The following is a 114,472-nucleotide window of genomic DNA, read 5'->3' as shown; positions in this document are numbered from 1 at the left end:
ATAGGTTCCATTCTCTCAGTCTAACGCCCTAGACTCGGCAATATAGCAAATTTTATTGCAACAGCATTTATACTAACGCGCTCTATCACACTTCCGCCCTGAGCCGATTGTGCTTTGACTCAAAAAGCCTAATGGTGATTGGGTGAGCAGCGCTATGATGTTAAGATACCGTTGTAATCTTGTATAAAAAAACAGGTCTCTCCTACATGCAACAGCACTATCAATTTGATGCCATAGTGATTGGCTCGGGCCCTGGTGGTGAAGGTGCCGCCATGGGGCTGGTGAAACAGGGCGCCCGTGTGGCCGTTATCGAACGGTACAACAACGTAGGCGGCGGATGCACCCATTGGGGCACCATCCCTTCCAAAGCCCTCCGCCACGCCGTCAGCCGCATTATCGAATTCAACCAGAACCCGCTTTACAACAATTCGCGCACGCTTAGCGCGACCTTTCCTGACATTTTACGCCACGCCGATAACGTCATCAGCCAGCAGACCCGCATGCGCCAAGGGTTCTATGAGCGGAACCAGTGCAAGCTGTTCGCCGGCGACGCGCGCTTCATCGACGCCAACACCGTCAGCGTCAGCTACATGGACGGCACCCAGGACACCATCCGCGCCGACCACATCGTGATCGCCTGCGGCTCGCGCCCTTACCATCCGGCCAGCGTCGATTTCAATCACCCGCGCATCTACGACAGCGACTCCATTCTCGAGCTGAGCCATGAACCGCGCCACGTGATCATTTACGGCGCCGGGGTGATCGGCTGCGAATATGCGTCCATCTTCCGCGGCCTGAACGTCAAGGTGGATCTGATCAACACCCGCGATCGGCTGCTGGCGTTCCTCGATCAGGAGATGTCGGATTCGCTCTCTTACCACTTCTGGAACAACGGCGTGGTGATCCGCCACAACGAAGAATTCGAGAAGATCGAAGGCACCGAAGACGGCGTGATCGTGCACCTGAAGTCCGGCAAGAAGGTGAAAGCGGACTGCCTGCTGTACGCCAACGGCCGTACCGGCAACACCGATTCGTTGGGGTTGGAGAACGTTGGTCTGGAGTCGGACAGCCGCGGGCTGCTGAAAGTGAACAGCATGTATCAAACCGCGCTGTCGCACATTTATGCGGTCGGTGACGTGATCGGCTATCCGAGCCTGGCTTCCGCCGCCTACGATCAGGGCCGCATCGCCGCGCAAGCGATCGCCTCCGGCGAAGCCAGCGGTCACTTAATCGAAGATATCCCGACCGGCATCTACACCATTCCGGAAATCAGCTCCGTCGGCAAAACCGAGCAGGAACTGACCGCGATGAAGGTGCCGTATGAAGTGGGCCGCGCCCAGTTCAAGCATCTGGCGCGCGCGCAGATAGCCGGGATGAACGTCGGCAGCCTGAAAATCCTGTTCCATCGCGACACCCTGCAGATCCTTGGGATCCACTGCTTCGGCGAGCGTGCGGCGGAGATCATCCACATCGGCCAGGCGATCATGGAACAGAAAGGTGAAGGCAATACTATCGAGTATTTCGTTAATACGACCTTCAACTATCCGACCATGGCCGAAGCCTACCGGGTGGCGGCGCTTAACGGCTTAAACCGCCTGTTTTAACGCGCTGTCGATGTAGCCCTGCATGTGCTCGCGGATCGCTTCGGCCAACTGCTCATAACGGCTGCGCAGTGGGGAACCGGGGCGATACACCAACGCGATGGTGCGCTTCGGTTCCGGCTTGTAGCAATCCAGATAGCACACGCCGTCGCGTTCGCGCTGCGGCGGCACCGCCAGTGACGGCAGCAGGGTAATGCCGCTGCCGGCAGCGACCATATTGCGCAACGTTTCCAGACTGGTGGCGCGGAAGTGAGTATCTTCGTCCGCGCCCGCCTGGAAGCAGAAGCCCATCGCCTGATCGCGCAGGCAGTGGCCATCTTCCAGCATCAGCAGTTTCTCTCCCGCTAAATCCGGCATCGCCACGCGCTCGCGCTGCGCCCACGGGTGATCGGAGTACACCGCCAGCTTCATCGGTTCATCGAACAGAGGCACTTCGATAAACGCCTCGGTTTCCTTCACCAACGCCAGAATGGCGCAGTCCAGTTTGCCGCTGTCGAGTTGCGCCAGCAGTTGGTGGGTTTGCGCTTCGTGCAGGTACATTTCCAGTTTCGGGAAGGTTTTGTGCAGTGTCGGTATGATCTGCGGCAGCAGATAAGGCCCCACTGTCGGGATCAGGCCGATGTGCAGCGGCCCGGACATGGCTTCGCCCTGCTGGCTGGCCATCTCCTTCAACACTTTCACTTCGCGCAGCACGGTACGCGCCTGCTCCACCAGCAACAGACCCGCCTGGGTGAACAGCACCTTGCGGCTGGTGCGCTCGAGCAGCATGACGCCCAACTCGTCTTCCAGCTTGCGGATCTGCCCGCTCAGCGTGGGTTGGCTTACATGGCATGAATCGGCCGCGCGGCGGAAGTGCCGGTGCTCGGCCAAGGCGACCAGATACTCTAAATCACGAATATTCATTGTTTCCCTCCATTCCATGATAGCTCATGGCGATAGATAAGATAGCAATGAGCGATTAGATCTATCAAGCCCCAGCGACAATAATGTGTCCCAACGAAGCGATATCGCGCTAAATGCTAAAAATTACTTTTCCTAATTAAGGGGTTAATCAATGTTTACCAGTCAAGAAGGCAAGAAAGTTCCTCAGGTTACTTTCCACACCCGTCAGGGCGACCAATGGATTGATGTGACCACTGATGACCTGTTCAAAAACAAAACCGTCATTGTTTTCTCGCTGCCGGGCGCGTTTACGCCGACCTGTTCTTCGAGCCACCTGCCGCGCTACAACGAACTGTCCAGCGTATTCAAGCAGCACGGCGTCGACAGCATTCTTTGCGTCTCGGTGAACGACACCTTCGTCATGAACGCCTGGAAAGCCGATCAGCATGCGGAAAACATCACCTTCGTGCCGGACGGCAACGGTGAATTCACCAAAGGCATGAACATGCTGGTCGAGAAAGCGGATCTGGGCTTTGGCCCTCGCTCTTGGCGCTACTCGATGCTGGTGCGCGACGGCGTGGTCGAGAAAATGTTTGTCGAACCAAACAAGCCGGGCGACCCGTTTGAAGTGTCCGACGCCGACACCATGCTGAAATACCTGGCGCCGGAATTCAAAGTGCAGGAATCGGTCTCCCTGTTCACCAAACCGGGCTGCCCATTCTGCGCCAAAGCCAAGCAGATGCTGCAAGAGCGCGGCATTCAATATGAAGAGATCGTGTTGGGCAAAGACGCCACCACCGTCAGCCTGCGCGCCGTCAGCGGCCGCGCCACGGTGCCGCAGGTATTCATCGGCGGCCGTCACATCGGCGGCAGCGACGATCTGGAAACATTCTTGTCAGCTTAATAAGTAATAACAAAGCCAACGTGAACTTTGGCGGGCTACGGCCCGCCCTTTTTTTACCTTTCAGGAGCGGATATGAAACTGTTGAACGTTGATGTCGCGGTCATCGGCGGCGGCACCGCAGGGCTCGGCGCCTACCGAGCGGCCAAACTGTCTACCCCCAGCGTGGTGATGATCGAAGGTGGGCCTTATGGCACCACCTGTGCGCGCGTTGGCTGCATGCCATCCAAATTATTGATCGCCGCCGCCGAAGCGGTGCATCAAATCGAACGTGCGCCGGGCTTTGGCGTGCACCCAACCGGCAAAACGCGTATCGACGGACGCGAGGTGATGGCGCGCGTCAAACGCGAACGCGATCGTTTCGTCGGCTTCGTGCTGGAAGGCGTGGACGAGATCCCGGCCGCCGACAAAATTCAGGGCTATGCCCGCTTTATCGACGACAACACGCTGCAGGTCGATGACCATACGCGCATTGTGGCGCAGCGCATCGTGATCGCCACCGGCTCTCGCCCCAGCTGGCCGGCGCCGTGGAATGAACTGGGCGATCGCCTGATCGTCAACGACGATCTGTTCAACTGGGATGACTTGCCGCAGTCCGTGGCGGTATTCGGCCCCGGCGTGATCGGGCTGGAGCTGGGGCAAGCGCTGCACCGCCTCGGCGTCGACACCAAAGTCTTCGGCATCGGCGGCGCCGTCGGGCCGCTCACCGACAGCGCCGTGCGCGATTACGCTGCGAAGGCGCTGGGGGAAGAGTTCTACCTCGACGCCGACGTGAAAGTGGAGATGATGCAGCGCGAAGGCGACCGCGTATTTATCCGCTATCAGGATCTGCAGGGCCAGTCGCAGGAGATCCTGGTGGACTACGTGCTGGCCGCCACCGGCCGCCGCCCCAACGTCGATCGGCTTGGCCTCGAAAATACCGGCCTGCAGCTCGACGCTCGAGGCGTGCCGCTGGCCGACCGCCTGACGATGCAAACCAGCGTGCCGCATATCTTTATCGCCGGCGACGCCAGCAACCAGCTGCCGCTGTTGCATGAGGCCAGCGATCAGGCGCGCATCGCCGGCGCCAACGCCGGCAGCTTCCCGGAGATCAATCCGGGTCTGCGCCGCAGCGCGATTTCGGTGGTGTTCTCCGATCCGCAGATCGCCATGGTCGGCTCGACCTTCCGCGAGCTGAGCGAGAAGTTCAGCGCCTGCGGCTGTTTTGAAGTGGGCAAGGTCTCGTTTGAGAATCAGGGCCGCTCGCGGGTGATGCTGCGCAACAAGGGCGTTCTGCACGTTTACGGCGAACAGGGCACCGGCCGTTTCCTCGGTGCGGAAATGATCGGCCCGGACGCCGAACACATTGCGCATCTGTTGGCCTGGGCGCACCAGCAGCAGATGACCGTCGATCAGATGCTGGACATGCCGTTCTATCATCCAGTGATCGAAGAAGGCTTGCGCACCGCGCTGCGCGACCTGCAGGCGAAGCTCAAACTCGGCGCGGCCGAAATCGAGCGCTGCCAGCGCTGTCCGGGCGAATAACCCCTCATTCTCCATTCATACCCACCGGGCCTTCAGGCCCGGTTTTTTTGCGCAGCACTTTCCACATTTGCCTCCCTCCTCTTGCCTCACGCCCCTCCTGCACGCATTTTTTATGCTTTGGCATTGAAGTGATATCAATAATGACACTGAAATGGAGGGCAGAACCAGAATGGAGGAAGAGCATGGAAAAGCATGAACACTATACCTATCGCATCACCTGGTCAGCGGAAGATCGTGAATATGTCGGGCTGTGCGCCGAATTCCCCTCTCTGTCCTGGCTGGCCGCCACGCGTACTGGCGCACTGGAGGGCATCGAAAGAGTGGTGAGCGAAACGATCGCCGATATGCTGGCGCAAGGCGAAACGCCGCCGCAGGCGCTGGCGGAAAAGAACTTCAGCGGCAAACTGGTACTGCGCATGACGCCGGAACAGCATCGCCGGCTGGCGATTGGCGCGATGGAGGAAGGCGTGAGCCTGAACCGTTATCTGTGCGCCCGCCTGGCGGGGTAGAGGTTCAAGGGCGGCGCCAGGCCGCCCTTGTCGTCGTCAAGCCAAACGCTGTTTCGCTGCGGCGATTGCCGCGGCGACCTGCTGCGGCGCAACGCCGCCTTTGGCCGCACGTTTGTCCAGGCAGGATTGCAACGCCAGGATCGGGTAGACATCGTCAGCGATCGTCGCGCTGAACTGCTGCAAATCCGCCAGCGGCAGCGCTTCCAGCGGTTTGCCCTGGCGAATCGCTTCTACCACTGCCTCACCGACGATATGGTGCGCTTCGCGGAACGGCACGCCCTTGGCGACCAGGTAGTCCGCCAGCTCGGTGGCGTTGGCATAGCCCTGCTCCGCCGCTTCCTGGCAGCGCGGGCGCTTCACCTGAATGCCGTCCAGCACCAGCGCCGCCATCTGCAGGCAGTCCATCCAGGTGTCGAGCGCGTCGAACAACCCTTCTTTGTCTTCCTGCATGTCTTTGTTGTACGCCAGCGGCAGGCCTTTCAGCGTCATCATCATGCCGGTCAGCGCGCCCTGTACGCGACCGCACTTACCGCGGATCAGCTCCAGCGCGTCCGGGTTTTTCTTCTGCGGCATCAACGAAGAGCCGGAGGTCACGCGGTCGGACAGCTCGACAAACGCCGCCTCGCCGCTGTTGAAAAAGATCAGATCTTCGGCGAAGCGCGACAGGTGCACCATGCTGATGGCGGCGTTGGACAGCAGTTCCAACACGTGATCGCGATCGGATACGCTGTCCAGGCTGTTGCGGGTCGCCGAGGCGAAGCCCAGCCAGCCGGCCAGTTGCTCGCGATCGATAGGATAAGCAGTGCCGGCCAGCGCGCCGCTGCCCAGCGGGCTGACGTCCAGCCGTTTCAGGGTGTCCTGCAGACGGCTTTCATCGCGCGCCAGCATCTCGACATAGGCCAGGCACCAGTGCGCGAAAGTCACCGGCTGCGCGCGTTGCAGGTGGGTATACCCCGGCATCACCGCATCCTGGTTGGCTTCGGCGGTCTCCACCAGCGCCTGCTGCAGCTGGACGATCGCCTGATGCAGATCGCCGATCTGCTGTTTGCACCACAGCTTCAGATCGGTCGCCACCTGATCGTTGCGGCTGCGGCCGGTGTGCAGCTTCTTGCCCAAATCGCCGACCTTCTCGATCAGCTTCTGCTCCACCCAGCTGTGGATGTCTTCGGCATCGCTTTGCACGATCGCCAAAGGATCGGCCTGGACTTCCGTCAGCAAGGCATTCAGCGCCTGCTCCAGCTGCTGTTGCTCCGTTGCCGTCAACACGTTAACGGTCACCAGCGCCTTCGACCAGGCCACCGAGCCCACGATATCTTGCTCCGCCAGGCGATAATCGAACCGCAGCGAATCGTTGAGTTGTTTGAACCGCTGATCCGCCGCCTGAGTGAACCGTCCGCCCCAAAGTGCCATACCTTTACTCCTGAATTTTTATGCGAAAGGGCGCAGCATGCTGCGCCCTTGCAGAGTCACGCCAATCGGTTATTTATTCTTTTTCTCGTTCAACGCGCGGATGCGTGAAGACAGAGAGAACAGGCGGATAAAGCCGCCCGCGTGGCTGTGATCGTAAACTTCGTCTTCGCCGAAGGTGGCGAACTCTTCGGAGTACAGGCTGTTGGCGGATTTTTTCTGGATCGCCGTCACCTGGCCTTTGTACAGCTGCAGCACCACTTCGCCGTTCACCTCTTCAGCCAATGCTTCGGCAGAGGCCTGCAGCGAGCGGCGCAGCGGCGCGAACCAACGGCCGTCGTACACCACATAGGACATCTCCAGGCCCAGCTGCTCGCGCCATTTGAAGCTGTCGCGGTCCAGCACCAGCTGCTCGACGGCGCGCAGCGCCGCCACCATGATGGTGCCCCCCGGGGTCTCATAGCAGCCGCGGGATTTGATGCCCACCAGACGGTTTTCCACGATGTCGATACGGCCGACGCCGTGCTTGGCGCCCAGCGCGTTCAGGGTTTCCAGGCACTGGTACGGCGACAGCGCTTTACCGTTAACCGCCACAACGCGGCCTTTCTCAACGGTGACGGTCACCTGCTCAGGCTGATCCGGCGCTTCCTGCGGATCGACGGTCCATACCCAGCAATCCTTGTTCGGCGCATTCCACGGGCTTTCCAGCACGCCGCCTTCGGTGGAGATGTGCCAGGCGTTCTCATCGCGGCTGTAGATCTTCTCCAGCGACGCGGTAGTCGGGATGTTGCGCTCTTTCAGGTAATCCAGCAGCGCTTCACGGGAACGCAGGTTCCACTCACGCCACGGCGCCACCACTTTCAGCTGCGGCGCCAGCGCGGTGTAGGTGGTTTCGAAACGCACCTGATCGTTGCCTTTGCCGGTTGCGCCGTGGCACAGCGCGTCCGCGCCCACTTTCAACGCCAACTCGACCTGCGCCTTGGCAATGATCGGCCGCGCCATTGAGGTGCCCAGCAGGTAGCTGCCTTCGTACAGGGCGCCGGTCTGCAGCACCGGATAAACGTAATCGCGGATAAATTCTTCACGCAGATCGACCACGTGACATTCAGAGGCACCGGACTGCAGGGCTTTTTGCTCCACGCCTTCCAGATCGCTGCGCTCCTGGCCGATGTCCGCCACGAACGCCACCACTTCACAGCCGCCGTAGTTCTCTTTCAGCCATGGAATGATGGCCGAGGTATCCAGGCCGCCGGAGTACGCCAGAACGATTTTTTTGATGCCTTGGTTTTGCATGATCTATTCCTTTCTAATTCTAAAATTAAGCGAGGATCCGGGTGCCAATCGACACGCCGTTAAACAAAGCAGGAAGCTGATCGGCATGGCGCCAGCTGGCGATATCCACCGGGCGGCCGAGGGTGCGGGCGGCGTCGAGTGCCGCATTCACCTTCACCACCATACCATCGGTGATGATGCCTTGCGCGATCAGTTGTTCCGCTTTTTGCGCCGTCATTTCCGCAATGCGTTGGCCCTTGCCGTCGAGGATGCCGCTGACGTCCGACAGCAGGATCAGATCCGCCCCCAGCGTCGCCGCCAGCGCCGTCGCCGCCTGATCGGCGTTCACGTTCATTAACTGCCCTTCGGCGGTGATGCCGATGGAGCTGATAACCGGCAGGTAGCCGGCGCCCAGCAGGGTATTAAGCAGCGCGGGCGAACCGGGCTGCGCGTTGCCGACGTGGCCCAATGCCGGATCGAGCTGGGTCACGACTGCGCTGCCGCCGTCCGCCAGGCTCAGGCCAACGGCGTTGATTTGGTGTTTAATCGCCCACGCCAGCAGCGTTTTGTTGGCGGTGCCGGCCAGCGCGCCGGTGATGATGTCGATCTGATCGGCCGGCGTGACGCGCAGGCCGTTCTTTTTCACCACCGGTAAAGCGAGCTGCTTCATCAGCTCGTCCACCACGCAGCCGCCGCCGTGCACGATCACCAGCGGACGCTGATGCTGCTGCCGGTAGCTGTCCAACGCGGTAAACAGACGCTCCAGTGCTTCTTCACTGTCTAATAACACGCCACCTAACTTGATAATTAACGGGTTCATTGCTGTTTACTCACGCTGGTTTAAAGGAGTGATTGGGTTTCCGGGAAGCCGAAACGGATATTCAGGCATTGCACCGCCTGCGCCGCCGCGCCTTTCAGCAGGTTATCTTCCGCCGCCACGGCGATCAGATGCTCGCCCTGCACCGCAAAACCGATGTCGCAGAACGGCAGCCCCACCACCGCTTTCAGCGCCGGCACGCCCTGGTCGTACAGCCGCACCAGCGGCTTGTCGTCATAGGCGGCATGATAGGCGGCGGCCACGTCCTGCGCGGTTACGCCGGCTTTCAGGCGGCAGGTGATGGTTTCAAGAATGCCGCGCGGGAAATTGCCCAGGTGCGGCGTAAAGATGACCGGCACGCCCAGGTGCGCGGCGATCTCCGGCTGGTGCCGGTGAGTGAAAATACCGTACGGCTGCAGGCTCACTTCGCAGAAACTGGTGGTCATGCTGGCCTTGCGCCCGGCGCCGCTGACGCCGCTGGTGGCGTTGATCACCGGCCACTGGTCGAGGTTCAGCAGTTGCTTTTCGATCAACGGTTTCAGCGCCAGCTGCGCCGCCGTCGGGTAGCAGCCCGGCACCGCGATCAGCTGCGCCTGTTTGATCTTGTCGCTCTGCCACTCCGCCAGGCCGTACACCGCCTGCTCCAGCAGGGCGCCATGCTGATGCTCGAAACCGTAGTACTGGGTATAAAAACCGGCGTCCTGCACGCGAAAGGCGCCGGACAGATCGAACACCACGCAGCCCGCCGCCAGGAAAGCCGGTGCGATATCGTGGCTGACTTCATGGGCGGTGGCGAGGAACACTACATCGATGCCCTGCGCCGCCTTGGCGACGTCGGTCAACGGCTGCAGCGGCAGATCGACGATGCCTTTCAACTGGGGATGGAGATCGGAAAGCAACTTTCCTGCATCTGCACTTTGCGCTGAAACCGCTAAAGCGGTTATGTTCATGTGTGGGTGGCGATTCAGGTAAGCCGTGAGCTCCGCTCCGGCGTAACCGCTGGCACCAACGATCAGCGTATTCAACATGTGGCCTTTCACCTTCTAAACTGACGTGCGGTCGCTTGCGACCCAGGTAACAGGGCTAGCCAGCGTTGTTGCGCCGTTCACCCACGGAGCCAGGCGTTGATGCTTTTATAAACATCCGGGCATCGGGTTCCCTTACGCTTCGGCTTACTGTATTTTTATTCAAAATAAATGCATGAATATTGATACTATCCTAACCAAAGGCTGTCAACAGTGAAGATGAAATTACCTCCATTTATTGAGCTGTACCGGGCGTTGATCGCCACTCCGTCAATCAGCGCCACCGATGCCGGCCTCGATCAGAGCAATGAGGCGTTAATCAACTTGTTGGCAGGATGGTTTGCCGACCTGGGCTTTCGCGTCGACGTACAGCCGGTGCCGGAGTCGCGCCACAAATTCAACCTGCTGGCCAGCATCGGCGAAGGCAGCGGCGGCCTGCTGCTGGCCGGCCACACCGATACGGTGCCTTACGACGAAGGCCGCTGGACGCGCGATCCCTTCACCCTGACCGAGCACGACAACAAGCTCTACGGGCTGGGCACCGCCGACATGAAAGGCTTCTTCGCCTTTATTCTGGATGCGGTGCGCGATATCGACGCGAGCAAGCTGACCAAGCCGCTGTACATTTTAGCCACCGCAGATGAAGAAACGACGATGGCCGGAGCGCGTTATTTCGCCGCCTCCACCGCCATTCGGCCGGATTTCGCCATCATCGGCGAGCCGACCTCGCTGCAGCCGGTGCGCGCGCACAAGGGCCACATGGCCAACGCCATTCGCATCGTCGGCCAGTCCGGCCACTCCAGCGATCCGGCGCGCGGCGTCAACGCCATCGATCTGATGCACGAGTCCATCGGCCGCCTGATGGAGCTGCGCAAGACCCTGCAGGAGCGCTACAACAACCCGGCGTTCGCCGTGCCTTATCCCACCATGAACTTCGGCCATATCAGCGGCGGTGACGCGGCCAACCGCATCTGCGCCTGCTGCGAACTGCACCTGGATATCCGCCCGCTGCCCGGCATGACGCTCGACAACATCAACGAACTGATGCATCAGGCGCTGGAGCCGGTAAGCCAACGCTGGCCGGGCCGCCTGACCATCGAAGAGCTGCACGCGTCGGTGCCGGGCTACGAGTGCCCGACCGACCACCGCATGGTAGCGGTGATCGAGGAGCTGCTGGGCACCCGCACGCAGGTGGTCAACTACTGCACCGAAGCGCCGTTCGTGCAACAGGTATGCCCGACCCTGGTGCTCGGCCCCGGCTCCATCGATCAGGCCCACCAGCCGGACGAGTACATCGACACCGCGTTTATCGAACCGACGCGCAAACTGTTGGGTCAGCTGGTCAATCACTTTTGCCGGCAATAAACCCGACATTTAACAGGGGAAATGCTTTATGCTTCCCCTAACTCAAAATAAGTAGAAAACGGCGAAATAAGCCGTGCTGATAACCGACGCGCCGTAATTAAATTTCAGAAAATGCGCCGATTTTGATGTTTTTTTGCTAAAAATAGTGTCAATTGACGATTGGACAGGAACGCGATGTGATCAGGCAGGCGGTCTGCGCCTGACGCGTGAAATTTATTTACAAGATAAAAATCATACAGAACTGGGTCAGGGGTTATATGAACGAACAATATTCGGCAATGCGCAGTAATGTCAGTATGCTCGGCAAATTGCTCGGCGATACCATCAAAGAAGCGCTGGGTGAGCATATTCTCGATCGCGTTGAGACCATCCGTAAGCTTTCCAAATCCTCACGCGCCGGCAACGAAGCGCATCGCCAGGAGCTGCTCTCCACCCTGCAGAACCTGTCCAACGACGAGCTGCTGCCGGTGGCGCGCGCCTTCAGCCAGTTCCTCAACCTGACCAACGTCGCCGAGCAGTACCACAGCATTTCGCCCAACGGCGAGGCCGCCAGCAACCCGGAAGCGCTGGCTCAACTGTTCAGCCGTCTCAAAGACAAAAAGCTCAGCGACAAAGAGCTTCAGCACGCGGTATCGCAACTCTCCATCGAGCTGGTGCTGACGGCGCACCCGACGGAGATCACCCGTCGCACCCTGATCCACAAGCTGGTGGAGGTCAACACCTGCCTCAGCCAGCTCGATCACAACGATCTGGCCGACTACGAGCGCAACAAGATCATGCGCCGCCTGCGCCAGCTGGTGGCCCAGTCGTGGCACACCGATGAAATTCGCAAACACCGCCCTTCCCCGATCGACGAAGCCAAATGGGGCTTTGCGGTGGTGGAAAACAGCCTGTGGGAAGGCGTGCCGGCGTTCCTGCGCGAATTCAACGAACAGCTGGAAAACTCCATCGATTACAGCCTGCCGGTGGAAGCGGTGCCGGTGCGCTTCACCTCCTGGATGGGCGGCGACCGCGACGGCAACCCGAACGTGACCGCCGAAATTACCCGCCATGTGCTGCTGCTCAGCCGCTGGAAAGCCTGCGACCTGTTCACCCGCGACATCCAGGTGCTGGTCTCTGAGCTGTCGATGACCGAATGTACCCCGGAGCTGCGCGCCCGCGCCGGCGGCGATGAGGTGCAGGAACCGTACCGCGAAATCATGAAGCAGCTGCGCAGCCAGCTGATGAGTTCCCAGGCTTATCTGGAAGGTCGCCTGAAGGGCGAGCGCGTGCTGAAACCGCACGACCTGCTGGTGAACAACGAGCAGCTGTGGGAGCCGCTGTATGCCTGCTACCAGTCGCTGCAGGCCTGCGGCATGGGCATCATCGCCAATGGTCAACTGCTGGATACCCTGCGCCGCGTGCGCTGCTTCGGCGTGCCGTTGGTGCGCATCGACGTGCGTCAGGAGAGCACCCGCCATACCGAAGCCATCGCCGAGCTGACCCGCTATCTGGGGCTGGGCGACTATGAAAGCTGGTCGGAAGCCGATAAACAGGCGTTCCTGATCCGCGAACTGAACTCCAAACGCCCGCTGGTGCCGCTGAAGTGGCAACCGAGCGCCGACACGCAGGAAGTGCTGGAAACCTGCCGGGTGATCGCCGAAGCGCCGCAGGGCTCGATCGCCGCCTACGTGATTTCGATGGCGCGCACGCCTTCCGACGTGCTGGCGGTGCACCTGCTGCTGAAAGAGGCCGGCTGCCCGTTCGCTCTGCCGGTCGCCCCGCTGTTCGAAACCCTCGACGACCTGAACAACGCCGACGACGTAATGACCCAGTTGCTGAATATCGACTGGTATCGCGGCTTCATCCAGGGCAAACAGATGGTGATGATCGGCTATTCCGACTCGGCGAAAGACGCCGGCGTGATGGCCGCTTCCTGGGCGCAGTACCGCGCGCAGGACGCGCTGATCAAAACCTGTGAAAAGGCCGGCGTGGCGCTGACGCTGTTCCACGGCCGCGGCGGCTCCATCGGCCGCGGCGGCGCACCGGCGCATGCGGCGCTGCTGTCGCAGCCGCCGGGCAGCCTGAAGGGCGGCCTGCGCGTCACCGAACAGGGTGAGATGATCCGCTTCAAGTTCGGCCTGCCGGAAGTCACCATAAGCAGCCTGGCGCTGTATGCCGGCGCGATCCTCGAGGCCAACCTGCTGCCGCCGCCGGAACCGAAGAAAGAATGGCGGGCGTTGATGGACGACCTGTCCGACACCTCCTGCCGGATGTACCGCGGCTACGTGCGTGAAAACCCGGACTTCGTGCCTTACTTCCGCGCGGCCACGCCGGAGCTGGAGCTGGGCAAACTGCCGCTGGGCTCGCGCCCCGCCAAGCGCAAGCCGAACGGCGGCGTAGAGAGCCTGCGCGCCATTCCGTGGATCTTCGCCTGGACGCAGAACCGCCTGATGCTGCCGGCCTGGCTCGGCGCCGGCGCCGGATTACAGGAAGCGGTGAAGGCCGGCAAACAGGCGGAGCTGGAGGCGATGTGTCGCGATTGGCCGTTCTTCTCCACCCGCATCGCCATGCTGGAAATGGTGTTCGCCAAAGCCGACCTGTGGCTGGCGGAATACTACGATCAGCGCCTGGTGGATAAATCGCTGTGGCCGCTGGGCCAACAGCTGCGCGATCAGCTGGAAAGCGACATCAAGGTAGTGCTGACCATCGCCAACGATGCGCACCTGATGGAAGACCTGCCGTGGATCGCCGAATCCATCGCGCTGCGCAACGTCTATACCGACCCGCTGAACGTCTTGCAGGCCGAGCTGCTGCACCGTTCGCGTCAGCAGGAGCAGCCGGACGCCCGCGTGGAGCAGGCGCTGATGGTCACCATCGCCGGCGTCGCCGCCGGGATGCGCAACACCGGCTAGTGAGCCTCATCGCGGCCCCGTTTATCGGGGCCGTTTTTTATGCCTTCCCCCACAAAAAAAGGGCGCCGCGGTAAAGCGACGCCCTTTTCAATGGAGCAAGCCCGTCAGGCGGCGGCCACCGGGCGCACGCCCAGCGTGTGGCAGATGGCGTAGCTCATCTCGGCGCGGTTCAGGGTATAGAAGTGGAAATCTTTCACCCCTTCGCGGCTGAGGATCTTCACCATGTCCATGGCGATGTTGGCGCCGACCATTTTGCGGGTCTCCGCATCGTCGTCCAGCCCTTCGAACATGCTGGTCATCCAGCTCGGCACCCGCACGTTGGTCATGGTGGCGAAGCGCTGCAGCTGCTTGAAGTTGGACACCGGCAAAATGCCCGGCACGATTTCCACGTCGATACCGGCGGCGACGCAGCGGTCGCGAAAGCGCAGGTAGCTCTCAACGTCGAAGAAGAACTGGGTAATCGCGCGACTGGCGCCGGCATCGATCTTGCGTTTCAGGTTAATCAAATCGGCCTGGGCGCTCTTCGCCTCCGGGTGCACTTCCGGGTAAGCGGCGACGGAAATATCGAAGTCGCCCACGTCTTTCAGCAGCGCCACCAGATCGGTCGCGTACATGTCCGGCTTGCCGCCGCCCGGCGGCAGATCGCCGCGCAGCGCCACGATATGGCGGATGCCGCTGTTCCAGTAATCGGTCGCGATGTCGCGCAGCTGCGCCGGGCTGGCATCGATGCAGGTCAGGTGCGGTGCCGCCTCCAGGCCGGTGCGTTCCTTGATCCCTTTGATGATGCTGTGGGTGCGATCGCGCTCGCCGGAGTTGGCGCCGTAGGTGACGGAAACGAATTTAGGCTTGAGGATGCTCAGACGATCTATCGACTGCCACAGGGTCTCTTCCATCTCGCTGGTGCGTGGCGGGAAGAACTCGAATGATACGTTAATCTGGCCGTTCAACTCCGCCAGACTCTGATTCAGCGCTTCCCGCTGGTTTGCGTGGAAAAAACTCATACCCTGCTCACCTCTTATCGATCACTGTTTTTATTTCATCTTGATGAGCGTCTATACGTTTAGACGTCTAGATAGAAAATGCCGCATGTTGGCTAAAGAGTCAACAGGAAAATGAGGGGAATAAGATGATTAATCCTCACCCGCTCAACGAGGGAATTTCATGATCGCGACAAGGGTAAGTATGGCAGGAAAAGCAAAAGGGCGCGGTGAACCCGCGCCCGCAGAGGATTAAAGCAGCTGCGCCAATCGGTTAAGGTCTGACTGGATCGCGCCGGCGGTGACGTCGCGGCCGGCGCCCGGCCCGCGGATCACCAGCGGATTATCGCGATACCAGCGGCTTTCGATGGCGAACACGTTGTCGCACGGCAGCAGCGAGGCCAGAGGATGCTCAGGGCGCACCGCCTCCACGCCGACCCGCGCCTTGCCGTTGGCGTCGAAACGCGCCACGTGGCGCAGCACCAGGCCCATTTCGCTGGCGGCCTCAAAGCGCTGCTGCATCTGCTGGTTCAGCGCCTCACCGTTCTCGAAGAACTGATCGACAGAGCCCAGCTCGCAGCCCGCCGGCACCAGCGACTCGACCCGCACCTGGTTCGGTTCGATGTCGTAGCCCGCTTCGCGCGCCAGGATCACCAGCTTGCGCATCACGTCCTGGCCGGAGAGATCGACCCGCGGATCCGGTTCGGTCAGCCCCTGCTGCCAGGCCTGATCCACCAGCTCGGTGAACGGCACCGTGCCGTCATACTGCAGGAACAGCCAGGAGAGCGTGCCGGAGAAGATGCCGCTGATCGCCAGAATGCTGTCGCCGCTGTCGCGCAGATCGCGCACCGTGTGGTTGACCGGCAGGCCGGCACCGACGGTGGCGTTATACAGCCAGTGGCGGCCGGTTTTGGCGAAGGCGTCGCGAATTTGGCGATAGCTGTCGCTGCACGAGGCCCCCGCCAACTTGTTGGCGCTGATCACGTGGAAACCGTAGCTGGCGAAATCCAGATACTGCCCGGCCAGCTCTTCGCTGGCGGTCACGTCGAGCACCACCAGATCGTCGAACGGGTGCGCGCGCATCCACAGGAACAGCGACTCTTCATCCAGCTCCTGCGCTTCGTCCTCAAAGAACGCCAGCGCGCGGCTGGCGTCCAGCCCGTCATAGTTCAGCAGGCTGCGGCGGCTGTCCACCACCCCCGCCAGGATAAATTCGAAGCCGCTGCGCGCGGAGATATTGGTCTGCTCACGGGCGAACAGCTCCAGCCAGCGCGAGCCGATATTGCCCTTGCCGAACAGCACCAGACCGATGCGCTTCTCGGCGCGGAACAGGCTTTGGTGCAGCCCCTGGATCAGCAGCGCGGTCGGCCCCTGGCGCAATACCGCCACCAGGCTGATGCCATCTTCCGCCTGCCAGATGAACTCGACCGGCTGATCTTTCAACTGCTGATAGAAACGGTGGCTGTGCAGCGGGTTCTTGCACACCCCGGCGCCGACCATCGCCACCAGCGCCAACCCTTCACGCAGGCGCAGCTCGCCTGGCAGCGCCGCGGCCTGCAGCGTCGCCAGCGCGCTGTTGACCACCTCGGAGGTGTAACACAGCTGCACCAGGTTGCGGTCAGGGTGGATGCCCACCGCCAGCGGTTTTATCTGCGCGCGCTTGAGCACCAGATCCAACTCTTTCTGCGCCAGTTTGAAGTCATGTTGAGCGGCGACGTGCAGTTCAATCAGGCACACATCGTCGTGGCTGGTGACAATCTTGGCGCCGGTGCCGGAAGCCAATACGCGCTCGATGCGCGTCGAGCCCTGCTCCGGCTGATAGCTGCAGCGCAGCTGAAGATCGATATCGCTGCCGGAGACCGGCTGCAGGGTACGGGTGTGCAATACCGGCGCCGCCAGGCGCGCCAGCTCGCTGGCTTCGTCCAGACGCAGCAGCGGCAGCAAGCAGGCGTCTTTCACCTTGCGCGGATCGGCGCTGTATACCCCGGCCACGTCGCTCCAGATGGTGACGCGCGCAGCGCCGGCCAACGCGCCGACCTGAGTGGCGGAGTAGTCGCTGCCGTTACGCCCCAACAACACGGTTTCCCCAGCGTCGTTGCGCGAAATGAAGCCGGTCACCACCAGGCGTTTGCCCGGATGTTGAGCCATCAATTGCTGCAGCAGCGGGTAAGAACGGCCTTCATCCACCTGCGGCTGCGCGGCGCGCTCGGCGCGCAGGAAATCACGCGCGTCCAGCCAGGCCGCCTGCATGTCCAGCTGATTAAGCACCGCCGCCATCAGGCGCGCCGACCAGATCTCGCCGTGCCCGACCACTTCGGCATAGCATACCTCGTCGACGTTGCCGTCCAGCAGCCCCGCCAGACGTTCCAGATCCTGAATGAACTCGGCGATCAGCGGCTCGGCGCTTTCCGGCGGCAACAGGCCGCTGATAAGATCGCTATGATAGCGACGCAACGTCTGCTGCACCTGATGCGCAGACAGGCGATCGCTCTGGCTGAGCTTCAGCCAGTTGATCAACTGGTTGGTGGTACTGCCGGCGGCCGATACCACCATCATGTCGCCCGGCTGGCTGTATTCCGCCATAATCCCGGCCACACGCAGATAACACTTCACATCCGCCAGACTGCTGCCGCCAAACTTGTGCAGTTGACGCCCGCTCACCGGCCCTGCTACAGCAATTGCATTCATGCTTACCTCGTTGCCGCCGCCTGGAAAGCGCGTTCCAGATCGGCAATCAAATCTTCACTGTCTTCAATACCCACGGAAATGCGCAGCAGGCTCTCGGAGATGCCGGCCGCTGCCCGCGCCTCCGCCGCCATGCCGGCGTGAGTCATGGTCGCTGCATGCGAGATCAGGCTTTCTACGCCGCCCAACGATTCTGCCAGAGTAAACAGCTCAAGGGCAGAGAGAAAACGGCGCAGCACCGCTTCATCGCCGTCCAGTTCAAAACTCAGCATCGCGCCGAAACCGCGCTGCTGACGACGGGCGATCTCATGCCCCGGATTCTCCGGCAGGGAGGGATGATACAGCTTTTTCACCAGCGGTTGCTGCTGTAAATAGTCAACAATCGCTTCAGCGTTTTGTTGCGCCGCCTTGATGCGCGGCGACAGCGTGCGCATGCCGCGCAGCAACAGATAACTGTCGAACGCGCCGCCGGTCACGCCAATGTTGTTCGCCCACCAGGCCAGCTCGACCGCCAGCTCGGGATCTTTGGCAATCACCGCCCCGGCCACCACGTCCGAATGCCCGTTCAGGTATTTGGTGCAAGAATGGACCACCAGATCGGCACCGAGTTCGATCGGCTGTTGCAGGGCCGGGCTGAGGAAGGTGTTGTCCACCACCGTCAACGCGCCCGCCGCATGCGCGGCAGCGCAGATCGCCGCGATGTCCACCACCCGCAGCAGCGGATTGCTGGGGCTTTCTATCAGCACCAGCTTCGGCTTCTGCGCCAGCGCCTGCTGCAGGGCTTCTTCATTACCCTGATCGACGAACAGCACGCGATAGGCGCCGCGCTTGCTCAGGCTGTCGAACAGCCGATAGCTGCCGCCGTAGCAGTCGTGCGGCGCCACCAGCAGATCGCCGGGCTTCAACAACACGGTGGTCACCAGATGGATCGCCGACATCCCGCTGCCGGTCATCACCGCGCCGGCGCCGCCTTCCAGCTCCGCCAACGCGCGCTGCACTACGTCGCGCGTCGGGTTGCCGCGTCGCGAGTAGTCATGGGCTCTGGGTTGGTTGAAGTCGGTAAAGTTATAGGTGCTGGACAAATGAATCGGCGGGACAACGCAGCCGTACTGTTCGTCGTCGTTCAGGCCGCTGCGTACGGCAATCGTGGCTGGTTTACGCGTCATGGGCTCGCTCGGCTCTCGGTTCGGTGGATGAGGCCTAAAGAGTAATCGCAGGATTGATAGACGTCAATACATCTGGACATCTAAACTTCTTTGCGTATAGATTGAGCAATGACACAATACCCGCTAAAATTATGCCGATATGACATGACGATAAGATGTTAAGCGGCAATGCCTGGCCGAAGCGGGGCATTCAGTGACCCTGGTCGCGTAAAATTGACATTTATTTAGTGAGAACAGTGAAGATCGGGCATAATTGGCCGGTTTTTAGAATTTTGTAATTTTTCTGACAAAGTTAAGGTGTCCCATGGCTGAGTGGAACGGCGAGTATGTCAGCCCTTACGCTGAACACGGTAAAAAAAGCGAGCAAGTCAAAAAGATCACGGTATCCATTCCGCTGAAGGTCCTGAAAATCCTTACCGACGAACGGACCCGTCGCCAGGTGAACAACCTGCGCCACGCCACCAACAGCGAACTGCTGTGCGAAGCGTTTCTGCATGCCTTTACCGGCCAGCCGCTGCCGAACGATGAAGACCTGCGCAAAGAGCGCAGCGATGAAATCCCGGAAGCCGCAAAAGCGTTGATGCGCGAACTGGGTGTCGATCCCGATACCTGGGAATATTGAGAACCGCCCGGCGAACGCCGGCGGCAGAAAAGAAAAAAGGCGCCCAGGGCGCCTTTTTCATCGGTCGATAAGAAATCTTATTTCTTAGCGCCTGGTACGCTGAAACGCTTGTTGAAGCGGTCAACGCGGCCACCGGTAGCAACGTCACGCTGCTTGCCAGTGTAGAACGGGTGGCATGCGCCACAAACGTCCAGGTTCAGATCGTGGCCCACGGTGGAGCGGATCTTCATCACGTTACCGCAAGAGCAGTTAGCAGTAACTTCTTCGTATTTTGGGTGGATACCTTGTTTCATGGGAAACCTCAGTTAAGGCCGTGTCGCTATCCAGCCCTGTTTCGCCAGACACCACACGTGGTTGATAATAGAATTTTGGTATCGAATTATACCAAAGGCGGCAAATTATACAGCATTAGCCGGGGCGCGCAATCGGAACCGTACATTTGCCGATGCGCCGTGTAAACTGATGCCCACTTTTTTTCAATTTGGATGAGATCATGCCCGTCGTACACGTTGCTTTGCCGGTCCCCCTCGCCCGCACCTTCGACTATCTGCTGCCGCCCGGCATGCAGCCGGTGGCCGGCGCGCGCGTGGGCGTGCCCTGGGGCAGGCAGCATGCAATCGGCATCGTCACCGGCTGCAGCGACACCAGCGAACTGCCGCTGGACAAGCTCAAACCGATCGACAGCGTGATCGACACCGAGTCGCTGTTCTCTCCCAGCCTGTGGCGCATCCTGCGCTGGGCCAGCGATTACTATCACTATCCCATCGGTGAAGTGCTGTTCCATGCGCTGCCGATCCTGCTGCGCCAAGGCAAACCGGCCGAGGCCGCGCCGCTGTGGCAGTGGTTCGCCACCGAAGAGGGGCGCGCCACGCCGCCCGAAAGCCTGAAACGCGCGCCGAAACAGCAGCAGGCGCTGGCGGCGCTGTTGCAACGCCCGGTCTATCGCCATCAAGTCAGCCAGCTTGAGCTGACGGAAAGCGCTCTACAGGCGCTGCGCGCCAAAGGGCTGATCGACCTGCGTGCTCAGGTCGCGGCCACGCAGGACTGGCGCCCCAATTTCGCGGTGCTTGGCGAGCGGCTGCGGCTGAATACCGAACAGGCCACCGCCGTCGGGGCGATCAGAAGCGAGGATGAGCAGTTCGCCGCCTGGCTGCTGGCCGGGGTCACCGGCTCCGGCAAGACCGAGGTGTATCTCAGCGTGCTGGAGAACGTGTTGGCCAAAGGCCGGCAGGCGCTGGTGCTGGTGCCGGAAATCGGCCTGACGCCACAAACCATCGCCCGCTTTCGCGAGCGCTTCAACGCGCCGGTGGACGTGCTGCACTCCGGACTGAACGACAGCGAACGGCTGGCGGTTTGGCTGCGCGCGCGCAGCGGCGAAGCCGCGATCGTCATCGGCACCCGCTCGGCGCTGTTCACGCCGTTCCGGCAACTGGGCGTAATCATCATCGACGAAGAGCACGACAGCTCTTATAAACAGCAGGAAGGCTGGCGCTACCATGCCCGCGATCTGGCGGTGTTTCGCGCCCGGGAAGAGGACATCCCGATGGTGATGGGCTCCGCCACGCCGGCACTGGAAACGCTGCACAACGTGCAGCTGGGCAAATATCGCCAGTTAAAGCTCACCCAGCGCGCGGGCAACGCCAAACCGGCGGCGCAGCATCTGATCGATCTGAAAGGTTTGCCGCTGAAGGTCGGCCTGTCGCAGCCGCTTTTGAAAAGCATGCAGCACCATTTAAAAGCCGGCAATCAGGTGATGCTGTTCCTCAACCGCCGCGGCTATGCCCCGGCGCTGTTGTGCCACGAATGCGGCTGGATCGCCGAGTGCCAGCGCTGCGATCACTATTACACCTTCCACCAGCATCAGCGCCAGCTGCGCTGCCACCACTGCGACAGCCAGCGGCCGGTGCCGCACCAATGCCCGCAGTGCGGCTCCACCCACCTGGTATCAGTCGGCGTCGGCACCGAGCAGCTGGAGCAGGAGCTGGCGCCGCTGTTCCCCGACACGCCGATCACCCGCATCGATCGCGACACCACCAGCCGTAAAGGGGCGCTGGAGCAGCACCTGGCGGATATTCATCGCGGCGAAGCGCGCATTCTGATCGGCACGCAGATGCTGGCCAAGGGCCACCATTTTCCCGACGTCACGCTGGTGGCGTTGTTGGACGTGGACGGCGCGCTGTTCTCCGCCGACTTCCGCTCCGCCGAGCGTTTCGCTCAGCTCTATACCCAGGTCTCCGGGCGCGCGGGCCGAGCGGGCAAACAGGGTGAAGTGCTGCTGCAAACCCACCACCCGGAGCACCCGTTATTGCAGGTGCTGCTGCAACAAGGTTACGACGCCTTCGCCAAACAGACGCTGGCGGAGCGCAACAGCGTGTTTCTGCCGCCCTACACCAGCCACATCATCGTGCGCGCCGAAGATCACGATAACCAACAGGCCCCGCTGTTCCTGCAGCAGCTGCGCAACCTGCTGGAAGCCAGCCCGCTGAAGGACGATTCGCTGTGGGTGATGGGCCCGGTGCCGGCGCTGCAATCCAAACGCGGCGGCCGTTTCCGCTGGCAGCTGCTGCTGCAGCACCCGACGCGGCGCGTCCTGCAACAGCTGATGAAAAGCTCGCTGCCGCTGATCGGCACCCTGCCGCAAACACGCAAGGTGAAATGGACGCTGGATGTCGATCCGATCGACAGCTGATCCCGGAAAAGTCCGATTTAGCTGCCGCAGTGCAAACGTTTACCCTTGAAATTGCGAGCGAACGCTAAAAAACCTTCTCAGGTCACATTTTTTATGCAAATTAGGTAACAAAGGCGGGGCCTATTCTGTTTAGAATGTCTGCGAGGGCAAATTTTGTCGCCACATCGCAGCGCGACGGAGTGCCCGAACGCGAGTGGCGCTCAATGACAACAATCTCGCCACCGCATGCCGGACATTGTGAGCAAACAGCAGTAGTGGCGTCGGCATGGGGCTGACGCAAGGAGAAAGGCGTTGGAACACAAGAAAGAGTTATCCATGGCGACCATGAAAGACGTCGCCGAAATGGCGGGCGTTTCAACGGCTACCGTATCGCGTGCGCTGATGAACCCGGAAAAGGTGTCAACGCCAACGCGCCAGAAAGTGGAACAGGCCGTGCTGGCCGTAGGTTATTCTCCTCATGCTCTGTCACGCAATATCAAACGCAACGAATCCCGCACCATCCTGGTGATCGTGCCCGACATCTGCGATCCGTTTTTCGCCGATGTGATCCAGGGGATCGAACAGACCGCGGCCCAACAAGGTTATCTGGTGCTGATCGGCGACTGCGCGCAGCAAAATCAGCAAGAGCGCACCTTCGTCAATCTGATCATCACCAAACAGATCGACGGTATGCTGCTGCTGGGCTCCAACCTGCCGTTTGACGCCAGCAAGGAAGAGCAGCGCAACCTGCCGCCGATGGTGATGGCCAACGAGTTTGCCCCTGAGCTGGAACTGCCGACGGTGCACATCGACAACCTGACCGCCGCCTTTGAAGCCGTGCATTATTTGCATCAATTGGGCCACCGGCAGATCGCCTGCGTCGCCGGGCCGGAACAGATGCCGCTGAGCCATTATCGGCTGCAGGGTTACGTTCAAGCGCTACGTCGTAATGGCATTACCGTCGAAAGCAGCTATATTACCCGGGGTGATTTTACCTACGAAGCCGGCGCGCAAGCGCTGACGGCGCTGATGGCTCAGCCGAAACCGCCGACGGCGGTGTTCTGCCACAGCGACGTCATGGCGATCGGCGTGCTGTCCCAGGCGAAGAAAATGGGGTTGCGGGTACCGCAGGATCTGTCGATCGTCGGCTTTGACGACCTCAAGCTGGCGCAGTATTGCGATCCGCCGCTGACCACGGTGGCGCAGCCGCGCTTCCAGATCGGCCAACAGGCGATGTTGCTGCTGCTGGAGCAGTTGAACGGCCAGACGGTGGCCAGCGGCTCCCGGCTATTGGACAGTGAATTGATTATCAGAGGCAGCACCGCTGCTCCGAAACGCTAGTCAAATATTTTAGGGTTCAGTAACATGACGGACTTATCCTCTCATCAGGACACAGCGGAATAATAGTGGCACAAAAAGACTATGTAAGCCGTGGGCGCGCAGCAGGAGCTAAGCGCAAAACCCCCAGCCGTAAAAAACGCAGTTCTCCGAAGGTTTCCAAAACCGTGCTGGCGTTAGCCGTCGCGTTGCTGGTTGTCTTTGTCGGTGGCCTCTATTTCATTACGCACAACAAGCCGGAAGACGCGCCGTTGTTGCCTGCACACACCACTCGCCCAGGCAACGGCCTGCCGCCGAAGCCGGAAGAGCGCTGGCGCTATATCAAAGAGCTGGAAAACCGGCAGATCGGCGTGCAAACCCCGACCGAACCGACGGCCGGCGGCGAGCTCAATTCCAAAACTCAGCTGACCGCCGAACAGCGGCAGTTGCTGGAACAAATGCAGGCCGACATGCAGCAGCGTCCGACGCAGCTGAATGAAGTGCCGTATAACGATCCGGGCCAGGCCAACGCGCGCAGCAACCGCCAGCAGCAGCAGATGCAACAACCGCAAATGCAGCAGCAGCCGGTACAGCAACAGCAGCAGGTCACTCAGCCACCGCGCAACCCGTTCAACAACGGGGCCACCACCGCGCCGGTGCAGCAGCACCAGCAGCCGAAGCCGGCCACCCAGCAACCGGTGCAGGTGAAACAGCCTGAGCCGAAGCCGCAACCGAAGCCGGAGCCCAAACCGGAAGTGAAACAGGAAACGGCCAAGCAGGACACCAAACCGGAATCGAAACAGAAGTGGATGGTGCAATGCGGTTCGTTCCGCGCCACCGATCAGGCTGAATCCGTGCGTGCGCGCCTGGCGTTCGAGGGCATCGAGAGCCGCATCACCGCCGGCGGCGGCTGGAATCGCGTAGTGCTCGGCCCCTACAGCAGCCGCGCCGCAGCGGACAAAACCCTTTCGCGCCTGAAGGGCGTCGGCATGTCGAGTTGCATTCCCCTCTCCGTTGGGGGTTGAAAAGCGTCAATCCCCCCCCATCTATACTCTCAATATGCCTCGTAGCGTCTGCGAAAGCAGGCGCTGCGGGGACTTCTTTCCGTCTTTAACGAGGGTCTGCTCGTGACAACAATTGTAAGCGTACGCCGCAACGGCCAGGTCGTCATCGGTGGTGATGGCCAGGCAACCCTGGGTAATACGGTGATGAAGGGTAACGTCAAGAAAGTGCGTCGCCTGTATAACGACAAAGTGATCGCCGGTTTCGCCGGTGGCACCGCTGACGCCTTCACGCTGTTTGAACTGTTTGAACGCAAACTGGAAATGCATCAGGGCCACCTGGTGAAAGCCGCCGTCGAGCTGGCGAAAGACTGGCGCACCGACCGCATGCTGCGCAAGCTCGAAGCGCTGCTGGCGGTCGCCGATGAAACCGCCTCGCTGATCATCACCGGCAACGGCGATGTGGTGCAGCCGGAAAACGATCTGATCGCCATCGGCTCCGGCGGCCCGTACGCCCAGGCCGCCGCCCGCGCCATGTTGGAAAATACCGAACTGAGCGCCCGCGACATCGTTGAGAAATCTCTCAACATCGCCGGCGACATCTGTATTTACACCAACCATTTCCACACCATTGAAGAATTGCCTTCCAAAGCGTAAGGATCGAATACCATGTCTGAAATGACCCCGCGCGAGATCGTCAGCGAACTAGACAGCTATATCATTGGCCAAAACAAGGCCAAACGCGCTGTCGCCATTGCCCTGCGCAACCGCTGGCGCCGGATGCAGCTCAACGAGATGCTGCGTCACGAAGTGACCCCGAAAAACATTCTGATGATCGGCCCGACCGGCGTCGGTAAAACCGAAATCGCCCGCCGTCTGGCGAAGCTGGCCAACGCGCCGTTCATCAAGGTTGAAGCCACCAAGTTCACCGAAGTGGGCTATGTGGGCAAAGAAGTGGACTCCATCATCCGCGATCTAACCGATGCCGCCATCAAAATGGTGCGCATGCAGTCGATCGAGAAAAACCGCACCCGCGCCGAAGAGTTGGCCGAAGAGCGCATTCTCGACGTGCTGATCCCGCCGGCCAAAAACAACTGGGGCCAGCCGGAAGAAAATCAGGAACCGTCCGCCGCCCGCCAGGCATTCCGCAAGAAACTGCGCGAAGGCCAGCTGGATGACAAAGAGATCGAAATCGATCTGGCCGCCGCGCCGATGGGCGTGGAAATCATGGCGCCTCCGGGCATGGAAGAGATGACCAACCAGCTGCAGTCGATGTTCCAGAACCTCGGCGGCCAGAAGCAAAAACCGCGCAAGCTGAAGATCAAAGAAGCCTTCAAGCTGCTGGTGGAAGAAGAAGCCGCCAAGCTGGTGAATCCGGAAGAGCTGAAAGAGCAGGCGATCGAAGCGGTTGAGCAGCACGGCATCGTGTTTATCGATGAGATCGACAAAATCTGTAAGCGCGGCGGCCAAAGCTCCGGCCCGGATGTCTCGCGCGAAGGCGTGCAGCGCGATCTGCTGCCGCTGGTGGAAGGCTGCACCGTGTCCACCAAGCACGGCATGGTGAAGACCGACCACATCCTGTTCATCGCTTCCGGCGCGTTCCAGACCGCCAATCCGTCGGATCTGATCCCGGAACTGCAGGGCCGTCTGCCGATCCGCGTTGAGCTGCAGGCGCTGACCACCGAAGACTTCGAGCGCATCCTGACCGAGCCGAGCGCGTCGCTGACCGAACAGTACAAAGCGCTGATGGGCACCGAAGGCGTCAACATCGAGTTCACCGCCGACGGCATCCGCCGCATCGCCGAAGCCGCGTGGCAGGTCAACGAAAGCACCGAGAACATCGGCGCGCGTCGTCTGCACACCGTGCTGGAGCGTCTGATGGAAGATATTTCCTACGATGCGAGTGAAATTAATGGCCAATCCATTACAATTGATGCGGATTACGTGCGCAGTCATCTGGATGAACTGGTGGCGGATGAAGATTTGAGTCGTTTTATCCTATAATCGCTCAATCATTGTCTTGTCAGTCATCTGTGTGGGAGGCATTGCCTCCCACAATTATTTCTAACGGACACAGAAGCGAAACATGAGCTCATCAACCTCCACCACCCCGATTTCCGCCTGGCTGGAAAGTCTACGCCCCCGCACCCTGCCGCTGGCCTTTGCCTCCATCGTGGTCGGCTCGGCAATCGCCGCCTGGCACGGCAGCCTGAAACCGGAAGTAGCGCTGCTGGCGCTGTTGACCGCCGGCCTGCTGCAGATCCTCTCCAACCTGGCGAACGACTACGGCGATGCGGTCAAAGGCAGCGACAAAGAAGATCGCATCGGGCCATTGCGCGGCATGCAGAAAGGCATGATCACCCAGGCGCAGATGAAACGGGCGCTGGTGGTGACGGTGGTGCTGATCGCCCTCGCCGGCTGTTCGCTGATCGCCGTCGCCTGCGAGCAACCCAGCGACGTGGTGGGTTTCCTGGTGCTGGGCGGGCTGTCCATCGTGGCGGCCATCACCTATACCGTCGGCAACAAGCCCTACGGGTATTTGGGGCTGGGCGATATCTCGGTGTTGGTATTCTTCGGCTGGCTGAGCGTGGCCGGTACCTACTATCTGCAGACGCACACCTTCGACAGCGTCGTGATGCTGCCGGCCACCGCCTGCGGCCTGCTGGCGACGGCGGTGCTCAACATCAACAATCTGCGCGATATCGAAAGCGATCGCGAAAACGGCAAGAATACGCTGGCAGTGCGTCTCGGCCCGCACAAGGCGCGCATTTACCACGCCCTGCTGCTCGGCGGCGCGGTGCTGTGTTTCGCGCTGTTCACGCTGTTCAACCTCCACAGCCCGTGGGGTTGGCTGTTCGTGCTGGCGATCCCGCTGCTGGTGCGCCACGGCCTGCGCGTGCTGCGCGATCCGACGCCGGTCGGCATGCGGCCGATGCTGGAGCATATGGTCAAGGCGGCGTTGCTGGCCAACCTGCTGTTCGCCATCGGCGTGGCGCTCAGTTAAAAACTGATGATTTTGCCAACAGGGCGAATAAAGGGATATACTGAACATTCCTGCGGCAAACAGACGTAAAATCCTATGAAATACGATACTTCCGAACTTTGCGACATCTATCATGAAGAGGTGAACGTTGTTGAACCTCTGTTCTCCAATTTTGGCGGGCGTACTTCATTTGGCGGGCAGATCACCACGGTGAAATGCTTTGAGGATAACGGCCTGTTGTTCGATCTGCTTGAAGAAAACGGCCGCGGCCGCGTGCTGTTGGTCGACGGCGGCGGTTCGGTACGCCGGGCGCTGATCAACGCCGAACTGGCGCGCCTGGCCGCCCAGAACGAATGGGAAGGCATCGTGGTGTACGGCGCGGTGCGCCAGGTGGACGATCTGGAAGAGCTCGACATCGGCATTCAGGCGATGGCGGCGATCCCGGCGGGTGCCGTAAGCGAAGGCGTGGGCGAAAGCGATATCCGCGTCAACTTCGGTGGCGTCACCTTCTTCTCAGGCGACCACCTGTATGCCGACAATACCGGCATCATCCTCTCCGAAGACCCGCTCGACATCGAGTGATTTTCGGACATGAAAAAGGGCGCCTCAGGCGCCCTTTTCGTTGCTGCATGGCGTAAGGAATCAAACCTCTTCCATTTTGCCCAGCAGCGCGCGCAGGCGATCTTGCCATACGTGCTGTTCTTCTTTCAGCTGTTGGTTTTCACGCACCAGCGCTTCGTGGTTGCCGGAGGCAGCCTGAACTTCCTGCGACAGAGAGTTGTTTTTGTCTTTCAGCTCTTCAATTTCCATCTGCAACAAGGTGATGGTATCAATCGCCTGCTGTACTTTTGCTTCCAGTTTCTCAAATACTTCAAATGACATGCTTCAGTCCCCTCATGATAGCAAGGCGTACATCTATAAGTAGCGGCCGCAACGTCGGCTGCAGCTACTGCGAATATTGCATCGCGCTCAGTGACGCGCGCCGTTACGAAAGGCGCGCCGGTCTCGATTCGTTAAAAACGATTGTAAGTAGCCAGTCTCCGCCTGTCTAGCAACATACCGGATCATCGCGCAGTCTGTTGCAATTTTCCTGCCCTCGCCATCAGCAAAAACTGAAAATCCCCATCGCCGCCGCCGCGAGTTGTTAACGCCCCTCGCTAAACCACTGGTCAGATCACACTTTTATGGCTCAGAAAGAACACTAAACGACGCGAAATCGCTCAATTTTATGACGCGCCACACACATTTTGATTTCGCTATTTCTCGTTTATGTTCGTTAACGATAAATTTACATCACGTCCTCATTCAATAATTGGACGAGATGAAAAAACTGTGCCCATAGGTCAGATGTATACCTGGCTGAGCCTATAAACCAACAACCGCCGTTTTGCAGGACACCAACATTATGAGCCAAACCACCAGTCCGACATTAAAAGGCCAGTGCATCGCCGAGTTCCTCGGCACGGCGCTGCTGATCTTCTTTGGCGTAGGCTGCGTTGCCGCGCTGAAACTGGCGGGCGCCAGCTTCGGCCAGTGGGAAATCAGCATCATTTGGGGCCTGGGCGTCGCCATGGCCATCTATCTGACCGCCGCGATTTCCGGTGCGCATCTCAACCCGGCGGTCACCCTCGCCCTGTGGCTGTTCGCCTGCTTCGACGGGCGCAAAGTGGTGCCTTACATCATTGCGCAGGTCGCCGGCGCCTTCTGCGCCGCGGCCTTGGTCTACGGGCTGTACTACAATCTGTTCTTCGACTTCGAAGCGGCCCACCACATGGTGCGCGGCAGCAACGAAAGCCTCGAACTGGCCGGCATCTTCTCGACTTACCCTAACGCGCACATCTCCGTCGGCCAGGCCTTCCTGGTAGAAATGGTGATCGCTGCAATCCTGATGTGCCTGATCCTGGCGCTGACCGACGACGGCAACGGCATTCCGCGCGGCCCGCTGGCGCCGCTGCTGATCGGTATTCTGATTGCCGTGATCGGCGCCTCCATGGGACCATTGACCGGCTTTGCGTTGAACCCGGCGCGTGACTTCGGGCCGAAACTGTTCGCCTACCTGGCCGGCTGGGGCAAAGTCGCCTTCACCGGCGCACGCGACATCCCGTACTTCCTGGTGCCGATCTTCGCCCCTATCGTCGGCTGTGGCCTGGGCGCTTTCGGTTACCGCGCGCTGATTGGCCGCCACCTGCCGTGCGACGTCTGCGTGACGGAAGAAGAGCCTGACGCCAAGACCCAGCAGCGTAAAGCGTGATGGGTGCAGTTTTACACGGTTAACAACAGCAGGATAATTACCATGACTGTAGAAAAAAAATACATTGTCGCACTCGACCAAGGGACCACCAGCTCACGTGCCGTCGTGCTCGATCACGACGCCAACATCGTTGCAGTATCGCAGCGCGAATTCCCGCAGATCTATCCAAAGGCCGGCTGGGTTGAGCACGACCCAATGGAGATCTGGGCGTCGCAAAGTTCGACGCTGGTAGAAGTGCTGGCGAAAGCCGACATCAATTCCGATCAGATCGCCGGCATCGGCATCACCAACCAGCGCGAAACCACCATCGTCTGGGAAAAAGAGACCGGCAAGCCGATTTACAACGCCATCGTTTGGCAGTGCCGCCGCACCGCCGACATCTGCGAGAAGCTCAAGCGCGACGGCCTGGAAGAGTACATCCGTCACAACACCGGCCTGGTGGTTGACCCGTACTTCTCCGGCACCAAGGTGAAGTGGATCCTGGACAACGTCGAAGGCGCCCGCGAGCGCGCCAAGCGCGGCGAACTGCTGTTCGGCACCGTGGATACCTGGCTGGTGTGGAAAATGACCCAGGGGCGCGTACACGTCACCGATTACACCAACGCCTCACGCACCATGATGTTCAACATCCACGAACTGGACTGGGACGAGCGCATGCTGGAAGTGCTGGATATCCCGCGCGCCATGCTGCCGAAAGTCCGCCCGTCCTCCGAAGTGTACGGCCAGACCAACATCGGCGGTAAGGGCGGCACGCGTATTCCTATCGCCGGTATCGCCGGTGACCAGCAGGCGGCACTGTACGGCCAGCTGTGCGTTCAACCGGGCATGGCGAAGAACACCTACGGCACCGGCTGCTTCCTGCTGATGAACACCGGCAAAGAAGCGGTGCGCTCGAAAAACGGTCTGCTGACCACCATCGCCTGCGGCCCACGCGGCGAAGTGAACTATGCGCTGGAAGGCGCGGTGTTCATCGGCGGTGCGTCTATCCAGTGGCTGCGCGACGAGCTGAAACTGATCAGCGACGCCGCCGACTCCGAATATTTCGCCACCAAGGTGAAAGACAGCAACGGCGTCTATGTGGTGCCGGCCTTCACCGGCCTGGGCGCGCCCTACTGGGATCCGTATGCTCGCGGCGCCATCTTCGGCCTGACCCGTGGTGCCAACAGCAACCACATCATCCGCGCCACGCTGGAATCCATCGCCTTCCAGACCCGTGACGTGCTGGACGCCATGCAGGCCGACGCCAACACCCGCCTGCAATCGCTGCGCGTGGACGGCGGCGCGGTCGCCAACAACTTCCTGATGCAGTTCCAGTCCGATATTCTCGGCACCCGCGTAGAACGCCCTGAAGTGCGTGAATCGACGGCGCTGGGCGCGGCGTTCCTGGCGGGCCTGGCCATCGGCTACTGGAACGATCTGGATGAAGTGAAGAGCAAAGCGGTGGTTGAGCGTGAATTCCGCCCAAGCATCGAAACCACCGAACGCAACTACCGCTACAGCGGCTGGAAAAAAGCGGTGGCTCGCGCTCAGGCATGGGAAGATCACGAGTAATCCCGAAGCTGCCGTTTCGCCAACAAGCGCTGCCTGCGGGCGGCGCTTTTTTTTGCCCCGCCCTGCCGCCACCGCGCTGTGATAGACTTTGTCGATATTTTCCTCCCTTTCTCACAGACAGGTTTGCCATGAAACGTGAATTAGCCATCGAATTCTCCCGCGTTACCGAAGCCGCCGCGCTGGCGGGCTACAAATGGCTGGGGCGCGGCGACAAGAACGCCGCCGACGGCGCGGCGGTCCACGCCATGCGCATCATGCTCAACAAAGTGGATATCGATGGGCGCATCGTGATCGGCGAAGGCGAGATCGACGAAGCACCGATGTTGTATATCGGCGAGCAGGTCGGTACCGGTCAGGGCGACGCAGTCGACATCGCGGTCGATCCGATCGAAGGCACCCGCATGACCGCCATGGGCCAGTCCAATGCACTGGCGGTATTGGCGGTGGGCGATCGCGGCACCTTCCTGCACGCGCCGGACATGTACATGGAGAAGCTGGTGGTCGGCCCGGCGGCGCGCGGCGCCATCGATCTCAACCGGCCATTGGCAGAAAACCTGCAGAACGTCGCCGAACGACTGGGCAAACCGCTGTCGCAGCTGACGGTGATTGTATTGGCCAAACCGCGCCACGACGGCGTCATCGCGCAGATGCAGCAATTGGGCGTGCGAGTATTCGCCATTCCTGACGGCGACGTAGCGGCCTCCATTCTCACCTGCATGCCGGAAAGCGAGGTCGATGTGATGTACGGCATCGGCGGCGCGCCGGAAGGGGTGATCTCAGCCGCGGTGATCCGCGCGCTGGACGGTGACATGCAGGCGCGTTTGCTGCCGCGTCATGAGGTGAAAGGCGACAGCGCCGAAAACCGCCGCATCGGCGAACAAGAGTTGGCCCGCTGCCGGGAGATGGGTATCGAAGCCGGCCAGGCGCTGCGTCTGGATCAGATGGCGCGCAACGACAACGTGATCTTCTCCGCCACCGGCATCACCAAGGGCGATTTGCTGGAAGGCATCAGCCGCCAGGGCAACATGGCCACCACCGAAACGTTGCTGATCCGCGGCAAGTCGCGCACCATCCGCCGTATTCGTTCGACCCACTATCTGGATCGCAAAGACCCGGCGCTGCACGAGTTTCTGCTGTAACGAAACAGGGCGCCGAATGGCGCCCTGATGATTGATGACAAACCTCATGCCCTTGCCGTGTTGGCAGAGAACAGCGAATAAAAAACAAGGAAAATCAATTTATTGATTTTCGGCTGATAACCACAAAGGGGAGAAAAACCCCGCTTTTTCTCCCCTTTGTCAACGGTATGAGGGCGCCGAATGGCGCCCTGTCGTTATGCGGTATGCCCCTGATGCTGCATACGATTGGACAGCGGCCACCAGCACAGCAGGATCAGCAGCGCCATCGCGAACATCAGCAAGCCGAGGCTGAACTGCCCGGTTTGCGGCAACATGGCGGACAGCCAGGTCGCCAGACCGGACCCCATGTTCTGCATCCCGCCCACCAGTGCGCCCGCCGCGCCGGCCAGGTAAGGGAACGGCTCCATCGCCCCGGTGGTCGCCAGCGGGAACAGCATGCCGGCGCCGAAGAAGAACAGCGCGGCCGGCACGATCAGCGTCCAGATGTTCATCACGCCGAACCAGCCCGGGATCCACATCATCGCCCCCGCCAGCAGGCAGCTAATCACCGAATGCCACATCAGCGTGTGGAAGGTCTTGCCGTCGCGCCCGGCGTACCAGGCGCCGAAAAACGCCGCCGGGATCGGCAGAATGAACAGGATGCTGACAGTCAGCCCACTCAGCCCCAACACGCCGCCCATCAACACGCCGCAGCTGGCCTCGAATACCGCAATCCCCGCCAGCGCGCCGATCAGCATCACCAGATAGCAGCTGAAGGTGCTGTCACCCAGCAGCTGGCGGAAACTGGCCAGCATGCGACGTTTTTCCGTTTGCACCGGGCGGGTTTCCGGCAGCCAGCGGAACATGGCGAAGGCGACGCAGGCGCACAGCGCCAGCAGGAAGGCGTAGCAGGCGCGCCAGCCGAACACCATCGCCAATGCGCCGCCGATCACCGGCGCCAGCAGCGGGCTAACCAAAATCCCCATGTTCAACAGGCTGTTGGCGTAGCGCAGGGCGGTGCCGGCATACAGATCGCGCGGCATGGTGCGCGCCATCACGCCCGCCACGCCGGTGCCCATGCCCTGAATCGCGCTGGCGGCAACCAGCATCGTCAGGTTGGTGGACAGCAGCGCGCCCAGCGCACCGACCAGGAAGATCATCATGCCGGTCAGGATCACCGGGCGGCGCCCGATACGATCCGATATCGGCCCGTAAATCAGCTGGGAGAAACCGTAGGTCAGCAGATACGCCGCCATCACCCGTTGCACGGCGCCGGTGCGAACCGACAGATCGTGGGCGATATCAGCAATAACGGGAACATAAATGGTTTGCGCCATCTGGCCGACGGCGACCAACAGGATAAGCATCACCAGCAGGTGAAAATTCTCTAGTTTTCTCATTATCTTCGTTAACGTTTCAACTCGTCACAGCGTCCCGGTATGGCCGTTGCAGCAGCCAGAACGGCGAGCAGCCCTCTATGGCGGCATAAACTAATCAAATCTGATTTTTTTAGCGAGTTTCAGGCAGATATTGATCCAGGTCACACTGGCAGCAAACCCGACCAGGCTCGTAAATTAAACTGTACGTCTAACGCTTTGGAGTTAAAAATAGCGCCCTTGCAGTAGCCGCGCTTTAGCATTTAATCGATAATTATTTTCATCAACTTGAAATAAAATAACACCATAGGGATTTGGTTCATGAAAACACCTGAGCTGATTTTATTGCAGTTAAAGGCTCTCGGCCCGCACTCGGCCAAAATGCTGGCGGAGCGTCTGGACATCACGCCGATGGGCATCCGACAACATCTGCAATCCCTGGAAAAACGTGAGTTGGTTTGTTACGAAGAAGCGCGCAGCAAGGTCGGCCGCCCGACGCGCTACTGGTCGCTGACAGCGCGAGGGCACGCTTTTGCGGCCGCCGATCAGGAACGGCTGCGGGCATCCGCGCTGCGGCTGTTTGGCGGCGCCGGCGTGGAACCGTTGCTGAACGCGCGCGAAGAGCAGCTTTATCTGCGTTATGCCGAAGAGCTGTCTGCCGAGCGCAGCCACCAAGAGCGGTTAGCCCGATTGGTGCGTCTGCGGCAACATGATGGTTACATGGCTGAATTGCTCGATCATCCGCACGGTGCGCTGTTGGTGGAAAACCACTGTCCGATCGGCGTGGCCGGTTCCAACTGCAGCAGCCTGTGCAATTCCGAGCTGCAGCTGTTTCACCGCCTGTTCGGCAACGACTACCGGATAGAGCGCACCACGCACGCCATTTCCGGCTCACGACATTGTGCTTATTTGATTCGACCACGGGAGCTTTAGAGTATGGCTGAATGGGTAAACGGCAAGGTTACGCAGGTAAAACAATGGACCGACGGGCTGTTCAGCCTGGTGGTCAATGCCCCCATCGATCCTTTCACCGCCGGGCAATTCGCCAAACTGGCGCTGGAGATCGACGGCGAACGAGTGCAACGCGCCTACTCCTACGTCAATGCCCCCGATGACGCCAACCTGGAGTTCTATCTGGTGACGGTGCCGGAAGGCAAACTGAGCCCGCGCCTCAATCAGCTGCGGCCAGGTTCGGATGTCATGGTGACTAAAGAAGCGGCCGGATTCTTCGTGCTGGATGAGGTGCCCGACTGCGACACGCTGTGGATGCTGGCGACCGGCACCGCCATCGGCCCCTATTTATCGATTCTGCAGCAAGGCGTCGGCCTGGAACGCTTTAACAACCTGGTGCTGGTGCACGCCGCGCGTTTTGCGCGCGATCTGAGCTACCTGCCGCTGATGCAGCAACTGCAGCAACGCTACAACGGCAAGCTGCGCATCCAGACCGTCGTCAGCCGTGAAGAGACGCCCGGTTCACTGACCGGCCGCGTGCCGGCGCTGATCGAGGACGGCCGGCTGGAAGCGGCGATCGGCTTGACCATCGACGCCGAAACCAGCCACGTGATGCTGTGCGGCAACCCGCAGATGGTGCGGGACACCCAGCAAACGCTGAAAGACCACCGCCAAATGCGCAAGCACCTGCGCCGCAAACCGGGCCACATCACCAGCGAGCACTACTGGTAACCCGAGGATCAGCGGAACTTCACCGGTTCGGCTTCCGGGCCGAACCGATTGTCTCCCGGCGTGCCGACGAAGGCGCCCAGATCGATAGTCATCATCACGATAATCAGCGTCGGGATGAAACGCCCGACGCCCCATTGCCAGATCGGCGCCAGCATTTGCCAGTTGCCCGCCGCCAGCATCCACGCCAGGATCAGCAGCAACGCCCACCAGCCGGCCTTGTTGCGATCGTGCAGACGTTTGACCAGCACCGCCGCCGTCGGCCAGAGCAGCGCCACGATAAAGAAGGCGATGGATTGGATGGCGATCAATTGATAATTGGCCAGCGTAAACGCCGCCGCCATCAGCACCAACCACAGCCCCATCCAGATCCAGAAGTCGCGCCGCCCGATGCGGCCCTTAAAAGAAAAACACCACTGTTGTAACGTCATCGATTCCTGCGCTCTAAGCCTGCCCATATTCTGCGCCGCAGTGTAACATAGGCGCTGCCGGGCCGAGTTTTCCGCCTTGCATAACGCGGCGCGCCGCACAGCTTTCTCGTCAGCGAACCGATAATGGCGTGGGATCTTTGACAAGGCCTGCGGGTTATCGCTTTAATCGGAGCCATCTTTGTCCTTGATGCCATACGCCATGCTGAGAAAAACCCTCGCCATCGCCTGCCTGCTGCAGGCCGCCGCCAGCGCCTGGGCCGAACCGCCCGCCGCCGAAGCGAAACCGACCGCGCCTTACCTGCTGGCCGGGGCGCCGACCTTCGATCTGACGGTGGTCAAATTCCGCGAGAAATACAATCGCGACAACCCCAAGCTGCCGATTGGCGAATTCCGCGCCATTCCCGCCGCCGAAGACGATTCGCCGCTGCTGACGCGCGCCGCCAGTAAACTCAACGAAAACCTGTACGCCTCCACCGCACTGGAGAAAGGTACCGGTAAAATCAAAACGTTGCAGATCACGCATCTGCCGCTGCAGCAGGCCAATGAAGAAAAAGCCGCGCGCGCCATCGCCATCAACTACATGGCGGCGCTGATGCGTCAGTTCGAACCGGCGCTGACGGTGGAACAGAGCCAGAACAAGGTGAACAGCCTGCTGGAAAAAGGCAAAGGATCGCGTTTTTACCAACAGCAGGTCGGCGCCATTCGCTATGTCGTCTCGGACAACGGCGATAAAGGCGTCACCTTCGCGGTTGAACCGATTAAGCTGGCGCTTTCCGAGCCGTAACGGCGCGGCATTTAATGACGAAAAGCAAAGCCTTCGCGCTTAATGATCTCTATACTGTTGGGCAGGTAAACTGCCGGTCCGGCAGTTGTCATTTCGACTCTCGCGTTCCCTAGTTGGAGGAAAAAACATGCGTCATCCATTAGTTATGGGTAACTGGAAGCTTAACGGCAGCACCCACATGGTCAACGAACTGATCGCCGGCCTGCGCAATGAGCTGAGCAGCGTTGACGGCTGTGGCGTCGCCATCGCCCCGCCGGTGATGTATCTGGATCAGGCCAAGCACGCGCTGGCCGGCAGCCGCATCGCGCTGGGCGCGCAGAACGTGGACGTTAACCTGTCCGGCGCCTTCACCGGTGAAGTTTCCGCCAACATGCTGAAAGACGTCGGCGCTCAGTACATCATCATCGGCCACTCCGAGCGTCGCACCTACCACAAAGAAAGCGACGAAGTGATCGCCGAGAAATTCGCCGTGCTGAAAGAAGCCGGCCTGATCCCGGTGCTGTGCATCGGTGAAACCGAAGCGGAAAACGCCGCGGGCAAAACCGAAGAAGTATGCGCGCGCCAGATCGACGCCGTGCTGAAAACGCTGGGCGCACCGGCGATGAAAGGCACCGTGATCGCCTATGAGCCGGTCTGGGCCATCGGTACCGGCAAATCCGCCACCCCTGCGCAGGCGCAGGCCGTGCACAAATTTATCCGCGATCACATCGCCAAGCACGATGCCGCGGTTGCCGCTGAAATCATCATCCAGTACGGCGGTTCGGTGAACGACAAGAACGCCGCAGAGCTGTTCTCTCAGCCGGACATCGATGGCGCGCTGGTTGGCGGCGCCTCGCTGAAAGCCGACGCTTTCGCCGTGATCGTCAAAGCCGCTGCCGCAGCGAAAAAAGCCTGATTGCCTTAGGCTTGCCATAAAAAAACCCCGGCAAGCCGGGGTTTTTTATTGCCGTTTAAACGGCATCAGCGTTTGCTGATTTCGTCGAATACGCCGCCGGTGGCGAAGTGCACCTTCTGCGCTTCGGTCCAGCCGCCGAAGGTGTCATCCACGGTGAACAGCTTCAACTGCGGGAACTGCCCGGCGAACTTGGCCGCCACCGCCGCATCGCGCGGGCGGTAATAGTGCTGTGCCGCGATAGTCTGCCCTTCCGGCGAATACAGATATTTCAGGTAGGCGGTCGCCACCTCGCGGGTACCGCGTTTGTCGACCACCTTATCCACCACCGACACCGTCGGTTCGGCCAGGATCGATTCACTCGGGGTGATAATCTCGAACTTGTCTTTGCCCAGCTCTTTCTCCGCCAGCAACGCTTCGTTTTCCCAGGCGATCAGCACGTCGCCGATGCCGCGCTCAACGAAGGTGTTGGTCGAGCCGCGCGCGCCGGAATCCAGCACCTCGACGTTCTTGTACAGGTTTTTGACGAAGTCCTGCGCCTTGGCCTTATCGTTGTTGTTGTGGTGCAACGCGTAGCCCCAGGCGGCCAGGTAGTTCCAGCGGGCGCCGCCGGAGGTTTTCGGGTTCGGGGTGATCACCGACACGCCCGGCTTGATCAAATCAGGCCAGTCATGAATCTGTTTCGGGTTGCCTTTGCGCACCAGGAAGACGATGGTCGAGGTGTAAGGCGCCGAATTGTCCGGCAGGCGTTTGATCCAGTCTTTCTCGATGCGCCCGCGTTCGGCGATAGCGTCGACGTCATAGGCTAACGCCAGCGTCACCACGTCGGCCTCGATGCCGTTGATCACCGACGTCGCCTGCTTGCCGGAGCCGCCGTGCGACTGGCGCACCGTCACCTTGTCGCCGGTTTCCGCCTGGTAGTGCTTGCTGAATGCCGTGTTGTAAGCCTGATAGAACTCACGCGTCGGATCGTATGACACGTTCAGCAACTGAATATCCTTCGCCATGGCGCCGGACGCCAACAGCACCAATGTCAGACCTACACCCCATTTACGCATCGACAGGCTCTCCCAGAAAATTAAGCGCAACCTCAATCGGTTGATTTAGCATCAGAGCCTGCCAGAAACTTTCCCGGCAACTAAAGAATAAAAAATTTTGGGATAGATGATTCTGGAATATGTCACCGGCGAGCATAAAAAAGCCCCCGGGAGCGGAGGCTTTTTTGTCGTGCGGTAAGTGGCGTATCAGTACAGCTTTTTCGCCGTTTCCAGCCAGTCGCCCTTGAACGGACGCTTCATGTTTTCGATCGCGTCGATGATGTCGTGGTGCACCATTTTTTCGTTCTGGATACCGACGCAGCGGCCGCCGTACCCCTGCAGCAGCAGTTCGATGGCGTAGGCGCCCATGCGCGAGGCCAGGATGCGGTCATAGGCGACCGGCGAACCGCCGCGCTGAATGTGGCCCAGCACGGTGGCGCGGGTTTCACGCTTGGTTTCCTGCTCAATGTGGCGCGCCAGCTCATCGATATCGCAGATGTGCTCGGTGATCGCCACGATGGCGTGTTTTTTGCCTTTGGCGATGCCGGCCTTGATTTCGCACACCAAATCTTCGCGGTTGAATTCGATTTCAGGCAGCACGATAAATTCGCAGCCGCCGGCAATCGCCGCCGCCAGCGTCAGATCGCCGCAGTAACGGCCCATCACTTCCACGATGGAGATGCGCTGGTGCGACGAGGAGGTATCGCGCAGGCGGTCGATCGCTTCCACCACGGTTTCCAGCGCGGTGAAGTAACCGATGGTGTAGTCGGTGCCGGCGACATCGTTATCGATGGTGCCCGGCAGACCGATGCACGGGAAACCTTCTTCCGTCAGGCGTTTGGCGCCCATGTAGGAACCGTCGCCGCCGATCACCACCAGCGCGTCGATGCCGCGATTCTTCAGGTTTTCAATCGCCTTGGCGCGCACGTTTTCATCCCTGAACTCCGGGAAGCGGGCCGAACCAAGGAAGGTGCCCCCGCGATTGATCATGTCGGACACGCTATAGCGGTCCAGCTGCTCCATGCGATCTTCGTATAAGCCAAGGTAGCCATCGTAAATACCAAAAACTTCCAGACCTTCTGAAAGCGCAGAACGCACAACGCCGCGGATTGCAGCGTTCATACCCGGCGAATCACCGCCGCTCGTCAGTACACCGATTTTCTTGATCATGACTACCTCTGAACTGTGTAGATGCAATTTCTTAAGAATTCTGTCTCCGCCGATCGTCTTGAAACCTCTCCGGCTGCAGAAAACCAGCTTTACGGCTTATTGCTGGATATTATATCAAAAACACCCAGCTGAATTGATTCAAGTCACGCAATATAACGGTTAAAACACCGCATGGCACGCTGAGCTAACTCAGATATTCATGATAATACGTTGCGCTATGCCTCTATATGATTATAGCTCCCAATGCCCCTGCCTACCCGGTGGCACCACGGAGCACGGATCCAGGTGAATGATGACATCCGCCCCCGCAAAACGTTGCCGCAGGGCTTGTTCCACCTGATCGGCCAAGCGGTGCGCCTCGCGCAGCGGCAGCGTGTCCTCCATCTCCAGATGCAGCTGGATGAAACGCGTCGACCCCGACTGACGCGTGCGCAGATCGTGTGCGCCTTTCACCCCGGGCCAGGAGGAAACCACGGCGATAATCGCCTGGCGCTCGTCATCCGGCAACGCCCGATCCAACAGCGACTGCACCGCTTCATAGCCCATGCGCAGCGCGCTATAGAGGATGTAAACGCCGATGCCCAGCGCGAACAACGCATCCGCCCGTTGGAAGCCGTACCAGCTTAGCCCAAGAGCGATAAGAATAGCACCATTCATCATGACATCTGACTGATAATGCAGCATATCTGCGCGCACGGCCTGGCTGCGCGTTTTTCTGACCACCCAGCGTTGATAGGTGACCAGCATCAGGGTGCTGACTAACGCGATCACCGTCACGACGACCCCAACGCCGGGATCGCGCAGCGTTTGCGGTGCATACAGATGCTGGAAGCCGGTGAGAAACAGAAACAGGGCGGAACCGGAAATAAACATGCTTTGCGCCAGCGCCGCCAGCGACTCCGCTTTGCCGTGGCCAAAGGTGTGCTCGGCATCGGCAGGCTGCAGCGAATAGCGCACCACCAGCAGGTTGGTCAGCGATGCCGCGATATCGACCAGCGAATCCACCAGCGCCGCCAGCAGGCTGACAGAACCGGTCTGGTACCAGGCGACGATTTTGATCAGCAACAGCGACGACGCCAGCGCGGTAGCGGCCAACGCAGCGGACTTTACCAGGCGTGCATAGCGCTGTTCCATTGAGGGATCCCGGTCAAAAGGTATGGCGCTCAATATAGCGAAATGTCGGATAAAAAAAACCCCGCCATCATGGCGGGGAAGACAGGGATGGTGTCTATGGCAAGGAAAAACAGGGGACTACTCAGTCGTACTTCACTTCTGGGCAGAAGCTTGCTGCAAACCAGAAATTTGTTGCTCCATCTGCTGCATGCGCTGCTGATGTTTCTGGTCTAAAACACTTTTTTGCTCTGGCGTCAGCAGGTTATACATTTGGTTGCGCACCCGGGCCATTTCGACCTGGCGCTTGACCTGCTGTTGGGCCATCTTTTCCGCCTGGGCATACACGGCGGCTTCGTCAAATTTCTCTGCGGTCACCAGTTTATGCATGGCTTCCATTTCAGCTACATTGACACCTGGCAGATCGTGCCGGGCCTGGCGCATCAAATCGCGCATTTGCTGGCGCTGCTGTTCGCTGAGGCTGACACCGTCGAACATATGGTGCTGGCCGGGTATTCGGGTCATCGCGTCGTTGCCGGGAGGTTGGGCTGTGTCCGGTATAGTGTCGGCAGCGAAGGCAGCGGTCGAACCAATTGCCAGCAGTGATGCCATAACTAATGCGGTCACCTTACGCATTTCAACTCCTCAAGCTTTCTCACTTTGCGAATCAACGAGGAGCAGTGTACCGCCGCACCTGAAAACCTGCGTCAGTGCATGTAAAACTACGTAAAGTCATGGAATGGCAACAGTTGATGACGTATTTTGCGTCTGGAGGTAAATCATAATGAACAAGATTCTGTTAGTTGACGACGACCGCGAGTTGACCTCGCTGTTAAAAGAACTGCTTGAAATGGAAGGTTTTAATATCGTCGTCGCGCACGATGGCGAGCAGGCGTTGTCGCTGCTGGACAGCTCCGTCGATCTGCTGCTGCTCGACATCATGATGCCGAAGAAAAACGGCATCGATACGCTGAAAGAACTGCGCCAACATCACCAGACGCCGGTCATCATGCTGACCGCGCGCGGCAGCGAACTGGACCGCGTGTTGGGCCTGGAGCTGGGCGCCGATGATTACCTGCCGAAACCCTTCAACGATCGCGAACTGGTCGCGCGCATTCGCGCCATTCTGCGCCGTTCCAACTGGAGCGAACAGCAGCAGCAGGTCGACAGCGGCGCCCCGACGCTGGATGTCGATGGCCTGCAGCTGAACCCCGGCCGCCAGGAGGCCAGCTTCGACGGCCAGGTGCTGGATCTGACCGGCACCGAGTTCACCTTGCTGTATCTGCTGGCGCAACATCTCGGCCAAGTGGTGTCGCGCGAACTGCTGAGCCAGGAAGTGCTGGGCAAACGCCTGACTCCGTTCGATCGCGCCATCGACATGCATATCTCCAACCTGCGGCGTAAGCTGCCGGATCGCAAAGACGGGCATCCGTGGTTCAAAACCCTGCGCGGACGTGGTTATTTGATGGTATCTGCAACATGATCAACAGTTTGACGGCACGCATCTTCGCCATTTTCTGGTTCACGTTAGCCCTGGTGCTAATGCTGGTGCTGATGGTGCCCAAGCTCGACTCCCGCCAAATGACCTCGCTGCTCGACAGCGAGCAGCGGCAGGGGTTGATGCTGGAACAGCACGTCGAGGCCGAGTTGCAAAACGATCCGGCCAACGATCTGATGTGGTGGCGCCGCCTGTTCCGCGCCATTGACAAATGGGCGCCGCCGGGCCAACGCCTGCTGCTGGTCACCAGCGAAGGCCGGGTGATCGGCGCGCAGCGCAATGAAATGCAGATCGTCCGCAACTTCATCGGCCAATCCGACAATTCGGATCATCCGAAGAAGAAAAAGTACGGCCGCGTCGAACTGGTCGGGCCGTTCGCGGTGCGCGACGGCGAAGACAACTACCAGCTGTACCTGATCCGCCCCGCCAACAGCCCGCAATCCGATTTCATCAACCTGATGTTCGACCGGCCGCTGCTGCTGCTGATCGTCACCATGCTGATCAGCGCCCCGCTGCTGCTGTGGCTGGCCTGGAGCCTGGCGAAACCGGCGCGCAAGCTGAAGAACGCCGCCGATGACGTGGCGCGCGGCAACCTGAAGCAGCATCCGGAACTGGAGGCCGGCCCGCAGGAATTTCTGGCCACCGGCGCCAGCTTCAACCAGATGGTCAGCGCGCTGGAACGCATGATGAACGCCCAGCAACGCTTGATCTCGGACATCTCGCACGAGCTGCGCACGCCGCTGACTCGCCTGCAGCTGGCCACCGCGCTGATGCGCCGCCGCCACGGCGAAGGCCACGAGCTGGCGCGCATCGAAACCGAAGCGCAACGGCTGGATTCGATGATCAACGATCTGCTGGCGCTGTCGCGCGGGCAGCAGAAGGGCGAGCTGGCGCGCGAGCAGTTGAAGGCCAACGAACTGTGGGCCGACGTGCTGGATAACGCCCGTTTCGAAGCCGAACAGATGGGCAAGCAGCTGGAGATCGCTGCGCCGCCCGGTCCGTGGACGCTGTTCGGCAACGCGAGCGCGCTGGACAGCGCGTTGGAAAACATCGTGCGCAACGCCCTGCGTTATTCGCACACCCGCATCGCCGTGGCGTTCAGCGCCGACAATCAGGGCGTGACTATCCAGGTTGACGACGACGGCCCCGGCGTCAGCGCCGAAGACCGCGAGCAGATCTTCCGTCCGTTCTACCGCACCGATGAGGCGCGCGACCGTGAGTCCGGCGGCACCGGCCTTGGCCTGGCTATCGTCGAGGCGGCGGTCAATCAGCATCGCGGCTGGGTGAAGGCCGAAGACAGCCCGCTTGGCGGTCTGCGGCTGGTGCTGTGGCTGCCGCTGCATCATCAACGCCTATCGTCTAAGACAGAACAGTAAGAGTTTGCTATCCTGCGCCCCTCGTTCACGAGGGGCCTGCAACATGCTGAACATCGTTTTATTTGAACCCGAAATTCCACCCAATACCGGCAATATCATCCGCCTGTGCGCCAATACCGGCTTTAATCTGCACCTGATCGAACCGCTGGGTTTCCCGTGGGACGACAAACGCCTGCGCCGCGCCGGGCTGGACTATCATGAGTTCACCCGCGTCAGCCGCCATGCCGATTACGCCGCCTTTCTCGCCGCCGAAAACCCGCAGCGGCTGTTTGCCCTCACCACCAAGGGCACGCCAGCGCACAGCGCCGTCAGCTACCAGGCCGGCGACTACCTGCTGTTCGGCCCGGAAACGCGCGGGTTGCCTGCCGACATCCTCGATGCGCTGCCCGCGCAGCAAAAAATCCGCATCCCGATGCAGGCGCAAAGCCGCAGCATGAACCTGTCGAATGCCGTATCGGTGGTGGTGTATGAAGCCTGGCGGCAGCTGGGCTATGCCGGTGCGCTGATCAAGGCGTAATCCGCGACGTCGCGCCATACTGGAAGAGTCATCCTTTCCAGGCACGGCATATGGCTTTCGTCGCAGAGATTGTCACCCAGCTTCGCCGGCTCGAACCGGCGCTGAACGAGGCGCTGTTGCGGCTGCAACAGGCGCAAGACAGCGAAGCGCTGCACGACTTGCGCGTCTGTCTGCGCCGCATTCGCAGCCTGCTGCGCCCGTTACGCGGCTGCCCCGGCGCAACCCGGCTCGATCGGGCCGCCGCCGAATTGGGCAGGCTCACGACGCCGCTGCGCGATCTCGAGGTGCTGATCGCCGAACTGGCGCGACATTGCCTCGATTGGCAGGCCAACGTGCGCCAGAGCGAATTTCAGGCCCGCTACCGTCAACTGCTCACCCATCCGCAGCTCATCGGCTTTCCCTCGCTTTTGCACGCCTGGCCGCGCCGCTTTCGCCGCAGCGCGCAACGCGTCGCCAAACACCGCCTGAATAAACACCTGCAGCGCCAACAACGGCAATTGCGCCGGGCATTGGCCGATACCGGCTACGATCGCCACCGCCTGCGGCTGCTGATAAAACGCCTGCGTTACGCGGCTGAAGCCTATCCGCAGCGCCTTCCCCTCTCCCCCGCCGCGATGGCGAGCCTGAAAGCGGCGCAGAACGCCCTCGGTGATTGGCACGACCGGGAGGTTTGGTGCCTGCAAGCCGAACATCAGGCGGATCTCTGGCCCTTGTTGCCCCGGTGGCAAGCTGAGCAACGCCAGGCGCTGGTCAGCGCGGACGCCTTGCTCGCCGCCTTATCACCGGCACTGGCGGCGAAAACCGGCGGCGCATCACGATCCTGAAAAAAGGCCGCAGCAGGGCACGCCCGGCCCCGAAAAAGCCCGATGAGGCGCAGATAATGCGCTATGTTTTGTAAGGGTAATCACCACTCATCATAGGAAACCATATGAAGAAACAACGTTTGAGCGTTGCCATGGCGGTTCTGGCGGCGGGCCTGTTGCTGGCGGGCTGCTCGTCCAAAGTCACCCAAACGAATCAATATTCGGGATTCCTACCGGACTACAGCAAGCTGCAGGAAACCAGCTCGCCAAGCGGCCATAAAACGCTGCGTTGGATCGATCCCACCTTTAAAGAGTCGAATTATCGCGGCGTGTATGTCGCTCCCGTGGTTTATTACCCGGCGGCTAAACCCACCGCCCGCGTCAGCCAACAAACGCTGGACAAAATTAGAAACTATACCGACCAAAGCGTGAGAAAAGCGGTGGCCGAGCGCACTACCGTTTTGAATAACCCGACAGGTTCCCGCGTGCTGTTGGCCAAAGTCGCGATTACCGCCGTGTCTGCCGAAGATGAGGATATGAAATTCTATGAAGTGGTGCCGGTAGCGGCCGTGGTGGCCAGCACCATGGCCGCCACTGGCCACCGGACGCAAAACACCACGCTGTTCCTGGAAGCGCAGTTGATCGATCAGGATAGCGGTAAAACGGTGCTGGAAGTGGTGCGCAAGAGTTACGGCAAAACCGTCAACAACGACAGCGCGCCAGTCACGGAACAAGAAGTCAAAGCGGCGATCGATGACATGGTCAACGACATCGTCACATTCCCGAAACAGGGCTGACCGCCGCCTGAAAAACACAGGGGGAGCCGAAGCTCCCCCTGAATGGACCCGCAGGCGCGGCTTAGATGCCATCGCCGTACTCGAAGCCGTGGTTGGTGCCGTTGAAGTATTGGTCCATATCCATCGACGGCGTATCGCTCTCCGGCCGCCCGACGATGCGCGCCGGCACGCCGGCGGCGGTGGTGTGCGGCGGTATCGCCTGCAAGACCACCGAGCCCGCACCGATCTTCGCGCCCTTGCCCACTTCGATATTGCCGAGAATTTTGGCGCCTGCGCCAATCATCACCCCTTCACGGATTTTCGGGTGACGGTCGCCGCTGGTTTTACCGGTACCGCCCAGGGTGACCGATTGCAGGATAGAGACGTTGTTCTCCACCACCGCCGTTTCACCGATCACGATGCCGGTGGCGTGGTCGAGCATGATGCCGCAACCGATGGTCGCCGCCGGGTGGATGTCTACGCCGAAGGCGACGGAAATTTGATTTTGCAGGTAGATAGCCAGCGCCTGCCGCCCTTGCTGCCACAGCCAGTGGCCGATGCGGTAAGCCTGCAGCGCATGGAACCCCTTCAGGTAAAGCAGCGGCGTGGAGTATTTATCGACCGCCGGGTCGCGCAGGCGCACCGCTAGGATATCGCGCGCCGCCGAAACGATCATCTGGTTGTCAGACTTGTAGGCCTCTTCCACCACCTCACGCACCGCGATGGCGGGCATGATCGGCGTGGCCAGCTTGTTGGCCAGCATATAGCTGAGCGCGCTGCCCAGGTTCTCGTGCTTGAGCAACGTCGCATGGAAAAAGCTGGCCAGCATCGGTTCACAATCAGCCAGTGCTCGCGCTTCTGATTTAATGCTGTTCCAGACCTGTTCCAACTCTTCTGACGACATCACATACCCCTTTACCTTGCCAAACGGGCCGCTTCACACGGTAGCGCGAAGCGGCCCAGGTCATTTGCGGGGTCAGCATTCCGCTGCCCCGACATATCGTTTTATGTCACGCGCTGGGTTTTTCGTCCTTTCGGGCTCGCCCCAGCAGGCTCAGCGCCGCTTCGCGGGCGTCCTTGTGGCAGTAAAGCACCTGATAAATCTGTTCGGTGATCGGCATTTCCACACCGTGCCGCTGCGCCAACGCCAACACCTCTTTGGTATTGCGATAGCCCTCGACCACCTGACCGATACTGTCCTGCGCTTCCTGCACGCCTTTACCCTGCCCCAGCATAATGCCGAAGCGACGGTTGCGCGACTGGTTGTCCGTGCAGGTTAGCACCAGATCCCCCAGCCCCGCCATGCCCATGAACGTCGAGGGATCGGCGCCCAGCGCAGAACCCAGACGGCTCATTTCCGCCAGCCCGCGCGTAATCAACGCGGTACGGGCATTGGCGCCGAAACCGATGCCGTCGGACATGCCGGCGCCGATGGCGATCACGTTCTTCACTGCGCCGCCAAGCTGCACACCGATGAAGTCGGGATTGCTGTAGACGCGGAAACTCTTGCCGCAGTGCAGCAGCTGTTGCAGATCGTCGGCGAACTGCGCATCGGTCGCCGCCAGCGCGATTGCCGTCGGCAGGCCGGCGGCCAGCTCTTTGGCGAACGTCGGCCCGGAGAGCACCGCCAGCGGGATCGCCTCGCCCAACGCCTCACGCGCCACGTCCTGCAGCAAGCGGCCGGTTTCCGCTTCCAACCCTTTGGTGGCCCACACGATGCGGGCATCCGGGCGCAGATGCGGCTTCAGCTGGCGCAGCACGTCGCCGAACACGTGGCTCGGCACCACCACCAGCACGTCGCGGCTGGCGGCCAGCGCACGCGCCAAATCGGCTTCGAGCAGCAGGGTATCGGGGAAGGGAACGTCAGGCAGAAACGCCTGATTGCAGCGATCGTGCTGCAACGTTTGAATTTGCGCGGGGTTATGTCCCCACAACACCACGGGATGACCGTTACGCGCCAGCGTAATGGCCAATGCGGTGCCGTACGAGCCGGCACCGATAACAGTCATTGAAGCATTGACGGTGTTCATCAGGCATCCTGATGTGGTGCGGCACCTTCGCCTTCCGCCTGCTGCTGCAGATAGTTCATGAACAGCGCGTCAAAGTTGACCGGTGCCAGATTCAGCTGCGGGAAGGTGCCGCGGGAAACCAGGCTGGTGATGCACTCGCGCGCATACGGGAACAGGATGTTCGGGCAGTATGCACCCAGGCAATGCGCCAGCTGCGTGCCTTCGATGCCTGCTACCGAGAAGATGCCCGCCTGCTGCACTTCGCACAGGAACGCAGTCTCTTCGCCCAGGGTCGCCGTCACGGTTACGCGCAGTACCACTTCATACACTTCGTCAGCCAGCTGGCTGGACGCGGTATCCAGATCAAGTTTAACTTCCGGCTGCCATTCCTGCTGGAAAACCTGCGGCGCGTTCGGCGCTTCGAAGGAGATATCCTTGGTATAGATACGTTGGATCTGGAAAGCCATTTCGGTGCTGTTTTGTTCTGACATGTGAGTAATACCCTTGGTTAAACGTCCTTATTGACACTCGGTGAACCGGCAAGCTGCTTAAAGCAGCGGATCCAGGCCGCCGCGAGCATCGAGTTCATATAAATCATCGCAGCCGCCGATATGCCGGCCGTCGATGAAAATCTGCGGCACGGTGGTGCGCCCGCTGCGCTCGATCATCACTTCGCGCTTGGCGTTATCGCCGTCGATGGCGATCTCGTTAAACGCCGCGCCCTTGCTGTTCAACAGCGCCTTGGCGCGATGGCAGAACGGGCAGGTCGCTTTGGTGTAGATATCAATGTTAGCCATGGATTGCCACCTCAAATAGGTTAAACGGTTACTTACCGCGCACCAGCGGCAGGTTTTCTCCGCTCCAGCCGGCAATGCCGTCTTTCAGCATAGTCACCTTTTCAAAACCGGCCTTGCTCAGGTTCTCCGCCGGCTCGCGGGAGGCGGTGCCGTTGGCGCACACGACGATGATCGGCTGCGCTTTGTGTTTTTCCAGCTCGCCCAGGCTGCCGTTTTTGATTTCGCTGGCGGTCAGGTTGATGGCGTTGGCCAGGTGACCACGGCGGAAATCGTCGCGGCTGCGGGTATCGACCACCACGGCTTCTTCTTTGTTGATCAGGCGAATGGCTTCACCGCGGGCGATCTCTTTGACCTTGGAGAAACGGCTTTTGAAGGTCATGACGATCACGGCGACCAGCAGAGCGATCCAAGCCAGGCTCAGAATAGGGTGTCTGCTTACGAATGGCATAATTTCTTGCAGCATGGGGTGTAACAACTCCCGTCAGTTAAGGGATAAATAAGTCAAGGTTCCAGAGTATACCTGCCGAGTGCGGCAAATACAGCCAATAAGCAAGCGCGATTGTAGAAACTGCGGGCTGCGCTGAGAAATTCCCGACGTCAGAGCATAAAAGCCCGCGCGATTCGCCGCAACCTTGATCTCTTTGGGCTATTTATCGCCGGCGGCGGTGTAAAATCAGCCGGTTTTTCGAGGGCGAATAGCCATGCTTGCGGCGGGCGCATGGCTATTCGCAGCTTAAAAAGTTCATAAGAGGTCAATGCAATGTCGAACAACAAAAAACCGATGGTCCTGGTGATCCTGGACGGTTACGGCCACCGTGAAGAGCGGCAGGACAACGCGATCCTGAACGCCGGCACCCCGGTGATGGATCGTCTGTGGCGGGAGCAGCCGCATACGCTGATCGCCGCCTCCGGGCTGGATGTCGGCCTGCCCGATGGGCAAATGGGCAACTCCGAAGTCGGCCACGTCAATCTGGGCGCCGGGCGCATCGTGTACCAGGATCTGACCCGGCTGGACAAAGCGATCGCCGACGGCGACTTCTTCACCAACCCGGTGCTGACCGCCGCCGTCGATAAGGCCGTAGCGGCCGGCAAGGCGGTGCATATCATGGGCCTGCTGTCGCCGGGCGGCGTGCACAGCCATGACGAGCACATCCTGGCCATGATCAAGCTGGCCGCCCAACGCGGCGCCAAAGCCATTTATCTGCATGCCTTCCTTGATGGGCGCGACACGCCGCCGCGCAGCGCCGAAGCCCCGCTGCAACGCTGCCGCGACGCCTTCGCCGCATTGGGCGTCGGGCGCATCGCCTCGCTGATCGGCCGCTACTACGCGATGGACCGCGACAACCGCTGGGATCGCGTGCAGCTGGCCTATGACCTGCTGACCGCAGCCAAAGGCGATTCCGTGGCCGAGGATGCGATCGCCGGCCTGCAGGCTGCTTATCAGCGCGGTGAAAACGACGAGTTCGTCAGGCCGACCGTGATCCGCGCCGCCGGTGAGGCCGATGCCGCAATGCAGGACGGCGACGCGTTGATCTTCATGAACTTCCGCGCCGACCGCGCGCGCCAGATCACCCGCGCTTTCGTGAACGCCGACTTCGACGGTTTCCCGCGCGCCAAGCAGGTGCAGTTCGGCGATTTCGTGATGCTGACCGAATACGCCGCCGACATCGCGACCGCCTGCGCCTATCCGCCGGCGCCGCTGGCCAACACCTTCGGCGAATGGCTGATGAAGCACGACAAAACCCAGTTGCGCATCTCGGAAACCGAAAAATACGCCCACGTCACCTTCTTCTATAACGGCGGCGTGGAAGCGCCGTTCAAGGGCGAAGACCGCGTGCTGGTCAACTCGCCGCAGGTCGCCACCTATGATCTGCAGCCGGAGATGAGCGCCGCCGAGCTGACCGACAAGCTGCTGACCGCCATCCGCAGCGGCAAATACGACGCCATCATCTGCAACTACCCGAACGGCGACATGGTGGGGCATACCGGCGTGTATGAAGCGGCGGTCAAAGCGGTGGAAACGCTGGACGCCTGCATCGCTCAGGTGGTTGACGCGGTGCGCGACGTCGACGGCCAACTGCTGATCACCGCCGATCACGGCAACGCCGAGCAGATGCGCGATCCGGCCACCGGCCAGGCGCACACCGCCCACACCAGCCTGCCGGTGCCGCTGATTTACGTCGGCAAACCGGCGCGCGCGGTCGAAGGCGGCAAGCTTTCGGACATCGCGCCAACCCTGTTAACGCTGATGGGAATGGAAATCCCGCAAGAGATGACTGGTAAGCCGCTGTTCATCGTGGAATAATCCTTCTCCATGAGGGAGAAGGCGTTTTTTGCACTATCAAGGGTAACCCGAAGCGCAAACGCAGGCAGCCGGCCGCTGCCTGAACGCACCGCGCCAAGGACGTTCACCGCCATGTGCGCCAGCGTATTTTGCGCTGGCGTCTTGCTGTTGCCGCTCGCCGGCCAGGCGGCTGAAGACAATAAATCCCAGCTGAAAGACATCCAGCAGAGCATCGCCGAGAAAGAAAAAGCGGTGAAGCAGCAGCAACAGCAGCGCAGCTCGCTGCAGGATCAGCTGCGGCAGCAGGAAAAAACCATCGCCCAGGCCAGCCGCCAGTTGCGCGACACCCAGGGCACGCTCACCCAGTTGGGCAAGGACATTTCCGGCCTGAACGCCTCGATCGCCAAGCTGCAAAAACAGCAATCGACCCAGCAAAACCTCCTCGCCAAACAGCTCGACGCCGCCTTCCGGCAAGGGCAGCACAGCGCCGTGCAGCTGATCCTCAGCGGTGAAGAAAGCCAGCGCAGCGAACGTATTCTGGCCTATTTCGGTTATCTGAACGAAGCGCGCCAGAAAACCATCGAAGAGCTGAAACAGACCCGCGCCGAGCTGGCGAAGCAAAAAACCACGCTGGTGGCCAAACAAGGCCAGCAAAAATCCTTACTGAGCGAACAACAAACGCAGCAGCAGAAGCTGGAGCAGGCGCGCGGCGCCCGCAAGAAAACGCTGACCGCGCTGGAAGCCTCGCTGGAAAAAGACCAACAACGCCTGGTGGAACTGCGCCAGAACGAAGCCCGCATGCGCGACAAGATCGCTCGGGCGGAGCGCGAAGCCCGTGCGCGCGCCGAACGCGAAGCGCGTGAAGCGGCCAAGGTGCGCGAACAGGTGCGCATCAAGGAACAGCAGGCGAAGAAAACCGGCACCACCTACAAACCTAGCGAAGCCGATCGCTCGCTGATGGCGCGAACCGGCGGCCTCGGTCGTCCGGCCGGCCAGCTGATGTGGCCGGTGCGCGGCCGCACGCTGCACGGCTTTGGCGAGCAGCAGCAGGGCGAGCTACGCTGGAAAGGCATGGTGATCGAAGCCCGCGAAGGCAGCGAAGTGAAAGCCGTCGCCGATGGCCGCGTGCTGCTGGCCGACTGGCTGCAAGGCTATGGCCTGATGGTGGTGGTCGAACACGGTAAAGGCGACATGAGCGTGTACGGCTACAACCAAAGCGCGTTGGTCAACGTCGGGGCGCAGGTGCGCGCTGGCCAGCCGATCGCTCTGGTCGGCACCAGCGGCGGCCAGGGAACGCCGTCGCTCTATTTCGAAATCCGTCGTCAGGGACAGGCGGTTAACCCACTGCCGTGGTTGGGAAGATAGATTTGCGTTATGTCAAAACCCGTACAGCTTTGTTAATCGGCTGTCTGCTGCAGGTTTACGCTGCGCAGGCAGGAAAACTCTCCATCGTCATCGATGACGTGGGCTACCGCCCTCACGAAGAAAACGCGGTGCTGCAAATGCCGACGGCGATCTCGGTCGCAGTCTTGCCCAACGCGCCGCATGCCCGCCTGATGGCCACCCGCGCCCACAGCCAGGGCCGCGAAGTCTTGATCCACATGCCGATGGCGCCGCTCAGCAAGCAGCCGCTGGAACGCGATACCCTGCAGCCTTCCATGAGCAGCGACGAGATCCAGCGCATCATCCGCAACGCGGTGAACAACGTGCCCTACGCGGTCGGCATGAACAACCACATGGGCAGCGCCATGACCTCCAGCCTGCCGGGCATGCAGAAAGTGATGCAGGCGCTCGAAAGCTATCGTCTGTATTTCCTCGACAGCATGACCATCGGCAGCAGCCAGGCGACCCGCGCCGCGGCCGGCACCGGCGTGAAAGTGATCAAACGCAGGGTGTTCCTCGACGATACCGCGAACGAAGCCGATATCCGCCGCCAGTTCAACCGCGCGGTCGAATTGGCGCGGCGCAACGGTTCCGCCATCGCCATCGGCCACCCGCGCCCGGCGACGGTGAAAGTGCTGCAGCAGATGCTGCCGTCGCTGCCCGCCGATATCGTGCTGGTCAAACCGAGCGCGCTGCTGAACGAACCGCAGGGCAACGGCGGTGGCAGCTACGTTCCGCCGCCGGTCAAACCGCAAAAACCGCAGCCGAAGAACCCGTTCAGCGGCGGCATCAAGCAGTGCAAGGTCAAACCGCCGAAGGAAAAAGCCAACGCCGGCACCGCGCTGGGCGTTATCGCCGACAGCATTGCCACCTCGCCGCCGGTGACCTTCATCAAGCGTCATTGGCAGCACTGGACGCAAACCAAACCGCAAGCATAAAAAAAGGGCCGGAATTCCGGCCCTTTTCACGCCTGCCGAGATCAATCCCAGCTCAGCACCACTTTGCCCGATTTGCCGGAGCGCATGGCGTCGAAGCCCTGCTGGTACTCGTCGATCGAGAAACGGTGGGTGATGATCGGGGTCAAATCCAGACCGGACTGGATCAGCGCCGCCATCTTGTACCAGGTTTCGAACATTTCGCGGCCGTAAATCCCTTTGATAAACAGCCCTTTGAAGATGACCTGATTCCAGTCGATCGACATATCCGAAGGCGGAATGCCCAGCATGGCGATACGCCCGCCGTGGTTCATCGCATTGAGCAGCGTGCGGAACGCCGGCGGCGCGCCGGACATTTCCAGGCCGACGTCGAACCCTTCGGTCATGCCCAGTTCGGCCATCACGTCGCTGAGGTTTTCCTTGCTGACGTTCACCGCACGGGTCACGCCCATTTTGCGCGCCAGTTCCAGGCGATATTCGTTAACGTCGGTGATCACCACATGGCGGGCGCCGACGTGTTTGCACACCGCCGCCGCCATAATGCCGATCGGGCCGGCGCCGGACACCAGCACGTCTTCCCCGACCAGATCGAACGACAGCGCGGTATGCACCGCGTTACCGAACGGATCAAAGATCGAAGCCAGTTCATCGGAGATGTTATCCGGGATCTTGAAGGCGTTGAACGCCGGGATCACCAGGTATTCCGCGAAGCTGCCCGGGCGGTTCACGCCCACGCCGACGGTGTTGCGGCACAGGTGCGTGCGGCCGCCGCGGCAGTTGCGGCAGTGGCCGCAGGTGATGTGGCCTTCGCCGGACACGCGATCGCCGATGTTGAAGCCTTTGACTTCCTGACCGATCGCCACCACTTCGCCCACGTATTCATGGCCGACCACCATCGGAACCGGAATGGTTTTTTGCGACCACTCGTCCCAGTTGTAGATATGCACATCGGTGCCGCAGATCGCGGTTTTGCGGATTTTGATCATGATGTCGTTGTGGCCCAGCTCCGGCTGAGGCACGTCGGTCATCCAAATCCCTTCTTCCGCTTTCAGTTTTGACAGTGCTTTCATGGTTTTACCTTATGCAATAACGCCAAGATCCTTACCGATACGTGTAAACGCCGCCACTGCGCGTTCGATTTGCTCCGGGGTGTGGTCGGCGGACATCTGGGTGCGGATGCGCGCCTGGCCTTTCGGCACCACCGGATAGAAGAAACCGGTCACATAGATGCCTTCCTTGAGCAACGCATTGGCGAATTCCTGCGCCAACTTCGCCTCACCCAGCATCACCGGGATGATGGCGTGATCGGCGCCGGCCAACGTGAAGCCGGCGGCGGTCATTTTTTCGCGGAACAGACGCGCATTGGCCCACAGGCGATCGCGCAGGGCATCGCCCTCTTCCAGCAGTTCCAGCACTTTGATCGACGCGGCGACGATCGCCGGCGCCAGCGAGTTGGAGAACAGGTACGGGCGCGAACGCTGGCGCAGCCACTCCACCACTTCTTTCTTGGCGGCGGTGTAGCCGCCGGACGCGCCGCCCAGCGCTTTGCCTAACGTACCGGTGATGATATCGACGCGGCCCATCACTTCGCAGTATTCATGGGTGCCGCGCCCGTTGGCGCCGACAAAGCCCACCGCGTGAGAGTCATCCACCATCACCAACGCCTGGTATTCGTCCGCCAGATCGCAAACCCCTTTCAGGTTGGCGATCACGCCGTCCATCGAGAAGACGCCGTCGGTGGCGATCAGGATGTGACGCGCGCCGTCGGCTTTGGCCTGCTTCAGCTGCGCGGCCAGCTCGGTCATGTCGTTATTGGCATAGCGATAACGCTTGGCCTTGCACAGGCGCACGCCGTCGATGATCGACGCGTGGTTCAGCGCATCGGAGATAATGGCGTCTTCCGGGCCGAGCAGGGTTTCGAACAGCCCGCCGTTGGCGTCGAAGCAAGAGGAGTACAGGATCGCGTCTTCCATGCCCAAAAAGGCCGCCAGTTTCTGTTCCAGCTGCTTGTGGCTGTCCTGGGTGCCGCAGATGAAGCGCACCGACGCCATGCCGAAACCGTGGCTGTCCATGCCCGACTTGGCGGCGGCGATCAGCGCCGGGTGGTTGGCCAGGCCCAGGTAGTTATTGGCGCAGAAGTTGATCACATGGCTGCCGTCGGCGACGGCGATATCCGCCTGTTGCGCGGAGGTGATGATGCGTTCTTCCTTGAACAGCCCTTCACTGCGCGTGGCGGCAAGCTGTTGTTCCAACTGCTGATAAAAAGACGCTGACATTCGGTTATCTCCAGGATTGGGCTATTTGCGGCATATTTTACTGATTTGTAACCAAACTGACGAGAATGCGCGGGAGAGAATATTAAAATTGCAGCAGATATCACGGCAAACGGCGGACTTCAATGGCAATGCGGGATATTCGGAGCCCTTCCGCTGTTTGCCGCGGCATGAAATGCTATTATAACCGCCATTGAGCGTGGGGCATTGTGCCCCGCCAGGCAGCTTAGCAGGGGTAACCCAATGATTATCGTCACAGGCGGCGCCGGCATGATCGGCAGCAACATCATTAAGGCACTGAACGACAAGGGATATCGCGATATCCTGGTGGTGGATAACCTGAAAGACGGCACCAAGTTCGTCAACCTGGTCGATCTGGATATCGCCGACTATATCGATAAAGAAGACTTTATCGCCAGCATCGTGGCCGGCGACGATCTGGGCGAGATCGAAGCGGTGTTCCACGAAGGCGCCTGCTCCGCGACCACCGAGTGGGACGGCAAGTACATGATGGACAATAACTATCAGTACTCCAAAGACCTGCTGCACTACTGCCTGGATCGCGAAATCCCGTTCTTGTATGCCTCCTCCGCCGCCACTTACGGCGGCCGCGAAGAGTTCATCGAAGAGCGTGAGTATGAAGCGCCGCTCAACGTTTACGGCTACTCCAAATTCCTGTTCGATCAGTACGTGCGCGAGATCCTGCCGGAAGCGGACTCGCAGATCTGCGGCTTCCGCTACTTCAACGTTTATGGCCCGCGCGAAGGCCACAAAGGCAGCATGGCCAGCGTCGCCTTCCACCTGAATACCCAGATCAACCGCGGCGAAAACCCGAAACTGTTCGCCGGCAGCGAAAACTTCAAGCGTGACTTCATCTACGTCGGCGACGTGGCGGCGGTTAACCTGTGGTTCTGGGAAACCGGCAAATCCGGCATCTTCAACTGCGGCACCGGCCGAGCGGAAACCTTCCAGGCGGTAGCCGACGCGGTGGTGGACTTCCACCAGAAAGGCGCTGTGGAATACATCGAGTTCCCGGAGAAGCTGAAAGGCCGCTATCAGGCGTACACCCAGGCCGATCTGACCAAGCTGCGCGCGGCCGGCTACGACGCACCGTTCAAAACGGTCGCCGAAGGCGTGAAAGAGTACATGGCCTGGTTGAACCGCACCGCATAAGCTGAAGGAATTAACGCTGGGTATGAAAATACTGGTTATCGGCCCTTCTTGGGTTGGCGACATGATGATGTCGCAAAGTCTCTATCGCACCCTGAAGGCCGAATACCCGTCGGCGGAGATCGATGTGATGGCGCCGGCCTGGTGTCGCCCGTTGCTGGCGCGCATGCCGGAAGTCAATCAGGCGCTGGCGATGCCGCTGGGCCACGGCGCGCTGGGGCTCGGCGAGCGCCGCCGCCTGGGGCGCGCTCTGCGCGCCAACCGTTACGATCGCGCTTACGTTCTGCCCAACTCGTTCAAATCCGCGCTGGTGCCTTTCTTCGCCGATATCCCGCAGCGCACCGGCTGGCGGGGCGAAATGCGCTACGGCCTGCTGAACGACGTCCGCGTGCTCGACAAGGCCGCTTTCCCGCTGATGGTGCAGCGCTATGTGGCGCTGGCCTATGACAAAGGCCGCGTTCAGCGCGCCGACGATCTGCCGCAGCCGCTGCTGTGGCCGCAGCTGCGGGTGAGCGACGAAGAGATCGCCGACACCACCGCGGCCTTCAACCTGACCGACAGCCGCCCGATCGTCGGCTTCTGCCCAGGCGCGGAGTTCGGCCCCGCCAAGCGCTGGCCGCACTATCACTACGCGGCGCTGGCTCAGCGGCTGATCGAGAGCGGCTATCAAATCGCGCTGTTCGGTTCGGCGAAAGACCATGAGGCCGGCGAACAGATCCGCGCCGCATTGCAGGAAGACGCGCGCGATTTCTGCCTTAATCTGGCCGGGAAAACCCAGCTGGAGCAAGCAGTTATCCTGATCGCAGCCTGCCGGGCGGTGGTCAGCAACGACTCCGGTTTAATGCACGTTGCCGCAGCGTTGAACAAACCGCTGATAGCCTTGTACGGCCCAAGCAGCCCCGACTTCACACCGCCGCTTTCCGACAAGGCGCGGGTCATTCGCCTGATCAGCGGCTACCACAAGGTGCGTAAGGGCGATGCCGAGCAGGGATACCACCAAAGTTTGATCGATATTCAGCCGCAGCAAGTGTTGGATGCGCTGACGCCGTTACTTGTCGCCAGCGAGGAATAGTCATGCAGGTGTTAATTGTAAAAACCTCCTCGATGGGGGACGTGCTGCATACGCTGCCCGCCCTGACCGACGCGCTGCAGGCCATTCCCGATATCCGCTTCGACTGGGTGGTGGAAGAAGGCTTCAGCCAAATCCCCACCTGGCACCCGGCGGTAGATCGCGTGATCCCGGTGGCCATTCGCCGCTGGCGAAAAAACTGGTTCGGCAACGATACTCGGCAACAGCGCTGCGACTTCAAGCGCGCGCTGCAAGAACGTCGTTACGACGTGGTGATCGACGCGCAGGGCCTGATCAAAAGCGCCGCGCTGATCACGCGCATCGCTAAAGGCAACAAACATGGCCCGGACTGCAAGAGCGCGCGCGAGCCGTTCGCCAGCTGGTTCTACAATGTGCGCCATGAGGTAGACAAACAGCAGCACGCGGTGGAACGCACGCGCGAACTGTTCGCCAAAAGCCTCGGCTACGATAAACCGGGCAGCTACGGCGATTACGCCATCGCCGCACGCTTTCTCAGCCGCCCGCCGGCCGATGCCGGGCAGTATTTGGTGTTTCTGCACGCGACGACCCGTGACGATAAGCATTGGCCGGAGCAAAACTGGCGTGAGCTGATCGCGCTGGCGGCGGACAGCGGGCTGAAGATCAAACTGCCGTGGGGCGCAGAGCATGAACATCAGCGCGCGCTGCGCTTGGCGGAAGGTTTTCCACATGTCGAGGTGCTGCCGAAACTCAGCCTGCAGCAGGTGGCCGAGGTGCTGGCCGGCGCCAGGGGTGTGATCTCGGTCGACACCGGGCTCAGCCATTTGACCGCCGCGCTCGACAAACCGAACATCACGCTGTTCGGGCCGACCGATCCCGGCCTGATCGGCGGTTACGGGCAAAATCAGCACTCGCTGATTTCGCCGGAAAGAAGCATGGCGACAATCGACGCCGATACGGCATGGCAGGCGTTGCAAAAGGTTATAGCATGAAAAAACTGCACATTATCAACCTGGGTAAAATGGGCGGCGTCGAGCGCCTGTTCCTGCAGTACATCAACGATACCACCGACGGCAGCAACCAGGTCCTGTGCATCAGCGGCGACATTGGCGAAGAGATCCGCCGCCAGTTGCCGGCGCATCAGCCCGTCACCTTCGCCAACCGCCTGATCAATGCGTTGCCGTTGCGTTGCCCGCAGTTCCTGCGCAAATTTTTGCTGAAATGGAAAATTGAACGGGCGAACGCCGACGTGGTGATCGTCTGGGACCTGGTGCCGGGGCTGGCGGCCAAACCCAAGCGCGGCAAGCTGGTTTACTACGATCACGGCTGCTCCTGGCGTTACCCCAAGAATAAAAAGACGCTGCGTTTCTTCGCCATGCTGGACGGCGTGATTTCCGCCTCACACGCGTCGAAGCGGGTGATGGAGCTGCGCTTTAATCTGCCTTGCCCAAATCACGTGGTGATCAACCGCATCAAGACGCCGGCGGGGATCGACGCTGCGCCGAAAACGCTGTCGCAGCCGGTCAGGATCGGCACTGCCTCACGCCTGGTCAGCCTGAAAGGCATCAGCGTTTCATTATTGATGATGCAGGAACTGCTGCGGCGCGGGCATGACGTCACGCTGGAAGTGGCCGGCAAAGGGCCGGATCGCGCGGCGTTCGAGGCGCTGGCGGCACGGCTTCAGCTCGGCGATCGCGTCACCTTCAGCGGTTATCAGGATGACGTCGCCGGCTTCTTCAATCGCACGCACATCTACATGAGCACGCCGATCACCGAGCCGTTCGGCTTGTCCTGCATGGAATCGCTCTATTTCGGCGTGCCGGTCATCTTCCCGCAGGTCGACGGCCAGCCGGAAGCGGTCAGGGACGGGGTCTGCGGCCTTGGCCTGACGCCGTCGGTCACCATCGAACAACACCGGCAGCTCACCGATATCGAGGTCGACTTCCCGCATGAGGTCTACGATCCGCAGACCGACAGCCTGGTGGCGCCCAAGCTGCTGTCGCATATCGACTGTGCGGATGCCGTTGAGAAATTGCTGGAGCGAGAAACCTACCAGACTCTGAGCCGAAATGCGCAGCGCTATCCTGCGGAGCATTTCAACTATGCTCAGTTCAAAGTTGAGTTCGACGACACGCTGCGCTCCTTCATCGCTTAATTAAAACGTGAGCCGGAAAACACGCCCAATGTTAAAACACAGAACACCGCACCCTGCCTTCAGCTATTTAATCTATCTGGGGTGCGCCATCGCTTTTTGCACCATTCCTTTCGGTTCCGCGACCGGACGCAATCTGTTTTATGTTTCCAGCTACATCGCCTTTATCGCCGTTTGCCTGTATCCGCGCTATTACCTCAGCAACGTTAAAAATCTGCTGTTGCCGGCGCTGATGTTCAGCGTCGGCATGGGGACCATCCTCTGGATGCACCACTTCAAACAGCCGGGTGAATACATCAACATTTACCGCTCTTATATGTCGACCGGTAAACTCCAACTGGCAACCGCCTTCATCCTGCTGATTGCGCTTAATGAGCGGTTGTGCGTGCAGCGCCTGCTCGTTGTCGTGGCCCTCATTACCGGTCTGGCGGTCAACGGTTATTCACTCTATCAGGGGCTGCGGCTGGATATTCCGCGCGTGGAGCTCAACTTCGATCGCGCCACGGTCGTTGCCTACCTGATGACCGCCATCGATCTGGTGATGATGCAAGCCATCCTGATGCTGCGCACCCGCTACCGTCTGGTGTTGTACATTGCGGCGTTCCTGCTGTCCTTCTCTGCGCTGGTGCTCACCGGCACGCGCGCGGCCATGTTGGTTTACCCGGTGGCGGTTTGTCTGTCGCTGCTGGCGACCAAGCATCTGGTATCCAGAAAACACAAGTTTTTGCTGGTCTCCTCGGTGCCATTATTGCTACTCATCTGCGGATTCGTCTTTAAAGCGCAGATTGAACAACGCATTGCCGACTTCAAAACCAACATGCAACTGATCGATAAACCTGAGATAGATAACTCGATCATTTCCCGGCTGTCGATGCAAACGCTGGCATGGCGTACCGGTTCACAAGCGCCTTGGGGCCAATCCGCCGAACAACGCGGTGAAGAGATCCGCGCCATCGTCGCGCAGCAGCCACATCTGTACGGCGTCATGCCCTACATCAACGTCCACCTGCACAACGAACTGCTGGAAACCTACTCGCTCAAGGGCGTCTGGGGCGTACTGCTGCTGCTGGCGCTGTATATCGGCCTGTTCTGCTCTTCATTCCGGCCGCAGCGCAACGCGCTGTTGCTGAGCGTCAGCGCCAGCCTGTTCGTTTACGGTCTTAGCGACGTCATCTTCTTCAGCACGGAAGGCACCGTCATGTTCTGTCTGGCGCTGATCGCCGCCGTGCTCTCCGTGGCGAAACCGCCTTCCGCTCAGGAGCAAACCGCGTGAAGACACAGCCACCGCTGCTCAGCGTTATCGTGCCGTTTTATAATAATGAAGCGTTCGTTATCGCTGCGCTGGATTCGTTATTTGTACAGATTAGCGACGATATCGAAGTGGTGATCATCGACGATGGCTCTACCGATGCGTCAGGGGCGCTGGTCAGCCACTATCTGGCGCAGCGGCGGCACCCGCGCGCGGTCCTTACTTCGCAGGCCAACGGCGGCATTGCGCACGCCCGCAACGTCGGCCTACAGCAGGCCACCGGGCGCTATATCACCTTTCTCGACGGAGACGATCTGCTGAGCGACGACTATCTGGCGATCCTGCGCCCCCTGCTGATCGCCGGTGAATATGACCTGATCGATTTTAATTATCAGAAGTTCACCGAACATCCGTCGACACCGGATAACCGCGCGGCGCAGCCCGTAGCCTACGACTTTTCACAGTTGGGGCTCGGCTGCCTGCAACCGCTGTTTGCACGTTCGATGTGGCATCTCTGGAGCCGGGTATATAAACGCACGCTGCTGGAAGGGGAGGCGTTCGAAGACGGCAGGCGCTACGAAGACGTGATTTTCACGCCTTTTCAGTATTTCAAAACTCGCCGCATCGCCCATCTTGACTGCGAACTCTACTTCTATCGGGACAACAGCCAGGGCATCACCCGCAATATCAAACCCAAAGATATTGAAGATCTGCTGTTCGCCATGGAGAAGATGCTGCGTTTTGTGGCGCAGCATCCCGGGGATGAGCCGCTGCGCCGGTTAGCCGCCCTGATGCTGGCCAACTGCTTTTCCGAGGTGAAAAGCATGTCGAAGGCGGTATACGGCTATTACCATTACGCGCCGGCAACGCTGCATATCCTGCGCCGCGCCGCCGCTGTCTGCCGCAACAGCGACGTGCCGGGCAAAAAAGTCCGCCAGATGCGCTATGCGCGAGTAGATACCTTTCTTTCGAAGCTGCGCGGGCGCAGGCCGCACTAATCGCATCGGCCGGGCGGCCGATGCGTCGTCTCGCCTTTAGCGCACTAAAGGCACGTGCGCGACCAGCTCGTCATAAATCCGCTGCGGCTGGATAACCCCCATTGGGCTTTCCGCCTCCAGCGGCATCGTATAGCCGGTACGAGACACCTGAATGATGCGGTGCAGTTCAGGATCCTGAATCGGCCCGGTGGAGCGTGAGTCGGCGGTCACGAACAGACTGATGGTTTTCACCTTCAATGCCACCGCCAGATGCAGCGGCCCGGTATCGCCGGTAACCAGAACATGGAAACTGTCGAGCAACGTCAGCAAACCTTGCAGCCCCGTTTTACCGATCTGGTTATCCACGCAGGCCTGCGTTTGCGGGCCGATCAGACTCAAAAACTGTTTGGCCTTGCCGTCGTCAAACGGTGCGCCAATCAGCACGATGCGTACATTTGGGTGCTTCGCCACCAGCTCATCGGCCAGCCGCGCATAATGCGCAACCGGCCAGCAACGCGACTCCGTTGACGCCCCCAGCTGAAAACCGATGGTGGGATGCTCGCTGCTTTTGACGCCGTGCTGATAATCCACGGGAATTTCCATCGTCGGATCGTCGCTGCGGCAGCCCAAAATGGAAATCAGCTCCAGCTTGCGGCGCACGAAGTGGCCGTAATAATGGAAGACGTAGTTGGTTAGCCAAGGCTCCAGCCCGCAAATGCCTGAACTGTAGTTATCCCTGATAATGTACTTCGCCCCGGCCAGTACGGCGCTGATGATGTCATAAGGCAGATGGGAATGCAGGATCAGCGCCAAATCCGGCTGATGTTCGCGCAGCGATTTCAGCAACGGGCGCATCGTCTTGATCTTGCTGTCCCAATACACCACGCGATCGTAATAGCGGCCGTTTTCCACCAGCTCGCGGTTTTTCTTGTGCACCACCAGCGTGATGTGCGCGTTGGGGTAGCGTTCCCGCATCGCCCGCAGTGCCGGCGTGTTGAACATGAAGTCGCCCAACGCCGTGGTGGAATAGATGACGATATTGTCAAACTGCTGGGCGCCGTCGAACGTCGCCTTATCCTGAAAACGGCCGTACTTCGCCGTATAGCGCCGCAAGAACCAGTCGGCAACCTTGATTTTCCATTTCTTCGACATGTGCGTGCTTAATTCGCTTTAAGTTGATAATACTCGGCCAGCGTCATGCCCACCGTGCGCTGCTGCAGCCAGTCAAACAGCTGCTCCAGATCGCGGTACAGTCCTTCGATATCCTGCTCGGTTTTGAACGTCGGGCTGCCGCCCGGCATAAACTCGGAGGAGTGCAGCATAAACTCGACGTAGTCATGCCCCTGCGCCAACGACGTCTCGGCCACGCTTATCATCTTGGCCACGTTGCCGCCACTCGGCCGCAGCCAGTTGACGGACGGCGAACGCCGCTTGCCGCGCAGCCGGTCATAGCCCTGCTTGAAGGCATTCATCAGCGCCGAGTGCTTGTACTGGATACTCATCGGCACTTCCAGCAACGACGAAGCGCCCGGTTTGGCGATGTTCTGCGGATCGATGAAATAGGCCTGCGACGGGAACCGGCTGTAATCTGTGCCGCCGTTGCCCTGTGGATTGCCCGGCGAAAACTGCCAGTTGACCCGCGGCGTCACCGAACAATCCACCTGATAGCCGTATTCCAGCAGCAGCGAGGCATAATATTCGTTGAACGCCCAACGGCCGGCGCGATGGCTGAGCATTTTGGTCTGGAAGGCATCTTCCAGCAGCTTGGTCATGTGATCGACCTTGGCGCGGATCTGATCGGCGGGATACTCGATCAAATAAGGCTTGTGGCGCCAGTCGTCGTCGGTGAGCGGCGTCAGCGGCGGGCTGTTCCAGGCATGCAGGTGCATGCCCACTTCACCCGTGCCGCGAGCGATCACGTCGCGCGCGAACTCGACATAAGCCGGGTCCACCGCCATTTCATAGTTGGTGAGATAAACCGGTTTGAAGGCGTATTTTTCGCACAATGCCTGAAAGCGCGGCAAGAAACGCGTGTTTTCGGTCGCGATGCGATCGTGGTTTTGCCACAGATTATCGCCTTCGGTATCAATGGTGATGAGAAACGCCGGTTTAGTCATGAATATCGAGCCTGATATCAACAGAATGCACTATGTTACGCAGGCCGTTTCGCCAGGGCAAACGACTTTGCTGCCTGGTTTGGACAACGTTGAAGCGCATTCGTCCCTGCTCCGGCGATTTTTTTACGGCCAGGCAAGAAAACCTTGCAACAGTAGCCACATGCGATCGGGTCATTTAGAATCAAAGATTGGTTTCCCAGAAAGCGACTCATGATGAACGACGCGCCAGCCCCAACTTCCGCCCCATCCGTACAGCGTATTCTGATCATAAAACTGCGCCATCACGGCGATATGCTGCTGGTCACGCCGGTCATCAGCAGCCTGCGGCAAAACTACCCGCAGGCGCAGATCGATGTCCTGCTGTATCAGGAAACGCAGGAGATGCTGGCCAGTAATCCGGAACTGTCGACGCTGTTCGCCATCGACCGTCAATGGAAAAAACAGGGCGCCCGCGCGCACCTGGGGCACGAACTGGCGCTGCTGCGTCGCCTGAAGGCGCAACGCTACGATCTGGTGGTCAACCTGGCCGATCAGTGGCGCAGCGCCATCCTCACGCGCCTGACCGGTGCGCGTATCCGTCTGGGCTTCGATTTCCCCAAACGCCGCGGCTTGCTGTGGCGCCATTGCCACACCCAGCTGGTGCCGGTAGACAATCACGCCCACCTGCATACCGTCGAACAGAATCTTTCGCTGCTGGCGCCGCTGAACCTGCCCGCGCTCAATGAGCATGTGACCATGAGTTACGATCCGCAGGATTGGCAGACCTGTGAGCAACGGTTGCAGAAACAGGGCGTCGCCGGCAGTTATATTGTGGTGCAGCCCACCTCGCGCTGGTTCTTCAAATGCTGGAGCGAAGAGAAAATGGCCGCCACCCTCACCGCCTTGCAGGCCGACGGCCACCAGCTGGTGATCACCTCCGGCCCCGACGCCAGAGAACAAGCCATGGTAGAACGCATTTTGGCGCTCTGCCCGCCACAGGGCGTGATCTCGTTGGCCGGCCAGCTGACGCTGCGCCAACTGGCCGCCCTGATCGACCACGCCAAGCTGTTTATCGGCGTGGATTCGGTGCCGATGCACATGGCCGCCGCGCTGCAAACGCCGTGCGTGGCGCTGTTCGGCCCTTCCAAGCTGACTTTCTGGCGGCCGTGGCAAGCTACCGGCGCCGTGATCTGGGCCGGCGACTTCGGCGAACTGCCCGATCCGGACGCCATCGATACCGGCACCGACGAACGGTATCTCGACCTTATTCCTACAGACGCGGTGATTGCAGCCGCGCGGAGCACGCTGGCATGAAAGCATTTCGTTTGGCGATCGTTCGCCAAAAATATCGCCCGGACGGCGGAGCCGAACGTTTCGTTTCCCGCGCCCTGGAAGCGCTGGAGCAACAGGATCTCGATCTGAACGTCATCACTCGCGAATGGCAGGGCGACGCCAATCCCAACTGGCATATCCACCTGTGTAACCCGTTAAAGCTCGGCCGCATCAGCCGCGAGCGAGGCTTCGCCGTGGCAGCCAGGGCGCTGTGGCAGAAAGAGCGCTTCGATCTGGTGCAAAGCCACGAGCGCATTCCCGGCTGCGACATCTATCGCGCCGGCGACGGCGTACACCGCCGCTGGCTGCTGCAACGCGCGCGTCTGCTGCCGGAATGGCGCCGCAAGTGGCTGTTCTCCAATCGCTATCACCGCTATGTGATGTGCGCCGAACGCGCCATGTACGCCGCGCCCGAGCTGAAAGCCGTCATCTGCAACGCCGAGATGATCAAGCAGGAAATCATCGCCGACTTTGGCGTGCCCGCCGACAAGATCACGGTGATCTATAACGCCATCGACAATCAAAAGTTCCCGCCCGCCGACGAGGCCCTGCGTCAACGTCTGCGCGAGCAATATCAGATCCCGCAACAGGCGCACTGCCTGATCTTCGTCGGCTCCGGTTTCGAGCGCAAAGGGCTGGCCGCCGCCATCCGCGCCGTGGCGGCGACCGACAGCCACCTCCTGGTGATCGGTAAAGACAAAGCCGAAAAACGCTACCGGGCGCTGGCGCAGTCGCTGGGCTGCGGCGATCGCATTCACTTTATGGGCGTGCAGAAGCAGACCCTGCCGTTCTATCAGGCCGCGGACGCGCTGCTGCTGCCGACGCTGTACGATCCGTTCCCGAATGTGATTCTGGAAGCGATGTCGTGCGGCCTGCCGGTTATCACCAGCACCACCTGCGGCGGCGCCGAGTTTATCACCCCAGGCCAGAACGGCTTCGTGACCGACGCGCTCGACGTACCGGCCATCACGGAGGCTATTCGGGCACTGCCGCGCCAGGCGCTGGGATCATCCATGGGCGAAGCGGCAAGATTGCGCATTATGACGGCTACGCCGGCGCATCTGTCCGAACAGCTGATTTCCCTCTATAACCGGTTACTGGATTAGCTATGCGTATTCTGATGATCATCGATGGCCTGCCGGGAGGCGGCGCGGAAAAAGTGGTGCTGACCCTGTGTCAGGGCATGCAGCAACAGGGGCACGACGTCAGTCTGATCTCGCTGCGCGACGTCTGCAATTACCCTATTCCACCGGGCATTGATTATCAGGTGGTGGCCGATCGCAGCCGTGCCCCTTGGCGCAAGCTGACCGAGCTGTCGCGCCGCGCCGCCGCGCTGGATCGCGCGATAGCCGAACACGAGCGCCAACACGGCGCGTTCGATCTGGTGTTCTCCAACCTGCATAAAACCGATCGCATCGTCAGCCGCAGCAAGCGGTTGGCCGCGGATCGCCTGTGGTTCTGCATTCACGGCATCCTCTCCACCTCCTACCTCGGTCACCGCAAGGGTCTCGATCGCTGGCTGAAGCAACGCAAAATCGCCAACGTTTACCAGGGAAGAAATATCGTCGCCGTTTCACAGGCGGTCGGCGACGATCTGCAGCGGAACTTGCCGATCCGCCCGCGCCGGTTGGCGGTCATCAACAACCCGTTCGACATCGACGCCATTCAGCAACAGGCGGCGGCGCCTTGCGAACTGGCCGGCCAGGGCTATCTGGTGCACGTCGGCCGCTTTCACACCACCAAGCGGCATGACCGCCTGTTGAAAGCCTATGCGCTCTCCGGCATTCAGGCACCGCTGGCCTTGATCGGGTCCGGTGACGACGCCAAAGTCGACGAGGTCAAACGTCTGGCGACAGACTTGGGCATCGCAGAGCGTGTGTTGTTCCTCGGTTTCCAGAGCAATCCCTATCCGTTTATTCGTCATGCCTCGCTGCTGGTGCTCAGCTCCGACAGCGAAGGGTTTGGCAACGTACTGGTAGAATCGCTGCTGTGCGGCACACCGGTGGTCAGCACTCGCTGCCCGGGCGGCCCTGCGGAAATTCTGGAAAAAGCCGGCATGGCTAACGCGCTGGCGGAATTAAACGAAGCGTCGCTGGCAGAAAAAATGGCGGAGGTTTACGCCAACCCGCCGCAGATAAATCAACAGCAATTGCTGAGCTATGGGCTTGAGCCTATTTGCCATCAATATATTGAGCTGAAAGAAGAACAATAAAAAAATAAATAAGGCAGGGGATGCCTGCCTTATTTTCTTCGTTAGTTGAGCGCCTGCATTTTCTGCCAAACCTCATCGACAGAAACATCTTCACAGTGCCCCGATTCACTTTGCAAAATATGATGGCGGCCAGTCCATGGATGCCAGGACACTTTATCGGTATCGCCAAAGAACACCACCATGTCCTTATTCAACGCAGCAGCAAGATGCATCTGCCCACCGTCGCTGCACAGCACCCGGTCGCATAAATCAAACCCGCCCAACAGCTCACGCACCGACGCCGTCGGATAAAGCGCGACGCGTTCGTTTTGACACAGCGCCAGCAGCTGTTCGGCGCGCTGCTGATCGCCGATGTCGTCCGGTGCCAACGTGCCCTGAGGCGACCAAAAGATCAGCACGCCGGTGTGGGGATCGGCAACCAGACGGTTGATGATTTCGGCATAGCGCTCAACCGGCCAGCGCCTTTTCGGGCTGCGGCTGCTGATATGCACGGCGCAGACTCGTTCGACCGGCGGCAGACGTTCCTGCCGCCGCTGTGCCGCCAATTGCCGCTCTTCAGGCGCCAGAAACACCCGCACCGGCGGGATCGGAATGGATTGATCGGTTATCGCCGATAAATAGCTGTAGGTGTGTTCGACCTGATGGAGGCCGCGGAAATCGTCCTTGCGGAACGGGCGATGAATAGCTTTCGTGCCCAGATCGGCGCCGATGATATGGGTGGCGCCGGCCATTTTCGCTAGACGCAGGCTGTATTTGCAAGGCACCGGGTTGGCCAGAATAACCGCATCGAACTTTATTTTGCGCAGCTTCAGGAAGATCATCATGCGTTCGAAATAAACGCCCAACGTGGTCTCATTTTTCGCCTTGTGCTTGGCCTTTTTATAGACAAAGACTTTCTCGAGATGAGGATTGTTTTTAACAACATCCTGGCTAACTTTATTGATCAGCAGATAAACTTTTGCGTCCGGATAGGCAATTTTCACCCCCTCAATCAAGGGCGTGGTGCAAACAAGATCGCCGATGTTATCGCGGCGAATAATTAAAATATTCTTCATTCCGAGCCTGTCGGCGAAATCGCTCGCCGGTTGTCTGAAACTGACACCCAAGGTTACCAAATTAGCGCCTTTCCCTTCCAGTTATGGTACTATTCCGAATAACCCATATAAATGAAATTGATAGAATGTTGCTGCGTTTATATCAGGTACTACTCTACCTCATCCAACCCCTGATCTGGCTCCGCTTACTGCTGCGCAGCCGCAAAGCTCCAGCCTACCGTAAACGCTGGGCGGAACGCTATGGCTTCTGCGCCGGGAAAGTCGTGCCAGGCGGCATCATGCTGCATTCCGTCTCCGTCGGCGAAACGCTGGCGGCCATCCCGCTGGTGCGGGCGCTGCGCCATCGTTACCCCGCTTTGCCGATAACTGTGACCACAATGACCCCGACAGGTTCAGAACGCGTCCAGTCCGCTTTCGGCAAAGACGTGCATCATGTCTATCTGCCCTACGATCTGCCCGGCGCCATGAACCGCTTCCTCGACCAGGTGAATCCCAAGCTGGTGATCATCATGGAAACCGAGCTATGGCCTAACCTGATCAACGCGCTGCATCAGCGGCAAATCCCCCTGGTGATCGCCAATGCACGCCTGTCGGCCCGCTCCGCCGCCGGCTATAAGAAAATTGGCGGATTCATGCGCGATATGCTGCGCCGCATCACGCTGATCGCCGCACAGAACCAGGAAGATGGCGATCGGTTTATCGAACTGGGCCTGAAACGCTCTCAGCTGGCCGTCACCGGCAGCCTGAAATTCGATATCTCCGTCACCCCGGAGCTGGCCGCCCGCGCCGTTACATTGCGCCGCCAATGGGCGCCGCGCCGCCCGGTGTGGATCGCCACCAGCACCCATGACGGTGAAGAAACCATCCTGCTGGAAGCGCACCGCAAGCTGCTGGAAAAACACCCTGACCTGCTGCTGATCCTGGTGCCGCGTCACCCGGAACGCTTCCCGACAGCCAAAGAGCTGGTGCAGAAGGCCGGCTTCAGTTACACCCTGCGCAGCAGCGGCGAAATCCCGTCCGGCAGCACCCAGGTGGTGATCGGCGATACCATGGGCGAACTGATGCTGCTGTACGGCATCGCCGATCTGGCCTTTGTCGGCGGCAGCCTGGTGGAACGCGGCGGGCACAACCCGCTGGAAGCCGCCGCGCACGCCATCCCGGTGTTGATGGGCCCGCATACTTTCAACTTTAAAGACATCTGCGCCAAGCTCTCCCAAGCCGAAGGCCTGATCACCGTGACCGATGTCGATTCGCTGGTGAAGGAAGTGGCAACCCTGCTGACCGACGAAGACTACCGTCGTTACTACGGCCGCCATGCGGTGGAAGTGCTGTATCAGAATCAGGGAGCGTTGCAGCGCCTGCTGCAGCTGCTGGAACCGCACCTGCCGCCCCGGAGTCACTGAATGAGCAGCCGCAAAAGCCTGTCGGTGGTGATGATCGCCAAAAACGAAGCCGGGCTGTTGCCGGACTGTCTGCGCTCGGTCGAGTGGGCCGATGAAATCATCGTGCTGGACTCCGGCAGCGAAGACGACAGCGTCGCCGTCGCCGAAAGCCTGGGCGCCAAAGTCTTCACCCACACCGACTGGCAAGGGTTTGGCAAGCAGCGTCAGCTGGCGCAAAGCTACGCCAGCCATGACTACGTTTTGATGATCGACGCCGACGAACGCGTCACGCCCGAGCTGCGGCAATCTATCGAACAGGTGTTGAACGCGCCGGACGACGGCGCCGTCTACAGCTGCGCGCGCCGCAACCTGTTCCTTGGCCGCTTCATGCGCCACAGCGGCTGGTATCCCGACCGCGTCAACCGCCTGTACGCCAACCAACGCTATCGCTATAACGACGATCTGGTGCACGAGTCGCTGAACATCGGCGGCGCCAAAGTGATCCCCCTCAGCGGCGATATGCTGCACCTGACCTGCCGCGATTTCTTCGCCTTCCAGCGCAAACAGCTGCGCTATGCCGAAGAGTGGGCCACCCAGCGCCACCGGGCCGGCAAGCGCTGCGGCTACCTGTCCATCCTGACCCACACGCTCGGCGCCTTCGTCAAAACCTGGCTGCTGCGCGCCGGCTTCCTGGACGGTAAACAGGGGTTGCTGTTAGCGGTGGTCAACGCGCAATATACCTTCAATAAATATGCCGCATTATGGGCATTGGGCCGCAACTACTCAGAGAAGTGAATCATGACCAGCAAAGCCATCTATCCCGGGACGTTCGATCCCATGACCAACGGCCACCTGGATTTAGTGACGCGCGCGTCGCTAATGTTCGATCACGTCATTCTGGCCATCGCCGCCAGCCCGAGCAAAAAACCGCTGTTCAGCCTGGATGAGCGCGTGGCGTTGGCGACGCAGGTCACCTCGCATCTGGACAATGTGGAAGTGCTGGGCTTCAGTGAGCTGATGGCGCACTTCGCCGCCCACCAGAACGCCAATATCCTGGTGCGCGGGCTGCGTGCGGTGTCTGACTTTGAATACGAACTGCAGCTGGCGAACATGAACCGTCACTTGATGCCAACGCTGGAAAGCGTATTTCTGATGCCTTCCGAAGAGTGGTCGTTCATCTCCTCCTCACTGGTGAAGGAGGTCGCCCGCCACGGCGGCGATATCGCGCCTTTCCTGCCCGATGTGGTCACCCAGGCGCTGATGGCGAAGCTCGCCGCCGAGTGATGCTCAGCGCTGGCAGCGGCGGCAAAAGAAGGTGCTGCGCTGCCCGTGCTTGGCGGATTCAATCGGCGTGCCGCATGCGCGGCACGGTTCTCCCGCCCGCCCGTAAACCTGCAGCTCCTGCGCGAAATACCCCGGTTTGCCGTCCGACTGCAAAAAGTCGCGCAATGTCGTGCCGCCCTGCTCGATAGAGCGCTGCAACACCGCCTTGATGGTCTTCGTCAGCAGTTCCGCTTCGGCTTTGCTCAACGATCCCGCCGGACGATCGGGCAGGATCCCGGCGCTGAACAGCGATTCGCTGGCGTAAATGTTACCAACGCCGACCACCAACTTGTTATCCATCAGCCACGGTTTGATCAGCGTGCGCTTATTGCGTGATTTTTCATACAGGTAGTCGCCGTTGAACGCTTCGCTCAGCGGTTCCGGCCCCAGATGCGCCAACACGCTGCTGGTCGCCAGGTCTTCGCACCACAGCCAGGCGCCGAAACGGCGCGGATCGGTATAGCGCAGGATCATGCCGTTGCTGATCACCAGATCGACGTGGTCGTGTTTGCCGGCTTCGTCTTCGTTTTCCTCGCGCAGCATGCGCAGGCTGCCCGACATGCCCAGGTGCACGATAATCCAACCGTTCTCCAGCTCGATCAGCAGGTATTTGGCCCGGCGCTGCACGCTGAGCACCGGCCGATCGCTCAGCGTCAGGATCTGCTCGGAAACCGGCCAGCGCAGGCGCGCATTGCGCACCACCGCATACTGAATGCTGTGGCCGACAAGATAAGGCTCTATACCGCGTCTGCTCGTCTCAACTTCCGGTAATTCAGGCATCTGGCTTCCCCTCCGACGTTTTCTACCCTTTATAAAACAAAAAACCCGGCCAAGGCCGGGTTTTTCATTAATCCACTAAAATTATTTAATTTTAGCTTCTTTGTATACTACGTGCTGACGGACAACTGGATCGAATTTCTTCAGTTCCAATTTTTCCGGCTTAGTACGCTTGTTCTTCGTGGTGGTATAGAAGTGACCAGTACCAGCAGAAGAAACCAGCTTGATCTTCTCGCGAACACCTTTAGCCATGATTCAGTTCCTTAATACTTCTCACCACGGGCACGCAGATCGGCCAGAACCGTCTCAATACCCTTCTTATCGATAACACGCATACCTTTAGCAGATACACGCAGAGTTACAAAGCGCTTCTCAGCCTCAACCCAAAAACGGTGTGAGTGCAGGTTAGGCAGAAAACGGCGTTTGGTCGCGTTCATTGCGTGGGAACGGTTGTTACCGCTCACCGGGCGCTTGCCAGTAACTTGGCAGACTCGGGACATGTCTATTCTCCAAAAATCAAATCAGCTCGAGCTTCGTATAGGGTATGGCCGCCTCGTCAGGCTTTTAGAGCCCATCTCAGCAAACTTCATACTGAGGAGACTCTCGTCATCAGGTAGAAACCACACATCAGGTCAGAAACCTGCTGAGATAGGCTCTTGCGCCAAACCCAAGATTCTCAAAGGTGGCGTAGTATACGCTCTGAAGCGTAAGTGCTCAAGTCCCGAACAGCTAAAGATCCCACAAGGATCGCGAAAAAATCGCTTAAAGCCATCCGCGCTCGGCAAAAGAGACGCATTCACCCCGACCGATCACCAAATGATCAAGCACTCGGATCTCCAATAACTGACAGGCTTTCACCACCTGTTCCGTTATTAAACGGTCGGCATGACTGGGTTCAGCCTTACCCGAAGGGTGATTATGCGCGAGAATCAGCGCGGCGGCATTAGCCTTCAACGCTTCGCGCACAATTTCTCTCGGGTAGACGACGACGCTGCTGATGGTACCAGCAAACATCTCCTGATGGCGAATAACCCGATGCTGATTGTCTAAAAACAATACCAAAAAGACCTCTCGCTCGCGATGCGCCAGCAGGCTTTGCAGATAATGCTGGGTAACGCGCGGGTTGAGCATGGCATTTTCCTGCGACAAGTGGCTGGAAAAGAAGCGCAGCGCCAGCTCGGCAATCGCCTGCAGTTGGGTATAGCTGGCGTCGCCCAGGCCTTTTTGGCTGCAAAAAGCCTGATGATCGGCCGACATCAGGTGATAAAGCGAGCCGAATCGGCGCAGCAGTTGCTCCGCCAGCTGCATCACGTGCACGCCGGGCAATCCGGTGCGCAAGAAAATGGCCAACAGCTCTGCGTCGGACAACGACGCCGCCCCTTGCATCAACAGCTTTTCACGCGGCGCCAACGCGCCCGGCCAGCACGCCACAATCGGGTTGCTCATCGTGTTCCTCCCTGAAAGGGCTACAGCATGCCATGCGCCACCCGACGCGTTCGACAGGTGTTTGATAACATTGCGAAGTGTTTCGCAAAGCACAATGTAACGCCCTGCAGCCATTGCGGAATCGCTCACCTGAACGGCGGATATGCTAAAATGGCGCATCTTTCGGCTTTCAATCGGACAATGATGATGACGGGACTTTCCGGCAAACATATTGTGCTTGGCATCAGCGGCGGCATCGCCGCCTACAAATGCCCAGAGCTGGTGCGCCGCCTGCGCGACAGGGGCGCGGAAGTGCGCGTGGTGATGACCCACGCCGCCAAGGCGTTCATTACGCCGCTGACGCTGCAGGCCGTTTCCGGCTATCCGGTGTCCGACGATCTGTTGGATCCCGCCGCCGAAGCCGCCATGGGCCACATCGAGCTCGGCAAATGGGCGGATCTGGTGATTCTGGCGCCGGCGACCGCCGATCTGCTGGCGCGCGTCGCCGCCGGCATGGCCAACGATCTGCTGACCACCGTCTGCCTGGCGACCGACGCCCCTATCGCCGCCGCGCCCGCCATGAACCAGCAGATGTATCGCGCCGCCGCCACGCAGGCCAACCTGCAAACGCTGCAGGCGCGCGGCATGCTGCTCTGGGGGCCGGACAGCGGCAGCCAGGCCTGCGGCGACGTCGGCCCGGGCCGCATGCTGGATCCGCTGGACATCGTCGAGCTGGCGAACGGCCATTTCTCTGTCACGCAGGATCTGCAACATTTGCAGGTTATGATCACCGCCGGCCCGACGCGTGAAGCGCTGGATCCGGTACGTTTCATCAGCAATCACAGCTCCGGCAAAATGGGCTTCGCCATTGCCCGCGCAGCCGCCGCTCGCGGCGCGCAGGTGACGCTGATCGCCGGGCCGGTCAATTTGCCGACGCCGCCATCAGTCACCCGAGTCGACGTTACCAGCGCACTGGAGATGGAGCAGGCGGTGCAGCAACGCGCCGCGCAGCAGCAGATTTTCATCTCCTGCGCCGCCGTGGCCGACTATCGCCCCGAGCGGATCGCCGATGAAAAAATAAAAAAACAGGGTGATGAAATCGTCCTCAAGATGGTAAAAAACCCCGATATCGTCGCCGGCGTGGCGGCGATGACCAAAAATCGACCGTTTGTCGTGGGGTTTGCCGCCGAAACCCAGAATGTGGAAGAATACGCGCGGCAAAAACTGGCGCGTAAGAAGCTGGATTTGATTTGCGCTAACGATGTATCGCTTGCAGAGCACGGGTTCAACAGCGACACCAATGCCCTGCACCTTTTTTGGCAGGATGGAGAAAAGCGCCTGGCGCTGAGCGACAAGGCACTCCTTGGCCAACGTTTAATAGACGAGATAGTCAGCCGTTATGATGAAAAAAATCGACGTTAAGATCCTCGACCCACGCATCGGTCAGGATTTCCCGCTACCGACCTACGCTACGCCGGGCTCTGCCGGTCTCGACCTGCGCGCCTGTCTGGACAGCGCGGTAGAGCTGGCGCCGGGTGAAACCACGCTGCTGCCTACCGGCCTCGCGATCCACATCGCCGACGCCAGCCTGGCGGCGGTGATCCTGCCGCGCTCAGGCCTGGGCCATAAGCACGGCGTCGTGCTGGGCAATCTGGTCGGCCTGATCGACTCCGATTACCAGGGCCAGCTGATGGTGTCCGTGTGGAACCGCGGCCAGAAGCACTTCACCATCGAGCCGGGCGAACGTATCGCGCAGATGGTCTTCGTGCCGGTGGTGCAGGCCGAATTCAACCTGGTGGAAGAGTTCGACAGCAGCGAACGCGGCGAAGGCGGCTTCGGCCACTCGGGGCGCCACTAAGCGCCACCCAATGCACGATGACCGGCAGGGAAACGTCGCCTGAACCTTGCCTTTCCGGGGAGAAGGATGTCTCTGCGGCAAGGTTTTACCGCGACAATTGCAGCGCACACCAGGCAGCGCGGAAAAAGGCCGTTAAGGCCGCTGACCCCAGCATCGTAAAAAAGCTATCACATAAGCCGCACAGAGCCTGCTCTGCAGCGGCCGGTGCGCGGGTTTCCGTCAGTTAAGTTTTAGCAAGGGTCTAATCAGACATGGCAGAAAAAGAAAAGACGAAAAGGAATCGGCGCGAGGAAATATTGCAGGCGTTAGCCCAGATGCTGGAATCCAGCGACGGCAGCCAACGCATCACCACCGCCAAGCTCGCCGCGAACGTGGGTGTTTCTGAAGCTGCGCTGTACCGGCATTTCCCCAGCAAGACACGGATGTTCGACAGTCTGATCGAGTTTATCGAAGACAGCCTGATCACCCGCATCAACCTGATCTTGCAGGACGAGAAAGAGACGTTTAATCGTCTGCGCCTGATTTTGCTGCTGATTCTGGGCTTTGCGGAGCGCAACCCAGGGTTGACGCGCATCATGACCGGCCACGCGCTGATGTTTGAACAGGATCGCCTGCAGGGCCGCATCAACCAGCTGTTCGAGCGCATCGAGGCGCAGCTGCGTCAGGTGCTGAAAGAGCGCAAATTGCGCGAAGGCAAAGGCTTTATCGTCGATGAAACGCTGCTGGCCAGCCAACTGCTGGCCTTCTGCGAAGGCATGTTGTCGCGCTATGTGCGTTCGGAATTCCGCTATCGCCCCACGCAGGAATTCGACGCCCGCTGGCCGCTATTAGCGGCACAGCTGCAATAACGAAAACGCCGGGCATGCCCGGCGTTGTTATTTATACCCCGAACTGCTCGCGGTAAGCGCGCACCGCCGCCAGGTGGTCCGCCATCTCCGGTTTCTCTTCCAGGTAGGCAATCAGGTCTTTCAGCGTCACGATCGAAATCACCTTGCAGTGATAGTCGCGTTCCACTTCCTGAATGGCGGAGATATCCGCGCGGCCGCGTTCCTGACGGTCGAGGGAGATCAGCACTCCCGCCAGCGAAGCGCCGCTGGCGCCGATGATTTCCATCGACTCGCGGATCGCGGTGCCGGCGGTGATCACATCGTCCACCAGCATCACGCGCCCCTGCAGCGGGCTGCCCACCAGCGAACCGCCTTCGCCATGGGTTTTGGCTTCCTTGCGGTTAAAGCAGTAAGGCACGTCGCGCTCATGGTGTTCCGCCAGCGCCACCGCCGTGGTGGTGGCGATAGGAATGCCTTTATAGGCCGGGCCAAACAGCAGATCGAAATCGATGCCGGAATCCATCAGGGCTTCGGCGTAGAAGCGCCCCAACAGCGCAAGATCGCGCCCGGTATTAAACAGGCCGGCGTTGAAGAAATACGGGCTGGTGCGGCCGGATTTCAGGGTGAACTCGCCGAACTTCAATACCTGCTTGTTAAGCGCGAACTCGATAAACTGGCGCTGATAGGCTTTCATTACTGCTTCTCCTCGTCTGAATCTGCTTGGGTCTTGTCATTACTACCGCCCGATCGCCGGGCATAAAAAAGGCGACTTCTCAGTCGCCTTGAAAAATCAGTCCACCAGCGCCGCTTTCTGCGCCTGGAAGATGGTTTCGATGCCCCCTCGGGCCAGCGCCAATAGCGCCAACAGCTCATCGTGGCTGAACGGCTCGCCTTCGGCGGTGCCCTGCACTTCAATCATGCGGCCGTCTTCCATCATCACCACGTTCATATCGGTTTCCGCGGCGGAATCTTCCACATACTCCAGATCGCACAGCGCTTCGCCATTGACGATGCCGACGGAAACCGCCGCCACCATGCCCTTCATCGGGTTGGCTTTCAGCTTGCCGTTGGCCACCAGGGTGTTCAGCGCGTCGGCCAGCGCCACGCAGGCGCCGGAGATGGAGGCGGTGCGGGTACCGCCGTCGGCCTGCAGTACGTCGCAGTCGAGGGTGATGGTGAATTCACCGAGCTTTTTCAGATCCACCGCGGCACGCAGCGAGCGGGCGATCAGACGCTGGATTTCCAGCGTGCGGCCGCCCTGCTTGCCTTTGGCGGCTTCACGGGCGTTGCGGCTGTGGGTGGAGCGCGGCAGCATACCGTACTCGGCGGTGATCCAACCTTGCCCCTGGCCTTTCAGGAAGCGCGGAACGCCCTCTTCTACCGTGGCGGTGCACAAGACTTTGGTATCGCCAAACTCAACCAGCACTGAACCTTCAGCGTGTTTGGTATAGTGACGGGTCAGTGTCAGGGGGCGAACTTGCTGTGGTGCTCTGCCTGCAGGACGCATGGGCTCTCTCCGGCTTCAAATCAACTATTGGCTGCGCATTATACGGGCTTCGTGACGTAATGCCTATCCTGCCCGCAGCCGCGACGCTATAATCGCCCCATCTTTTCCTATTACGGGTACGCATCAATGATCCGCAGCATGACCGCCTACGCCCGGCGTGAAATCAAGGGTGAATGGGGCAGCGCAGCCTGGGAGCTGCGTTCCGTTAACCAGCGCTACTTAGAAACCTACATCCGCCTGCCGGAACAATTCCGCAGCCTGGAGCCGGTGATCCGTGAACGTATCCGTGGCCGCCTGACCCGCGGCAAAGTCGAATGCAACCTGCGTTTCGAACTGGATCCAAGCGCGCAAAGCTCGTTGATCCTGAACGAAAAGCTGGCCAAACAGCTGGTCGAAGCCGCCAACTGGGTGAAAATGCAAAGCGACGAAGGGGAAATCAACCCGATCGACGTGCTGCGCTGGCCGGGTGTGATGTCCGCGCAGGAGCAGGATCTGGACGCCATCAGCGCCGAGCTGATGCAGGCGCTGGACGGCGCGCTGGATGACTTCATCGTCGCACGCGAAAGCGAAGGCGCCGCGCTGAAAACGCTGATCGAACAGCGCCTCGACGGCGTCAGCGCCGAAGTGGTCAAAGTGCGCGCCCAGATGCCGAACATCCTGCAATGGCAGCGCGAACGCCTGGTCAGCAAGCTGGAAGAGGCGCAGGTGCAGCTGGAAAACACCCGCCTGGAGCAGGAGCTGGTGCTGATGGCGCAGCGCATCGACGTCGCCGAAGAGCTGGACCGCCTGGAAGCGCACGTGAAAGAGACGCACAACATCCTGAAGAAGAAAGAAGCCGTCGGCCGCCGCCTCGACTTCATGATGCAGGAGTTCAACCGCGAATCGAACACCCTGGCCTCCAAGTCGATCAATGCCGACGTCACCGCCTCCGCCATCGAGCTGAAGGTGCTGATCGAACAGATGCGCGAGCAGATCCAGAACATCGAGTGATCCCGCTCCGCACGCCATCAAGCCCGCGCCACGCGGGCTTTTTTATGGCTGCAGATCAGCGATAGGCGGCCGCCTGCTCCTCACCGATCAACCCCATTTTCTGCAGCTGCACCGCAATGCTCCAGGTTGAGCGCTCGAACTCATCGCTCAGCGCCTCCAGCGTCGCCCCGGCCGCATGGCTCTCGCGCAGCCGCAGTTTTTCTTCTTCCGGCCAGGGGAAGTAGGCATTGGCCGGCCGCCCCTCGGCCAGATTCTTCTGCCGCTTCTCCTCCGGCGTCAGCCGGGCTTTTTTCTGCGGTTCGGCTTCACCGTCGAACTCGTTGGCCAACGCGAACAGCAGGCGGATAGCCTCCGGCGCGCAGGCCGCCGAAGCCGGTCTCAACAGCTCGCCGGTGTCGGGATTAACGCCGTTGGCCAGCGCCCTGAGCAACGTGCCGGTATTCATTGTTCGTCTCCTTGTCCGAGAAAATGCGCCGGTCGTAGCGCCTTGTTCAGGCATTTTTCTCCGCTTCCCTCGAGAAAACCACGCTTTACGCCATGAAAAAGTGCCAGTTGCGAGCCAGATTCCAGGCGCCTGAACGTGCGGGACGGTGGTTGCATCAAGCTGCGAGCCGGCAGGCATCATGGAAGACGGCTCACTAAGGCACTTCGGGGGCTTATGAAAAACTGCCGAGCAGCGCGTGTGGATGACATTTGGCAAGATATCCCGCACGCCATAAGTATTTTGTTCTAATTATCACGCAAGGTAATGAAAGGACGGCGATGCTGTGGCTAAATGTGTTTTTTTCCTGCCCGTGAACCGTACGGACCGTTTATGCCACAAATTCTGCAATTTATTATGGCCTTGGTGGTGATCATCGCCCTGGCGCTGCTGGTCAGCAATAATCGCAAGAAAATCCGCCTGCGCTATATCATCCAGCTGTTGGTGATCGAAGGCGCGCTGGCCTACTTCTTCCTGCACTCCGCCAGCGGGCTCAGCGTGATCAAACACGTCGCCGGCTTCTTCGACACCCTGCTCGCCTACGCCGCCCAAGGATCGGAGTTCGTATTCGGCGGCATGAGCAAGGATGGCCTGGCGTTCATCTTCCTCGGCGTTTTGTGTCCTATCATCTTTATTTCCGCCCTGATCGGCATTTTGCAGCATTTCCGCATCCTGCCACTGATCATCCGCCTGGTGGGCACCCTGCTGTCCAAGGTCAACGGCATGGGCAAGCTGGAATCGTTCAACGCCGTCAGCACGCTGGTGCTGGGGCAGTCAGAGAACTTCATCGCCTACAAGGGCATCATCGGCGACATCTCGCCGCGCCGCATGTACACCATGGCCGCGACCGCCATGTCGACGGTATCGCTCTCCATCGTCGGCGCCTACATGTCGATGATCGACGCGCAGTACGTGGTGGCGGCCTTGATCCTTAATATGTTCAGCACCTTCATCATCCTGTCGATCATCAACCCGTATCAGGTCGAAGACGAGCCGGAGCTGAAGCTGAACAAGCTGCACGAAGATCAGAGCTTCTTCGAAATGCTGGGCGAGTACATTCTGGCCGGCTTCAAGATTGCGATGATCATCGCGGCGATGCTGATCGGCTTTATCGCGCTGATCTCCGCCGTCAACGCGCTGTTCTCGGCGGTGCTCGGCATCAGCTTCCAGCAGATCCTCGGCTACGTGTTCTATCCGCTGGCCTGGCTGATCGGCATCCCGGCGGAGGAGGCCCTGAAGGCGGGCAGCATCATGGCGACCAAACTGGTGGCCAACGAATTCGTGGCGATGATTGAACTGAAGAAGATCGCGGCGGAGCTGTCGCCGCGCGGGCTGGGCATTTTGTCGGTGTTCCTGGTGTCGTTCGCCAACTTCGCCTCCATCGGCATCGTCGCCGGCGCCATCAAAGGACTGAACGAGCAGCAAGGCAACGTGGTTTCCCGTTTTGGCCTGAAGCTGGTTTACGGCTCGACGCTGGTGAGCCTGTTGTCAGCAGCCATCGCCGGCCTGGTGCTGTAATCCTCACTCCCGGCCAGGCTGCCGGGAGTGCGTTTTAAAACGCCACGCACACCGGCGCATCCACCCGCATCACCGAATCCTGCGCAAACTGCTGCTTATAGCCGCTGCGCAGCGCCTCGATATTCGCCTCGCTCTCTTTGCCCGGCGCATGGATCAGCAGCAGCGCCTTGCTGTTCTCGCGCGCCAGTTTGCCGTCGTGGCCCAGCCACTGCCCTTTGGCATCAAACACCGTCAGCCCGTCTTTAAAACGCGGCGTCACCTGGCTATCGACGAAGGTTTGCCACTCGGCGGCGGTGATCGCCGGCCCCGCCGGCCGGTTCAGGCCGAAGTAGAGCGTTGTCTGCACCAGCGGATCGCCGGTGCGGCAAGCCGGGGTGGGGGAAACAGCCTGGTGGCCTGGCGCCACGCAGCCGCTCAGCAGCAGGGCGGCAGCCACCACGGCGCCGGCGGCCAGTCTCGGAGAATTTTTCATCTGCAGTCTCGGTTTCTCGGTTGAAGGATTCGCTGCAAAAATCATAGTCAGCGATGGAAATTAGCGCGAAATTTCTAATGCTTTCATTAACAGCCAGATGTTAAAAAAGGCTGGTTATCGGCAATAAAAACGGAGTTTGGATTAGCTATATTAATCCGAAATGCCATCGGTGAAAAAAACTCAGTGGCGCGCGTCCTCGGCGGCGATTACCCTGCCGGCCATCATTCTGACGCAAGTACGCTGTGAATCCCTTATGTTACTGAGCATCCTTTATATCATCGGCATCACCGCCGAAGCCATGACCGGCGCGTTGGCGGCCGGCCGCCGCCAAATGGACATGTTCGGCGTGATCATCATCGCCTCGGTCACCGCGATCGGCGGCGGGTCGGTGCGCGATATGTTGCTCGGGCATTTTCCGTTGGGCTGGGTCAAGCATCCGGAATACATCGTCATCGTCGCAATAGCGGCGATCGTCACCACCTGGGTGGCTCCTCTGATGCGCCATCTGCGCCGCCTGTTCCTGGTGCTCGACGCCGTCGGCCTGATCGTTTTCTCGATCATCGGCGCGCAGGTGGCGCTGGATATGGGGCACAGCGCGATTATCGCCGCCATCGCCGCAGTGATCACCGGCGTCTTCGGCGGGGTGCTGCGCGACATGTTCTGCAACCGTATCCCGCTGGTTTTCCAGAAAGAGATCTACGCCGGCATCTCCTTCAGCGCCGCCTGGCTGTATATCGGCCTGCAGCACCTCAGCCTGCCGCACAATCTGGTGGTGATCCTCACGCTGGTCGCCGGCCTGAGCGCGCGTCTTATCGCCCTACGCTTCCGCCTCGGTCTGCCGGTGTTCAACTACCAACATCCGGATCACTGATCCCGGAGCGGCAGCGCGCCGCCGCTGGGCCAAAACTGCCAAAATATTGCTCTTCAGCGCGCATATTCGCCCTTTCGACGCTTTTTCCACGCAAAGCCGCGGGCAAAATGCGAGCTAACGCTGCACCTGGCGCGTTAGCCGTGTATACTGTGCGGAGAAAATACACATCCGCTGTTTTTGGCATATCAACCGTTATCAACGAACATCATCATGGCTCAAGGCACGCTTTATATTGTCTCTGCTCCCAGTGGCGCAGGTAAATCAAGTCTGATTCAGGCTTTGTTAAAGACGCAACCGCTGTACGACACGCAGGTTTCGGTTTCGCACACCACGCGCGACAGCCGCCCGGGTGAAAATCACGGCGAGCACTATTTCTTCGTCTCGAAAGACGAATTCCGCCGGATGATCGAGCAGGATGCGTTTCTTGAGCACGCCGAAGTGTTCGGCAACTATTACGGCACCTCACGCGCCGCCATCGAACAAGTGTTGGCGACCGGCGTAGACGTGTTTCTGGATATCGACTGGCAGGGCGCGCAGCAAATCCGCGCCAAAATGCCGCAGGCGCGCAGCATCTTCATTCTGCCGCCGTCGAAGGAAGAACTGGGCCGCCGCCTGCGCGGGCGCGGGCAGGATTCCGAAGAGGTGATCGCCAAACGCATGGCCCAGGCCGTGGCGGAAATGACGCATTACGCGGAGTACGATTACCTGATCGTGAACGATGATTTCGATCTGGCGCTGTCCGATCTGAAGACCATCATTCGCGCCGAACGCCTGCGTTTGGGCCGCCAGTTGCTGCGGCATGACGCTTTAATCAGCAAACTATTGGCAGACTGAAGGCAGTTTCAGTATCATGCCCAGTCTTTTCGTCACCTGTGGAGTAGCACAAATATGGCACGCGTAACTGTTCAAGACGCTGTAGAGAAAATTGGTAACCGTTTTGACCTGGTGTTGGTCGCTGCTCGTCGGGCGCGTCAGATCCAGACCGGCGGCAAAGATGCACTGGTTCCGGAAGAGAACGACAAGTACACCGTTATCGCCCTGCGCGAAATCGAAGAAGGCCTGATCACCAGCCAGATCCTCGACGTGCGTGAGCGCCAGGAACAGCAAGAGCAGGAAGCCGCAGAGATTCAAGCGGTTACCGCGATTGCTGAAGGTCGTCGTTAATTAGACAGCGAGTCCGCCTTGTACCTGTTTGAAAGCCTGAATCTGCTGATTCAACGTTACCTGCCCGAGGAGCAGATTAAGCGCCTCAAACAGGCATACCTCGTCGCGCGCGACGCGCACGAGGGCCAGACACGCTCCAGCGGTGAGCCCTACATTACTCACCCGGTCGCCGTGGCCTGCATCCTGGCGGAAATGCGTCTCGACCACGAGACGCTGATGGCGGCGTTGCTGCACGACGTCATCGAAGACACCCCGGCCACCTATCAAGATATGGAACAGCTGTTCGGCAAGAGCGTCGCCGAACTGGTTGAGGGCGTCTCCAAGCTCGACAAGCTGAAGTTCCAGGACAAGAAAGAAGCGCAGGCGGAAAACTTCCGCAAGATGATCATGGCGATGGTGCAGGATATCCGCGTCGTGCTGATCAAGCTGGCCGACCGTACGCACAACATGCGCACCCTCGGTTCGCTGCGCCCCGACAAACGCCGGCGCATCGCGCGTGAAACCCTGGAAATCTACAGCCCCCTCGCCCACCGCCTGGGTATTCATCACCTGAAAACCGAGCTGGAAGAGCTGGGCTTCGAGGCGCTGTACCCAAACCGCTACCGCGTGATCAAGGAAGTGGTGAAAGCCGCGCGCGGCAACCGCAAAGAGATGATTCAAAAAATCCTCTCCGAGATCGAAGGGCGGCTGACCGAGGCCGGCATCGCCTGCCGCGTCAGCGGAAGGGAAAAACACCTTTACTCCATCTACCTCAAGATGCACCTGAAAGAACAGCGTTTTCATTCCATCATGGATATCTACGCGTTCCGGGTGATCGTCAAAGAGGTCGATACCTGCTACCGCGTGCTCGGCCAGGTGCACAGCCTGTATAAACCGCGTCCGGGGCGGGTGAAAGATTACATCGCCATTCCCAAGGCCAACGGCTATCAATCGCTGCATACCTCGCTGATCGGCCCGCACGGCGTGCCGGTCGAAGTGCAGATCCGCACCGAAGACATGGATCAGATGGCTGAGATGGGGGTGGCCGCGCACTGGGCTTACAAGGAAAGAGAACAGGGCGAAACCGGCACCACGGCACAGATCCGCGCCCAACGCTGGATGCAAAGCCTGCTGGAGCTGCAGCAAAGCGCCGGCAGTTCGTTTGAATTTATCGAGAGCGTCAAATCCGATCTATTCCCGGATGAGATTTACGTTTTCACCCCGGAAGGCCGCATCGTCGAGCTGCCCGCCGGCGCCACGCCGGTCGACTTCGCCTATGCGGTGCATACCGATATCGGCCATGCCTGCGTCGGCGCGCGCGTCGATCGTCAGCCGTACCCGCTGTCGCAGTCGCTGACCAGCGGCCAGACCGTCGAGATCATCACCGCGCCGGGCGCACGGCCCAACGCCGCCTGGCTGAACTTCGTGGTCAGCTCGAAAGCGCGCGCCAAGATTCGCCAGATGTTGAAGAACCTCAAGCGCGACGACTCCGTCGGTCTCGGCCGCCGTCTGCTCAACCATGCGCTGGGCGGCAGCCGCAAACTGGCCGAAATCCCGCAGGAAAATATTCAGCACGAGCTGGATCGCATGAAGCTGGCGACGCTGGACGATCTGCTGGCGGAAATTGGCCTCGGCAACGCCATGAGCGTGGTGGTGGCGAAGAACCTGCAGGGCGATCAGTCCAGCCTGGGCACCACCTCCGGCGTGCGCAACCTGGCCATCAAGGGCGCCGACGGCGTGTTGATCACCTTCGCCAAGTGCTGCCGTCCGATTCCGGGCGACCCGATTATCGCTCACGTCAGTCCGGGCAAAGGGCTGGTGATCCACCATGAATCTTGCCGCAATATTCGCGGCTATCAGAAAGAGCCTGAGAAGTTCATGGCGGTCGAGTGGGATAAAGAGACCGAGCAGGAGTTCATCGCCGAGATCAAGGTGGATATGTTTAACCACCAGGGCGCGCTGGCCAACCTGACGGCGGCGATCAACGCGGCCGAGTCCAATATTCAGAGCCTGAACACCGAAGAGAAAGACGGTCGGGTTTATAGCGCCTTTATCCGCTTGACCACCCGCGATCGCATCCATTTGGCAAACATTATGCGTAAAATCCGTATCATGCCGGATGTGATCAAAGTTAACCGCAACCGAAACTAGCGCTTATGAGTCCTGAACGCTATGCGCGGATTTGTGAAATGCTCGCGACCCGGCAGCCGGATCTGACGGTCTGCCTGGAGCAAGTGCACAAGCCGCATAACGTCTCCGCCATTATCCGCACCGCCGACGCCGTCGGCGTGCATCAGGTCCACGCCGTGTGGCCCACCACCCGCATGCGCACCTTGGTTTCCTCCGCCGCCGGCAGCAACAGCTGGGTCAGCGTCAAGACCCATCGCACCATCGGCGACGCGGTCGGGCACCTGAAAGCGCAGGGCATGCAAATTCTGGCCACCAACCTGTCTGCGCGCGCGGTCGATTTCCGCGAGGTGGACTACACCCGGCCAACCTGCGTGCTGCTCGGCCAGGAAAAAACCGGCATCACCGAAGAAGCGCTGGCGCTCGCCGATCAAGACATCGTCATTCCGATGATCGGCATGGTGCAATCGCTCAACGTCTCCGTGGCTTCGGCGCTGATCCTGTATGAGGCGCAGCGCCAGCGGCAAAACGCCGGCCTGTACCGCCGCGACAACAGTATGCTGGACGAAGAAGAGCAGCAGCGTCTGCTGTTCGAAGGCGGCTATCCGGTGCTGGCCAACGTGGCCAAGCGCAAAGGGTTGCCGCGCCCGCAGATCGACGAACAGGGCCAGGTGGTCGCCAGCGCCGAATGGTGGGCGGCCATGCAGGCGACGGTGCGCAAATGAAAGGCCGCCTGCTGGATGCTGTCCCACTCACCACGCTTTCCGGGGTTGGCGCCAGCCAGGCGGGCAAATTGGCCAAGCTTGGCCTCGACACCATTCAGGATCTGCTGCTACACCTGCCGCTGCGCTACGAAGATCGCACCCGCCTCTATCCGATCAACGATCTGCTGCCGGGCATCTACGCCACGGTAGAGGGGGAAGTGCTGCGCAGCGACATCAGTTTCGGCCGCCGCCGCATGCTGACCTGCCAGATCAGCGACGGCACCGGCATCCTCACCATGCGGTTCTTCAACTTCAACGCCGCGATGAAAAACAGCCTGGCCACCGGCCGCCGCGTGACCGCCTACGGCGAGATCAAACGCGGCAACCACGGCGCGGAGATCATCCATCCGGAATACCGCATTCAGGGCGAAGCCAGCGAAGTCGAGCTGCAGGAGTCGCTGACGCCGGTTTACCCCACCACCGAGGGGGTGCGGCAAGCCACGCTGCGCAAGCTGACCGATCAGGCGCTGGCGCTGCTGGATACCTGCGCCATCGCCGAACTGCTGCCGCCGGAGCTGAGCGGCGGCCTGATGAGCCTGCCGCAGGCGCTGCACACCCTGCACCGCCCGCCGCCGGACATCCAGCTGGCGGATCTGGAGCTGGGCAAACACCCGGCGCAAAAACGCCTGATCCTCGAAGAGCTGTTGGCGCATAACCTCAGCATGCTGGCGGTGCGCGCCGGCGCCCAGAGTTACCAGGCGCAGCCGCTGCTGCCGGACGATCGGTTGAAAAACCGTTTTCTCGCCCAGCTGCCGTTCTCGCCGACCGGCGCGCAAACGCGCGTGGTGGCCGACATCGAAGCCGATATGCAAAAAGACTTCCCGATGATGCGGCTGGTGCAGGGCGACGTCGGCTCCGGCAAAACGCTGGTGGCGGCGCTGGCGGCGCTGCGCGCCATCGCGCACGGCAAACAGGTGGCGCTGATGGCGCCGACCGAGCTGCTGGCCGAGCAGCACGCCAACAATTTCCGCCAGTGGTTTGAACCGCTGGGGCTGGAGGTCGGCTGGCTGGCCGGCAAACAGAAAGGCAAGGCGCGCATCGCGCAGCAGGAAGCCATCGCCAGCGGCCAGGTGTCAATGGTGGTCGGCACCCACGCCATCTTCCAGGAGCAGGTACAGTTCAACGGCCTGGCGCTGGTGATCATCGATGAGCAGCACCGCTTCGGGGTACATCAGCGGCTGGCGCTGTGGGAGAAAGGCGAAGAGCAAGGCTTCCACGCCCATCAGCTGATCATGACCGCCACGCCGATCCCGCGCACGCTGGCGATGACCGCCTATGCCGATCTCGACACCTCGGTCATCGACGAGCTGCCGCCGGGCCGCACGCCGGTGACCACCGTCGCCATTCCCGATACCCGCCGCGCCGACATCATTCAACGGGTGAAGAGCGCCTGCCTGGAAGAGGGGCGGCAGGCTTACTGGGTGTGTACGCTGATCGAGGAATCTGAGCTGCTGGAAGCGCAGGCGGCGGAAGCCACCTGGGAGGAATTGAAAGCCGCATTGCCGGAGCTGAAGGTGGCGCTGGTGCATGGCCGCATGAAAGCGCAGGAGAAGCAGGCGGTGATGCAGGCGTTTAAACAGGGCGAGCTGCAGCTGCTGGTCGCCACCACGGTGATCGAAGTCGGCGTCGACGTACCGAACGCCAGCCTGATGATCATCGAGAACCCGGAGCGGCTGGGCCTGGCGCAGCTGCACCAGCTGCGCGGCCGCGTAGGGCGCGGCGCGGTGGCCTCACACTGTGTGCTGCTGTACAAAACGCCGCTGAGCAAAACCGCGCAAACGCGCCTGCAGGTGCTGCGCGACAGCAACGACGGCTTTGTCATCGCCCAGCGCGATCTGGAGATCCGCGGCCCGGGCGAGCTGCTCGGCACCCGCCAGACCGGCAGCGCCGAATTCAAAGTGGCGGACCTGCTGCGCGACCAGGCGATGATCCCCGAAGTGCAGCGCGTCGCTCGCCACCTCCACCAGCACTACCCGGAACACGCCCAGGCGCTGATTGAACGCTGGCTGCCGGAGAAGGCACGCTACTCCAACGCATAAAAAAGGGCGCCGACGGCGCCCTCTTCTTTTTTTCTGGCTCGCGATATCACCCCACCGCCGGGAACACCGGCAGCAGCAGATACAGCTTGATGACGATGGCATTGGCGATATCGATAAAGAACGCCCCCACCATCGGCACCACCAAAAACGCCACGTGCGACGGGCCGAAACGATCGGTGATCGCCTGCATGTTGGCGATCGCCGTCGGCGTGGCGCCCATGCCAAAGCCGCAGTGGCCGGCGGCCAGCACCGCCGCGTCGTAGTTCTTGCCCATCACCCGGTAGGTGACGAATATCGCGTACAGCGCCATCACCAGCGTCTGCACCGCCAGGATCGCCAGCATCGGCAGCGCCAGCGAGGCCAGCTCCCACAGGCGCAGGCTCATCAACGCCATCGCCAGGAACAGCGACAGGCTGACGTTACCCAACACCGACACCGCCCGCTCAAACACGGTATAGAAGCCGGTGAAGGCCAGCGTGTTGCTGAGGATCACCCCGACGAACAGCACGCAAACGAAGTTCGGCAGTTCAAACACCGTGCCGCTCAGCAGGCCGGCAATCAATTGCCCCAGGCTCAGACAGATGGCGATCATGGCGATGGTTTCGATCATCACCAGCGAGGTGATGAGACGGCCGCTTTCCGGCTTCTCAAAACCGCTCGGCTGCACGCTGTCATCCGGGGTGCCTTCCGGCGTGGAGGAGTGCTTGACCAGATAGCGCGCCACCGGGCCGCCGATCAGACCGCCCAGCACCAGGCCGAAGGTGGCACAGGCCATGGCGACTTCCGTCGCGTTTTCAAAACCGTAGCGCTCGATGAACAGCTTGCTCCAGGCCGCCCCGGTGCCGTGGCCACCCGACAGGGTGATCGATCCGGCAATCAGGCCCATCAGCGGATCCAGCCCCAGCATTTTCGCCATGCCGATGCCGATGGCGTTCTGCACGATAAGCAGCCCCAGCACCACGAACAGGAACACTACCAGCACCTTGCCGCCGGCGCGCAAACGCGCCAGGTTGGCGTTCAGGCCGATGGTGGCGAAGAAGGCCAGCATCAGCGGATCCTTCAGCGACATGTCAAAACTGACTTCCCAGTTGACGAGCTTTTTCAGGGCTAACAGCAGGAGGGCCACCAGCAAACCACCGGCGACGGGAGCGGGAATGGTATATTTTCGCAGCAGGGGAATGGTTCTGACGCACTTGCCCCCGAGGAGCAAAACCAGCGTCGCCGCGACTAACGTGCCATAAGTATCAAGATGAAACATCCAGGTACTCCATGTAAGGGAAAAGATCCAAATAAAAATAATAAGTTATAGAAAACCACTTAGTTTTTAAACTTGATGAGTGCAGGATTAGAAGTAAAAAACGCTGAGATGACAAGAAAAAATGAATGAAAATGCGACATAAACGGGAAAGTCGGCAACATAATATTTACGCGCAACCGTTTGCTTTTGCGGGGCGGGGCATTAAAATGCCTGCTTTGCCGTATCTGGAAACGCCACACCATGAGCATGTCATCCTCCGAGCTTGATGCCGCGCGCCAAGCCGCCTCAGAACCCCGCGCCAGTGAACTGATTTATCGCCTGGAAGATCGCCCGCCGCTGCCGCAAACGCTGTTTGCCGCCGGCCAGCATCTGCTGGCGATGTTCGTCGCGGTGATCACACCGGCGCTGCTGATCTGCCAGGCGCTGGGCCTGCCGGCACAGGATACCCAGCACATCATCAGCATGTCGCTGTTCGCCTCCGGTCTGGCTTCCATTCTGCAAATCAAAACCTGGGGGCCGGTGGGTTCCGGGCTGTTGTCGATTCAGGGCACCAGCTTCAATTTCGTTTCGCCGCTGATCATGGGCGGTCTGGCGCTGAAAAACGGCGGCGCCGACGTGCCGACCATGATGGCCGCGCTGTTCGGCACGCTGATGGTCGCTTCCTGCACCGAAATTTTACTGTCGCGCGTGCTGCATCTGGCGCGCCGCATTATCACCCCGCTGGTTTCCGGCATCGTGGTGATGATCATTGGCCTGTCGCTGATTCAGGTCGGTCTGACCTCGATCGGCGGCGGTTATGCCGCGATGAACGATCACAGCTTCGGCTCGCCGAAAAACCTGCTGCTGGCCGGCGCGGTGCTGGCAGTCATCATCCTGCTGAACCGCCAGCGCAACCCTTACCTGCGCGTCGCTTCGCTGGTGATCGCCATGGCGGTCGGCTATCTGTTGGCCTGGGCGATGGACATGCTGCCCGCCGGCGCATCGGCAGCCCCAACGGCGGCGATCACCATTCCCACGCCGCTCTATTACGGCCTGGGCTTCGACTGGAACCTGCTGCTGCCGCTGATGCTGATCTTTATGGTCACTTCGCTGGAAACCATCGGCGACATCACCGCCACTTCCGACGTCTCCGAACAGCCGGTCAGCGGGCCGCTGTACATGAAGCGCCTGAAGGGCGGCGTGCTGGCCAACGGCCTGAACTCGATGCTGTCGGCGGTGTTCAACACCTTCCCCAACTCCTGCTTCGGCCAGAACAATGGCGTGATCCAACTGACCGGCGTCGCCAGCCGTTACGTCGGCTTCGTGGTGGCGCTGATGCTGATCGCGCTGGGGCTGTTCCCGGCGGTGGCCGGCTTCGTGCAGCACATTCCCGAGCCGGTACTGGGCGGCGCGACCATCGTGATGTTCGGCACCATTGCCGCCTCCGGCGTGCGCATCGTGTCGCGCGAGCGCCTGAACCGCCGCGCCATCATGATCATGGCGCTGTCGCTGGCCGTCGGCATGGGCGTCTCCCAGCAGCCGCTGATCCTGCAGTTCGCGCCGGACTGGCTGAAAACCCTGCTCTCTTCCGGCATCGCCGCAGGCGGCATTACCGCCATCGTGCTGAACCTGGTGTTCCCGCAGGAACACGAGAAAAAGTAACCCGCCCATTGACGTTCAAACGGCCGCTTGCGGCCGTTTTTTATTGTCTATCAGACCATTGCCCTTGAGATGCCCGGCCAATTGCGGCATAAACAGGGTATCTTTTTTGACCGATGCGGATGTAGACGATGAAATTTATCGGAAAGCTGTTGCTGACGTTGCTGCTGCTGACCGTGCTGGCGGCGGTGGTGCTGTATCTGGTGGGGCAAACCCGCTGGGCGGCAGGCCGCCTGAGCGCCTGGATCAGCGACAACAGCGAATACCGCCTGTCGATAGGAAAAATCACCCACTCGTGGAATCAGCCGGGCCAGATCGGTCTGGAAGAGGTGCAGCTGGCGCGCAATGGCCAGCCGCAGGCGCTGGCCGCCAAACGCGTCGATCTCGGCCTCAGCCTGCGCCAAATCACCGAACCGCGCTATTTCCACAGCGTCACGCTGCGTGACGGCACGCTGAACGTGCAGCCGCAGACTGCTGCGCTGCCTGTACAGGCCGACGTGCTGCAGCTGAGCAACATGGCGCTGCAATCCAACGATAACGAGTGGCAGCTCAACGCGCAGCGGGTCAATGCCGGCATCACGCCGTGGCGCCCGCTGGCCGGCCATCTGCTGGGGGACAACAATCAGTTCCAGTTCAGCGCCGGTTCGATGACGCTGAACGGCATTCCCGCTTCGAAGGTGTTGGTGCAGGGGGAGCAAAAACAGGGCCAGCTGCTGTTGAACAATTTCGGCGCCGATCTGGCGCAGGGCGACCTGACCGGCGTGGCCAGCCGCGCCGCCGACGGCAGTTGGCAAGTGGATCGCCTGCGGCTGAGCGGCGTGCGCATGCAGACCCCGTTGACGCTGGCGGAATTCATGCGACGCTTCACCGCGCTGCCACCGGTTACCCTCAAGCGTTTCGATCTGATCGATGCGCGCCTGGAAGGCAAGGCGTGGGCGTTTAACGATCTCGATCTGTCGCTGCAAAACGTCAGCATCGAAAAAGGCGACTGGCGCAGCGAAGACGGCTCGCTCAACGTCAATGCCAGCGACGTGGTCAACGGCGGTTTCCACCTGATCGACCCGATCGCCACCCTGCGCCTCTCCTCCGCCGGCATCGCCATTCAGCAATTCACCACCCGCTGGGAAGGCGGGCTGCTGCGCACCTCCGGCAATTGGCTGCGCGCCGGCAAACGCCTGCAGCTGGATGAAGTGGCCATGGCGGCGCTGGAGTACACCCTGCCAATCGACTGGCGCGAGCTGTGGCTGAAACCGCTGCCGGACTGGCTGGCGGAGGTGTACGTCACCAAGCTGACCACCAACCGCAATCTGATTATCGATATCAACCCGGCATTCCCGTTCCAGATCACCGCGCTGGACGGTTACGGCAGCAACCTGCTGCTGGCGCGCGACCACCAGTGGGGCATTTGGTCCGGTTCGTTAAACCTGAACGGCAGCGAGGCCACCTTCAACAAAATCGACGTGCGGCGCCCTTCGCTGGCGCTGAACGCCGACGCCAACCAGATCGCCGTCACCGAACTCAGCGCCTTTATGCCCAATGGGCTGCTTGAGGCCAACGCGACCGTCGATCAGCTGCCGGGCAAGCCGTTCCAGCTGACGCTGCACGGCCGTTCGGTACCGCTCAATACCTTGCAGCAATGGGGATGGCAGCCGGTGCCGCTGACGGGCGACGGCAACCTTGAGCTGCAGTTGAAAGGGCTGTTGAACAGCGACGGGCCGTTCAAAGCTTCATTGAAGGGGACTCTGCAAGCCACCGCCGGCGACGGCCAGACGGTGAACCAACAGCTGCCGTAATCTATCGCGCGGCCCACCGCCAGGCAGGGCCGCCGTTTTACTCTTCCAGCGCTTCGGAACCGCCCTGATCCAGCGGCACATCCGGCTCGGCCGGCAACACCATGTAAGTGCCTTCGAACACCGCGCCCTTATCCTCATCGCCGAACAGATGCACTTCGGCGTGCACGCGCGCGCGGCGGCCCCGCGCCAGACGCGCCAAATCACCGCTTAGCGAACCGAGATCCGCCACCGCCCGCGGCCTGCCGGTGATCGGTTTGCTGTAGCGAATGTGCGCGTCCGCCAGAATGATAGTGCCACCGAGATGGCGCTCGCGCAGCAGCAGCCAAATCAGCCCCCAGGCGGTCAGCGTCGCCAGCGAGAACAGGCTGCCGGCAAACAGCGTATGGTGCGGGTTCTGGTTGCCGATCTCCGGCATGGTGGTGACGAAGCGCTGGCCGGTGTACTGGCTGATGCGCACGCCCATCTTTTCGCTCAGGGGGATATGTTCATACCAGGCCTGCTGCAATTGACCGCACCAATCGGGGCGATGCAGGATATCGTCCAGCGTCGCTACCGGTTTGATCATCAAAAAGTGGCGGATCGGGGTGGTCTGCGGCGCAGTGATCTCGCCCTGATTGACGAACCCCAGCTTGGCAAAGAAATCCACCGCATCTTCACGGGCGCTGCACACCACCCGCTTCACGCCTTCCTGCCGCGCGACGGACTCCAGCGTCATCGCCACCAGCGTCCCCAGCCCTTTATCCTGCAGCGTCGGGTCTACCGCAAGAAAACGGATCGCCGCCTCGTTGTCGGCATTGATGTACAGCCGCCCGATGGCGACGATTTTACCGGCCTCGTCCACCACCATTTGGTGATGGGCCATGGCGTCATAGGCATCCTTTTCCGAACCCACCGGCTGGTGCAGCGGCTTGCGCAGCATTTCCCAGCGAAACTGGTAATACTCTTTCAGTTCTTGCTCTGTTACGGGTACTCGTAGGTGATACATAGACGCCTGTTCTCCGAATGCTTAGACCTGTAGCCAGAATGTCACCGGACCATCGTTGACCAGCGCCACCTGCATGTCGGCGGCGAACTCGCCGGTCTGGGTCTCTACGCCGCGTTCGCGGCACTGGCCAACAAAATATTGATACAACCGATCGGCTTCTTGCGGCGCGGCGCCGCGCGAGAAGCTGGGCCGCATGCCTTTGTGGGTGTCCGCCGCCAGGGTGAACTGCGAAACGACCAGCACGCTGCCCCCGGCCTGCTGGACGTTGAGGTTCATCTTGTCGTTCTCGTCGCCGAAAATGCGGTATCCCAACACGCGTTCGCACAGGCGCTGCGCTTTTTGCTCGTTATCGCCCTGCTCCACGCCCAATAACACTAACAAACCGGGGCCAATTTTGCCTACCGTCTCGCCACCCACCGTGACGCTGGCGTTTAACACCCGTTGAATCAACGCAATCATTCCTGCTGCCCTTCTGCTTTTGGTTCCTGTTGCTCCGCCTTCTGCCGGCGGTAGTCGCGATATTCGCCGATGGTCACGGTGATTTCCGCGCCAAGTAACACGATACACCAGCTCCAGTAGACCCACAGGAATAAAATCGGGATCACCGCCAGCACGCCGTAAATCAGCTGATAGGAAGGGAACATGGTGACGTACAGCGCGAATCCCTTCTTGCCCAGCTCGAACAGCAATCCGGCCACCACCGCGCCAATCAGCGCGTCTTTGGGCGGCACGCGCACCGTCGGCACGATGCAATACAGCAGCCAGAAGGAGATGCACGACAAAATCAACGGGAAGATGCGCAGCACCTGATCCACCAGGCCATTGACGCCGGTCTGCGCCAGCCAGTTGAGCGACAGCAGGTAAGAACTGATGGCCATGCTGGCACCCACCAGCAGCGGCCCCAGCGTCAGCACCATCCAGTACACGGCGAAGGAGAAGACGATCGGCCGTTTGTTCTTGCTGCGCCAGATGGTGTTCAGCACGCTGTCCACCGAGGAAATCAGCAACAGCGCAGTGACGATCAGCCCGCAGGTGCCGACGGCGGTCATCTTGTTGGAATTGGCGACGAACTGTTCCAGGTAGTTCTGGATCACGTTGCCGGCGGCCGGCACGAAATTGGAAAAGATAAAGCTCTTCAGCTGCTCGCTGATGTCGGAAAACATCGGGAAAGCCGCGAACAGCGCGAACACCACGGTGACCAGCGGCACCAGCGACAGCAGGGAAACATAGGCGAGATGGCCCGCCAACATCGTCAGGCCATCATGATCGATACGCTGATACAGCAGCCGTCCGAAGGTGACGCCGGGCTTAATCGCAGAGGGCAGCTTCTTGCGGCGGAAAAACGACATGGTCACTCCTTGATGTCCGTTGATACGCCTTAAGCTTAACGCGCCCTGCGCTCATTGAGCAAAATAGGCCGGCACCACGTCGCGATCGGTGACGTGCACCGTCTTGATCCCCAGCGCCTGCGCGGCGAGGACGTTCGCCGGGTGATCGTCGAAGAACACCGCGTCGGCGGCGGCGGTGTTTTCCGCGGCCAGCACATGTTGATAGATATCGGCCTCCGGTTTGCGCATGCCGAGATCTTGCGACAAATAGAGATGATCGGCGGCGGCGGCCACTTCAGGATAGTGCTGCGGCCAGTAGTTGCAGTGCAGACGGTTGGTGTTCGACAGCACCACCACCCGGTGGCCTTCGTTGCGCAGGCGCTGCATGATGTCGATCACTTCCGGGCGCAGCGCGACAAATACCGCCTGCCAGCCGGTGGCGAATTGTTCGAAGCTGAGCGCAATGCCCATTTCATCGCACAGCTTGCCGGCGAAGTCTTCATCGCTGATTTCACCGCGCTCATGTTGCTGGAACACCTCACCCATGGCGAAACGATCGGACAGCACCGCCAACGGCGTGCCGCTCAAATTGCTCCACACGCCCAGCACACGCTTGAAATCGATATCGACGATCACATTACCTAAATCAAAGATATACAGCATAGTCCTCTCCTGATGGGCCGGTGAGATTTCACTGTAGCGGGAAAAGGAACAGCTGAACAGGGAGCGAACGGAAAAGCGCATAGCGCGCCGCACAAACGGGGAACAACAGAGGAAAAAACTCAGGGCGCGAGAACCGCGCCCTAAGCATGAGACACTCAATCAGCGATTAAGCGTCTTTAGGACCGCGGCTGGCACGCTTACGATCGTTTTCCGTCAGGTGACGCTTACGGATACGGATCGAGGTTGGCGTCACTTCTACCAGTTCGTCGTCATCGATGAACTCCAGAGCTTGCTCCAGGGTCATTTTGATGGCCGGAACCAGGGTAGTCGCTTCGTCAGTACCGGAAGCACGCATGTTGGTCAGCTTCTTACCGGTCAGGCAGTTTACGGTCAGGTCGTTGGAACGTGAGTGAATACCGATGATCTGGCCTTCATACACTTCCGCACCGTGGCCCAGGAACAGCTTGCCGCGATCCTGCAGGCCGAACAGCGCGAACGCGACCGCTTTGCCTTGGCCGTTGGAGATCAGCACGCCGTTCTGACGCTGGCCCACTTCGCCCGGACGCACGTCGTCGTAGTGGCTGAAGGTGGAGTACAGCAGGCCGGTACCCGAAGTCATGGTCATGAATTCGTTACGGAAGCCGATCAGACCGCGGCTTGGGATCACGTAGTCGAGACGCACGCGACCCTTACCGTCCGGATCCATGTTTTTCAGGTCAGCTTTACGCTCACCCATCGCCTGCATCACGGAACCCTGATGCTGCTCTTCGATATCCAGCGTTACGTTCTCGAATGGCTCCTGCTTACGGCCATCGATTTCGCGGAAGATAACTTTCGGACGGGAAACCGCCAGCTCGAAACCTTCACGGCGCATGTTTTCGATCAGCACCGACAGGTGCAGCTCGCCACGACCGGATACGCGGAAGGCGTCCGCATCGTCGGTTTCTTCAACGCGCAGCGCCACGTTGTGCACCAGCTCTTTGTTCAGACGGTCAAGGATCTGACGCGACGTCACGTACTTACCTTCTTTACCGCAGAACGGCGAGGTGTTGACGTTGAAGAACATGGTTACGGTCGGTTCGTCGACGGACAGCGCCGGCAGCGCTTCTACGGCGTTGGTGTCGCAGATGGTGTCGGAGATGTTCAGCTCGCCCAGGCCGGTGATGGCGATGATGTCGCCCGCTTCCGCCAGGGTGCTGTCGATACGCTCCAGACCCAGATGACCCAACACTTTACCCACTTTACCGTTGCGAGTTTTGCCTTCGCTGTCGATGATGGTGACCTGCTGGTTCGGCTTCACTTTACCGCGCTTGATGCGGCCGATGCCGATAACGCCCAGGTAGTTGTTGTAGTCCAACTGGGAGATCTGCATCTGGAATGGCGCTTCCAGCTCAACCTGCGGCGCAGACACGTGGTCGACGATCGCCTGATACAGCGGGGTCATGTCTTCCGCCATGTCGGTGTGGTCGACGCCGGCGATGCCGTTCAACGCAGAAGCGTAGATGATCGGGAAGTCGAGCTGCTCGTCGGTCGCGTCGAGGTTCACGAACAGGTCGAACACCTGATCCACAACCCAGTCAGGGCGCGCGCCAGGACGGTCAACCTTGTTGATGACCACGATCGGCTTCAGACCGTTGGCGAAGGCCTTCTTGGTCACGAAGCGGGTTTGCGGCATAGGGCCATCCATTGCATCCACAACCAGCAGCACCGAGTCAACCATCGACATCACGCGCTCTACCTCGCCGCCGAAGTCGGCGTGTCCCGGGGTATCCACGATGTTGATACGGTAACCGTTCCAATTAATGGCGGTGTTTTTTGCGAGGATGGTAATCCCACGCTCTTTCTCCAAATCGTTGGAGTCCATTACGCGTTCGGTGGCTTCCGCACGCTCTCCGAAAGTACCGGATTGTTGCAGCAGCTTATCAACCAGGGTGGTTTTACCATGGTCAACGTGGGCAATAATGGCGATGTTACGCAAATTTTCGATCACAGCTTTGCCTCGGGCATTAGAAATAGCGCGCTATTGTACACGTATTAAGCGAGGGACTAAACAAGATCACAACCATCTCTTATAAACAACCGCGTACCGGTCAGTTTGTGATCCCTTTCACGGTGCAAAAAGCCGCAATCGTTGCACTTTTGCACCATTTCAGTGCCCACGCCCACCCCAATTGCACCATTTCGGTGCAATTTATCACTGATGGTGCATACTGTGGTTGGGTAAAACCCGCGCAGAAAGGCGATGAAAGCCTTTTTTAAAAGTTGGCACGCTTTTCGCTTTAGTCTTTTCAAGGCGAAAAAAAGCCAGTTCCACAGATTCGTTCCACGACGACGACAATGATAAACCGGGAGAGTTAAGTATGTCCGCTGAACACGTTTTGACGATGCTGAATGAGCATGAAGTGAAATTCGTAGACCTGCGTTTCACTGACACCAAGGGTAAGGAACAGCACGTGACTATCCCGGCTCACCAGGTAAACGCCGACTTCTTCGAAGAAGGTAAAATGTTTGACGGCTCCTCTATCGGTGGTTGGAAGGGCATCAACGAATCTGACATGGTGCTGATGCCGGACGCCAGCACGGCGGTTCTGGATCCGTTCTTCGAAGAACCTACGCTGATCATTCGCTGTGACATTCTCGAGCCGGGCACCATGCAAGGCTACGATCGCGACCCGCGCTCCATCTCCAAACGCGCCGAAGACTTCCTGCGCTCCTCCGGCATCGCGGACACCGTGCTGTTCGGGCCAGAGCCTGAGTTCTTCCTGTTCGACGACATCCGCTTCGGCAGCAGCATCCGCGGTTCCCACGTGGCGATCGACGATATCGAAGGCGCCTGGAACTCCGGCACAAAATACGACGGCGGCAACAAAGGCCACCGTCCGGCGGTGAAAGGCGGTTACTTCCCGGTTCCACCGGTCGACTCTTCGCAGGATCTGCGTTCCACCATGTGTCTGACCATGGAAGAGATGGGCCTGGTGGTTGAAGCGCACCACCACGAAGTGGCGACCGCCGGTCAGAACGAAGTGGCGACCCGCTTCAACACCATGACCAAGAAAGCCGACGAAATTCAGATCTACAAGTACGTGGTGCACAACGTGGCGCACGCCTTCGGTAAAACCGCGACCTTCATGCCGAAACCCATGTTCGGCGACAACGGTTCCGGCATGCACTGCCACATGTCGCTGTCCAAGAACGGCACCAACCTGTTCGCCGGCGACAAATACGGCGGCCTGTCTGAAACCGCACTGTTCTACATCGGCGGTATCATCAAGCACGCCAAGGCGATCAACGCGCTGGCCAACCCGACCACCAACTCGTACAAACGTCTGGTGCCAGGCTACGAAGCGCCGGTGATGCTGGCTTACTCCGCCCGTAACCGCTCCGCGTCTATCCGCATCCCGGTGGTCGCCAGCCCGAAAGCGCGCCGCATCGAAGCCCGCTTCCCGGATCCGGCGGCTAACCCATACCTGTGCTTCGCCGCACTGCTGATGGCCGGCCTGGACGGCATCATCAACAAGATCCACCCTGGCGATGCCATGGACAAGAACCTGTACGATCTGCCGCCGGAAGAAGAAGCCGAGATCCCAAAAGTGGCCGGCTCGCTGGACGAGGCGATGGCCGCACTGAACGAAGACCGCGAGTTCCTGACCCGCGGCGGCGTGTTCACCGACGATGCGATCGATGCCTACATCGAACTGCGCAAAGAAGAGATGGACCGCATTCGCATGACGCCACACCCGGTCGAGTTCGAACTGTACTACAGCGTCTAAGCCCTACCCGCGCCGTCTGAAAAGGCGGACGGCGCCCACAATTTTTGTTATCGCTTTTTTGTTGCCGTGGAAACTTTCAGCCCATCTTCGGATGGGTTTTTTTCTCCACCGTATTTTCTGCAAAACTATTCCATACCGCGTCGATCCCGGATGGAGTAGGATAGATGCACTAAAAAGGTGCAGGAGTCTGCTGTATGGCAACTGGCAAGCTGCCCGATGCTGGGCAGATCCTCAATTCACTCATCAACAGCATCCTGCTGTTGGATGACTCACTGGCGGTTCACTACGCCAACCCGGCGGCACAGCAGCTGCTGGCGCAAAGCTCCCGCAAGCTGTTCGGCACGCCGCTGCCCGATTTGCTTGGTTATTTTTCGCTGAACGTCTCTTTGATGCGCGAAAGCCTGCGCGCCGGGCAGGGCTTCACCGACAACGAAGTAACTCTGGTGGTCGACGGCCGCGCGCATATCCTTTCCCTGACCGCTCAAGCGCTGCCGGAAGGCTATATCCTGGTCGAACTGGCGCCGATGGACAATCAGCGCCGCCTGAGCCAGGAACAGCTGCAGCATGCCCAACAGGTGGCGGCCCGCGATCTGGTGCGCGGTTTGGCGCACGAGATTAAAAACCCGCTGGGCGGCCTGCGCGGCGCGGCGCAGCTGCTGGCCAAGGCGCTGCCCGATCCGGCGCTGACCGAATACACCAAGGTGATCATTGAGCAGGCCGATCGGCTGCGCAATCTGGTGGATCGCCTGCTCGGACCGCAGCGGCCCGGCCAGCACATCACCCAAAGCATCCATCAGGTCGCGGAGCGCGTCTGCCAGCTGGTGTCGCTGGAAATGCCGGATAACGTCACGCTAGTGCGCGACTACGATCCCAGCCTGCCGGAAATGGCCCACGACCCGGATCAGATAGAGCAGGTGCTGCTGAACATCACCCGCAATGCGCTGCAGGCGCTGGGTGAGGCGGGCGGCACCATCACGCTGCGCACCCGCACCGCGTTTCAGATTACGTTGCACGGCACCCGCTATCGCCTGGCGGCGCGCATCGATGTCGAAGACGACGGCCCCGGCGTGCCGGCGCAGCTGCAGGACACGCTGTTCTACCCGATGGTCAGCGGCCGTGAAGGCGGTACCGGCCTGGGATTATCCATCGCCCGCAATCTGATCGATCAGCATTGCGGAAAAATTGAGTTCAACAGTTGGCCAGGTCATACCGAATTCTCGGTCTACCTGCCCATTCGTCAGTGAGGTTTGCAATGCAACGAGGGATAGTCTGGATCGTCGATGACGATAGCTCCATCCGCTGGGTGCTTGAGCGCGCGCTCACCGGCGCGGGCCTGAGCTGCGCCACCTTCGAAGGCGGCAATGACGTGCTGGAAGCCTTGGCCACGCAAACCCCCGACGTGCTGCTGTCCGATATCCGCATGCCGGGCATTGATGGTCTGGCGCTGCTCAAGCAGATCAAACAGCGCCACCCGATGCTGCCGGTGATCATCATGACCGCGCATTCGGATTTGGACGCGGCCGTCAGCGCCTATCAGCAAGGGGCCTTCGACTACCTGCCGAAACCGTTCGACATCGACGAAGCGGTGGCGCTGGTCGAGCGCGCCATCAGCCATTATCAGGAACAGCAGCAGCCGGTGCGCAGCCAGCCGGCCAGCGATCCGGCGGCGGACATCATCGGCGAAGCGCCGGCGATGCAGGACGTGTTTCGCATCATCGGTCGGCTCTCGCGTTCGTCGATCAGCGTGCTGATCAACGGCGAATCCGGCACCGGTAAAGAGCTGGTGGCACATGCGCTGCACCGCCACAGCCCGCGCGCCAAATCACCGTTCATCGCCCTGAATATGGCCGCTATTCCCAAGGATCTGATCGAGTCCGAGCTGTTCGGCCACGAGAAAGGCGCCTTCACCGGCGCTAACCAAATCCGTCAGGGGCGCTTTGAACAGGCCGACGGCGGCACGCTGTTCCTCGACGAGATCGGCGATATGCCGCTCGACGTGCAAACGCGCCTGCTGCGGGTGCTGGCGGACGGCCAGTTCTACCGGGTCGGCGGCTATGCGCCGGTGAAGGTCGACGTACGCATCATCGCCGCCACGCACCAGAACCTGGAGCTGCGGGTACAAGAAGGCAAGTTCCGCGAGGATCTGTTCCACCGCCTGAACGTGATCCGTGTACACCTGCCGCCGCTGCGCGAACGCCGTGAAGACATCCCGCGGCTGGCGCGCCACTTCCTGCAGATCGCCGCCAAGGAGCTGGGCGTCGAGGCCAAGAACCTGCATCCGGAAACCGAAACCGCGCTGACCCGCCTGCCCTGGCCGGGCAACGTGCGCCAGCTGGAGAACACCTGCCGCTGGCTGACGGTGATGGCCGCCGGGCAAGAGGTGCTGATTCAGGATCTGCCGGGCGAACTGTTCGAAACCGCCGCGCCGGAAAGCCCCAGCCACAGTCTGCCGGACAGCTGGGCCACGCTGCTGGCGCAGTGGGCCGATCGCGCGCTGCGTTCCGGTCATCAAAATCTGCTGTCGGAAGCGCAGCCGGAAATGGAGCGCACGCTGCTCACCACCGCCCTGCGCCACACCCAAGGGCACAAACAGGAAGCCGCGCGCCTGCTGGGCTGGGGGCGCAATACCCTCACCCGCAAGCTTAAAGAGCTGGGCATGGAATAGGAACGGGGTGGATGATGAAAAACGCAGTCCGGCGCACAAAAAAACGCCAACCACAGACTTTACAGCCGGCGCGGGCGCAGTATGATCGTGTCGCACACTCTGGAGGTTGACGATGCTGGACTCATTCATCGCATTCATTTCTCAGGGCGCGGAGCTGGGCTCCGCCGCCAGCCACACCCCGCAGGCGGCGGTTGCCGCGGTGTTGTGCGCCGCGCTGATTAACTTCTTCAGTTAAAAAAACAGCCGCATCAGCGGCTGTTTTTTCATCCTCAGATCACCCGAGAGAACTGCTGGCTGCGCGCCTGTTGCCGCAGATAGCGGTCGAAGCACATGCAAATATTGCGGATCAGCAAGCGCCCGCGCGGCGTGACGCGAATGCCCTGCTCGTCGCGCTCCACCAGCCCATCGCGTTCAAACTGCGCCAGCAGCTGCAGGTCTTCGGCGAAGTAAGCGGTGAAATCGATGCCGTATTGCCGTTCGAGCGGCTGATACGCCAACCGGAAGTTGCAGATCAGGGTTTTGATCAGATCGCGCCGCAGACAATCGTCGTCCGTCAGCGCCAGCCCGCGCCACAGGGCGTTGCCCTGCGCCGGTACGCTCTCATAGTAATGCTTCAGCTCTTTCTGGTTCTGCGCATAGCTGTCGCCGAGCATGCTGATGGCCGACACGCCCAACCCCAGCAGATCGCTGTCGCCCTGGGTGGTGTAGCCCTGGAAATTGCGGTGCAGCTTGCCTTCGCGTTGCGCAATCGCCAACTCATCGTCCGGGCGTGCAAAGTGATCCATGCCGATAAACTGATAGCCGGCGTCAGTCAGGAACGCGATGCTCTGCTGCAGGATATCCAGCTTCTGCTGCGCGCTGGGCAGATCGGCGTCTTTGATTTTGCGCTGGGCGGCGAATAAATTCGGCATATGCGCGTAGTTGAACACGCTGAGGCGATCGGGATTCAGTTCAGCCACCCGCTGCAGGGTGAAGGCGAAGCTTTCCGGCGTCTGTTTCGGCAGGCCGTAGATCAGATCGATATTGGTCGAGCGGAAGCCCAGCGCTTTGGCCCGCTCGATCAGGGCGAAAATGAAGGCTTCATCCTGCTCGCGGTTGACCAACTGCTGCACCTGCTTGTTGAAATCCTGCACCCCCATGCTCAAACGGTTAAAGCCTTCGGCGCGTAAATGATCGAGCACATCCAGCGCTATCTCGCGCGGATCGACTTCGATCGACATCTCCGCATCGGGCAGAAAATCAAAATGTTCGCGCAGCACCGCCACCAGCCGGCTGATTTGCGCTTTATCCAGATAGGTTGGCGTACCGCCGCCCCAGTGCATCTGACCGACCTTGCGGCCGGCGAACAGCGGCGCACGGCTGGCGATCTCTTGCGCCAAAACGTTCAGGTATTCGTCGGCCTTGTGCGTCTGGCGCGTCACCAGCTTGTTGCAGCCGCAGAAATAGCACAGCTTATGGCAGAAAGGGATATGCACGTACAGCGACAGCGGGCGCTCAGGGTAGCGCACCGCGGCGCGTTGAAACGCCGCTTCGTCGTAGCGCTGGTTAAACTCGAGCGCCGTGGGGTATGAAGTATAACGCGGCCCTGAGTAGTTATATTTTTGGATCAGGGCCAAATCCCAGACAATCGTCTGCTCTGACATGCTCACTCCTTCCGATATCTTTTTCTACCGGGCCGGGAGAGAGGCGGTTGTCTGCGCTGTCTGGCCACGGAAGCGCTGCGAAAACGCGCTTTGCGCTTAGACAGCCGCCATAGTTTACCGAATAACCACAGCAGATAACACATCAAGAGTAGGGCTATTGTCGGGATCAGCCACATGGCGCGTTAAAAAGCGTCCTTCGGGTTGCCGCCTTTCAGCAGCTTCAGAATATCTTCCTGCTTCTCTTCTTCTTCCTCATCGTCTTCATCGCCCAGCTCGATGCCCAGCACGTCCATCAGCACATCGATGCGATCCAGCGTCTTGTCGACATACGCCTGCTCTTGCGCGTTCAGCGTTTCGCCATCGTCGATGCGATCCAGCAGCGCGTTCAGGCGTTCGTCATTTTCCAGCTTCGCCAGCTCTTCTTCCGGCGACAGGCGCGGTTTCGCTTCGGCCTTTGGCTTCGGCTGCGGTTTGGGCTTCACTTTGGTTTCGTCGACCACCAGCGCAACCGGCACTTTACTGCCGATACGCGGATCTTTGGCTTCCGCCGCCGATTTGTTTTTCTGGCTGCCGGACTCGACCTGAGTGCGTGAACCGGAAGCGTGGCCGCGGCGCTTTTTCAGGCGTTTGCGCTCGCGCGCTTCCTGATCGAGCTCCATACGGCTTTTCTTTTTCGTTTTTGACTTCGCCGCGCTGCCGCGAGGTGCTTTTGATGGCTGGTTCATAGCGTGTGCTCTTAGGTATGTAGATTCAGTATAGAATTGCGGCGGAATCTAGCAGAAAGCGGACAAAGAAAAAAGGCGGCAGGTTAAACCTGCCGCCTATTTCGCACCTTCTTGCGAAGGGTATTCCTGTTACGCGCTCCTTGCGTACATGCAACATCCCGGTTTTTCCTTCTGCTATAACCGCATTCCCTGCCACTACGTCCTTCATCCTGAAAGGAAAATCGTCCATGGCGCAATCCATTCGCATCCGCTCTTCCCGAGCGCGCTTCCTGCGGGCATCCAAACTGCCGATACTTCACCATCCGATGTGCCTGCCGCCTATTCCGGTGCGAAAGGGTCACTTCCTTTTGCGTTCATCCTGGCACTCATTGCACGCCCTGTGCATTCCCTGAGATTTGTCATCCTTCCCGGATGTTCCCTAATCCTGCGCAACCCTGCGTTAACGAGTACTTTACGTTATTGTTGCGAAGGCTCAAGGCACCTGACGCCGATTTGACTGACATTTCCACACAACGAAAAAACAACATGTTGTTTTTAAAATAAAAACAGAAATATCACTTTCGAATAAAGCGACATTACCCGCGATTCGAATGGCAAATGTCTCACAACGTACGGTCGGCTTAACTGTCGTTTTATCGCGCCCCGCCGCTTAAAAACGGAGAAACACGCCATTTTTACCGCTGATGCAGTTATAATCGCCAACCAGTTAGCCATCCTCACGGAGACGAAAAATTTTGACCAGCAAGAACTACAACTATCATGTGACCCATTTCGTCACCAGCGCACCCGATATTCGCCATCTTCCGGGGGATGCAGGAATTGAAGTCGCCTTTGCCGGCCGTTCCAACGCCGGTAAATCCAGCGCGCTGAATACGCTGACCAACCAAAAAAGCCTGGCGCGCACCAGTAAGACGCCGGGGCGCACCCAGCTGATCAACCTGTTCGAAGTGGAAGACGGCATTCGTCTGGTCGACCTGCCGGGTTATGGCTACGCCGAAGTGCCGGAAGAAATGAAGCGCAAATGGCAACGCGCGCTGGGCGAATACCTGCAGATGCGCAACAGCCTGAAAGGGCTGGTGGTGCTGATGGATATCCGCCATCCGCTGAAAGATCTCGACCAGCAGATGATCCAGTGGGCGGTCGACGTCGGCACGCCGGTGCTGGTGTTGCTGACCAAGGCCGACAAGCTGGCCTCCGGCGCACGCAAGGCGCAGCTCAACATGGTGCGTGAAGCGGTGCTGCCGTTTATGGGAGATATCCAGGTCGAAGCCTTCTCATCGCTGAAAAAGATCGGCGTCGACAAGCTGCGCCAAAAGCTGGACACCTGGTTTAACGAGATCCCGCCGGAAGTGCTGCCGGAAGAGGACATCGGCGAATAAGCCCTGATCGCACGCTTGAGCCGATGCCTAGCCGCATCGGCTTTTTTATGCCCGCAGATCGGCCGCAGGCGGGATTTTTTGTTATCTAATTACACTTTTGAAATAAAGCCATCATAAAGACTTATTGCCAAAACGGGCTTGTCTCGCCGAATTACGCGGATTGAGGGAGCGGAAGCTGAAATGAAAAGCGGGGCCGAGCGATAGGAAAAACGTATGGTTTGCTGCTGTTTTTACAATAAAAAACGCCCCAGTCAATACTGACTGGGGCGGCTAAATATTCAGCCAAATCCGATTACGTGAAGTAAAAGGTCTGAAAGATAGAACATCTTACCTCTGTACCCTACGCCTGTAACTCTACATCATTTTTTCGCAGGGAAAAAGAATTTTTTGTAGTTTACTTACACAATTTGCGGCGCAAGAACGGCGAAGTTGGGGAAACTATCGCCGCATCTTGTAGCTTAATTACGAAAAGTGCTTAGCTTCTCGCCAGTTAGCGCATACGGCGATAACCCGGCGATCAGTGCGCTTCATCCCAGTTCATGCCGACGCCCACATCGACCTTCAGCGGCACCGCCAGAGCCATGCTGCCTTCCATCAGTTGGCGGATGCGCTGGCTGGCTTCTTCGATCACCGATTCATGCACCTCGAACACCAATTCATCGTGCACCTGCATGATCGCGCGCACCAACGGCTTCTCCTGCCCTTGCAGCCAGGCGTCGACCTCGATCATCGCACGCTTGATGATATCGGCTGCCGTGCCCTGCATCGGGGCGTTGATGGCGGCGCGCTCGGCCGCCTTGCGGCGCATGGCGTTGCTGGAGCGGACGTCCGGCAGATACAGACGGCGGCCGTCCAGCGTGCTGACATAGCCCTGCTCGGAAGCCTGCTGACGGGTGCGCTCCATGTAATCCAGCACGCCCGGGTAACGCTCAAAGTAGAGATCCATATAGCGCTGGGCTTCCCCACGCGGGATCCCCAACTGACGCGCCAGGCCGAAGGCGCTCATGCCGTAAATCAAACCGAAGTTAATCGCCTTGGCGCTGCGGCGCTGCTCGCCGGTCACTTTATCCAACGGCACGCCGAAAACTTCCGACGCCGTGGCGCGGTGAATGTCTTTCCCTTCGGCGAAGGCCTTCAGCAGCCCCTCATCCTGTGACAGATGCGCCATGATGCGCAGCTCGATCTGCGAGTAGTCGGCCGCAACGATGCGGTAGCCTTCCGGCGCAATAAAGGCCTGGCGAATGCGCCGCCCTTCTTCGTTGCGCACCGGGATATTCTGCAGGTTCGGATCGCTCGAGGAGAGGCGGCCGGTGGCGGTCACCGCCTGATGGTACGAGGTATGCACCCGGCCGCTGACCGGATTGATCATCAACGGCAGCTTGTCGGTATAGGTAGTCTTCAGTTTCGCCAGGCCGCGGTATTCCAGGATCACCTTCGGCAGCGGGTAGTCCAGCGCCAGCTCGGCCAGCACCTCTTCGTTGGTGGACGGCGCCCCGCCCGGGGTTTTCTTCAGCACCGGCAGCTTTTGTTTTTCGTACAGGATCGCCTGCAGCTGCTTGGTCGACGCCAGGTTGAACGGCTCTTCCGCCAGCTCGTGGGCCTGCGCCTCCAACTCTGCCAGACGCTTGGCCAACTCCTGGGAGTGGGCCGACAAAATGGCCGGATCGATCAGCACCCCGGTGCGTTCGATATGCGACAGCACCGGCAGCAGCGGCATTTCAATCTCATTGAATACCGTCAGCAGTTCCGCGCTCTGTTTCAGCTGCGGCCACATCGCCAGGTGCAGCTGCAGCGTGACATCGGCATCTTCGGCGGCGTAAGGCGCCGCCTGCTCCAGCGCGATCTGATTGAACGTCAGCTGGTTTTTGCCCTTGCCGGCGATCTCTTCGAAGGTGATGGTTTTGTGGCCCAGATAACGATCGGCCAGGCTGTCCATATCGTGACGGCCGCCGACGCTGTCCAGCACATAGGACTCCAACATGGTGTCGTAGGCGATGCCGCGCATCTCGATGCCGTAGCGCGCCAGCAGGCTCATGTCGAACTTCAGGTTTTGCCCGACCTTGAGCGCCTTCTCGTCTTCCAGCAGCGGCTTGAGCGCCTCCAGCACATAAGCGCGATCCAGCTGCGCCGGCGCATCCAGATAATCGTGCGCCACCGGCAAATAGGCCGCTTCGCCCGGCGCGATCGCGAAGGACAGGCCGATCAGGTTGGCGGTCAGGGTATCCAGACCGTCGGTTTCGGTATCGAAGGCAAACACGTCGGCCTTTTTCAGCCGCGCCAGCCAGTCGGTAAAGGTCGCTTCATCCAGGATAGTGACATACCCGTCCTGGGACAGCTTGGCTTCCGCCAAGGCTTTCGGCGCTTCCACGGCGGCTGCCGGTTTGGCGGCGCCGGCAGCTTTCGCGCCCGCGCCTTTCTTGTTTTCCAGCCAGACGCCGGCTTCCACGTCCGCCAGCCAGCGTTTGAACTCGTACTGTTTGAACAGCTGTTGCAGCGTATCGACATCCGGCTCAGATACCGTCAGGTCCGCGCAGGTCAGATCCAGTTCGACGTCGGTTTTGATCGTCGCCAGCTTATAGGAGAGGTACGCGACCTCTTTGTTCTGCTCCAGCTTGGCCGCCATGGTTTTGGCGCCGCGGAAGCTCAGCGTGGCGATGTTCTCCAGATTGCCGTACAGCGCATCCAGCCCGCCGATCCCCTGCAGCAACGCCTGGGCGGTTTTCTCGCCCACGCCCGGTACGCCGGGAATGTTGTCCGATGAATCGCCCATCAGCGCCAGGAAGTCGATGATCAACTCCGGCGGAATGCCGTACTTGTCGCACACTTCCTGCGGGCCGAGGATCGTGTTGTTCATGGTGTTGATCAGGGTGACGTTCGGCGTCACCAGCTGCGCCATATCTTTGTCGCCGGTGCTGATCAGCACCGCATGGCCGGCCTTTTCGGCCTCCAGCGCCAGCGTACCGATAACGTCGTCCGCCTCAACGCCGGGTGTCACCAGCAGCGGCAGGCCCATTGCCTTGACCATGCTGTGCAGCGGCTCGATCTGCGCGCGCAGATCGTCCGGCATCGGCGGCCGGTGTGATTTGTATTCAGCGAAGAGATCATCGCGGAAGGTTTTCCCTTTGGCATCAAACACCACGGCAACGTGGCTCGGTTGATACTGCAGCAGCAGGCTGCGCAGCATATTCAGCACGCCGTACATCGCGCCGGTCGGCTCGCCCGCCGAGTTGGTCAGCGGCGGGAAGGCGTGATAAGCGCGGTAGAGGTAGGAGGAACCGTCAACCAGGATTAGTGGGTTTTCTGCAATCTGGGCCATAGCGTTTCTTTATCGTGATCGGACATAGAGGTAAGCATGCCATAGCTGGCCGCCGGAGACGAACCTTAGCGTGCATTGCGGACGAAAATGATGTGATTGTGTGCGAGGATCCGCAAGATCTTACCTGTGGATAACTTTGTGCATAGAAAAGAGACCGAATTATAACGCTGCGATTATCGTTATAACGGCGAATAAAATTCCTATTTAAATCACCGCGTTAAAAGAACGAATTCCGGCGACGCTTTATTACTGGCATTTATTGAATTTGTGGATATAACTTTCGCCGGATTTTAATCGCACTATTAATCAAATTCGGCGCCTCAATTACCATAGCACAAGCTGGACAAGTTGCACGAAAACTCAGCAAATGGTTATCCATCGAGACGAAAAACAGTGATTTTTAGCGGCGCTTTACCCCGGCGATTTCTGTTAAAATGCGTTTTTGTTCATGCGCTTTGGCATGCAACGATGTTCCCAACAACCGTCAGCCCATAATCATGCCAAGATTGTTAACGCCTGTTATCTTTATCATTTCCGTCATACTTACCATTCTGGTGACGGTGTTGTGCTCCATCCCCATCACGCTGGCCGGCATCGTGAAACTCCTGGTGCCCATTCCCGCCGTCTGGCGATATATCTCGGCTTTCGCCGATTTCATGATGTGGTGTTGGTGCCAAGGGCTGGCGCTGTTATTGCGCATTAACGGGCAATTGCGTTGGGATATTGAAGGGCTGGAAGGGTTGGATCGCAAAAACTGGTATCTGCTGATCAGCAACCACGAAAGCTGGTCGGACATTGTCGTGTTATGCGTGCTGTTCAGAAATCATATTCCAATGAATAAGTATTTCCTCAAGCAACAGCTCGCCTGGGTGCCTTTTGTCGGCCTGGCCTGCTGGGCGCTGGATATGCCATTCATGAAGCGTTATTCCCGCGCCTATTTGCTCAAGCATCCGGAAAAGCGCGGCAAGGATATCGAAACGACGCGCCGTTCCTGCGAAAAATTCCGCCAGCGTCCAACCACCATCGTCAATTTCGTCGAGGGTTCGCGCTTCACTGAAGCCAAGAAAATTAAAAGCAATTCGCCGTATCGCAATTTGCTGGCGCCTAAAGCCGCCGGCATCGCGTTTACGCTCAGCGCGCTGGGCAATCAGTTCGACAAAGTGTTGAACGTTACTCTGCTCTATCCGGAAAATAACCAGCGGCCTTTTATGGATATGCTGTGTGGGCGGCTGACGCGTATCGTGGTGAGAATAGAGACGCTGCCGATCGATGAAACCCTGCACGGCGACTACTTCAACGACAAACAGTTCAAGCGGCGCTTCCAGCTGTGGCTGAATACGCTGTGGCAGGAAAAAGACCGGTTGCTGGATAAATTGAAGCGGCAATACGGATAAAAAAACGCCGGCGATGCCGGCGTTTTTCATATTGAATCAGGCTTATTTCTGCTGGCTGAGGAATTTAACCACATCGGCGAACTGCTTCACGTAAGCGTCCATCGAGCTGGTGTCCAGGCCATCGTTTTTAACCATGTATTTGCCGTTGACGAATACCGCCGGCACGCCGCGCAGCTGCAGATCTTCTGCGGCTTTCTCCTGTTGAACCACCAGAGATTTCACCACGAAGCTGTTCCAGGCCGCGTCATAATCTGCAGCGGTCACGCCCGCTTTCACGAAGACGTTGCGGATATCGTCCGGCGTTTGCACGGTCTGGGTTTTCTGCACCGCTTCAAACATCAGCGGGCTCACCTTGTCTTCCACGCCCAGCGCCATCGCCACCGCCCACGCCTGAGTCAGCTGTTTGCCCAACGGCCCCAGGAACTCCACGTGGTACTTGGTCATTTTGGTGCCGGCAGGCAGCGCTTTCTTTACGTTCTCAGACACATGATAGACCTGCTCGAACTGGTAGCAGTGCGGGCAGTAGAAGGAGAAGAACTCCAACACCTGCGGCTCGCCGGTCACCGGTTTGTCCAGAGTCACATACTGAGCGCCATCGCTAAACTGTGCCGCCGAGGCGCTGAATGCCATCACCATGCCAACGAGCGCCAACCATATTTTTTTCATAAGACTAAACTCTCCATTGTGTTAAAGCTTCAATACATTGGCGTCAGCTGCAGAGGAGGCTCCTGCAACAGCTTAACCTGTTCGGTGAAGGCCGCAGTCTGAGACAACCAGAAATCAGACTCCGCCATCCACGGAAAACTCTTAGGGAAGGCCGGATCCTGCCAGCGGCGAGCGACCCAGGCCAGGTAATACACCATGCGCATCGCCCGCAGTGGTTCAATCAACGCCAGCTCGCGCTGATCGAACTCGGCAAATTCGCTATACGCCTCCAGCAAGACATCCAGCTGCATCAGTTGATCGCGACGTTCGCCGTGCAGCAACATCCACAGATCCTGCACTGCCGGGCCGTTGCGCGCGTCATCAAGATCGACGAACAGCGGGCCATCGCGCCACAGAATATTGCCCGGATGGCAATCACCGTGCAAACGGCGCGGCTGCCAGTTCAGATGCCAGTGCGACTTGATCGCCGTAATCAGATTATCCGTCGCCTGCAGGAACGCGTCACGCTGCGTTGCCGGTAGCAGCCCGCAATCGGCCAGCACCTGACGCGGGCCGGTGAGGTACTCTTCAATCCCCATCGTTGGCCGCTCAGCGAACAAACGCTCACCGCCGACCTGGTGGATACGCCCCAAAAAACGGCCCACCCATTCCAACTGATCCAGATTGTCTATCTCGTATTGCCGGCCCCCCACGCTGGGGAACAGGGCAAAGAAAAAACCGCCGTGCGTATGCAGGGTAGCGCCTTGCAGCGCCAACGGCGCCACCGCCGGGATCTCCGCGCCGGCCAGATCCAGAGCGAACTGATGTTCCTCACCGATCTGTGCGGCGCTCCAGCGCTCCGGGCGGTAAAACTTCACCACGTAGCGCCGGCGATCTTCGTCCATAAACTGATAGACGCGGTTCTCGTAGCTGTTCAGCGCCGTGAGGCCGGAATCGACGCGCAGGCCAACTCCTTCTAGCGCGTCCATAATCAAATCGGGCGACAGGGTTTCGAAATTAAAAGCAGAGTTATTCATAACGTTCGTTTGATCGCTGACAGCACGGTGCCGGGAATGAGAAATAGTAGCATTAATGGCGCATTTCACGCGCTATGCTTTCTCGCACCGCACGAGGATCAGTCCTTGATAACGCCGCGAGCGCGCAGCAGCGCCGTTTTAAAATCTTCTTCGTAATCTTTCTTCAGACCCGGGATCTGATCCGTGCCGGCGCTACCGCGCATTTTCAGGTGATAAATGAGAATGTCGTCGCTCAGTTCGGACAACTCGCCCTGGAAGCCCGCTTCCTTCGCCAGCTTTTGCAAAAACTGCATCAAATTGAGATCGGGATCTTCCTGCCAGGCCGGGTGCAACAGCTCGATCAACTCGTTTACGCGATGCGTTTTCATCTCAATATCGTCCAATAGCATGAATAAACTCACAAAGTAACAGGCTTACCCACACAGTGAAAGAACCGGCTTGTCAATAAAGGTAAATCCTGATGTCACGCCTGCTTTAGCGCTACAATCAGCCCATCGACAAGGCGGGATAAACGAGATGCATAAAGAAATCAGCGGCGTCATTTTGGCCGGTGGACGGGCCACGCGTATGGGCGGTGAAGACAAAGGCCTGGTGTCGATTGGTGGTATCGCACTCTATCAACACATATTGGCTCGGTTACGGCCGCAGGTGGCTTCCATCGTCATCAGCGCCAATCGCAATCAGGCATGTTACCAGGCGAGCGGTTTGCCGGTGATTGGCGATCTGACGCCCGATTTCGCCGGGCCGTTGGCCGGTATGCTGGCCGGACTCAAGCAATCTTCCAACGAATGGGTGGCCTTCGTCCCTTGTGACGTCCCCGACTTTCCCGCTGACTTAGTGGCACAACTCTGGCGGCAAAAAGGCGCTGCGCCGGCTGCCTTTGCCAGCGATGGCGAACGTGATCACCCTACGCTGGCGTTACTGCATACCCAAATAGCGCCGCAGCTGGCCGACTATCTGGCGCGCGGTGAACGCAAGCTGATGCTGTTCTTGCATCAGATTAACGCACAACGCGTGGTGTTCAGCGGACAACAAGCGGCATTTCATAACCTGAATACGCCGGAAGACTGCCGACATTGGCAGCAAACACGAGAGTTAAAGAAATGAATCGTTCATTGCCCCCCTTGCTGGCCATCGGCGCCTACAGCGGTACGGGAAAAACCACCCTGCTCAAACAGCTGATCCCGTTGCTGAAACAGCGTCAGGTAAGGATTGGACTGATCAAACATACGCATCACGACATGGATGTGGATACGCCAGGTAAGGACAGCTATGAGCTGCGTAAAGCGGGCGCCGATCAGACGCTGGTCGCCAGCGATCGCCGCTGGGCATTAATGACCGAAACGCCGGAGCAACAACCTTTGGATCTACGCTACCTGGCAGAGCGTTTTGATGCCGATAAGATCGATTTGATTCTTGTTGAAGGGTTTAAACATGAGCCGGTCAGCAAAATCCTGCTTTATCGGGCCGAGATAGGCAAACCGTTGGAAGACATGTTGGATCAGTTTGTCGTGGCGGTAGCCAGCGACCGACCACTATCCATTTCAGCTAAGCAGCTGGATCTCAATCAACCGGAAAGCATCGCCGACTTTATTGTCGAGTGGTTGAAAGGCGCAGCGTAGCTGCGCTTTTTTACGTTTTACGCATAGCAAAAAGCCCTGAACGTCAGTTCAGGGCTTTCGGCTTTATTTGATGCCTGGCAGTGTCCTACTCTCGCATGGGGAGACCCCACACTACCATCGGCGCTACGGCGTTTCACTTCTGAGTTCGG

108 protein-coding genes are annotated in these 114,472 nt (G+C 59.8%); 62 read left to right on the top strand and 46 right to left on the bottom strand.

What is annotated here, in order from left to right; genetic code table 11:
* Positions 1-206: 206 nt before the first annotated feature.
* On the top strand, positions 207-1,604 hold the full coding sequence (gene sthA / locus GT753_RS23680) for a Si-specific NAD(P)(+) transhydrogenase (RefSeq protein WP_004931047.1): 1,398 nt from the start codon (positions 207-209) through the stop codon (positions 1,602-1,604).
* Here sthA and oxyR read toward each other — a convergent pair.
* On the bottom strand, positions 1,587-2,504 hold the full coding sequence (gene oxyR / locus GT753_RS23675) for a DNA-binding transcriptional regulator OxyR (protein WP_015379402.1): 918 nt from the start codon (positions 2,502-2,504) through the stop codon (positions 1,587-1,589). The two genes, sthA and oxyR, sit on opposite strands and share 18 nt — an antisense overlap.
* Positions 2,505-2,655: 151 nt before the next feature.
* Between oxyR and GT753_RS23670 the strand changes: the two genes are divergently transcribed.
* From GT753_RS23670 to GT753_RS23660, 3 genes are all read left to right on the top strand, one after another.
* On the top strand, positions 2,656-3,387 hold the full coding sequence (locus GT753_RS23670) for a glutathione peroxidase (protein WP_004931051.1): 732 nt from the start codon (positions 2,656-2,658) through the stop codon (positions 3,385-3,387).
* A gap of 72 nt (positions 3,388-3,459) precedes the next feature.
* Positions 3,460-4,908, top strand: a complete 1,449-nt coding sequence (locus GT753_RS23665; protein ID WP_021504448.1) for a dihydrolipoyl dehydrogenase — start codon at positions 3,460-3,462, stop codon at positions 4,906-4,908.
* Positions 4,909-5,090: 182 nt separating this feature from the next.
* Positions 5,091-5,417: a type II toxin-antitoxin system HicB family antitoxin gene (locus GT753_RS23660; RefSeq protein ID WP_015379405.1), complete on the top strand. Its 327-nt coding sequence runs from the start codon at positions 5,091-5,093 to the stop codon at positions 5,415-5,417.
* Positions 5,418-5,453: 36 nt separating this feature from the next.
* Here the strand turns inward: GT753_RS23660 and argH are convergent, their stop codons facing one another.
* The 4 genes from argH to argC form a co-directional block, all read right to left on the bottom strand.
* A complete protein-coding gene (gene argH, locus GT753_RS23655; RefSeq protein WP_015379406.1) occupies positions 5,454-6,827 on the bottom strand; it encodes an argininosuccinate lyase in 1,374 nt (457 codons plus the stop codon).
* 69 nt (positions 6,828-6,896) lie between these two features.
* Complete coding sequence (locus tag GT753_RS23650) at positions 6,897-8,117, bottom strand: argininosuccinate synthase (RefSeq protein WP_033649897.1); 1,221 nt, start codon at positions 8,115-8,117, stop codon at positions 6,897-6,899.
* A gap of 25 nt (positions 8,118-8,142) precedes the next feature.
* Positions 8,143-8,916: an acetylglutamate kinase gene (argB, locus tag GT753_RS23645; protein ID WP_015379408.1), complete on the bottom strand. Its 774-nt coding sequence runs from the start codon at positions 8,914-8,916 to the stop codon at positions 8,143-8,145.
* A gap of 20 nt (positions 8,917-8,936) precedes the next feature.
* Positions 8,937-9,941 carry an N-acetyl-gamma-glutamyl-phosphate reductase gene (gene argC / locus GT753_RS23640; RefSeq protein ID WP_004931065.1) on the bottom strand — a complete coding sequence of 335 codons (1,005 nt, stop codon included), beginning with the start codon at positions 9,939-9,941 and terminating at the stop codon, positions 8,937-8,939.
* Positions 9,942-10,157: 216 nt separating this feature from the next.
* On the opposite strand from argC, the gene argE reads away from it, so the two are divergent.
* The gene (gene argE / locus GT753_RS23635) at positions 10,158-11,303 is read left to right on the top strand and encodes an acetylornithine deacetylase (protein ID WP_015379410.1); all 1,146 of its coding nucleotides are present in this window, start codon (positions 10,158-10,160) and stop codon (positions 11,301-11,303) included.
* Positions 11,304-11,560: 257 nt separating this feature from the next.
* On the top strand, positions 11,561-14,197 hold the full coding sequence (ppc, locus tag GT753_RS23630) for a phosphoenolpyruvate carboxylase (protein ID WP_015379411.1): 2,637 nt from the start codon (positions 11,561-11,563) through the stop codon (positions 14,195-14,197).
* Between the two features lie 104 nt (positions 14,198-14,301).
* On the opposite strand, the gene metF is transcribed toward ppc, so the two are convergent.
* The 3 genes from metF to metB all read right to left on the bottom strand — a co-directional run bounded on the left by metF (position 14,302) and on the right by metB (position 19,025).
* The gene (gene metF, locus GT753_RS23625) at positions 14,302-15,198 is read right to left on the bottom strand and encodes a methylenetetrahydrofolate reductase (RefSeq protein WP_004931071.1); all 897 of its coding nucleotides are present in this window, start codon (positions 15,196-15,198) and stop codon (positions 14,302-14,304) included.
* Between the two features lie 228 nt (positions 15,199-15,426).
* Positions 15,427-17,862 (bottom strand): bifunctional aspartate kinase/homoserine dehydrogenase II, encoded by a 2,436-nt coding sequence (locus GT753_RS23620; RefSeq protein WP_015379412.1) that lies wholly within the window; start codon positions 17,860-17,862, stop codon positions 15,427-15,429.
* 2 nt (positions 17,863-17,864) lie between these two features.
* A complete protein-coding gene (metB, locus tag GT753_RS23615) occupies positions 17,865-19,025 on the bottom strand; it encodes a cystathionine gamma-synthase (RefSeq protein WP_015379413.1) in 1,161 nt (386 codons plus the stop codon).
* Between the two features lie 304 nt (positions 19,026-19,329).
* On the opposite strand from metB, the gene metJ reads away from it, so the two are divergent.
* The gene (metJ, locus tag GT753_RS23610; RefSeq protein WP_004931076.1) at positions 19,330-19,647 is read left to right on the top strand and encodes a met regulon transcriptional regulator MetJ; all 318 of its coding nucleotides are present in this window, start codon (positions 19,330-19,332) and stop codon (positions 19,645-19,647) included.
* Between the two features lie 77 nt (positions 19,648-19,724).
* Here metJ and rpmE read toward each other — a convergent pair whose 3' ends face one another.
* Positions 19,725-19,940 carry a 50S ribosomal protein L31 gene (gene rpmE, locus GT753_RS23605; RefSeq protein WP_004931078.1) on the bottom strand — a complete coding sequence of 72 codons (216 nt, stop codon included), beginning with the start codon at positions 19,938-19,940 and terminating at the stop codon, positions 19,725-19,727.
* A 200-nt stretch (positions 19,941-20,140) separates the two neighbouring features.
* On the opposite strand from rpmE, the gene priA reads away from it, so the two are divergent.
* From priA to rraA, 7 genes are all read left to right on the top strand, one after another.
* Positions 20,141-22,336: a primosomal protein N' gene (gene priA / locus GT753_RS23600; RefSeq protein WP_004931080.1), complete on the top strand. Its 2,196-nt coding sequence runs from the start codon at positions 20,141-20,143 to the stop codon at positions 22,334-22,336.
* Between the two features lie 291 nt (positions 22,337-22,627).
* The gene (gene cytR, locus GT753_RS23595) at positions 22,628-23,656 is read left to right on the top strand and encodes a DNA-binding transcriptional regulator CytR (RefSeq protein WP_004931082.1); all 1,029 of its coding nucleotides are present in this window, start codon (positions 22,628-22,630) and stop codon (positions 23,654-23,656) included.
* 65 nt (positions 23,657-23,721) lie between these two features.
* The gene (ftsN, locus tag GT753_RS23590) at positions 23,722-24,657 is read left to right on the top strand and encodes a cell division protein FtsN (RefSeq protein WP_088382011.1); all 936 of its coding nucleotides are present in this window, start codon (positions 23,722-23,724) and stop codon (positions 24,655-24,657) included.
* Between the two features lie 102 nt (positions 24,658-24,759).
* Entirely contained in the window at positions 24,760-25,290 is a 531-nt protein-coding gene (gene hslV, locus GT753_RS23585) for an ATP-dependent protease subunit HslV (protein WP_004931085.1), read from the top strand.
* Between the two features lie 12 nt (positions 25,291-25,302).
* On the top strand, positions 25,303-26,637 hold the full coding sequence (gene hslU, locus GT753_RS23580) for an HslU--HslV peptidase ATPase subunit (protein ID WP_004931086.1): 1,335 nt from the start codon (positions 25,303-25,305) through the stop codon (positions 26,635-26,637).
* An 82-nt stretch (positions 26,638-26,719) separates the two neighbouring features.
* Positions 26,720-27,637 (top strand): 1,4-dihydroxy-2-naphthoate polyprenyltransferase, encoded by a 918-nt coding sequence (locus GT753_RS23575; protein WP_015379416.1) that lies wholly within the window; start codon positions 26,720-26,722, stop codon positions 27,635-27,637.
* A 75-nt stretch (positions 27,638-27,712) separates the two neighbouring features.
* The gene (gene rraA, locus GT753_RS23570; protein ID WP_004931090.1) at positions 27,713-28,198 is read left to right on the top strand and encodes a ribonuclease E activity regulator RraA; all 486 of its coding nucleotides are present in this window, start codon (positions 27,713-27,715) and stop codon (positions 28,196-28,198) included.
* A gap of 60 nt (positions 28,199-28,258) precedes the next feature.
* Here the strand turns inward: rraA and zapB are convergent, their stop codons facing one another.
* The gene (zapB, locus tag GT753_RS23565; protein WP_004931092.1) at positions 28,259-28,498 is read right to left on the bottom strand and encodes a septal ring assembly protein ZapB; all 240 of its coding nucleotides are present in this window, start codon (positions 28,496-28,498) and stop codon (positions 28,259-28,261) included.
* 523 nt (positions 28,499-29,021) lie between these two features.
* Here zapB and GT753_RS23560 point away from each other — a divergent pair.
* The 3 genes from GT753_RS23560 (at position 29,022) to glpX (ending at position 32,557) form a co-directional block, all read left to right on the top strand.
* On the top strand, positions 29,022-29,867 hold the full coding sequence (locus GT753_RS23560) for an MIP/aquaporin family protein (protein ID WP_015379417.1): 846 nt from the start codon (positions 29,022-29,024) through the stop codon (positions 29,865-29,867).
* Positions 29,868-29,909: 42 nt separating this feature from the next.
* Positions 29,910-31,418, top strand: a complete 1,509-nt coding sequence (gene glpK / locus GT753_RS23555; protein ID WP_004931097.1) for a glycerol kinase GlpK — start codon at positions 29,910-29,912, stop codon at positions 31,416-31,418.
* Between the two features lie 128 nt (positions 31,419-31,546).
* On the top strand, positions 31,547-32,557 hold the full coding sequence (gene glpX / locus GT753_RS23550; RefSeq protein WP_016929713.1) for a class II fructose-bisphosphatase: 1,011 nt from the start codon (positions 31,547-31,549) through the stop codon (positions 32,555-32,557).
* 194 nt (positions 32,558-32,751) lie between these two features.
* Here glpX and emrD read toward each other — a convergent pair whose 3' ends face one another.
* On the bottom strand, positions 32,752-33,936 hold the full coding sequence (emrD, locus tag GT753_RS23545; RefSeq protein ID WP_004931102.1) for a multidrug efflux MFS transporter EmrD: 1,185 nt from the start codon (positions 33,934-33,936) through the stop codon (positions 32,752-32,754).
* Positions 33,937-34,233: 297 nt separating this feature from the next.
* Here emrD and GT753_RS23540 point away from each other — a divergent pair, with 297 nt between their 5' ends.
* Positions 34,234-34,845, top strand: coding sequence for a metalloregulator ArsR/SmtB family transcription factor (locus GT753_RS23540; protein WP_004931104.1), 612 nt, complete (start codon positions 34,234-34,236; stop codon positions 34,843-34,845).
* Positions 34,846-34,848: 3 nt separating this feature from the next.
* On the top strand, positions 34,849-35,595 hold the full coding sequence (gene fpr / locus GT753_RS23535; protein ID WP_004931107.1) for a ferredoxin--NADP(+) reductase: 747 nt from the start codon (positions 34,849-34,851) through the stop codon (positions 35,593-35,595).
* An 8-nt stretch (positions 35,596-35,603) separates the two neighbouring features.
* On the opposite strand, the gene GT753_RS23530 is transcribed toward fpr, so the two are convergent.
* Positions 35,604-36,023, bottom strand: a complete 420-nt coding sequence (locus tag GT753_RS23530) for a DUF805 domain-containing protein (RefSeq protein ID WP_004931108.1) — start codon at positions 36,021-36,023, stop codon at positions 35,604-35,606.
* Between the two features lie 199 nt (positions 36,024-36,222).
* On the opposite strand from GT753_RS23530, the gene GT753_RS23525 reads away from it, so the two are divergent.
* Together GT753_RS23525 and tpiA are read left to right on the top strand one after the other, a co-directional pair.
* Positions 36,223-36,807, top strand: a complete 585-nt coding sequence (locus tag GT753_RS23525; RefSeq protein WP_021504458.1) for a DUF1454 family protein — start codon at positions 36,223-36,225, stop codon at positions 36,805-36,807.
* 127 nt (positions 36,808-36,934) lie between these two features.
* A complete protein-coding gene (tpiA, locus tag GT753_RS23520; protein ID WP_004931113.1) occupies positions 36,935-37,702 on the top strand; it encodes a triose-phosphate isomerase in 768 nt (255 codons plus the stop codon).
* Between the two features lie 65 nt (positions 37,703-37,767).
* On the opposite strand, the gene GT753_RS23515 is transcribed toward tpiA, so the two are convergent.
* The 4 genes from GT753_RS23515 to cpxP all read right to left on the bottom strand — a co-directional run bounded on the left by GT753_RS23515 (position 37,768) and on the right by cpxP (position 41,652).
* On the bottom strand, positions 37,768-38,757 hold the full coding sequence (locus GT753_RS23515) for a sulfate ABC transporter substrate-binding protein (RefSeq protein WP_015379419.1): 990 nt from the start codon (positions 38,755-38,757) through the stop codon (positions 37,768-37,770).
* Positions 38,758-38,943: 186 nt separating this feature from the next.
* The gene (gene pfkA, locus GT753_RS23510; protein WP_004931116.1) at positions 38,944-39,906 is read right to left on the bottom strand and encodes a 6-phosphofructokinase; all 963 of its coding nucleotides are present in this window, start codon (positions 39,904-39,906) and stop codon (positions 38,944-38,946) included.
* Between the two features lie 231 nt (positions 39,907-40,137).
* Positions 40,138-41,040, bottom strand: coding sequence for a CDF family cation-efflux transporter FieF (gene fieF, locus GT753_RS23505; RefSeq protein WP_160126003.1), 903 nt, complete (start codon positions 41,038-41,040; stop codon positions 40,138-40,140).
* 132 nt (positions 41,041-41,172) lie between these two features.
* A complete protein-coding gene (gene cpxP, locus GT753_RS23500) occupies positions 41,173-41,652 on the bottom strand; it encodes a cell-envelope stress modulator CpxP (protein WP_004931122.1) in 480 nt (159 codons plus the stop codon).
* A 148-nt stretch (positions 41,653-41,800) separates the two neighbouring features.
* Here cpxP and cpxR point away from each other — a divergent pair, with 148 nt between their 5' ends.
* From cpxR to GT753_RS23475, 5 genes are all read left to right on the top strand, one after another.
* Complete coding sequence (gene cpxR, locus GT753_RS23495) at positions 41,801-42,499, top strand: envelope stress response regulator transcription factor CpxR (RefSeq protein WP_004931124.1); 699 nt, start codon at positions 41,801-41,803, stop codon at positions 42,497-42,499.
* The gene (cpxA, locus tag GT753_RS23490) at positions 42,496-43,890 is read left to right on the top strand and encodes an envelope stress sensor histidine kinase CpxA (RefSeq protein WP_015379421.1); all 1,395 of its coding nucleotides are present in this window, start codon (positions 42,496-42,498) and stop codon (positions 43,888-43,890) included. The genes cpxR and cpxA overlap by 4 nt, the downstream gene beginning before the upstream one ends.
* 43 nt (positions 43,891-43,933) lie before the next feature.
* The gene (trmL, locus tag GT753_RS23485; RefSeq protein ID WP_015379422.1) at positions 43,934-44,407 is read left to right on the top strand and encodes a tRNA (uridine(34)/cytosine(34)/5-carboxymethylaminomethyluridine(34)-2'-O)-methyltransferase TrmL; all 474 of its coding nucleotides are present in this window, start codon (positions 43,934-43,936) and stop codon (positions 44,405-44,407) included.
* A 50-nt stretch (positions 44,408-44,457) separates the two neighbouring features.
* Positions 44,458-45,231 (top strand): CHAD domain-containing protein, encoded by a 774-nt coding sequence (locus GT753_RS23480; protein WP_160126002.1) that lies wholly within the window; start codon positions 44,458-44,460, stop codon positions 45,229-45,231.
* 104 nt (positions 45,232-45,335) lie between these two features.
* Positions 45,336-46,007: a DUF3313 domain-containing protein gene (locus tag GT753_RS23475; RefSeq protein ID WP_004931134.1), complete on the top strand. Its 672-nt coding sequence runs from the start codon at positions 45,336-45,338 to the stop codon at positions 46,005-46,007.
* Between the two features lie 61 nt (positions 46,008-46,068).
* Here the strand turns inward: GT753_RS23475 and cysE are convergent, their stop codons facing one another.
* From cysE to GT753_RS23450, 5 genes are all read right to left on the bottom strand, one after another.
* Complete coding sequence (gene cysE / locus GT753_RS23470) at positions 46,069-46,890, bottom strand: serine O-acetyltransferase (protein ID WP_004931135.1); 822 nt, start codon at positions 46,888-46,890, stop codon at positions 46,069-46,071.
* Between the two features lie 106 nt (positions 46,891-46,996).
* Entirely contained in the window at positions 46,997-48,016 is a 1,020-nt protein-coding gene (gene gpsA / locus GT753_RS23465) for an NAD(P)H-dependent glycerol-3-phosphate dehydrogenase (RefSeq protein WP_004931136.1), read from the bottom strand.
* Entirely contained in the window at positions 48,016-48,486 is a 471-nt protein-coding gene (secB, locus tag GT753_RS23460; protein WP_004931139.1) for a protein-export chaperone SecB, read from the bottom strand. Before secB ends, gpsA begins: the two co-directional genes overlap by 1 nt.
* 57 nt (positions 48,487-48,543) lie before the next feature.
* Entirely contained in the window at positions 48,544-48,792 is a 249-nt protein-coding gene (gene grxC / locus GT753_RS23455; protein ID WP_004931142.1) for a glutaredoxin 3, read from the bottom strand.
* A 28-nt stretch (positions 48,793-48,820) separates the two neighbouring features.
* The gene (locus tag GT753_RS23450; RefSeq protein WP_015379424.1) at positions 48,821-49,255 is read right to left on the bottom strand and encodes a rhodanese-like domain-containing protein; all 435 of its coding nucleotides are present in this window, start codon (positions 49,253-49,255) and stop codon (positions 48,821-48,823) included.
* Positions 49,256-49,552: 297 nt separating this feature from the next.
* Here GT753_RS23450 and gpmM point away from each other — a divergent pair, with 297 nt between their 5' ends.
* The 3 genes from gpmM to GT753_RS23435 are packed head-to-tail and all read left to right on the top strand — an operon-like array spanning position 49,553 to position 53,397.
* On the top strand, positions 49,553-51,097 hold the full coding sequence (gene gpmM, locus GT753_RS23445) for a 2,3-bisphosphoglycerate-independent phosphoglycerate mutase (RefSeq protein WP_075684471.1): 1,545 nt from the start codon (positions 49,553-49,555) through the stop codon (positions 51,095-51,097).
* Positions 51,098-51,106: 9 nt separating this feature from the next.
* Positions 51,107-52,441, top strand: a complete 1,335-nt coding sequence (gene envC, locus GT753_RS23440; RefSeq protein WP_028128084.1) for a murein hydrolase activator EnvC — start codon at positions 51,107-51,109, stop codon at positions 52,439-52,441.
* Positions 52,442-52,443: 2 nt separating this feature from the next.
* Positions 52,444-53,397 carry a divergent polysaccharide deacetylase family protein gene (locus tag GT753_RS23435; RefSeq protein ID WP_015379426.1) on the top strand — a complete coding sequence of 318 codons (954 nt, stop codon included), beginning with the start codon at positions 52,444-52,446 and terminating at the stop codon, positions 53,395-53,397.
* A gap of 41 nt (positions 53,398-53,438) precedes the next feature.
* On the opposite strand, the gene tdh is transcribed toward GT753_RS23435, so the two are convergent.
* Together tdh and kbl are read right to left on the bottom strand one after the other, a co-directional pair.
* Positions 53,439-54,464, bottom strand: a complete 1,026-nt coding sequence (tdh, locus tag GT753_RS23430) for an L-threonine 3-dehydrogenase (RefSeq protein ID WP_015379427.1) — start codon at positions 54,462-54,464, stop codon at positions 53,439-53,441.
* A 9-nt stretch (positions 54,465-54,473) separates the two neighbouring features.
* Positions 54,474-55,670, bottom strand: a complete 1,197-nt coding sequence (gene kbl / locus GT753_RS23425; protein ID WP_004931154.1) for a glycine C-acetyltransferase — start codon at positions 55,668-55,670, stop codon at positions 54,474-54,476.
* Between the two features lie 240 nt (positions 55,671-55,910).
* Between kbl and rfaD the strand changes: the two genes are divergently transcribed.
* From rfaD to GT753_RS23395, 6 genes are read left to right on the top strand one after another with little or no spacing between them, the layout of a single operon-like run.
* Entirely contained in the window at positions 55,911-56,840 is a 930-nt protein-coding gene (gene rfaD / locus GT753_RS23420; protein ID WP_015379428.1) for an ADP-glyceromanno-heptose 6-epimerase, read from the top strand.
* Positions 56,841-56,862: 22 nt separating this feature from the next.
* Positions 56,863-57,909 (top strand): ADP-heptose--LPS heptosyltransferase RfaF, encoded by a 1,047-nt coding sequence (gene rfaF / locus GT753_RS23415; RefSeq protein ID WP_015379429.1) that lies wholly within the window; start codon positions 56,863-56,865, stop codon positions 57,907-57,909.
* A gap of 2 nt (positions 57,910-57,911) precedes the next feature.
* Positions 57,912-58,877 (top strand): lipopolysaccharide heptosyltransferase RfaC, encoded by a 966-nt coding sequence (rfaC, locus tag GT753_RS23410; protein ID WP_160126001.1) that lies wholly within the window; start codon positions 57,912-57,914, stop codon positions 58,875-58,877.
* Positions 58,874-60,040: a glycosyltransferase gene (locus GT753_RS23405; protein WP_021504467.1), complete on the top strand. Its 1,167-nt coding sequence runs from the start codon at positions 58,874-58,876 to the stop codon at positions 60,038-60,040. Before rfaC ends, GT753_RS23405 begins: the two co-directional genes overlap by 4 nt.
* A gap of 28 nt (positions 60,041-60,068) precedes the next feature.
* On the top strand, positions 60,069-61,310 hold the full coding sequence (locus GT753_RS23400) for an O-antigen ligase (RefSeq protein WP_160126000.1): 1,242 nt from the start codon (positions 60,069-60,071) through the stop codon (positions 61,308-61,310).
* Positions 61,307-62,284: a glycosyltransferase gene (locus tag GT753_RS23395; protein ID WP_048326706.1), complete on the top strand. Its 978-nt coding sequence runs from the start codon at positions 61,307-61,309 to the stop codon at positions 62,282-62,284. Before GT753_RS23400 ends, GT753_RS23395 begins: the two co-directional genes overlap by 4 nt.
* A 36-nt stretch (positions 62,285-62,320) precedes the next feature.
* Here the strand turns inward: GT753_RS23395 and GT753_RS23390 are convergent, their stop codons facing one another.
* Complete coding sequence (locus GT753_RS23390) at positions 62,321-63,415, bottom strand: glycosyltransferase family 9 protein (protein WP_160125999.1); 1,095 nt, start codon at positions 63,413-63,415, stop codon at positions 62,321-62,323.
* Positions 63,416-63,423: 8 nt separating this feature from the next.
* Positions 63,424-64,380 (bottom strand): polysaccharide deacetylase family protein, encoded by a 957-nt coding sequence (locus GT753_RS23385; protein ID WP_004931169.1) that lies wholly within the window; start codon positions 64,378-64,380, stop codon positions 63,424-63,426.
* Positions 64,381-64,590: 210 nt separating this feature from the next.
* On the opposite strand from GT753_RS23385, the gene rfaQ reads away from it, so the two are divergent.
* Genes rfaQ through GT753_RS23370 form a run of 3 tightly spaced genes read left to right on the top strand, consistent with a single transcriptional unit; the run spans position 64,591 to position 67,903 of the window.
* A complete protein-coding gene (rfaQ, locus tag GT753_RS23380) occupies positions 64,591-65,673 on the top strand; it encodes a putative lipopolysaccharide heptosyltransferase III (protein ID WP_085337669.1) in 1,083 nt (360 codons plus the stop codon).
* Positions 65,670-66,797, top strand: coding sequence for a glycosyltransferase family 4 protein (locus GT753_RS23375; RefSeq protein WP_004931172.1), 1,128 nt, complete (start codon positions 65,670-65,672; stop codon positions 66,795-66,797). The genes rfaQ and GT753_RS23375 overlap by 4 nt, the downstream gene beginning before the upstream one ends.
* 2 nt (positions 66,798-66,799) lie before the next feature.
* A complete protein-coding gene (locus tag GT753_RS23370; RefSeq protein WP_075684476.1) occupies positions 66,800-67,903 on the top strand; it encodes a glycosyltransferase in 1,104 nt (367 codons plus the stop codon).
* 41 nt (positions 67,904-67,944) lie between these two features.
* On the opposite strand, the gene GT753_RS23365 is transcribed toward GT753_RS23370, so the two are convergent.
* The gene (locus GT753_RS23365) at positions 67,945-68,958 is read right to left on the bottom strand and encodes a glycosyltransferase family 9 protein (RefSeq protein ID WP_075684477.1); all 1,014 of its coding nucleotides are present in this window, start codon (positions 68,956-68,958) and stop codon (positions 67,945-67,947) included.
* A gap of 125 nt (positions 68,959-69,083) precedes the next feature.
* Between GT753_RS23365 and waaA the strand changes: the two genes are divergently transcribed.
* From waaA to coaD, 3 genes are read left to right on the top strand one after another with little or no spacing between them, the layout of a single operon-like run.
* Positions 69,084-70,361, top strand: a complete 1,278-nt coding sequence (gene waaA, locus GT753_RS23360) for a lipid IV(A) 3-deoxy-D-manno-octulosonic acid transferase (RefSeq protein WP_015379436.1) — start codon at positions 69,084-69,086, stop codon at positions 70,359-70,361.
* On the top strand, positions 70,362-71,135 hold the full coding sequence (locus GT753_RS23355) for a glycosyltransferase family 2 protein (protein ID WP_015379437.1): 774 nt from the start codon (positions 70,362-70,364) through the stop codon (positions 71,133-71,135).
* A 3-nt stretch (positions 71,136-71,138) separates the two neighbouring features.
* Positions 71,139-71,624 (top strand): pantetheine-phosphate adenylyltransferase, encoded by a 486-nt coding sequence (coaD, locus tag GT753_RS23350; RefSeq protein ID WP_004931181.1) that lies wholly within the window; start codon positions 71,139-71,141, stop codon positions 71,622-71,624.
* A gap of 3 nt (positions 71,625-71,627) precedes the next feature.
* On the opposite strand, the gene mutM is transcribed toward coaD, so the two are convergent.
* The 4 genes from mutM to radC all read right to left on the bottom strand — a co-directional run bounded on the left by mutM (position 71,628) and on the right by radC (position 73,886).
* On the bottom strand, positions 71,628-72,443 hold the full coding sequence (mutM, locus tag GT753_RS23345) for a bifunctional DNA-formamidopyrimidine glycosylase/DNA-(apurinic or apyrimidinic site) lyase (protein WP_015379438.1): 816 nt from the start codon (positions 72,441-72,443) through the stop codon (positions 71,628-71,630).
* Between the two features lie 81 nt (positions 72,444-72,524).
* Positions 72,525-72,692, bottom strand: coding sequence for a 50S ribosomal protein L33 (rpmG, locus tag GT753_RS23340; RefSeq protein WP_002442576.1), 168 nt, complete (start codon positions 72,690-72,692; stop codon positions 72,525-72,527).
* Between the two features lie 11 nt (positions 72,693-72,703).
* Positions 72,704-72,940, bottom strand: a complete 237-nt coding sequence (rpmB, locus tag GT753_RS23335) for a 50S ribosomal protein L28 (protein WP_004931195.1) — start codon at positions 72,938-72,940, stop codon at positions 72,704-72,706.
* Positions 72,941-73,202: 262 nt separating this feature from the next.
* On the bottom strand, positions 73,203-73,886 hold the full coding sequence (gene radC, locus GT753_RS23330; RefSeq protein WP_004931197.1) for a DNA repair protein RadC: 684 nt from the start codon (positions 73,884-73,886) through the stop codon (positions 73,203-73,205).
* A gap of 183 nt (positions 73,887-74,069) precedes the next feature.
* Here radC and coaBC point away from each other — a divergent pair, with 183 nt between their 5' ends.
* From coaBC to slmA, 3 genes are all read left to right on the top strand, one after another.
* Positions 74,070-75,287 carry a bifunctional phosphopantothenoylcysteine decarboxylase/phosphopantothenate--cysteine ligase CoaBC gene (gene coaBC / locus GT753_RS23325; RefSeq protein WP_043129414.1) on the top strand — a complete coding sequence of 406 codons (1,218 nt, stop codon included), beginning with the start codon at positions 74,070-74,072 and terminating at the stop codon, positions 75,285-75,287.
* A complete protein-coding gene (gene dut / locus GT753_RS23320; protein ID WP_015379440.1) occupies positions 75,265-75,723 on the top strand; it encodes a dUTP diphosphatase in 459 nt (152 codons plus the stop codon). Before coaBC ends, dut begins: the two co-directional genes overlap by 23 nt.
* Before the next feature lie 251 nt (positions 75,724-75,974).
* The gene (gene slmA / locus GT753_RS23315) at positions 75,975-76,571 is read left to right on the top strand and encodes a nucleoid occlusion factor SlmA (protein ID WP_004931203.1); all 597 of its coding nucleotides are present in this window, start codon (positions 75,975-75,977) and stop codon (positions 76,569-76,571) included.
* Between the two features lie 31 nt (positions 76,572-76,602).
* Here the strand turns inward: slmA and pyrE are convergent, their stop codons facing one another.
* Positions 76,603-77,244 carry an orotate phosphoribosyltransferase gene (pyrE, locus tag GT753_RS23310; protein WP_049205345.1) on the bottom strand — a complete coding sequence of 214 codons (642 nt, stop codon included), beginning with the start codon at positions 77,242-77,244 and terminating at the stop codon, positions 76,603-76,605.
* Positions 77,245-77,340: 96 nt separating this feature from the next.
* Complete coding sequence (gene rph / locus GT753_RS23305) at positions 77,341-78,057, bottom strand: ribonuclease PH (RefSeq protein ID WP_004931205.1); 717 nt, start codon at positions 78,055-78,057, stop codon at positions 77,341-77,343.
* Between the two features lie 126 nt (positions 78,058-78,183).
* Here rph and GT753_RS23300 point away from each other — a divergent pair, with 126 nt between their 5' ends.
* On the top strand, positions 78,184-79,047 hold the full coding sequence (locus GT753_RS23300) for a YicC/YloC family endoribonuclease (RefSeq protein ID WP_015379441.1): 864 nt from the start codon (positions 78,184-78,186) through the stop codon (positions 79,045-79,047).
* Between the two features lie 55 nt (positions 79,048-79,102).
* On the opposite strand, the gene GT753_RS23295 is transcribed toward GT753_RS23300, so the two are convergent.
* Positions 79,103-79,492, bottom strand: coding sequence for a hypothetical protein (locus tag GT753_RS23295; RefSeq protein WP_049240850.1), 390 nt, complete (start codon positions 79,490-79,492; stop codon positions 79,103-79,105).
* A 369-nt stretch (positions 79,493-79,861) separates the two neighbouring features.
* Here GT753_RS23295 and GT753_RS23290 point away from each other — a divergent pair, with 369 nt between their 5' ends.
* Positions 79,862-81,046 carry a NupC/NupG family nucleoside CNT transporter gene (locus GT753_RS23290; protein WP_004931212.1) on the top strand — a complete coding sequence of 395 codons (1,185 nt, stop codon included), beginning with the start codon at positions 79,862-79,864 and terminating at the stop codon, positions 81,044-81,046.
* 34 nt (positions 81,047-81,080) lie between these two features.
* On the opposite strand, the gene GT753_RS23285 is transcribed toward GT753_RS23290, so the two are convergent.
* The gene (locus GT753_RS23285) at positions 81,081-81,518 is read right to left on the bottom strand and encodes a DUF3574 domain-containing protein (protein WP_160125998.1); all 438 of its coding nucleotides are present in this window, start codon (positions 81,516-81,518) and stop codon (positions 81,081-81,083) included.
* Between the two features lie 253 nt (positions 81,519-81,771).
* Here GT753_RS23285 and GT753_RS23280 point away from each other — a divergent pair, with 253 nt between their 5' ends.
* The 6 genes from GT753_RS23280 to recG all read left to right on the top strand — a co-directional run bounded on the left by GT753_RS23280 (position 81,772) and on the right by recG (position 88,462).
* Positions 81,772-82,389 (top strand): trimeric intracellular cation channel family protein, encoded by a 618-nt coding sequence (locus GT753_RS23280; protein WP_025304704.1) that lies wholly within the window; start codon positions 81,772-81,774, stop codon positions 82,387-82,389.
* A gap of 210 nt (positions 82,390-82,599) precedes the next feature.
* Positions 82,600-83,223, top strand: a complete 624-nt coding sequence (gene gmk / locus GT753_RS23275) for a guanylate kinase (RefSeq protein ID WP_004931218.1) — start codon at positions 82,600-82,602, stop codon at positions 83,221-83,223.
* 54 nt (positions 83,224-83,277) lie between these two features.
* Positions 83,278-83,553, top strand: coding sequence for a DNA-directed RNA polymerase subunit omega (gene rpoZ / locus GT753_RS23270; RefSeq protein WP_004931221.1), 276 nt, complete (start codon positions 83,278-83,280; stop codon positions 83,551-83,553).
* Positions 83,554-83,571: 18 nt separating this feature from the next.
* The gene (spoT, locus tag GT753_RS23265) at positions 83,572-85,683 is read left to right on the top strand and encodes a bifunctional GTP diphosphokinase/guanosine-3',5'-bis pyrophosphate 3'-pyrophosphohydrolase (RefSeq protein WP_015379445.1); all 2,112 of its coding nucleotides are present in this window, start codon (positions 83,572-83,574) and stop codon (positions 85,681-85,683) included.
* A gap of 5 nt (positions 85,684-85,688) precedes the next feature.
* Positions 85,689-86,384 carry a tRNA (guanosine(18)-2'-O)-methyltransferase TrmH gene (gene trmH / locus GT753_RS23260; RefSeq protein ID WP_004931227.1) on the top strand — a complete coding sequence of 232 codons (696 nt, stop codon included), beginning with the start codon at positions 85,689-85,691 and terminating at the stop codon, positions 86,382-86,384.
* The gene (gene recG / locus GT753_RS23255; RefSeq protein WP_015379447.1) at positions 86,381-88,462 is read left to right on the top strand and encodes an ATP-dependent DNA helicase RecG; all 2,082 of its coding nucleotides are present in this window, start codon (positions 86,381-86,383) and stop codon (positions 88,460-88,462) included. Before trmH ends, recG begins: the two co-directional genes overlap by 4 nt.
* Before the next feature lie 46 nt (positions 88,463-88,508).
* Here recG and gltS read toward each other — a convergent pair whose 3' ends face one another.
* Complete coding sequence (gene gltS / locus GT753_RS23250; protein ID WP_004931230.1) at positions 88,509-89,720, bottom strand: sodium/glutamate symporter; 1,212 nt, start codon at positions 89,718-89,720, stop codon at positions 88,509-88,511.
* Positions 89,721-89,960: 240 nt separating this feature from the next.
* Here gltS and GT753_RS23245 point away from each other — a divergent pair, with 240 nt between their 5' ends.
* Complete coding sequence (locus GT753_RS23245; RefSeq protein WP_021504483.1) at positions 89,961-91,361, top strand: NCS2 family protein; 1,401 nt, start codon at positions 89,961-89,963, stop codon at positions 91,359-91,361.
* Between the two features lie 128 nt (positions 91,362-91,489).
* A complete protein-coding gene (locus GT753_RS23240) occupies positions 91,490-93,151 on the top strand; it encodes an AsmA family protein (RefSeq protein ID WP_160125997.1) in 1,662 nt (553 codons plus the stop codon).
* A 37-nt stretch (positions 93,152-93,188) separates the two neighbouring features.
* On the opposite strand, the gene fabY is transcribed toward GT753_RS23240, so the two are convergent.
* The 5 genes from fabY to typA all read right to left on the bottom strand — a co-directional run bounded on the left by fabY (position 93,189) and on the right by typA (position 98,117).
* Positions 93,189-94,136: a fatty acid biosynthesis protein FabY gene (fabY, locus tag GT753_RS23235; RefSeq protein WP_004931235.1), complete on the bottom strand. Its 948-nt coding sequence runs from the start codon at positions 94,134-94,136 to the stop codon at positions 93,189-93,191.
* A gap of 21 nt (positions 94,137-94,157) precedes the next feature.
* The gene (gene dtd, locus GT753_RS23230) at positions 94,158-94,595 is read right to left on the bottom strand and encodes a D-aminoacyl-tRNA deacylase (protein WP_015379450.1); all 438 of its coding nucleotides are present in this window, start codon (positions 94,593-94,595) and stop codon (positions 94,158-94,160) included.
* Positions 94,592-95,485 carry a virulence factor BrkB family protein gene (locus GT753_RS23225; RefSeq protein WP_021504485.1) on the bottom strand — a complete coding sequence of 298 codons (894 nt, stop codon included), beginning with the start codon at positions 95,483-95,485 and terminating at the stop codon, positions 94,592-94,594. Before GT753_RS23225 ends, dtd begins: the two co-directional genes overlap by 4 nt.
* Before the next feature lie 51 nt (positions 95,486-95,536).
* Positions 95,537-96,127 carry a glucose-1-phosphatase gene (yihX, locus tag GT753_RS23220; protein WP_004931242.1) on the bottom strand — a complete coding sequence of 197 codons (591 nt, stop codon included), beginning with the start codon at positions 96,125-96,127 and terminating at the stop codon, positions 95,537-95,539.
* Between the two features lie 166 nt (positions 96,128-96,293).
* Positions 96,294-98,117, bottom strand: a complete 1,824-nt coding sequence (gene typA / locus GT753_RS23215) for a ribosome-dependent GTPase TypA (RefSeq protein WP_004931243.1) — start codon at positions 98,115-98,117, stop codon at positions 96,294-96,296.
* A 370-nt stretch (positions 98,118-98,487) separates the two neighbouring features.
* On the opposite strand from typA, the gene glnA reads away from it, so the two are divergent.
* The 4 genes from glnA (at position 98,488) to GT753_RS23195 (ending at position 102,797) form a co-directional block, all read left to right on the top strand.
* The gene (gene glnA, locus GT753_RS23210) at positions 98,488-99,897 is read left to right on the top strand and encodes a glutamate--ammonia ligase (protein WP_004931244.1); all 1,410 of its coding nucleotides are present in this window, start codon (positions 98,488-98,490) and stop codon (positions 99,895-99,897) included.
* A 194-nt stretch (positions 99,898-100,091) separates the two neighbouring features.
* Positions 100,092-101,141 (top strand): nitrogen regulation protein NR(II), encoded by a 1,050-nt coding sequence (glnL, locus tag GT753_RS23205; protein ID WP_004931246.1) that lies wholly within the window; start codon positions 100,092-100,094, stop codon positions 101,139-101,141.
* Between the two features lie 8 nt (positions 101,142-101,149).
* Positions 101,150-102,562 (top strand): nitrogen regulation protein NR(I), encoded by a 1,413-nt coding sequence (gene glnG, locus GT753_RS23200; RefSeq protein WP_015379452.1) that lies wholly within the window; start codon positions 101,150-101,152, stop codon positions 102,560-102,562.
* A 112-nt stretch (positions 102,563-102,674) separates the two neighbouring features.
* Entirely contained in the window at positions 102,675-102,797 is a 123-nt protein-coding gene (locus GT753_RS23195; protein ID WP_004931250.1) for a YshB family small membrane protein, read from the top strand.
* A gap of 34 nt (positions 102,798-102,831) precedes the next feature.
* Here the strand turns inward: GT753_RS23195 and hemN are convergent, their stop codons facing one another.
* Both hemN and yihI read right to left on the bottom strand, forming a co-directional pair.
* Positions 102,832-104,205, bottom strand: a complete 1,374-nt coding sequence (gene hemN, locus GT753_RS23190) for an oxygen-independent coproporphyrinogen III oxidase (protein WP_160125996.1) — start codon at positions 104,203-104,205, stop codon at positions 102,832-102,834.
* Positions 104,206-104,387: 182 nt separating this feature from the next.
* Complete coding sequence (yihI, locus tag GT753_RS23185; RefSeq protein ID WP_160125995.1) at positions 104,388-104,930, bottom strand: Der GTPase-activating protein YihI; 543 nt, start codon at positions 104,928-104,930, stop codon at positions 104,388-104,390.
* Positions 104,931-105,664: 734 nt separating this feature from the next.
* On the opposite strand from yihI, the gene yihA reads away from it, so the two are divergent.
* On the top strand, positions 105,665-106,309 hold the full coding sequence (gene yihA, locus GT753_RS23180) for a ribosome biogenesis GTP-binding protein YihA/YsxC (RefSeq protein ID WP_004931258.1): 645 nt from the start codon (positions 105,665-105,667) through the stop codon (positions 106,307-106,309).
* Positions 106,310-106,826: 517 nt separating this feature from the next.
* On the opposite strand, the gene polA is transcribed toward yihA, so the two are convergent.
* Positions 106,827-109,625, bottom strand: a complete 2,799-nt coding sequence (gene polA, locus GT753_RS23175) for a DNA polymerase I (protein WP_021504486.1) — start codon at positions 109,623-109,625, stop codon at positions 106,827-106,829.
* 497 nt (positions 109,626-110,122) lie between these two features.
* Here polA and GT753_RS23170 point away from each other — a divergent pair, with 497 nt between their 5' ends.
* Positions 110,123-111,019: an acyltransferase gene (locus GT753_RS23170; RefSeq protein WP_015379457.1), complete on the top strand. Its 897-nt coding sequence runs from the start codon at positions 110,123-110,125 to the stop codon at positions 111,017-111,019.
* A 42-nt stretch (positions 111,020-111,061) separates the two neighbouring features.
* Here the strand turns inward: GT753_RS23170 and dsbA are convergent, their stop codons facing one another.
* The 3 genes from dsbA to GT753_RS23155 all read right to left on the bottom strand — a co-directional run bounded on the left by dsbA (position 111,062) and on the right by GT753_RS23155 (position 113,069).
* Positions 111,062-111,685, bottom strand: a complete 624-nt coding sequence (dsbA, locus tag GT753_RS23165; RefSeq protein WP_004931264.1) for a thiol:disulfide interchange protein DsbA — start codon at positions 111,683-111,685, stop codon at positions 111,062-111,064.
* A gap of 29 nt (positions 111,686-111,714) precedes the next feature.
* A complete protein-coding gene (locus GT753_RS23160; protein ID WP_160125994.1) occupies positions 111,715-112,701 on the bottom strand; it encodes a serine/threonine protein kinase in 987 nt (328 codons plus the stop codon).
* 98 nt (positions 112,702-112,799) lie between these two features.
* Positions 112,800-113,069 (bottom strand): YihD family protein, encoded by a 270-nt coding sequence (locus tag GT753_RS23155; RefSeq protein WP_004931268.1) that lies wholly within the window; start codon positions 113,067-113,069, stop codon positions 112,800-112,802.
* A gap of 148 nt (positions 113,070-113,217) precedes the next feature.
* Between GT753_RS23155 and mobA the strand changes: the two genes are divergently transcribed.
* The gene (gene mobA / locus GT753_RS23150; protein WP_049240864.1) at positions 113,218-113,808 is read left to right on the top strand and encodes a molybdenum cofactor guanylyltransferase MobA; all 591 of its coding nucleotides are present in this window, start codon (positions 113,218-113,220) and stop codon (positions 113,806-113,808) included.
* A complete protein-coding gene (gene mobB, locus GT753_RS23145) occupies positions 113,805-114,323 on the top strand; it encodes a molybdopterin-guanine dinucleotide biosynthesis protein MobB (RefSeq protein ID WP_031299931.1) in 519 nt (172 codons plus the stop codon). Before mobA ends, mobB begins: the two co-directional genes overlap by 4 nt.
* Positions 114,324-114,472 lie beyond the last annotated feature (149 nt).

Origin of the sequence: Serratia sp. Z4, from assembly GCF_009900725.1 — a bacterium.
GTDB classification, from domain to species: Bacteria; Pseudomonadota; Gammaproteobacteria; order Enterobacterales; family Enterobacteriaceae; genus Serratia; species Serratia nematodiphila.
Note: the sequence above shows the minus strand (reverse complement) of the source record. Positions and strands in the feature narration are given on the sequence as shown.

Bases quoted from the DNA above. Each gene is read 5' to 3' on its own strand.
- sthA (WP_004931047.1), top strand. From the start codon at position 207: ATGCAACAGCACTATCAATTTGATGCCATAGTGATTGGCTCGGGCCCT.
- oxyR (WP_015379402.1), bottom strand. From the start codon at position 2,504: ATGAATATTCGTGATTTAGAGTATCTGGTCGCCTTGGCCGAGCACCGG.
- GT753_RS23670 (WP_004931051.1), top strand. From the start codon at position 2,656: ATGTTTACCAGTCAAGAAGGCAAGAAAGTTCCTCAGGTTACTTTCCAC.
- GT753_RS23665 (WP_021504448.1), top strand. From the start codon at position 3,460: ATGAAACTGTTGAACGTTGATGTCGCGGTCATCGGCGGCGGCACCGCA.
- GT753_RS23660 (WP_015379405.1), top strand. From the start codon at position 5,091: ATGGAAAAGCATGAACACTATACCTATCGCATCACCTGGTCAGCGGAA.
- argH (WP_015379406.1), bottom strand. From the start codon at position 6,827: ATGGCACTTTGGGGCGGACGGTTCACTCAGGCGGCGGATCAGCGGTTC.
- GT753_RS23650 (WP_033649897.1), bottom strand. From the start codon at position 8,117: ATGCAAAACCAAGGCATCAAAAAAATCGTTCTGGCGTACTCCGGCGGC.
- argB (WP_015379408.1), bottom strand. From the start codon at position 8,916: ATGAACCCGTTAATTATCAAGTTAGGTGGCGTGTTATTAGACAGTGAA.
- argC (WP_004931065.1), bottom strand. From the start codon at position 9,941: ATGTTGAATACGCTGATCGTTGGTGCCAGCGGTTACGCCGGAGCGGAG.
- argE (WP_015379410.1), top strand. From the start codon at position 10,158: ATGAAATTACCTCCATTTATTGAGCTGTACCGGGCGTTGATCGCCACT.
- ppc (WP_015379411.1), top strand. From the start codon at position 11,561: ATGAACGAACAATATTCGGCAATGCGCAGTAATGTCAGTATGCTCGGC.
- metF (WP_004931071.1), bottom strand. From the start codon at position 15,198: ATGAGTTTTTTCCACGCAAACCAGCGGGAAGCGCTGAATCAGAGTCTG.
- GT753_RS23620 (WP_015379412.1), bottom strand. From the start codon at position 17,862: ATGAATGCAATTGCTGTAGCAGGGCCGGTGAGCGGGCGTCAACTGCAC.
- metB (WP_015379413.1), bottom strand. From the start codon at position 19,025: ATGACGCGTAAACCAGCCACGATTGCCGTACGCAGCGGCCTGAACGAC.
- metJ (WP_004931076.1), top strand. From the start codon at position 19,330: ATGGCTGAGTGGAACGGCGAGTATGTCAGCCCTTACGCTGAACACGGT.
- rpmE (WP_004931078.1), bottom strand. From the start codon at position 19,940: ATGAAACAAGGTATCCACCCAAAATACGAAGAAGTTACTGCTAACTGC.
- priA (WP_004931080.1), top strand. From the start codon at position 20,141: ATGCCCGTCGTACACGTTGCTTTGCCGGTCCCCCTCGCCCGCACCTTC.
- hslU (WP_004931086.1), top strand. From the start codon at position 25,303: ATGTCTGAAATGACCCCGCGCGAGATCGTCAGCGAACTAGACAGCTAT.
- GT753_RS23575 (WP_015379416.1), top strand. From the start codon at position 26,720: ATGAGCTCATCAACCTCCACCACCCCGATTTCCGCCTGGCTGGAAAGT.
- rraA (WP_004931090.1), top strand. From the start codon at position 27,713: ATGAAATACGATACTTCCGAACTTTGCGACATCTATCATGAAGAGGTG.
- zapB (WP_004931092.1), bottom strand. From the start codon at position 28,498: ATGTCATTTGAAGTATTTGAGAAACTGGAAGCAAAAGTACAGCAGGCG.
- GT753_RS23560 (WP_015379417.1), top strand. From the start codon at position 29,022: ATGAGCCAAACCACCAGTCCGACATTAAAAGGCCAGTGCATCGCCGAG.
- glpK (WP_004931097.1), top strand. From the start codon at position 29,910: ATGACTGTAGAAAAAAAATACATTGTCGCACTCGACCAAGGGACCACC.
- glpX (WP_016929713.1), top strand. From the start codon at position 31,547: ATGAAACGTGAATTAGCCATCGAATTCTCCCGCGTTACCGAAGCCGCC.
- emrD (WP_004931102.1), bottom strand. From the start codon at position 33,936: ATGAGAAAACTAGAGAATTTTCACCTGCTGGTGATGCTTATCCTGTTG.
- GT753_RS23540 (WP_004931104.1), top strand. From the start codon at position 34,234: ATGAAAACACCTGAGCTGATTTTATTGCAGTTAAAGGCTCTCGGCCCG.
- fpr (WP_004931107.1), top strand. From the start codon at position 34,849: ATGGCTGAATGGGTAAACGGCAAGGTTACGCAGGTAAAACAATGGACC.
- GT753_RS23530 (WP_004931108.1), bottom strand. From the start codon at position 36,023: ATGACGTTACAACAGTGGTGTTTTTCTTTTAAGGGCCGCATCGGGCGG.
- GT753_RS23525 (WP_021504458.1), top strand. From the start codon at position 36,223: ATGCTGAGAAAAACCCTCGCCATCGCCTGCCTGCTGCAGGCCGCCGCC.
- tpiA (WP_004931113.1), top strand. From the start codon at position 36,935: ATGCGTCATCCATTAGTTATGGGTAACTGGAAGCTTAACGGCAGCACC.
- GT753_RS23515 (WP_015379419.1), bottom strand. From the start codon at position 38,757: ATGCGTAAATGGGGTGTAGGTCTGACATTGGTGCTGTTGGCGTCCGGC.
- pfkA (WP_004931116.1), bottom strand. From the start codon at position 39,906: ATGATCAAGAAAATCGGTGTACTGACGAGCGGCGGTGATTCGCCGGGT.
- fieF (WP_160126003.1), bottom strand. From the start codon at position 41,040: ATGGAACAGCGCTATGCACGCCTGGTAAAGTCCGCTGCGTTGGCCGCT.
- cpxP (WP_004931122.1), bottom strand. From the start codon at position 41,652: ATGCGTAAGGTGACCGCATTAGTTATGGCATCACTGCTGGCAATTGGT.
- cpxR (WP_004931124.1), top strand. From the start codon at position 41,801: ATGAACAAGATTCTGTTAGTTGACGACGACCGCGAGTTGACCTCGCTG.
- cpxA (WP_015379421.1), top strand. From the start codon at position 42,496: ATGATCAACAGTTTGACGGCACGCATCTTCGCCATTTTCTGGTTCACG.
- trmL (WP_015379422.1), top strand. From the start codon at position 43,934: ATGCTGAACATCGTTTTATTTGAACCCGAAATTCCACCCAATACCGGC.
- GT753_RS23480 (WP_160126002.1), top strand. From the start codon at position 44,458: ATGGCTTTCGTCGCAGAGATTGTCACCCAGCTTCGCCGGCTCGAACCG.
- GT753_RS23475 (WP_004931134.1), top strand. From the start codon at position 45,336: ATGAAGAAACAACGTTTGAGCGTTGCCATGGCGGTTCTGGCGGCGGGC.
- cysE (WP_004931135.1), bottom strand. From the start codon at position 46,890: ATGTCGTCAGAAGAGTTGGAACAGGTCTGGAACAGCATTAAATCAGAA.
- gpsA (WP_004931136.1), bottom strand. From the start codon at position 48,016: ATGAACACCGTCAATGCTTCAATGACTGTTATCGGTGCCGGCTCGTAC.
- secB (WP_004931139.1), bottom strand. From the start codon at position 48,486: ATGTCAGAACAAAACAGCACCGAAATGGCTTTCCAGATCCAACGTATC.
- grxC (WP_004931142.1), bottom strand. From the start codon at position 48,792: ATGGCTAACATTGATATCTACACCAAAGCGACCTGCCCGTTCTGCCAT.
- GT753_RS23450 (WP_015379424.1), bottom strand. From the start codon at position 49,255: ATGCTGCAAGAAATTATGCCATTCGTAAGCAGACACCCTATTCTGAGC.
- gpmM (WP_075684471.1), top strand. From the start codon at position 49,553: ATGTCGAACAACAAAAAACCGATGGTCCTGGTGATCCTGGACGGTTAC.
- envC (WP_028128084.1), top strand. From the start codon at position 51,107: ATGAGGGAGAAGGCGTTTTTTGCACTATCAAGGGTAACCCGAAGCGCA.
- tdh (WP_015379427.1), bottom strand. From the start codon at position 54,464: ATGAAAGCACTGTCAAAACTGAAAGCGGAAGAAGGGATTTGGATGACC.
- kbl (WP_004931154.1), bottom strand. From the start codon at position 55,670: ATGTCAGCGTCTTTTTATCAGCAGTTGGAACAACAGCTTGCCGCCACG.
- rfaD (WP_015379428.1), top strand. From the start codon at position 55,911: ATGATTATCGTCACAGGCGGCGCCGGCATGATCGGCAGCAACATCATT.
- rfaF (WP_015379429.1), top strand. From the start codon at position 56,863: ATGAAAATACTGGTTATCGGCCCTTCTTGGGTTGGCGACATGATGATG.
- rfaC (WP_160126001.1), top strand. From the start codon at position 57,912: ATGCAGGTGTTAATTGTAAAAACCTCCTCGATGGGGGACGTGCTGCAT.
- GT753_RS23405 (WP_021504467.1), top strand. From the start codon at position 58,874: ATGAAAAAACTGCACATTATCAACCTGGGTAAAATGGGCGGCGTCGAG.
- GT753_RS23400 (WP_160126000.1), top strand. From the start codon at position 60,069: ATGTTAAAACACAGAACACCGCACCCTGCCTTCAGCTATTTAATCTAT.
- GT753_RS23390 (WP_160125999.1), bottom strand. From the start codon at position 63,415: ATGTCGAAGAAATGGAAAATCAAGGTTGCCGACTGGTTCTTGCGGCGC.
- GT753_RS23385 (WP_004931169.1), bottom strand. From the start codon at position 64,380: ATGACTAAACCGGCGTTTCTCATCACCATTGATACCGAAGGCGATAAT.
- rfaQ (WP_085337669.1), top strand. From the start codon at position 64,591: ATGATGAACGACGCGCCAGCCCCAACTTCCGCCCCATCCGTACAGCGT.
- GT753_RS23375 (WP_004931172.1), top strand. From the start codon at position 65,670: ATGAAAGCATTTCGTTTGGCGATCGTTCGCCAAAAATATCGCCCGGAC.
- GT753_RS23370 (WP_075684476.1), top strand. From the start codon at position 66,800: ATGCGTATTCTGATGATCATCGATGGCCTGCCGGGAGGCGGCGCGGAA.
- GT753_RS23365 (WP_075684477.1), bottom strand. From the start codon at position 68,958: ATGAAGAATATTTTAATTATTCGCCGCGATAACATCGGCGATCTTGTT.
- waaA (WP_015379436.1), top strand. From the start codon at position 69,084: ATGTTGCTGCGTTTATATCAGGTACTACTCTACCTCATCCAACCCCTG.
- GT753_RS23355 (WP_015379437.1), top strand. From the start codon at position 70,362: ATGAGCAGCCGCAAAAGCCTGTCGGTGGTGATGATCGCCAAAAACGAA.
- coaD (WP_004931181.1), top strand. From the start codon at position 71,139: ATGACCAGCAAAGCCATCTATCCCGGGACGTTCGATCCCATGACCAAC.
- mutM (WP_015379438.1), bottom strand. From the start codon at position 72,443: ATGCCTGAATTACCGGAAGTTGAGACGAGCAGACGCGGTATAGAGCCT.
- rpmG (WP_002442576.1), bottom strand. From the start codon at position 72,692: ATGGCTAAAGGTGTTCGCGAGAAGATCAAGCTGGTTTCTTCTGCTGGT.
- rpmB (WP_004931195.1), bottom strand. From the start codon at position 72,940: ATGTCCCGAGTCTGCCAAGTTACTGGCAAGCGCCCGGTGAGCGGTAAC.
- radC (WP_004931197.1), bottom strand. From the start codon at position 73,886: ATGAGCAACCCGATTGTGGCGTGCTGGCCGGGCGCGTTGGCGCCGCGT.
- coaBC (WP_043129414.1), top strand. From the start codon at position 74,070: ATGATGACGGGACTTTCCGGCAAACATATTGTGCTTGGCATCAGCGGC.
- dut (WP_015379440.1), top strand. From the start codon at position 75,265: ATGATGAAAAAAATCGACGTTAAGATCCTCGACCCACGCATCGGTCAG.
- slmA (WP_004931203.1), top strand. From the start codon at position 75,975: ATGGCAGAAAAAGAAAAGACGAAAAGGAATCGGCGCGAGGAAATATTG.
- pyrE (WP_049205345.1), bottom strand. From the start codon at position 77,244: ATGAAAGCCTATCAGCGCCAGTTTATCGAGTTCGCGCTTAACAAGCAG.
- rph (WP_004931205.1), bottom strand. From the start codon at position 78,057: ATGCGTCCTGCAGGCAGAGCACCACAGCAAGTTCGCCCCCTGACACTG.
- GT753_RS23300 (WP_015379441.1), top strand. From the start codon at position 78,184: ATGATCCGCAGCATGACCGCCTACGCCCGGCGTGAAATCAAGGGTGAA.
- GT753_RS23295 (WP_049240850.1), bottom strand. From the start codon at position 79,492: ATGAATACCGGCACGTTGCTCAGGGCGCTGGCCAACGGCGTTAATCCC.
- GT753_RS23290 (WP_004931212.1), top strand. From the start codon at position 79,862: ATGCCACAAATTCTGCAATTTATTATGGCCTTGGTGGTGATCATCGCC.
- GT753_RS23285 (WP_160125998.1), bottom strand. From the start codon at position 81,518: ATGAAAAATTCTCCGAGACTGGCCGCCGGCGCCGTGGTGGCTGCCGCC.
- GT753_RS23280 (WP_025304704.1), top strand. From the start codon at position 81,772: ATGTTACTGAGCATCCTTTATATCATCGGCATCACCGCCGAAGCCATG.
- gmk (WP_004931218.1), top strand. From the start codon at position 82,600: ATGGCTCAAGGCACGCTTTATATTGTCTCTGCTCCCAGTGGCGCAGGT.
- rpoZ (WP_004931221.1), top strand. From the start codon at position 83,278: ATGGCACGCGTAACTGTTCAAGACGCTGTAGAGAAAATTGGTAACCGT.
- trmH (WP_004931227.1), top strand. From the start codon at position 85,689: ATGAGTCCTGAACGCTATGCGCGGATTTGTGAAATGCTCGCGACCCGG.
- recG (WP_015379447.1), top strand. From the start codon at position 86,381: ATGAAAGGCCGCCTGCTGGATGCTGTCCCACTCACCACGCTTTCCGGG.
- gltS (WP_004931230.1), bottom strand. From the start codon at position 89,720: ATGTTTCATCTTGATACTTATGGCACGTTAGTCGCGGCGACGCTGGTT.
- GT753_RS23245 (WP_021504483.1), top strand. From the start codon at position 89,961: ATGAGCATGTCATCCTCCGAGCTTGATGCCGCGCGCCAAGCCGCCTCA.
- GT753_RS23240 (WP_160125997.1), top strand. From the start codon at position 91,490: ATGAAATTTATCGGAAAGCTGTTGCTGACGTTGCTGCTGCTGACCGTG.
- fabY (WP_004931235.1), bottom strand. From the start codon at position 94,136: ATGTATCACCTACGAGTACCCGTAACAGAGCAAGAACTGAAAGAGTAT.
- dtd (WP_015379450.1), bottom strand. From the start codon at position 94,595: ATGATTGCGTTGATTCAACGGGTGTTAAACGCCAGCGTCACGGTGGGT.
- GT753_RS23225 (WP_021504485.1), bottom strand. From the start codon at position 95,485: ATGTCGTTTTTCCGCCGCAAGAAGCTGCCCTCTGCGATTAAGCCCGGC.
- yihX (WP_004931242.1), bottom strand. From the start codon at position 96,127: ATGCTGTATATCTTTGATTTAGGTAATGTGATCGTCGATATCGATTTC.
- glnA (WP_004931244.1), top strand. From the start codon at position 98,488: ATGTCCGCTGAACACGTTTTGACGATGCTGAATGAGCATGAAGTGAAA.
- glnL (WP_004931246.1), top strand. From the start codon at position 100,092: ATGGCAACTGGCAAGCTGCCCGATGCTGGGCAGATCCTCAATTCACTC.
- glnG (WP_015379452.1), top strand. From the start codon at position 101,150: ATGCAACGAGGGATAGTCTGGATCGTCGATGACGATAGCTCCATCCGC.
- GT753_RS23195 (WP_004931250.1), top strand. From the start codon at position 102,675: ATGCTGGACTCATTCATCGCATTCATTTCTCAGGGCGCGGAGCTGGGC.
- hemN (WP_160125996.1), bottom strand. From the start codon at position 104,205: ATGTCAGAGCAGACGATTGTCTGGGATTTGGCCCTGATCCAAAAATAT.
- yihI (WP_160125995.1), bottom strand. From the start codon at position 104,930: ATGAACCAGCCATCAAAAGCACCTCGCGGCAGCGCGGCGAAGTCAAAA.
- polA (WP_021504486.1), bottom strand. From the start codon at position 109,625: ATGGCCCAGATTGCAGAAAACCCACTAATCCTGGTTGACGGTTCCTCC.
- GT753_RS23170 (WP_015379457.1), top strand. From the start codon at position 110,123: ATGCCAAGATTGTTAACGCCTGTTATCTTTATCATTTCCGTCATACTT.
- dsbA (WP_004931264.1), bottom strand. From the start codon at position 111,685: ATGAAAAAAATATGGTTGGCGCTCGTTGGCATGGTGATGGCATTCAGC.
- GT753_RS23160 (WP_160125994.1), bottom strand. From the start codon at position 112,701: ATGAATAACTCTGCTTTTAATTTCGAAACCCTGTCGCCCGATTTGATT.
- GT753_RS23155 (WP_004931268.1), bottom strand. From the start codon at position 113,069: ATGAAAACGCATCGCGTAAACGAGTTGATCGAGCTGTTGCACCCGGCC.
- mobA (WP_049240864.1), top strand. From the start codon at position 113,218: ATGCATAAAGAAATCAGCGGCGTCATTTTGGCCGGTGGACGGGCCACG.
- mobB (WP_031299931.1), top strand. From the start codon at position 113,805: ATGAATCGTTCATTGCCCCCCTTGCTGGCCATCGGCGCCTACAGCGGT.